This window comes from Nitrincola salilacus (assembly GCF_046271865.1).
Taxonomy (GTDB): Bacteria; Pseudomonadota; Gammaproteobacteria; order Pseudomonadales; family Balneatricaceae; genus Nitrincola; species Nitrincola salilacus.
The window spans coordinates 4,486,846-4,601,734 of the sequence record NZ_CP176580.1 but is presented as its reverse complement, the minus strand read 5'-3'; the positions used below and the strand labels follow the sequence as shown (position 1 = coordinate 4,601,734).

105 protein-coding genes (2 of these 105 running past the window's edge) are annotated in these 114,889 nt (G+C 54.2%); 44 read left to right on the top strand and 61 right to left on the bottom strand.

Features of this window, described 5'->3' with window-relative positions:
• On the top strand, positions 1-823 hold the 3' end of the coding sequence (gene glnE / locus ACK3CJ_RS21160) for a bifunctional [glutamate--ammonia ligase]-adenylyl-L-tyrosine phosphorylase/[glutamate--ammonia-ligase] adenylyltransferase (RefSeq protein WP_409524175.1). 2,087 nt of this gene lie to the left of the window's left edge; only the last 823 of its 2,910 coding nucleotides appear in the window; the start codon falls outside the window, past its left edge; its stop codon occupies positions 821-823.
• A 74-nt stretch (positions 824-897) separates the two neighbouring features.
• On the opposite strand, the gene ACK3CJ_RS21155 is transcribed toward glnE, so the two are convergent.
• Together ACK3CJ_RS21155 and ACK3CJ_RS21150 are read right to left on the bottom strand one after the other, a co-directional pair.
• Positions 898-1,896 (bottom strand): branched-chain amino acid aminotransferase, encoded by a 999-nt coding sequence (locus tag ACK3CJ_RS21155; RefSeq protein WP_409524174.1) that lies wholly within the window; start codon positions 1,894-1,896, stop codon positions 898-900.
• 76 nt (positions 1,897-1,972) lie between these two features.
• Positions 1,973-3,325 carry an MATE family efflux transporter gene (locus ACK3CJ_RS21150; RefSeq protein WP_409524173.1) on the bottom strand — a complete coding sequence of 451 codons (1,353 nt, stop codon included), beginning with the start codon at positions 3,323-3,325 and terminating at the stop codon, positions 1,973-1,975.
• A gap of 155 nt (positions 3,326-3,480) precedes the next feature.
• Between ACK3CJ_RS21150 and ACK3CJ_RS21145 the strand changes: the two genes are divergently transcribed.
• From ACK3CJ_RS21145 to ACK3CJ_RS21130, 4 genes are all read left to right on the top strand, one after another.
• On the top strand, positions 3,481-3,711 hold the full coding sequence (locus ACK3CJ_RS21145) for an ATP-binding cassette domain-containing protein (protein WP_409524172.1): 231 nt from the start codon (positions 3,481-3,483) through the stop codon (positions 3,709-3,711).
• 104 nt (positions 3,712-3,815) lie between these two features.
• The gene (locus ACK3CJ_RS21140) at positions 3,816-4,028 is read left to right on the top strand and encodes a hypothetical protein (protein ID WP_409524171.1); all 213 of its coding nucleotides are present in this window, start codon (positions 3,816-3,818) and stop codon (positions 4,026-4,028) included.
• A gap of 3 nt (positions 4,029-4,031) precedes the next feature.
• A complete protein-coding gene (locus ACK3CJ_RS21135; protein ID WP_409524170.1) occupies positions 4,032-4,853 on the top strand; it encodes a hypothetical protein in 822 nt (273 codons plus the stop codon).
• 46 nt (positions 4,854-4,899) lie between these two features.
• Positions 4,900-5,319: a hypothetical protein gene (locus ACK3CJ_RS21130; RefSeq protein WP_409524169.1), complete on the top strand. Its 420-nt coding sequence runs from the start codon at positions 4,900-4,902 to the stop codon at positions 5,317-5,319.
• 341 nt (positions 5,320-5,660) lie between these two features.
• Here ACK3CJ_RS21130 and ACK3CJ_RS21125 read toward each other — a convergent pair whose 3' ends face one another.
• Positions 5,661-6,002, bottom strand: a complete 342-nt coding sequence (locus tag ACK3CJ_RS21125) for a hypothetical protein (protein ID WP_409524168.1) — start codon at positions 6,000-6,002, stop codon at positions 5,661-5,663.
• 273 nt (positions 6,003-6,275) lie between these two features.
• On the opposite strand from ACK3CJ_RS21125, the gene ACK3CJ_RS21120 reads away from it, so the two are divergent.
• From ACK3CJ_RS21120 to glyA, 5 genes are all read left to right on the top strand, one after another.
• A complete protein-coding gene (locus tag ACK3CJ_RS21120; RefSeq protein ID WP_409524167.1) occupies positions 6,276-7,193 on the top strand; it encodes a mitochondrial fission ELM1 family protein in 918 nt (305 codons plus the stop codon).
• The gene (locus tag ACK3CJ_RS21115) at positions 7,190-8,311 is read left to right on the top strand and encodes a glycosyltransferase family 4 protein (RefSeq protein WP_409524166.1); all 1,122 of its coding nucleotides are present in this window, start codon (positions 7,190-7,192) and stop codon (positions 8,309-8,311) included. Before ACK3CJ_RS21120 ends, ACK3CJ_RS21115 begins: the two co-directional genes overlap by 4 nt.
• 68 nt (positions 8,312-8,379) lie before the next feature.
• Positions 8,380-9,579, top strand: coding sequence for an O-antigen ligase family protein (locus tag ACK3CJ_RS21110; protein WP_409524165.1), 1,200 nt, complete (start codon positions 8,380-8,382; stop codon positions 9,577-9,579).
• The gene (locus ACK3CJ_RS21105; RefSeq protein ID WP_409524164.1) at positions 9,579-10,622 is read left to right on the top strand and encodes a glycosyltransferase family 4 protein; all 1,044 of its coding nucleotides are present in this window, start codon (positions 9,579-9,581) and stop codon (positions 10,620-10,622) included. Before ACK3CJ_RS21110 ends, ACK3CJ_RS21105 begins: the two co-directional genes overlap by 1 nt.
• Positions 10,623-10,763: 141 nt before the next feature.
• Positions 10,764-12,086, top strand: coding sequence for a serine hydroxymethyltransferase (glyA, locus tag ACK3CJ_RS21100; protein ID WP_409524163.1), 1,323 nt, complete (start codon positions 10,764-10,766; stop codon positions 12,084-12,086).
• Between the two features lie 164 nt (positions 12,087-12,250).
• On the opposite strand, the gene ACK3CJ_RS21095 is transcribed toward glyA, so the two are convergent.
• From ACK3CJ_RS21095 to ACK3CJ_RS21080, 4 genes are all read right to left on the bottom strand, one after another.
• A complete protein-coding gene (locus ACK3CJ_RS21095; protein WP_409524162.1) occupies positions 12,251-12,736 on the bottom strand; it encodes a DinB family protein in 486 nt (161 codons plus the stop codon).
• Positions 12,737-12,848: 112 nt separating this feature from the next.
• Positions 12,849-13,094 carry a DUF2442 domain-containing protein gene (locus ACK3CJ_RS21090; RefSeq protein WP_409524161.1) on the bottom strand — a complete coding sequence of 82 codons (246 nt, stop codon included), beginning with the start codon at positions 13,092-13,094 and terminating at the stop codon, positions 12,849-12,851.
• Complete coding sequence (locus tag ACK3CJ_RS21085; protein ID WP_409526635.1) at positions 13,075-13,299, bottom strand: DUF4160 domain-containing protein; 225 nt, start codon at positions 13,297-13,299, stop codon at positions 13,075-13,077. Before ACK3CJ_RS21085 ends, ACK3CJ_RS21090 begins: the two co-directional genes overlap by 20 nt.
• A gap of 15 nt (positions 13,300-13,314) precedes the next feature.
• The gene (locus tag ACK3CJ_RS21080) at positions 13,315-14,103 is read right to left on the bottom strand and encodes a glycosyltransferase family 2 protein (protein WP_409524160.1); all 789 of its coding nucleotides are present in this window, start codon (positions 14,101-14,103) and stop codon (positions 13,315-13,317) included.
• Between the two features lie 190 nt (positions 14,104-14,293).
• On the opposite strand from ACK3CJ_RS21080, the gene ACK3CJ_RS21075 reads away from it, so the two are divergent.
• From ACK3CJ_RS21075 to asnB, 8 genes are all read left to right on the top strand, one after another.
• The gene (locus ACK3CJ_RS21075) at positions 14,294-15,070 is read left to right on the top strand and encodes an AraC family transcriptional regulator (protein WP_409524159.1); all 777 of its coding nucleotides are present in this window, start codon (positions 14,294-14,296) and stop codon (positions 15,068-15,070) included.
• Positions 15,071-15,219: 149 nt separating this feature from the next.
• On the top strand, positions 15,220-16,266 hold the full coding sequence (locus ACK3CJ_RS21070; protein WP_409524158.1) for a histone deacetylase family protein: 1,047 nt from the start codon (positions 15,220-15,222) through the stop codon (positions 16,264-16,266).
• Between the two features lie 56 nt (positions 16,267-16,322).
• Positions 16,323-16,679: a RidA family protein gene (locus tag ACK3CJ_RS21065; RefSeq protein ID WP_409524157.1), complete on the top strand. Its 357-nt coding sequence runs from the start codon at positions 16,323-16,325 to the stop codon at positions 16,677-16,679.
• A gap of 2 nt (positions 16,680-16,681) precedes the next feature.
• Entirely contained in the window at positions 16,682-17,623 is a 942-nt protein-coding gene (locus tag ACK3CJ_RS21060; protein WP_409524156.1) for an ornithine cyclodeaminase family protein, read from the top strand.
• On the top strand, positions 17,620-18,738 hold the full coding sequence (locus ACK3CJ_RS21055; RefSeq protein ID WP_409524155.1) for a class II histone deacetylase: 1,119 nt from the start codon (positions 17,620-17,622) through the stop codon (positions 18,736-18,738). Before ACK3CJ_RS21060 ends, ACK3CJ_RS21055 begins: the two co-directional genes overlap by 4 nt.
• Entirely contained in the window at positions 18,739-20,019 is a 1,281-nt protein-coding gene (locus tag ACK3CJ_RS21050; protein ID WP_409524154.1) for a D-amino acid dehydrogenase, read from the top strand.
• A gap of 100 nt (positions 20,020-20,119) precedes the next feature.
• Complete coding sequence (locus tag ACK3CJ_RS21045; RefSeq protein WP_409524153.1) at positions 20,120-21,205, top strand: glycosyltransferase; 1,086 nt, start codon at positions 20,120-20,122, stop codon at positions 21,203-21,205.
• Positions 21,206-23,089, top strand: a complete 1,884-nt coding sequence (asnB, locus tag ACK3CJ_RS21040; RefSeq protein ID WP_409524152.1) for an asparagine synthase (glutamine-hydrolyzing) — start codon at positions 21,206-21,208, stop codon at positions 23,087-23,089.
• On the opposite strand, the gene lpxL is transcribed toward asnB, so the two are convergent.
• The gene (gene lpxL / locus ACK3CJ_RS21035; RefSeq protein WP_409524151.1) at positions 23,086-24,006 is read right to left on the bottom strand and encodes an LpxL/LpxP family Kdo(2)-lipid IV(A) lauroyl/palmitoleoyl acyltransferase; all 921 of its coding nucleotides are present in this window, start codon (positions 24,004-24,006) and stop codon (positions 23,086-23,088) included. The genes asnB and lpxL overlap by 4 nt on opposite strands.
• A 103-nt stretch (positions 24,007-24,109) precedes the next feature.
• On the opposite strand from lpxL, the gene msbA reads away from it, so the two are divergent.
• Together msbA and ACK3CJ_RS21025 are read left to right on the top strand one after the other, a co-directional pair.
• The gene (msbA, locus tag ACK3CJ_RS21030; protein ID WP_409524150.1) at positions 24,110-25,891 is read left to right on the top strand and encodes a lipid A export permease/ATP-binding protein MsbA; all 1,782 of its coding nucleotides are present in this window, start codon (positions 24,110-24,112) and stop codon (positions 25,889-25,891) included.
• 49 nt (positions 25,892-25,940) lie between these two features.
• Positions 25,941-27,449 (top strand): glycosyltransferase family 39 protein, encoded by a 1,509-nt coding sequence (locus ACK3CJ_RS21025; RefSeq protein WP_409524149.1) that lies wholly within the window; start codon positions 25,941-25,943, stop codon positions 27,447-27,449.
• Positions 27,450-27,560: 111 nt separating this feature from the next.
• On the opposite strand, the gene ACK3CJ_RS21020 is transcribed toward ACK3CJ_RS21025, so the two are convergent.
• From ACK3CJ_RS21020 to ACK3CJ_RS21000, 5 genes are all read right to left on the bottom strand, one after another.
• On the bottom strand, positions 27,561-27,917 hold the full coding sequence (locus ACK3CJ_RS21020) for a HepT-like ribonuclease domain-containing protein (RefSeq protein ID WP_409524148.1): 357 nt from the start codon (positions 27,915-27,917) through the stop codon (positions 27,561-27,563).
• Entirely contained in the window at positions 27,914-28,204 is a 291-nt protein-coding gene (locus tag ACK3CJ_RS21015; protein WP_409524147.1) for a nucleotidyltransferase family protein, read from the bottom strand. The genes ACK3CJ_RS21020 and ACK3CJ_RS21015 overlap by 4 nt, the downstream gene beginning before the upstream one ends.
• Positions 28,205-28,291: 87 nt before the next feature.
• Positions 28,292-29,113, bottom strand: coding sequence for a ChbG/HpnK family deacetylase (locus tag ACK3CJ_RS21010; RefSeq protein ID WP_409524146.1), 822 nt, complete (start codon positions 29,111-29,113; stop codon positions 28,292-28,294).
• Entirely contained in the window at positions 29,110-29,481 is a 372-nt protein-coding gene (locus ACK3CJ_RS21005) for a GtrA family protein (protein ID WP_409524145.1), read from the bottom strand. Before ACK3CJ_RS21005 ends, ACK3CJ_RS21010 begins: the two co-directional genes overlap by 4 nt.
• Positions 29,481-30,488, bottom strand: coding sequence for a glycosyltransferase family 2 protein (locus ACK3CJ_RS21000; RefSeq protein WP_409524144.1), 1,008 nt, complete (start codon positions 30,486-30,488; stop codon positions 29,481-29,483). Before ACK3CJ_RS21000 ends, ACK3CJ_RS21005 begins: the two co-directional genes overlap by 1 nt.
• Before the next feature lie 184 nt (positions 30,489-30,672).
• Between ACK3CJ_RS21000 and waaA the strand changes: the two genes are divergently transcribed.
• Both waaA and nadE read left to right on the top strand, forming a co-directional pair.
• Positions 30,673-31,947 (top strand): lipid IV(A) 3-deoxy-D-manno-octulosonic acid transferase, encoded by a 1,275-nt coding sequence (gene waaA, locus ACK3CJ_RS20995; protein ID WP_409524143.1) that lies wholly within the window; start codon positions 30,673-30,675, stop codon positions 31,945-31,947.
• A gap of 26 nt (positions 31,948-31,973) precedes the next feature.
• Positions 31,974-32,831: an ammonia-dependent NAD(+) synthetase gene (nadE, locus tag ACK3CJ_RS20990; RefSeq protein WP_409524142.1), complete on the top strand. Its 858-nt coding sequence runs from the start codon at positions 31,974-31,976 to the stop codon at positions 32,829-32,831.
• Between the two features lie 87 nt (positions 32,832-32,918).
• Here nadE and ACK3CJ_RS20985 read toward each other — a convergent pair whose 3' ends face one another.
• Positions 32,919-33,767: a bifunctional allantoicase/(S)-ureidoglycine aminohydrolase gene (locus ACK3CJ_RS20985; RefSeq protein WP_409524141.1), complete on the bottom strand. Its 849-nt coding sequence runs from the start codon at positions 33,765-33,767 to the stop codon at positions 32,919-32,921.
• A 176-nt stretch (positions 33,768-33,943) separates the two neighbouring features.
• On the opposite strand from ACK3CJ_RS20985, the gene ACK3CJ_RS20980 reads away from it, so the two are divergent.
• A complete protein-coding gene (locus tag ACK3CJ_RS20980; RefSeq protein WP_409524140.1) occupies positions 33,944-34,813 on the top strand; it encodes a LysR substrate-binding domain-containing protein in 870 nt (289 codons plus the stop codon).
• A gap of 47 nt (positions 34,814-34,860) precedes the next feature.
• On the opposite strand, the gene ACK3CJ_RS20975 is transcribed toward ACK3CJ_RS20980, so the two are convergent.
• Positions 34,861-35,067 carry a hypothetical protein gene (locus ACK3CJ_RS20975; protein WP_409524139.1) on the bottom strand — a complete coding sequence of 69 codons (207 nt, stop codon included), beginning with the start codon at positions 35,065-35,067 and terminating at the stop codon, positions 34,861-34,863.
• Between the two features lie 39 nt (positions 35,068-35,106).
• On the bottom strand, positions 35,107-35,718 hold the full coding sequence (locus ACK3CJ_RS20970; protein WP_409524138.1) for a hypothetical protein: 612 nt from the start codon (positions 35,716-35,718) through the stop codon (positions 35,107-35,109).
• A 137-nt stretch (positions 35,719-35,855) separates the two neighbouring features.
• Between ACK3CJ_RS20970 and ACK3CJ_RS20965 the strand changes: the two genes are divergently transcribed.
• A complete protein-coding gene (locus tag ACK3CJ_RS20965) occupies positions 35,856-36,398 on the top strand; it encodes a hypothetical protein (RefSeq protein WP_409524137.1) in 543 nt (180 codons plus the stop codon).
• 351 nt (positions 36,399-36,749) lie between these two features.
• Here ACK3CJ_RS20965 and ACK3CJ_RS20960 read toward each other — a convergent pair whose 3' ends face one another.
• The 28 genes from ACK3CJ_RS20960 to ACK3CJ_RS20825 all read right to left on the bottom strand — a co-directional run bounded on the left by ACK3CJ_RS20960 (position 36,750) and on the right by ACK3CJ_RS20825 (position 81,760).
• Positions 36,750-38,633, bottom strand: a complete 1,884-nt coding sequence (locus ACK3CJ_RS20960) for a hypothetical protein (RefSeq protein WP_409524136.1) — start codon at positions 38,631-38,633, stop codon at positions 36,750-36,752.
• Entirely contained in the window at positions 38,630-39,565 is a 936-nt protein-coding gene (locus tag ACK3CJ_RS20955) for a diguanylate cyclase domain-containing protein (RefSeq protein WP_409524135.1), read from the bottom strand. The genes ACK3CJ_RS20960 and ACK3CJ_RS20955 overlap by 4 nt, the downstream gene beginning before the upstream one ends.
• Positions 39,562-43,209 (bottom strand): hybrid sensor histidine kinase/response regulator, encoded by a 3,648-nt coding sequence (locus ACK3CJ_RS20950; protein WP_409526634.1) that lies wholly within the window; start codon positions 43,207-43,209, stop codon positions 39,562-39,564. Before ACK3CJ_RS20950 ends, ACK3CJ_RS20955 begins: the two co-directional genes overlap by 4 nt.
• Before the next feature lie 363 nt (positions 43,210-43,572).
• Positions 43,573-43,881 carry a hypothetical protein gene (locus ACK3CJ_RS20945; RefSeq protein ID WP_409524134.1) on the bottom strand — a complete coding sequence of 103 codons (309 nt, stop codon included), beginning with the start codon at positions 43,879-43,881 and terminating at the stop codon, positions 43,573-43,575.
• A complete protein-coding gene (locus ACK3CJ_RS20940) occupies positions 43,850-44,011 on the bottom strand; it encodes a hypothetical protein (RefSeq protein WP_409524133.1) in 162 nt (53 codons plus the stop codon). The genes ACK3CJ_RS20945 and ACK3CJ_RS20940 overlap by 32 nt, the downstream gene beginning before the upstream one ends.
• Before the next feature lie 362 nt (positions 44,012-44,373).
• Entirely contained in the window at positions 44,374-46,581 is a 2,208-nt protein-coding gene (locus ACK3CJ_RS20935; protein ID WP_409524132.1) for a methyl-accepting chemotaxis protein, read from the bottom strand.
• Between the two features lie 203 nt (positions 46,582-46,784).
• Positions 46,785-47,960 (bottom strand): methyl-accepting chemotaxis protein, encoded by a 1,176-nt coding sequence (locus ACK3CJ_RS20930; protein WP_409524131.1) that lies wholly within the window; start codon positions 47,958-47,960, stop codon positions 46,785-46,787.
• Between the two features lie 57 nt (positions 47,961-48,017).
• The gene (locus tag ACK3CJ_RS20925; protein WP_409524130.1) at positions 48,018-49,100 is read right to left on the bottom strand and encodes a protein-glutamate methylesterase/protein-glutamine glutaminase; all 1,083 of its coding nucleotides are present in this window, start codon (positions 49,098-49,100) and stop codon (positions 48,018-48,020) included.
• Positions 49,101-49,102: 2 nt separating this feature from the next.
• The gene (locus ACK3CJ_RS20920; RefSeq protein WP_409524129.1) at positions 49,103-49,732 is read right to left on the bottom strand and encodes a chemoreceptor glutamine deamidase CheD; all 630 of its coding nucleotides are present in this window, start codon (positions 49,730-49,732) and stop codon (positions 49,103-49,105) included.
• Complete coding sequence (locus tag ACK3CJ_RS20915) at positions 49,729-50,637, bottom strand: CheR family methyltransferase (protein ID WP_409524128.1); 909 nt, start codon at positions 50,635-50,637, stop codon at positions 49,729-49,731. Before ACK3CJ_RS20915 ends, ACK3CJ_RS20920 begins: the two co-directional genes overlap by 4 nt.
• Positions 50,637-53,819 (bottom strand): methyl-accepting chemotaxis protein, encoded by a 3,183-nt coding sequence (locus tag ACK3CJ_RS20910; RefSeq protein ID WP_409524127.1) that lies wholly within the window; start codon positions 53,817-53,819, stop codon positions 50,637-50,639. Before ACK3CJ_RS20910 ends, ACK3CJ_RS20915 begins: the two co-directional genes overlap by 1 nt.
• Positions 53,820-53,857: 38 nt before the next feature.
• The gene (locus ACK3CJ_RS20905; RefSeq protein ID WP_409524126.1) at positions 53,858-54,625 is read right to left on the bottom strand and encodes a ParA family protein; all 768 of its coding nucleotides are present in this window, start codon (positions 54,623-54,625) and stop codon (positions 53,858-53,860) included.
• A 22-nt stretch (positions 54,626-54,647) separates the two neighbouring features.
• Positions 54,648-55,145, bottom strand: a complete 498-nt coding sequence (locus ACK3CJ_RS20900) for a chemotaxis protein CheW (protein ID WP_409524125.1) — start codon at positions 55,143-55,145, stop codon at positions 54,648-54,650.
• Between the two features lie 8 nt (positions 55,146-55,153).
• Positions 55,154-57,253, bottom strand: a complete 2,100-nt coding sequence (locus tag ACK3CJ_RS20895; protein ID WP_409524124.1) for a chemotaxis protein CheA — start codon at positions 57,251-57,253, stop codon at positions 55,154-55,156.
• A gap of 28 nt (positions 57,254-57,281) precedes the next feature.
• Positions 57,282-57,644: a response regulator gene (locus ACK3CJ_RS20890; RefSeq protein ID WP_409524123.1), complete on the bottom strand. Its 363-nt coding sequence runs from the start codon at positions 57,642-57,644 to the stop codon at positions 57,282-57,284.
• 54 nt (positions 57,645-57,698) lie between these two features.
• Positions 57,699-57,995 carry an STAS domain-containing protein gene (locus ACK3CJ_RS20885; RefSeq protein ID WP_409524122.1) on the bottom strand — a complete coding sequence of 99 codons (297 nt, stop codon included), beginning with the start codon at positions 57,993-57,995 and terminating at the stop codon, positions 57,699-57,701.
• A gap of 187 nt (positions 57,996-58,182) precedes the next feature.
• Positions 58,183-59,922 (bottom strand): putative bifunctional diguanylate cyclase/phosphodiesterase, encoded by a 1,740-nt coding sequence (locus ACK3CJ_RS20880; RefSeq protein WP_409524121.1) that lies wholly within the window; start codon positions 59,920-59,922, stop codon positions 58,183-58,185.
• A 292-nt stretch (positions 59,923-60,214) separates the two neighbouring features.
• On the bottom strand, positions 60,215-60,847 hold the full coding sequence (locus ACK3CJ_RS20875; protein ID WP_409524120.1) for a response regulator: 633 nt from the start codon (positions 60,845-60,847) through the stop codon (positions 60,215-60,217).
• The gene (locus ACK3CJ_RS20870; RefSeq protein WP_409524119.1) at positions 60,822-62,906 is read right to left on the bottom strand and encodes a tetratricopeptide repeat-containing sensor histidine kinase; all 2,085 of its coding nucleotides are present in this window, start codon (positions 62,904-62,906) and stop codon (positions 60,822-60,824) included. The genes ACK3CJ_RS20875 and ACK3CJ_RS20870 overlap by 26 nt, the downstream gene beginning before the upstream one ends.
• Before the next feature lie 147 nt (positions 62,907-63,053).
• Positions 63,054-63,704 (bottom strand): response regulator transcription factor, encoded by a 651-nt coding sequence (locus ACK3CJ_RS20865; RefSeq protein ID WP_409524118.1) that lies wholly within the window; start codon positions 63,702-63,704, stop codon positions 63,054-63,056.
• A gap of 14 nt (positions 63,705-63,718) precedes the next feature.
• The gene (locus ACK3CJ_RS20860; RefSeq protein ID WP_409524117.1) at positions 63,719-67,051 is read right to left on the bottom strand and encodes a PAS domain-containing protein; all 3,333 of its coding nucleotides are present in this window, start codon (positions 67,049-67,051) and stop codon (positions 63,719-63,721) included.
• Between the two features lie 71 nt (positions 67,052-67,122).
• On the bottom strand, positions 67,123-69,846 hold the full coding sequence (locus ACK3CJ_RS20855) for a TonB-dependent receptor (RefSeq protein ID WP_409524116.1): 2,724 nt from the start codon (positions 69,844-69,846) through the stop codon (positions 67,123-67,125).
• A gap of 153 nt (positions 69,847-69,999) precedes the next feature.
• Complete coding sequence (locus ACK3CJ_RS20850; RefSeq protein WP_409524115.1) at positions 70,000-72,006, bottom strand: methyl-accepting chemotaxis protein; 2,007 nt, start codon at positions 72,004-72,006, stop codon at positions 70,000-70,002.
• 10 nt (positions 72,007-72,016) lie between these two features.
• Positions 72,017-73,780: a putative bifunctional diguanylate cyclase/phosphodiesterase gene (locus ACK3CJ_RS20845; protein ID WP_409524114.1), complete on the bottom strand. Its 1,764-nt coding sequence runs from the start codon at positions 73,778-73,780 to the stop codon at positions 72,017-72,019.
• 199 nt (positions 73,781-73,979) lie between these two features.
• Entirely contained in the window at positions 73,980-75,227 is a 1,248-nt protein-coding gene (locus ACK3CJ_RS20840) for an ABC transporter substrate-binding protein (protein WP_409524113.1), read from the bottom strand.
• Between the two features lie 91 nt (positions 75,228-75,318).
• Positions 75,319-77,418 (bottom strand): putative bifunctional diguanylate cyclase/phosphodiesterase, encoded by a 2,100-nt coding sequence (locus tag ACK3CJ_RS20835; protein WP_409524112.1) that lies wholly within the window; start codon positions 77,416-77,418, stop codon positions 75,319-75,321.
• 160 nt (positions 77,419-77,578) lie between these two features.
• Positions 77,579-81,286 carry a bifunctional diguanylate cyclase/phosphodiesterase gene (locus tag ACK3CJ_RS20830; protein ID WP_409524111.1) on the bottom strand — a complete coding sequence of 1,236 codons (3,708 nt, stop codon included), beginning with the start codon at positions 81,284-81,286 and terminating at the stop codon, positions 77,579-77,581.
• 204 nt (positions 81,287-81,490) lie between these two features.
• Positions 81,491-81,760: a hypothetical protein gene (locus tag ACK3CJ_RS20825; RefSeq protein ID WP_409524110.1), complete on the bottom strand. Its 270-nt coding sequence runs from the start codon at positions 81,758-81,760 to the stop codon at positions 81,491-81,493.
• A 110-nt stretch (positions 81,761-81,870) separates the two neighbouring features.
• On the opposite strand from ACK3CJ_RS20825, the gene ACK3CJ_RS20820 reads away from it, so the two are divergent.
• The 12 genes from ACK3CJ_RS20820 to ACK3CJ_RS20765 all read left to right on the top strand — a co-directional run bounded on the left by ACK3CJ_RS20820 (position 81,871) and on the right by ACK3CJ_RS20765 (position 90,993).
• A complete protein-coding gene (locus ACK3CJ_RS20820; protein ID WP_409524109.1) occupies positions 81,871-83,142 on the top strand; it encodes a PAS domain-containing sensor histidine kinase in 1,272 nt (423 codons plus the stop codon).
• Between the two features lie 134 nt (positions 83,143-83,276).
• Positions 83,277-83,363, top strand: coding sequence for an LPS translocon maturation chaperone LptM (lptM, locus tag ACK3CJ_RS20815; RefSeq protein WP_409526633.1), 87 nt, complete (start codon positions 83,277-83,279; stop codon positions 83,361-83,363).
• 6 nt (positions 83,364-83,369) lie between these two features.
• Positions 83,370-84,626, top strand: a complete 1,257-nt coding sequence (lysA, locus tag ACK3CJ_RS20810) for a diaminopimelate decarboxylase (RefSeq protein WP_409524108.1) — start codon at positions 83,370-83,372, stop codon at positions 84,624-84,626.
• A gap of 43 nt (positions 84,627-84,669) precedes the next feature.
• The gene (gene dapF / locus ACK3CJ_RS20805; RefSeq protein ID WP_409524107.1) at positions 84,670-85,500 is read left to right on the top strand and encodes a diaminopimelate epimerase; all 831 of its coding nucleotides are present in this window, start codon (positions 84,670-84,672) and stop codon (positions 85,498-85,500) included.
• A complete protein-coding gene (locus ACK3CJ_RS20800) occupies positions 85,497-86,189 on the top strand; it encodes a DUF484 family protein (protein ID WP_409524106.1) in 693 nt (230 codons plus the stop codon). The genes dapF and ACK3CJ_RS20800 overlap by 4 nt, the downstream gene beginning before the upstream one ends.
• Positions 86,190-86,199: 10 nt before the next feature.
• The gene (gene xerC, locus ACK3CJ_RS20795; RefSeq protein ID WP_409526632.1) at positions 86,200-87,129 is read left to right on the top strand and encodes a tyrosine recombinase XerC; all 930 of its coding nucleotides are present in this window, start codon (positions 86,200-86,202) and stop codon (positions 87,127-87,129) included.
• Positions 87,126-87,866, top strand: coding sequence for an HAD family hydrolase (locus tag ACK3CJ_RS20790; RefSeq protein ID WP_409524105.1), 741 nt, complete (start codon positions 87,126-87,128; stop codon positions 87,864-87,866). The genes xerC and ACK3CJ_RS20790 overlap by 4 nt, the downstream gene beginning before the upstream one ends.
• A gap of 86 nt (positions 87,867-87,952) precedes the next feature.
• Positions 87,953-88,207: a FitA-like ribbon-helix-helix domain-containing protein gene (locus ACK3CJ_RS20785; RefSeq protein WP_409524104.1), complete on the top strand. Its 255-nt coding sequence runs from the start codon at positions 87,953-87,955 to the stop codon at positions 88,205-88,207.
• The gene (locus ACK3CJ_RS20780; protein WP_409524103.1) at positions 88,204-88,623 is read left to right on the top strand and encodes a type II toxin-antitoxin system VapC family toxin; all 420 of its coding nucleotides are present in this window, start codon (positions 88,204-88,206) and stop codon (positions 88,621-88,623) included. The genes ACK3CJ_RS20785 and ACK3CJ_RS20780 overlap by 4 nt, the downstream gene beginning before the upstream one ends.
• 339 nt (positions 88,624-88,962) lie before the next feature.
• On the top strand, positions 88,963-89,868 hold the full coding sequence (locus ACK3CJ_RS20775) for a hypothetical protein (RefSeq protein WP_409524102.1): 906 nt from the start codon (positions 88,963-88,965) through the stop codon (positions 89,866-89,868).
• On the top strand, positions 89,868-90,359 hold the full coding sequence (locus tag ACK3CJ_RS20770) for a hypothetical protein (RefSeq protein ID WP_409524101.1): 492 nt from the start codon (positions 89,868-89,870) through the stop codon (positions 90,357-90,359). The genes ACK3CJ_RS20775 and ACK3CJ_RS20770 overlap by 1 nt, the downstream gene beginning before the upstream one ends.
• Positions 90,360-90,510: 151 nt before the next feature.
• Complete coding sequence (locus ACK3CJ_RS20765) at positions 90,511-90,993, top strand: hypothetical protein (RefSeq protein ID WP_409524100.1); 483 nt, start codon at positions 90,511-90,513, stop codon at positions 90,991-90,993.
• A 52-nt stretch (positions 90,994-91,045) separates the two neighbouring features.
• Here the strand turns inward: ACK3CJ_RS20765 and hemW are convergent, their stop codons facing one another.
• From hemW to ACK3CJ_RS20725, 8 genes are all read right to left on the bottom strand, one after another.
• The gene (gene hemW / locus ACK3CJ_RS20760) at positions 91,046-92,185 is read right to left on the bottom strand and encodes a radical SAM family heme chaperone HemW (protein WP_409524099.1); all 1,140 of its coding nucleotides are present in this window, start codon (positions 92,183-92,185) and stop codon (positions 91,046-91,048) included.
• The gene (gene rdgB / locus ACK3CJ_RS20755; RefSeq protein ID WP_409524098.1) at positions 92,182-92,805 is read right to left on the bottom strand and encodes an RdgB/HAM1 family non-canonical purine NTP pyrophosphatase; all 624 of its coding nucleotides are present in this window, start codon (positions 92,803-92,805) and stop codon (positions 92,182-92,184) included. The genes hemW and rdgB overlap by 4 nt, the downstream gene beginning before the upstream one ends.
• A 3-nt stretch (positions 92,806-92,808) precedes the next feature.
• A complete protein-coding gene (locus tag ACK3CJ_RS20750; RefSeq protein WP_409524097.1) occupies positions 92,809-93,258 on the bottom strand; it encodes a DUF4426 domain-containing protein in 450 nt (149 codons plus the stop codon).
• A gap of 53 nt (positions 93,259-93,311) precedes the next feature.
• Positions 93,312-93,902, bottom strand: coding sequence for a methionine biosynthesis protein MetW (gene metW, locus ACK3CJ_RS20745; RefSeq protein ID WP_409524096.1), 591 nt, complete (start codon positions 93,900-93,902; stop codon positions 93,312-93,314).
• The gene (gene metX / locus ACK3CJ_RS20740; protein ID WP_409524095.1) at positions 93,892-95,064 is read right to left on the bottom strand and encodes a homoserine O-succinyltransferase MetX; all 1,173 of its coding nucleotides are present in this window, start codon (positions 95,062-95,064) and stop codon (positions 93,892-93,894) included. The genes metW and metX overlap by 11 nt, the downstream gene beginning before the upstream one ends.
• 67 nt (positions 95,065-95,131) lie before the next feature.
• On the bottom strand, positions 95,132-95,674 hold the full coding sequence (locus tag ACK3CJ_RS20735) for a YggT family protein (RefSeq protein WP_409524094.1): 543 nt from the start codon (positions 95,672-95,674) through the stop codon (positions 95,132-95,134).
• Between the two features lie 111 nt (positions 95,675-95,785).
• Positions 95,786-96,613 carry a pyrroline-5-carboxylate reductase gene (proC, locus tag ACK3CJ_RS20730; protein WP_409524093.1) on the bottom strand — a complete coding sequence of 276 codons (828 nt, stop codon included), beginning with the start codon at positions 96,611-96,613 and terminating at the stop codon, positions 95,786-95,788.
• A 33-nt stretch (positions 96,614-96,646) separates the two neighbouring features.
• Entirely contained in the window at positions 96,647-97,345 is a 699-nt protein-coding gene (locus tag ACK3CJ_RS20725) for a YggS family pyridoxal phosphate-dependent enzyme (RefSeq protein WP_409524092.1), read from the bottom strand.
• An 84-nt stretch (positions 97,346-97,429) separates the two neighbouring features.
• Here ACK3CJ_RS20725 and ACK3CJ_RS20720 point away from each other — a divergent pair, with 84 nt between their 5' ends.
• Entirely contained in the window at positions 97,430-98,464 is a 1,035-nt protein-coding gene (locus ACK3CJ_RS20720) for a type IV pilus twitching motility protein PilT (RefSeq protein WP_409524091.1), read from the top strand.
• 20 nt (positions 98,465-98,484) lie between these two features.
• Positions 98,485-99,657 carry a PilT/PilU family type 4a pilus ATPase gene (locus tag ACK3CJ_RS20715; RefSeq protein WP_409524090.1) on the top strand — a complete coding sequence of 391 codons (1,173 nt, stop codon included), beginning with the start codon at positions 98,485-98,487 and terminating at the stop codon, positions 99,655-99,657.
• Between the two features lie 161 nt (positions 99,658-99,818).
• On the opposite strand, the gene ACK3CJ_RS20710 is transcribed toward ACK3CJ_RS20715, so the two are convergent.
• The 9 genes from ACK3CJ_RS20710 to metK are packed head-to-tail and all read right to left on the bottom strand — an operon-like array spanning position 99,819 to position 107,682.
• Entirely contained in the window at positions 99,819-101,102 is a 1,284-nt protein-coding gene (locus ACK3CJ_RS20710; RefSeq protein WP_409524089.1) for a dihydroorotase, read from the bottom strand.
• 16 nt (positions 101,103-101,118) lie between these two features.
• The gene (locus ACK3CJ_RS20705) at positions 101,119-102,123 is read right to left on the bottom strand and encodes an aspartate carbamoyltransferase catalytic subunit (protein ID WP_409524088.1); all 1,005 of its coding nucleotides are present in this window, start codon (positions 102,121-102,123) and stop codon (positions 101,119-101,121) included.
• Positions 102,124-102,148: 25 nt separating this feature from the next.
• Positions 102,149-102,658 (bottom strand): bifunctional pyr operon transcriptional regulator/uracil phosphoribosyltransferase PyrR, encoded by a 510-nt coding sequence (gene pyrR, locus ACK3CJ_RS20700; RefSeq protein ID WP_409524087.1) that lies wholly within the window; start codon positions 102,656-102,658, stop codon positions 102,149-102,151.
• A complete protein-coding gene (gene ruvX / locus ACK3CJ_RS20695) occupies positions 102,658-103,116 on the bottom strand; it encodes a Holliday junction resolvase RuvX (protein WP_409524086.1) in 459 nt (152 codons plus the stop codon). Before ruvX ends, pyrR begins: the two co-directional genes overlap by 1 nt.
• Before the next feature lie 20 nt (positions 103,117-103,136).
• Positions 103,137-103,721: a YqgE/AlgH family protein gene (locus ACK3CJ_RS20690; protein WP_409524085.1), complete on the bottom strand. Its 585-nt coding sequence runs from the start codon at positions 103,719-103,721 to the stop codon at positions 103,137-103,139.
• A gap of 21 nt (positions 103,722-103,742) precedes the next feature.
• Entirely contained in the window at positions 103,743-104,720 is a 978-nt protein-coding gene (locus ACK3CJ_RS20685; RefSeq protein ID WP_409524084.1) for an energy transducer TonB, read from the bottom strand.
• Complete coding sequence (gshB, locus tag ACK3CJ_RS20680; protein WP_409524083.1) at positions 104,717-105,670, bottom strand: glutathione synthase; 954 nt, start codon at positions 105,668-105,670, stop codon at positions 104,717-104,719. The genes ACK3CJ_RS20685 and gshB overlap by 4 nt, the downstream gene beginning before the upstream one ends.
• A gap of 58 nt (positions 105,671-105,728) precedes the next feature.
• The gene (locus ACK3CJ_RS20675) at positions 105,729-106,457 is read right to left on the bottom strand and encodes a 16S rRNA (uracil(1498)-N(3))-methyltransferase (protein WP_409524082.1); all 729 of its coding nucleotides are present in this window, start codon (positions 106,455-106,457) and stop codon (positions 105,729-105,731) included.
• A 4-nt stretch (positions 106,458-106,461) separates the two neighbouring features.
• Complete coding sequence (gene metK / locus ACK3CJ_RS20670; RefSeq protein ID WP_409524081.1) at positions 106,462-107,682, bottom strand: methionine adenosyltransferase; 1,221 nt, start codon at positions 107,680-107,682, stop codon at positions 106,462-106,464.
• Between the two features lie 274 nt (positions 107,683-107,956).
• On the opposite strand from metK, the gene tkt reads away from it, so the two are divergent.
• From tkt to ACK3CJ_RS20640, 6 genes are all read left to right on the top strand, one after another.
• Positions 107,957-109,951: a transketolase gene (tkt, locus tag ACK3CJ_RS20665; RefSeq protein WP_409524080.1), complete on the top strand. Its 1,995-nt coding sequence runs from the start codon at positions 107,957-107,959 to the stop codon at positions 109,949-109,951.
• Positions 109,952-110,033: 82 nt separating this feature from the next.
• Positions 110,034-111,050 (top strand): type I glyceraldehyde-3-phosphate dehydrogenase, encoded by a 1,017-nt coding sequence (locus ACK3CJ_RS20660; protein WP_409524079.1) that lies wholly within the window; start codon positions 110,034-110,036, stop codon positions 111,048-111,050.
• 40 nt (positions 111,051-111,090) lie between these two features.
• A complete protein-coding gene (locus ACK3CJ_RS20655; RefSeq protein ID WP_409524078.1) occupies positions 111,091-112,260 on the top strand; it encodes a phosphoglycerate kinase in 1,170 nt (389 codons plus the stop codon).
• A 25-nt stretch (positions 112,261-112,285) separates the two neighbouring features.
• Positions 112,286-113,350, top strand: coding sequence for a class II fructose-bisphosphate aldolase (gene fba, locus ACK3CJ_RS20650; RefSeq protein ID WP_409524077.1), 1,065 nt, complete (start codon positions 112,286-112,288; stop codon positions 113,348-113,350).
• A 362-nt stretch (positions 113,351-113,712) separates the two neighbouring features.
• Positions 113,713-114,726 (top strand): amino acid ABC transporter substrate-binding protein, encoded by a 1,014-nt coding sequence (locus ACK3CJ_RS20645; protein ID WP_409524076.1) that lies wholly within the window; start codon positions 113,713-113,715, stop codon positions 114,724-114,726.
• Between the two features lie 119 nt (positions 114,727-114,845).
• Positions 114,846-114,889, top strand: the 5' end (the start) of a protein-coding gene (locus tag ACK3CJ_RS20640; protein WP_409524075.1) for an amino acid ABC transporter permease. The gene runs 1,135 nt beyond the window's last position; 44 of the gene's 1,179 nt are visible here — the first part of the coding sequence; it begins with the start codon at positions 114,846-114,848; its stop codon lies off the right edge, out of view.

The window sequence follows — 114,889 nt, the reverse complement described above, 5'->3', positions numbered from 1 at the left end:
GATTCCCTGTGATCCCGATTTTATCGTACTCGGCTATGGCAAGGTGGGTGGAATAGAACTTTCCTATGGATCGGATCTGGATCTGGTGTTTCTCTATGATGCCGACTCCAATCTGAACACCGATGGCGAGAAGCAGGTGCCCAACCCGGTGTTCTTCAATCGGCTGGGCCAGAAGATGATCCATATCCTGAACACCTTCACGCCGTCGGGACAACTGTATGAAGTGGATATGCGTCTGCGTCCGTCAGGCAACTCCGGACTACTGGTCAGCACGTTGAAAGCCTTCGGGGAGTATCAGCAGCGCGAAGCCTGGACCTGGGAGCATCAGGCACTGGTGCGCGCACGTGTGGTGGCCGGTTGTTCACGAGTGAAAGAGCGCTTCGAACAGACACGTGCCGAGATTCTGGGTGCCGATCGCGAACTGGAAAAGCTGCGCACCGATGTTGTGGATATGCGAGAAAAGATGCGCCAGCATCTGGGCAGCGGTGTTGCCGAAGAGGACGCCTTCCACCTGAAGCAGGATCGCGGTGGCATAGTGGATATCGAGTTTCTGGTGCAATTTCATGTGCTGGCTTATGCCACGCGCCATCCGGACCTGCTCGAATTTACCGATAATATCCGTATTCTGGATGCGATCGAGCGCAATGCTCTGTTGTCGGCAGAGGAGGCGGACTTCCTGCGTGAAACCTATAAAACCTATCGCGCAATGGGTCATAGGCTGGCGCTGCAGGAACAATCCAGCACCATAGCGGACGATCAGTTCGCGCAGCTGCGCACACGGGTAGGGGAAATCTGGGACAGAGTGATGACTGCCCGGCCATAACCGGGCAGCTTTTTGTACTCAGGGTGGACTGACTGAGAGTGTACTTAGAGCGAGTGTACTCAGAACGAGTGCACTCAGATGCTGGTCAGCCAGCCGTGAATATCTTCAGCCCGACCCCACTGAATGGCATTCAGGGCAGTACGCAGTTTGACCGTGGTCTGGCCAACACCGCCAGTGCCGACCTGATACTCCTTGCCGTGATGAATCAGCGTACCCACCGGTGTCAGAACCGCTGCGGTGCCAGACAGCGCCGCTTCGCAGCCAGGTTTGGCAGCACGCTCAAGCAGCTCAGCAACCGTCAGCTCACGCTCCGATACTTGCATCCCCATATCGCGAGCCAGTGTCAGGATTGAGTCACGCGTCACCCCATGCAGGAAGCTCTCATCCAGCGCCTTGGTGATGATCTCATTGCCATCGATCAGCAGGAAGTTGGCCGCGCCTGTCTCCTGAACATCGCCATTCGGGCAGAAAAGGACCTGATCCGCCTGACACTCTTCGCGCGCTTCCATGATCGGACGCAGGGCGCTGGCGTAGTTGCCGCCACTCTTGATCATGCCGTTATGCGGCGCACAGCGCATGCCCTGATCTTCGAGCTTCAGGCGCAGGCACTTGTCACCACCGGCAAAATAGTCACCCACAGGCGAAGCCAGCACGTAAAGGCAGGAAGTCAGAGACGGTGCTGCTGCCTTACCGATGGCTGCTTCGGTGCCGAAATGGGTCGGGCGGATATAGAGTGACCCTGGGGGAGCCGGTACATCAGCCGCAAAACGGGAAACCGTATCAAGAATCATCTTGCTCAGCTCTGCTTCATCAATAGCAGGCAGCGCCAGAAGGCGGCTGCTCTGAGCCATACGTGCAATATTACGGTCCATGCGGAAGATTTTCACCGAACCATCTTCATGGCGAAACGCCTTCAGTCCCTCAAAGCAGGTGCTGGCATAGTGCAGCACATGAGCGCCCGGGTGAAGCTGAATGCTGTCACTGGCCACCATCTCCGGCTGGCTCCAGCGCGTGCCATCAAACCAGGAGATTGCCATTTCAGGCATGAAAACGGTACCAAATGCAGCAGCCATGTGAACGTCCTCAAAAAGTATCAATGCGAATTAGTAGTCGGAAGGTAAAACACCTTGCAGCATCTGATTGTAATCATCAACAACAGGAAAGGGAATTGGTAGGATATTTATTCCGAAAGGATTTGAACTCACGTCTGAGCAGATAGATCGCAAACAGCGACAGGCATATGTTCGAGAAGGGCACGGCCAGCCAGACGCCATTGAGGCCGATCAGCCAGGGTAATAGCGCAAGGAAGGGTAGCTGAATCAGCATATTACCCATGGTGATGAAGGTCGCTTTGCGCCCCATGCCAAGTGACTGAAACCAACTGGCGGTCATCACCAGAAATCCATCAATAAACAGCGCAAACAGATGCAGACGAATCGCCCACTGAGCGACATCCAGCAGCGCCTCATCATCGCCGATAAATACTGATGCGAAAAACCCCGGCACCAGCAGCAGGCTGATAACCAGAATGATGCCGCTGCCCAGAATGATCTTGCAGGCCAGTATAAAGGTATCTTTGAGGCGTTTGATCTGACCTGATCCGTAGTAGAAGCTGACCAGTGGTTGCATGCCGCCAGATACCCCTTCTGCCGCCATGTAGTAAAAGGCCATCAGGTAACCGGCGATACTGTAGGCAGCGACATGTATGGCCTGACCATACTTCAGCAGCAGAATATTATGCAGCACGACCGAGAAGCTGATGTACAGATACATCAACATGCTGGAGAAGCCGGTGCCCAGCAGCTTGAGCATGGCACGAGGTTTCAGGGCAAAGGTCGCAATGGCGAGTGGCGCCCGGCTACGATGGCTGAAGAGAAAAACCAGACAGATAATAACTGATAGGCTTTCAGCCAACACCGTTGCAAGTGCTGCACCACTGAGGCCCCAGCCAAGCCAGGCGATAAACAGAGCGTCAAGCAGGATATTGCTGATGGCCCCGGCCAGCATGGCATAGGTTGCGAGCCTGGGGGCGCCGAGATTACGGGCCAGAAAGGGCAGGGCGATGCTGGCCAGAATCAGCGGCGAGGCTGGAGCCATGATATTGAGATAGTCCTGAGCGTTGGCGGCTGCGTCGCCACTGGCCCCCTGAAAGGCCAGAAATCCCGCGCTGGTATGATTCAGCAACCAGCCCAGCGGCATGCCGATCAACAGTAACAACCATAAGCCTTGCGCAATATAGCGGCTCGCCGTCTGCTGCTCGCGTCCACCCAGCGAAATGGAAGCCTGTGCCCCTGCTCCAATGCCGATCATCATCCCGATGGCGAGCAAAACCCCGACCCAGGGCCAGGCCAGATTGATCCCTGCCAGCCCGTCACCGCCAATGAAATGACCGACAAATATTCCATCCACAATCTGATAGGTGCCACTGACCAGCAGGGCCGCCATGGAGGGTAGCGTATAGTGCCAGAAGGCTCGGTGCAGCGGTGTAGTGTTCAGATCCATTGAGATGACAACTTCTTGAGGGAACAGGGTCTTATGATTGGGCAGCTTCATGCTGCTATAAACAGGCGCTATTAGATCACAAAAAATGTTACAAGGCCTGTACCGGCGGTCTGTATAAGCCCGCAATTGCACACGGGCTGCTTCAGGATCAGGACGTGCCTATCTCCAGACTCAGTGGCGGGGAGCAGACACGCCTCGCGCTCTGCGCTGCATTCATGAAGCGGGACCATTTTCTACTGTTGGATGAGCCGGATAACCATCTGGATCTTGATTCCCGTGAACTGCTGAAAAATGTGCTGCGTGATTACCCCGGCACGCTGATGGTGGTCTCGCATGATGAAGCGTTTATTGAGGCGGTCGGGGTAGGGCAATATTTGCAGCTGTGACAAAAGAGAGTGAACGTTGATTGCAGTGGCAAAAAGCAGTAATCTCTTGCCCAAAGTAAGGGGCCGGATTGCCCAAAAGGATGATTTTTAATAAGGACATTGCCATGCCTACCGTCTATTTCAACTCTCACTCTTGCCACATTTCTGACTTGATTGATGCCGACGACGAGCTCATTGCGGAGTTTTCCCGAGTCAATGGCATAAGCTCAGATGGTCGTGTTTATCAAGGGCAGGCCTTCACACTGGACTTGTCTGAAACCTATGCACCCCCGATTATCCGTACTCTTAATCAACAGGCTATTCATGAGCGTAGCTGACTAATGGAAGCGGCAGGAGTAGAAGGTGAGGAGTTGCATCGAGAAGCCGAGTTCTGGGAAAAATACCTGACTGAGGAGGAGCTCTCTGGCGTTCTTAGTCTGATAGGTGGATCTGGCCCTGCCTTTAAGGCCAAATTTGAAAATCTCTCTAATTTTCATAAAGCTTTGGTCAATTATGAAAATGCTCTCATCGCTATTCAAAAGCCTGCCGCAGCCGGGATGCCGGGCGCAGGCGCCAGGGACGCCATCGCGCGCCGCAATGCCATTCAAGCCTACGATGTGCTGATCAGCGAACACAGAAGCGCAATGACCCAGCTCTCCCCTGTTATCATGCGTACTAAAAACCGTGGCAGCGCCATCAATAATGCACACCGCGGTATCACTCTGGCCAGTCGCAGCCGTGGCCGTCTGCACGCCGACACGCGCATTTTCGTTGCTGACCTGTTTCAGGCTCACAGGCTGAAAAGCTTCTCGCAGTTTATGTCTAAAGCAGCCACTCCTTTGTCCTTGGCTGCTGATGCTTCAATCAGAGCTGGCAAGGTAAGAAGTGTGAGTAATGCTGATGGAAACTGGCATCGTGAAAGCGTAAGGCAAATTGCGGGGTTTGGTGGCGGTGCACTTGGAGGAGGGTTGGCGGGTAATGCAACATTGATTGCCCTCGGCGGCGCAACAAAAATTTCTGCATTGGCACTTGCTGGCCCTATTGGCTGGGCACTCATTGGCTGTATTGTGATTATAATAGCCGGTGCAAGTTATTACGGAGCCAAGGTTGGTGGGGGCATGGGTGAGAATTTTGGTAGTACGTTATATGACAGTTTGCTATAGCCTTTTAGTCAACAAAGTATTCAGTTTTTTGGCTGGTTAATTATTTATGAGTGACTTTTTCTTAAATCTACCTGATTTTTTTCGCCTCTATTTATCTAAGGAATTTCTCGTTTTAACAAGCGGGTTTTTTATGATCATAGGGGTTTTTTTAATGATTTTTTCATTGTTCTTCTCGATTTTACGTATAAATAGAGCCATGCGGCGTGACGGTTTGGAGCCTCCTGCGTTGCACATGATAAACATTTACGCTTATTGGCATGTTTTCTCGGCTACGCGTAAATCCATTGCAAATATGGTAAAATCTGAGCGGAAAATCGGCCCTGTCAAAAGTTCATTTTTCTTTAATGTAATACCTGTTTTGCCTTACATTAAGCCCATTGATCGTTATATATCTAGAGGGTTTATTGTTTCCGGTATCATTTTTTTTACTTTTGGCTTTATCGCTTTATTTATTTATCCCGAGTGATGTTTCTACCTGTACTACGGCTATGCAGGTGCAGATAGTATGTGCATAGCGGTCAAACTGCGCTGTTGTTGACAGCTCTATTGTTTGGGTGTTCTCTCATATCTCACAATAAAGCACTTCTAAGCTCTGAGTAGTGGGTATGTATTTTATTCAGCTTTTTTGGTAGACGTTCTTCCACTATTATATTAATGTGCGATATTATATCAGTGCGCGGATCATTTCCAAATGGATTTGAGTCGAAGAAGGAATCTTCTATACCTGCAAGTCTATAAGTTTTCATAAAATGTATGAATTGTGTATACCAGCTCGGAGACCCAATATTATCTGATGCTTCAAAATACTCAACGATTGCTTCGCAGAACGCTTTGAACGATATCCACGCTCCATTGCGCACCATCCGTCTTTTCAGCACGTTCTAATTCTGCAGCGAGCTTCTTTACTATATTGCGTTTTGCAGCAAGCTCGTGCCTACGATCTTCTAGAAAATCAAGTAGCTCGTTATTTGGCACTTTTTTATCTTTTAACGAGCTTCTAATTTTAATGAAGGCTGTAATATAGTCGGTATGAATTTCTTCTATATCTCTCATTAAAGGCTCAATGTGAGATTTAAATAGCTGATTTTTGCCCTTGTCGTATTCCCCAAGGAATCCAAAAATTGGTGCAAATGAAAATTCAATTTTCATATTATTATAGACCCCAAGAGCTAATATTTGTATTTGCTTAAGTATTGTATTAATTCGATTATGAGGTGCTGACACCACACACGCTACCAGCCCGGCTGGTGCTTCATCAGAGCAAGTGCGTGCTTCCAGATTGTTTAGTCGAAACTACCCCATCCTTCTTGTGGTTGCAATGTGTCGGGATGTATTGAAGCGAGGCATAACACCCCACTATAGACTCAGCCAAAGCCCCCTTAGTATCATGGCGCGGTGTTAAATGCTGCCAATGGAACCTCTGTGCCTCAGATCTGGATCGTCAGCGATGGTAAACCCGGACACCGGAATCAGTCGCTGGGGCTTTATGCTGCCCTGAAACAGCAGCGCCCTGAGCTGGAGCTGCAGGAGGTAGCGCCACTGAGCACGACTCAGTCTCTGCTGGCGCTTCTGTTCCGACAGCGTCCTCAGCCACTGCTTCAGCCTCTTACTCAGACACCTCCGGCACTGTTGATCGGAGCCGGTCATGCGACCCATCTGACGCTGCTGGCGCTGAAGCGGCTGACCGGTGAGCCTGCTGTGGTGCTGATGAAGCCCAGCCTGCCTTTGCGCTGGTTCGATCTCTGCCTGATTCCAGAGCATGATAACCCGGCCCCGAGTGCGAATATCCTGACTACCCGAGGGGCGCTGAATCTGATGCGCTCCGGCACCAAGCAACCCGGTAGCGGTATGATCCTGATCGGTGGTCCATCGAAGCATTTTGGCTGGGATGAGGCCGCGCTGTTGGCTCAGTTGCAGCAACTGCTGAGTCTGGATGCGAGGCACTGGTGCATGACCACATCGCGCCGCACACCTGAATCAACCTTGAGTCTGTTGCGAACTCTGCCGGGAGTTGAGCTGGTGCCGGCTGAGGAAACGCCAGCCGGATGGTTGCCTGAAAAACTGGCCAGTGCCGAGTGCTGCTGGGTAACCGAGGACAGTGTCTCGATGGTGTATGAAGCGTTGACGGCTGGATGCGCGGTGGGCACGCTGGAGCTGCCGGCAGGTCGTGGAGGTCGTCTGGCCGGAGGGCTGAAGCGGCTTGCTGATGATGGCTTGATCCAGCCTTTTTCCCGCTGGTGCGAGGGCTCCGGCAGGACCTTATCCACACCCGCATCAACACACACCTTTAATGAAGCGCAGCGTTGCGCCGGATGGCTACTTGAGCGAGGCTGGTTATGAAAGTGGTTCAGGTGCTGCCCGATCTGGATGGCGGTGGGGTTGAGCGCGGTACGCTGGAGGTGGCGCGTGGTCTGGTGGCTGCCGGGCATGAGTCGCTGGTGATCTCGGCGGGTGGCAAACTGGTGCCTCAGCTAGAGCGGGAGGGCAGCCGCCATCTGACCTGGGATCTCGGCCGTAAATCCTTATTTACCTTGCGTCATATCTGGTCGCTGCGGCGCTGGATGCGTGATTATCAGCCGGATATTATCCACCTGCGCTCACGTCTGCCTGCCTGGATTGTCTGGCTGGCATGGAAAGGGTTGCCAGCGGGGCAGCGACCGCATCTGGTCACTACGGTACATGGTCTTTATTCCGTATCTGGCTACAGTGCGATCATGTGTCGTGGCGAACGGGTGATCGCCGTGTCTCAGACGGTGATGGACTATATTCAGAACAACTACCCCGAAACCGACAGCACAAAACTTCGGCTGATCAATCGCGGCATCGATCCCGAAGAGTTCCCCTATGGCTTTCAGCCCTCGGCACAGTGGCGCGAAGCCTGGTATCAGCAATATCCTCAGTTAGTGAGTAAAAAGGTGCTGACACTGCCGGGGCGTATCACCCGTCTGAAAGGGCATCAGGACCTGATCACATTGGTTGCTGCTCTCAAGCAGGCAGGTATACCTGTTCATGCGTTGATCGTCGGTGGAGAAGACCCCCGGCGTCAGGCTTATGCCGATGAGTTGCGTGCGCGTATCCGGGAGGAGGGGTTGGATGACTGGATCACCTTTACCGGGGCACGTGGTGATATCCGTGAGATCTATGCCGTGTCGGATGTGGTGCTCTCTTTGTCGAACAAGCCGGAGTCCTTTGGACGTACCGTCGTTGAATGCTTGTCGCTGGGTGTGCCGGTGGCGGGGTTCGGGCATGGTGGTGTGGCGGAAACTCTGGCTGAGCTTTATCCTGAGGGGTTGGTAGCGAAAGGTGATCTGAATGAGCTGCAGCAGCGGCTGCAGAGCTGGTTTCGTGCCGGAGCCCCGGAGGTCAGTGGCAATGCTGTCTACACGCTGGAGCGGATGATCAGTGATACGCTGGCGGTGTATGATGAGCTGACTCACAGGAGCGATAAACAGGCGTGACAGATTTTCATGATAAGCCTCTGCAGAGGACTTCAACATCGCTTCCCGGCTGGTCGAGATCGGCCTCGATGCTGTTTTTTATCCTGTTGCTGGCGAGCTTCTTTCTTTTTTACCGTGGCAATAAAGCTGTTCCTTATCTGCTGACCTTTTATGCGATCGGCTATCTGATCATTTATCAGGTGCGCTTTGATCGCGGTACTGCCTGGTTGTTTGTCAGCCTGACGCTTTTCCCTCTTCTGGGTGATATGGCGAATATTCTGTTGCAGCGATCGGTGCCATCCAGCCTTGAGGTGATGGTGCGTAACCTGCCACTGGTCCTGCCGCTGATGGCGCTGCTGCACTATCGTCGGATTGGGCCTGAGTTGTTGTTGAATGCTATCAGTCTGATGCTGGTGATGGCGCTGCTACTTATTCTGGTGCAGTACACGGGCCTGATCGAGTTCGGGACTATCCTGATGTATCAGTGGCGCCCTTCACTCTGGTTTAACCCAGTGCCCTTCTCCAATGCGATAGTATTCTTTGCCGTTTTTCTATTGGGCCTGTCGCTGCAGTGCAATCTGCAGCGGGTCCGGCCGGCTCTGCTGGCGGGTGTTGGTGCTTCGCTATTAATGGTGCTGTTGAGTGAAACCCGTGGCTCGCTCTTGGCTCTGTCGCTGGTGACGCTTTGCTATCTGCTGCTCCTGTTTCGGCGTCATCGGATCTCTCCCGCCATGCTGGTGATGTTGATCGCGTTGATCAGTATCAGCCTGTTACTTGTTTTTGGGCTGCAGGCCGAACGTCTTCAACTGGGGTTGGATGAGTTCAGGTCCTATTTTACTGGTGGTGCACAGGAAACCTCTGTGGGGATTCGTCTGCAGGTGTGGCAACTGGCCTGGCAGTTGTTTCTGGATCAACCGCTGCTGGGTGCGGGTGTCGAAGCAGCAATCGAAATCAAACAGCAGATGGTGCAGGCCGGTGAAATCCCGGCGTACGTCGCGATGCATCATGCGCACTCAGACATACTGGATACTCTTGAGCGCGCAGGTTTACTGGGGCTGGCAGGGCTGTTCTGGCTGTATTGCATGCCGGTGATTTTCCTGCGCCGTCGTGGCTGTACCTGGCTGGAGATCGCCCCGCTGCTGATGCTGATCGTGGCTGCTTTTCTCTGTGGTCTGACCGATACGCCGCTGCGCAATGGCGTGTCGGGGAATGCCTTTTACCTGTGCCTGATGTTCGGCCTGGCGCTGGCGCTGAATCTGCGTGCCGCTCGGCTGGGAGAGGCAGGTTGATGAGCCGGCCACTGCGTATCGTGCACGCGCTCTGTTCCGACCGTAAAGGTGGTCTGGAGCAGGCCTATGTGCATATGACGCAGGCGCTGTTGCAGCTCGGGCATGAGGTGCATGCCTGGATTCCAGAGCAAGCCCCCTATGCGGCTCAGTTGCCTGGGGAAGCCCTGCTGCAGCCTTTCGATCCGAGAGGCTTTTATGATCCGGCTGCACTGCTCAGCAGTTGGCTGCGACTCAAGCGGCTGCAGCCGGACCTGATCATGGCTCACAACGCCCGTGCCACCTCACTGCTGTGCCGGGCGCGCACAGGTTTGGGCATACCGGTCATGGGCGTTGCACACAGTTACAAGCATCAGCGCATGCGTGGTGTGGATCACTTGTTGGTACTGACGGAGCATATGCGACAGCATCATCTGCAGCAGGGATTCAGCGATGCGCAGGTGCATCTCTTCCCCAACATGCTGCCCCATTTTCCTGAGGCACCTCTGCCATTGAAGAGCAGCGAGCCGGTTCAGCTGGGCTTTATCGGACGCCTCGACCCGGAGAAAGGGCTGGCGGATCTGTTGCAGGCGCTTTCGTTGCTTAAGCAACGGGGCAAGGAGCCGAGGCTGCGGGTCGCCGGCAGCGGTGCAGAGCAGGCACGATTGACTCAGCAGTTACAACTGCTTGGCCTGCAGGATCAGGTAGCGTTCGATGGCTGGATCACGGATATTCGAGGTTGGTTACAGGATATTGATCTGCTGGTGGTGCCCTCGCGTGAAGAGACCTTCGGACTGGTTGTGCTGGAGGGGATGGCGCATGGTCGACCAGTATTGGCCACAAGCACACCGGGACCAGCCAGTCTGATACAGGATGGTGCTGATGGCTGGCTGACACCATCAACTGATCCCGCATATCTGGCACAGACGCTGGAGCTGGCTTTACAGTCCCGATCAGCCTGGCCGATGATCACCGAAAACGCCTATCAGAAGGCGCAGACCTACCGGATGGAGGCGCTGCTGCCGCGCCTGCAAACCTTGCTGACCCTGGCCAGCAAAGCAGGATAACACCTCATCTGGTTGAGGCTGTGGTTACGCCTGACTCATCGTTTTTCCGACAACTTTGATTATTTGGCTACGCTTCTGCCAACTCTCTGCTACTTTGATGCATGAGCTACATGCCAATCAGCCATGCGTCAGGAGATGATCATGAGTGCACTTGTTCACCGTTCATGGGTACCCGAAAGTAGTGAAACGCTTATCCAACAACTGGCTGAGCAAACAGCACTATCCGACATTCCTGATATTGCGGCGCGGATTACGTCGCTGGTTGAGCAGAATCGCCAGATCCACGAGCGTGATTGTTTCAACCTCAACCCCGCCACTAATGTGATGAACCCGCGTGCGGAGGCGGTTCTGTCAGCTGGTCTGGGTTCCAGGCCTTCACTTGGCTATCCCGGTGACAAGTATGAGATGGGGCTGGAGGCGATCGAAGAGATAGAGGTGATCGCGGCTGAACTCTGTGCTGAGGTGTTTCGGGCACCCTATGCCGAGATCCGTGTCGCATCCGGCGCGCTGGCCAATCTCTATGGTTTTATGGCGATCTGCCAGCCGGGCGATGCGATTATTGTTCCTCCAGCCACCATCGGTGGGCATGTTACGCACCATGGCCCCGGTTGTGCCGGGCTCTATGGGTTGCAGATTCATCAGGCACCGGTTGATAGTGATGGTTATACGCTGGATGTCGAGGGGTTGCGTCAACTGGCGCAACGAGTGAAGCCGAAGCTGATCACCGTGGGTGGCAGCCTCAATCTGTTTCCGCATCCAGTCAAGGCGGTGCGCCAGATTGCGGATGAGGTGGGCGCCAAAGTGCTGTTCGATGCTGCGCACCAGTGTGGCATTATCGCCGGTGGCAGTTGGCCCAATCCGCTGCACGAAGGCGCACATCTGATGACGATGAGTACCTACAAGAGCCTGGGTGGTCCGGCGGGAGGCCTGATCGTAACCGTTGATGCCGAGCTGGCGCAGCGTCTGGACAGTATCGCCTTCCCGGGGCTGACAGCGAATTTTGACGCGGCAAAATCAGCAGCACTGGCGCTGACAATGCTGGACTGGAAAGCATTTGGCGCCGACTACAGCCGTACCATGATCGAGCTGGCGCAGACCTTTGCCCGTGAGCTGCATGATCAAGGGGTACCGGTATTTGCGCACGCACGCGGCTTTACCCAATCCCATCAGTTCGCGATTGAGGCGGTTGCCTACGGTGGCGGACAGGCAGCATCGAAACATCTGCGCAAGGCTGGCTTTCTCGCCTGTGGTATCGGCTTGCCGATCGCACCGGTCGAAGGGGATATGAATGGGCTACGCATCGGCACGCCGGAACTGGCGCGCTGGGGTGTGCGTGTGGAGGATATTCCACAACTGGCTAATCTGGTCGCAGCTGCGCTGACATCCTCAGCACCCGAGCAGTTGGCAACTGAGGTTGCACAGCTTCGTGCTCGCTTTAGTCGGCTGCACTTTGTTTGTGAATAAAGTGTTTGTGAATAAAGAAGCTGTGAATGAGGAGGCTGTGAAGCGTTGAGCCCTAAGTTGAAATAACGAACCCTGCTAATTTAACTTAGGGGTGAAAATAAAATAAGAGCATAGATTAGTTTGTGGTTTTACGTAGACTCTGATGGACTGGTTAAGTGCTCACCTCATAGCTCTGGTAGTTCGTCCCGCAGGAATACCGGCAGATCCATCGTAGGCGGCGCTGAACCATACTCATACAGCATGTCTGCTATGTAGCCACGATGATAGGTCTTGTGATTGATGATATGCAGCAGCATGTCGCCACGGCTCATCTTGCCAGAGCCACCATCGACAAATTTGAAGGGAATGATCTGCTCCAGCGATGGCTCTTCCTGTATATCCGCATAGTCGATATACCATTGATCGGATTGCTGTTGAGCTGTATGGAGCTCTTCAAAGGATGGTACGGTCAGGAAATTGCGCGATGTAAAACCATGCTCGGTGTCTTCAAGGTGCGCCCTCCAGATAAGATCAACCACATAGTTGTGACTCAGTATGCCATTGACCCCATGGGGTCGCCCAGGCCGTGCATCGGTCAGCCAGGTAGCGGGTACTTGCGCCAAAGCGGCATACAAACGCACATTGGCCCAAGCGCTATAGCGCGTCAACATCCTGATGTTTCGTATTGCAGTCATAACAGCCTCGGGTATCTGAAGCATCCATCACATTTTGGCATTGTGCAAAGCGATATAACAGGCCTGACGCAGGGGGGGCGCGTTGATATCAATGTGTACCGTCTAAAAGCCCCGAAACACTCAGATCTTCATCAAGATCTGGCCAGTGGATCCCTTCTCCATCTCCAAGAAGCTCCCAGTTACTCAATTGCTCTTTTGAGGCATTAGACAGGCGTGGGAACCAAACCAGTGGAACAGATATAGTGCGGCCATCAACCAGCTCGACGACAAGTGCCACATCAGTGCATTTAACATTCTGAGCTTGAGGGTGAAGCTCAACTGCCAAAATACTCATTCCAAGCCTCCAAAAATGTAATCCTGTTCTTAACCACCAACTGCTCAAGTTGCCTCAATTCCTGGGATGAGAATCGAGTTGAACTTGCAAGAGCAACTGACTGTAACCAGAACTTTGCTAACATTCGCTCTCGCTGAATGTGTATGTGTGCCGGTTCACTGCCCTCATTACTATAGAAAAAGAAACGATAAGGGCCAATACGCATCACTGTAGGCATATTCTATATATTTTCATCCTTGTTTGTCTTGATACAACTCTGCTCATACAACTTGATCTGACGCAAAAATCGGCTGTAAGCGAAGTTCATTGCGTAGATATATCCCATCAGACCGCCGCGCCAGTAGCCGCGCAGGAAGTAGCCGCTGATGAAGGAGGTCCAGAAATCGATGATGATGCGGAAGGTGCTGGGTTTGCGGCCACGAGCACGCAAGTCGCTGGCCTGGGCTTCGGTGTAGCCGTTCATCTTTGCCACTCGGTGATGAAACGAGCGCACCGAGTCGTGTGCCATGCGCCCCTTGAGGTTGGCTGTACGCGCATTGGCGTTCATCTGCACACGATCATGCACTGGGCTCTCACTGTAGCGGCCCTGGCTCAGGCGATACAGGCGCACCGGTTTATATGGGGTATAGGCGCTGAGGCTGTCGGAGCCGTAGAGGCGGTCGTGGATGGCGATGAAGTAGCCATCGGCCAACGCTTCCCTTGAGGCAAACAGCTGCTCGATCTCCTCGCGCAGTTCCGGCAGAGTGCGCTCATCAGCATCGATATTGAGTATCCAGTCGTTGCGAGCCTGATCCTCAGAAAAGCGCTTCTGTTGGCCATATCCTGGCCAGGGGTTGTATAGGACTCGCGCTCCAGCTTGCTCGGCAACCGCAACTGTATCGTCAGTGCTGCCGGAATCGATCACGATTACCTCGTCGCACCAATCAATGACGCTCTCGATGGCAGCGACAATGCGGTCCGCTTCATTAACGGCGATGATGGTAACGGAGATGGGCAATTTGGCAGGCATGTGAAATCCGGATTGATGGTCAGGGTTTGAGGTGTTCGCGTCTGTCCAGCGCAGGCGCGGCCGGGTGCGATCACATGAGCTGTTATGGTACCTGCTTGCGTGAAGCAGGTGAATAGTCTGGGTGGGTTGACATTAAACGTGGCTGGCCTATCTTGGTAGCTTGACCACGAATGGGGAGATCCCGCGCGCCATGTCGCATTTCAGTCTCAGAACCTGCACGCTGACACAGCATCCTGTGGCTCACGAGCATACCTATCATCAGCTGATTCTGGCGACGTCCGGTGCCACCGAGTTGAGTGTGGAGGGGCGGGGGGCGCGTATTACACGTGAACTGGGTTGTCTGATCCCCTCGCATTATCATCACGCCTATCAGGGTGATGGTGATAATCGTACGCTGGTGCTGGATATCCCGCTGAGTAGCATGGCTGCTTTTCCCTGTGCGGATGAGCTGGAGCGGATCTTTGCCCGGCCTGATTTTTTTCGTGTCTCGCCCGAACTGAACCGCCTGGCGTCTGCTCTGATGCAGCAGTTGGAGCTGTTTCCCGAGCTACGCAAGGATATCGCCACCCTGCTGCTGCGCAGTCTCTATCTGAGTATTTACCGACGGCATCTGCCTGGCTCAGAGCCCGAAACGACAGCCAGACATTATCGAGCCCGACTGGATATTGATCTGATCAATGCCCATATCGATGCCCATCTGGGTGATGAGATACAGGTGGAGCATCTGGCTGCTCTATGTGCTCTGAGTCCCGGTCATTTCCATGCCAGTTTTCGCCATGCAACCGGCCAGACCCCGATCAGCTATGTGCAGCAGAGACGGCTGGAGCATGCGCGGGCTCTGGTGCGTCACAGTGAGCTGTCGCTGGGCCAGATCGCGTCACTGATCGGCTTCAGTGATCAGGGTAGCTTCACGCGGGCTTATCGACGGGTGTTTCATATCACCCCTACGGCGCATCGACGCGCCTGATCAGCGCTTACTGCTGACTTTAGCTTATCGGTAACCTTCCTGCTATCTTCCTTTGATATATGAGTCTCGGGCAAATATGTCTTAGCCCAGGGCAAGCAGAAATGCTGTTGCTGCCCTATTCTGATACTCAGACTCTTGGGTGAATGATTATGAAATTTTACTATTCCGATCGTCAAAACCTCCATGCTCCGGCGACGTTTCTGCTCAGAGGCAAACCTGCACCCTCACCGGAAGGCCCTGTGCGTGCCGAGATACTGCTGGCCGAAATGGCACGACTGGGTGTGACGCTGAGTGAGCCGGATGGGCTGACATCTACCGAAAACGAAGCCCGCCTGCACGAGCGTCTGGCGCGGATTCATACCCCGCGTTACCTGCATTTTCTGGAAACGATTCATACCCGCTGGCGTGAGCTGCCGGGCGCGTCCGAGGTGGTGACGCCCAATGTTCACCCTTGTGCAGGTGGGCGACAATACCCGGATCATCCCATCGGCCAGGCGGGCTGGCATCTGCACGATATGGCCTGCCCGATAGGACCGGATAGCTTTGCCGGGATACTCGCCAGTGCTGCCACGGCGGAAGCGGCTGCGCTCAGTGTTGTGCAGGGTGAGCCGTCGGCTTATGCACTGTGTCGGCCACCGGGGCACCATGCCGGGCCTGAGCAGATCGGTGGTTTCTGCTACCTGAACAACTCGGCGCTGGCCGCTACGGTGCTGCGCGAAAAGTATGATCGGGTGGCGATTGTGGATGTTGATCTGCATCACGGCAATGGTACTCAAGATATCTTCTATCAGCGTTCCGATGTCTGGACCGGCTCCCTGCATGCCGATACACGCGAGTTCTACCCCTTCTTCTGGGGGCAGGACAATGAGACAGGTGAAGGCGAGGGTCAGGGCTTTAATATCAATATTCCGCTGCCGCTGGGCAGTGACGGCGCAGTCTTCTGTCAGGCCCTTGAGCAACTGCTGGAAAAACTGGATCAGTTTTATCCACAGGCGGTGGTTGTGGCGCTGGGACTGGATGCCCACAAGGATGATCCGCTGGCCGGACTGACGCTGGAGACCAGTGATTTCCAGCGCATCGGTGAACGTCTGGCAAAACTGCAACTGCCCACAGTGCTGGTTCAGGAAGGCGGGTATCCGACCGAGGCGCTGGGGAATAATCTGGCGGCGTTTCTGAATGGCTTTCGGGGTGCTTGAGCTGAGTCAGGCGTAGCTGTATCAAACCATATTTAACCAATGAAGGAAGCAGAGTCATGAGCATTACCTATCAAGGAAGCAACAACCGCATGAGCCAGGTCACTATCCACAGGGATACGGTCTATCTGGCTGGTCAGGTGGCAACTGATGCCAGCGCCGACATGCGTAGTCAGACAGAACAGATACTGACCGGGATCGATGCCCTGCTGGCCGAAGCCGGTACAGCAAAGGATCATCTGCTGTCTGCGACCATCTGGGTTACCGATCTGAGCGAGTTCAATGAGATGAATGCCGCCTGGGATGCCTGGGTTGCGCCGGGTCGTCCACCGGTTCGTGCCTGTGTTGAAGCCAAGCTGGCCAAGCCGGAATGGAAGGTCGAGATCATGGTCGTGGCTGCACTGCCGGGAGCTTGATCATGCGAATGATAACGGCACAGGAGGTGGCTGCGGCGCTGCCTTGGGATGCGCTGGTGAGTCGGCTGGAGAGAGTGTTCCGCGAGGGTGTTGAAGCTCCGCCGCGCCATCATCACACGATGCATCGTGAGGATGGTGATGCAACGATGCTGTTGATGCCTGCCTGGGAAGCGCGTGGTTATATTGGCATGAAGATGGTCAATGTGTTCCCCCAGAATGCGGCGCAGGGGTTGCATGCGATCTCCGGTGCCTATCTGCTCAGCGATGGCCGACATGGCACGATGCTGGCCTGCATGGATGGCAGCGAGCTGACCAAGCGTCGCACGGCTGCGGCGTCAGCACTGGCGGCTCGTGCATTGGCGCGAGAGGATGCCAGCTCGCTGCTGATTGTGGGAACCGGCAAGCTGGCACCGATGCTGATTGAGGCGCATGCAGCTGTGCGGCCCATCACGCGTGTGCGTATCTGGGGCCGTCAGCTCAGCAAGTCTCAGGCGATTGCCGCTGATTATGCTGATCGCTTTGACTGCGAGGCCGTAGAGGATCTGGAGGCGGCAGCACGTGAAGCCGATATTATCAGCTGCGCCACTCTGTCGACCGACGCACTGATCAAGGGAGCATGGCTCAAACCGGGTGCGCATCTGGATCTGGTCGGGGCCTTCCGCCCTGATATGCGTGAATCCGATGCCCAGTGTCTGGCGCGGGCCGAAGTGTTTGTGGATACCTATGCCGGTGCCAGAGGCGAGGCAGGTGATCTGCTGCAGGCGATTAATGAGGGCGAATTCGCATTTGATCGGATACAGGCTGATCTGGCCGAACTGGTGCGCGGCGAGCATGCCGGGCGCAGCAGTGCTGATGCGATCACGCTGTTCAAATCGGTCGGTGCGTCGCTGGAGGATCTGGCCGCCGCCATAGAGGTTTGGGAGCAACTGGAGCATGCGCAATGAGCAAGCCAGCGTCAGGGACTGGCTTTTTCTGGCATGAGCGCTGCTTCTGGCACGATCAGGGAGCGATCGGGGTGTTTTCCGAGCCGGGCTGGTTCATGCAACCGCAACCGGCCTCAGAAAGCCCTGAGAGCAAGCGGCGGTTGAAAAACCTGCTGGAGATATCCGGTCTGATCGATGAGTTGGAGGTGCGTAAACCCGCACCGGCCAGTCGTGAGGAGCTGCTCACATTTCATACCCCCGAATATATGGATCGACTGGAAGCGGGTGATCAGCTCGGCAGAGGCAATGCCGGTGAGGCGGCGCCTTTCACCCGTGGCAGTCTGGCGGCAGCACAGCAGTCAGCTGGCTTGGCTGTGGCGGCTGTTGAAGCGGTGCTGCGAGGGGAGCTGCGCAATGCCTATGCGCTGTGCCGCCCGCCTGGACATCATGCCGAGGCGGATCGCGGGCGAGGCTTCTGTCTGCTTGGCAATATTCCGATTGCAGTGAATCGTGCGCGCCAGTTGGGATTACTGGAACGGGTAGCGATACTCGACTGGGATGTACACCATGGCAACGGGCAGCAGGATGCGTTCTATACCGACCCTCAGGTGCTGACCATTTCCATACATCAGGCCGCCAACTATCCGCTGGAGAGCGGCGGATTTGAGGAGCTGGGAGATGGAGCTGGACTGGAATGTAACCTTAATCTTCCGATGCCACCGGGAAGCGGAATCGGTGCCTATGATTATGCGATGGAAAAACTCATCCTGCCGGCAATTGAGGCCTTTGCACCGGAGCTGATTGTGGTTGCCTGTGGCTATGATGCCTGTGCCAAGGACCCGCTGGGCAAGATGATGCTGAACAGTGAAGCCTTCGGGCGGATGACGCGACAGGTGCAGGCGGTGGCGGATCGTTGCTGCCAGGGGCGGCTGGTGATGACGCATGAAGGGGGTTATTCCGAGGGCTATGTGCCTTTCTGTGGACATGCGGTGATCGCGGCGCTGGCCGACAGCGATATCCAGGCAACGGATCCGCAGAATGAGGAGATCGCAGCCTGGGGCTATCAGTCGTTGCAGCCGCACCAGCAGGCGTTGATTGATGGTTGGGTTGAGGCGTTTTTCAAGCAGAGGTATTGAATGCATATCGTCATTATCGGCGCAGGTGTGGTGGGTGTGACCACGGCATATGCCTTGAGTCAGCGCGGTCACAGAGTGACGGTTATCGAGCAGTTGTCCAGTGCCGGTCAGGAGACCAGTCGGGCCAATGCCGGGCAGCGCAGCTATGGCTATGTCTATCCCTGGTCCTCTCCTGCGATGATCAAAAAGGCACTTCCGTGGCTATTGCAGAAGGATGGCCCGTTGAAGATGCAGATACCTCCGAGTCTTGAGGCACTGCGCTTTCTGTTTGCCACCTGGCGCTATGCAAAACCGGGAATCTTTGAGGCAAACAAGCGTGCCATGCTGCAACTCGCTGCCTACAGTCGTGAGTGCTTTCATACTCTGGAAGCTGAGCTGCCGCTGGCATTTGATGGCGAGCAAGGCGGCGTGATGGAGCTGGCCAGTGATGCGGCCAGCGCAGCGAGTCTGCAGTCCGCGCTGCCACTGCTGCGCGAAGTCGGCGTGCCCCATCGCTTCCTGAATGCAGAGGAGACTCTGGCGCAGGAACCGGCCCTGGCAGGAAATGGTCCTCTGCTGGGTGCGCTGTGGTTACCGGAGGATGGGACTGGTGACTGCTGCCACTTCAGCCAGGCACTGGCGATGGCCTGCGAGGCTCAAGGGGTGGAGTTTCGTTATAACACTCGAGTTGACTCTGTAGCGCTGGATCGTGAACAGGTGGCAGGACTACTGCTCAAGCCTGCTGATCCGGTACATTCAGATTTAGAACCAGAACACCTTGAGGCAGATGCCTTTGTCCTCTGCGCCGGAACAGCGTCCAGCCGTCTCGGATGGATGTTTGGTAGTCGGCTGATGATCTATCCCGTGAAGGGCTACTCGCTGACCGCGCCACTGATAGATCCCGATAAGGCCCCGCGCTTTTCGGTGATTGATGATCGTTTCAAGGTAGTGACGACTCGCCTGGGATCGCGCATGCGTGCGACCGGCTTTGTCGAATTGACGGGTATGAATCGTGACATACCTGAGGCGCGGCTGGATACGATTCGTCGTGCTGTCGCGTCGCGCTTTCCGGGAGCGGCCGATATGACTCAGGCAGAACCCTGGGCAGGGTTTCGACCCATGACGCCGGATGGCCCACCTCTGATCGGGCGCGGCCGTTATCACAACCTTTATCTGAATACCGGACATGGTACTTTTGGCTGGACCCTGTCGGCGGCCAGTGCGCAGTTAATTGCACAATTGGTTGATGGAGAGGTTCCAGTCGTGTCACTGGATGCCTTCCGGCCGGATCGATTCGATTAGTCAGGGCTGAAGCTTTTGCTATAATGCATCGTCTGCCGGGAACTGTGCACCTGGCGTTTCATGCGAATGGATTCAGCCAAGAGGTTCCGGGACTATGATTATGTCCACAACGACCCAGTTTAGAACATTGCAGATCATCGGCAGTAAAAAACTGGGCGGTGCCGAGAGTTTTTTCGTACGCCTGCATCATGCGCTGAACACCAGCGGTATTCCCTCAACTGCCGTGACACCACCGGCGAGTGAGCTCAATGCTGCGCTGAGTCCGCCCTTGCAGCATGCCTCGATGCGCAGTGTCTTCGATCCTTTCTCCCATCTGGCGCTGCGCTCACTGATCCGGCGCGAAAAACCCGATATCGTGCAGACCTGGATGGGGCGCGCCACCCGTCTGGTGCATCTGCCGCCCGGCAAGGGACCGGTGCATGTTGCACGTCTGGGCGGCTTTTATGATCCGGCTCAGTATAGTCATGCCCATGCACTGGTGGGTAATACCCGTGGTATCTGTGATTTTCTGATCCGTGAGGGTGTGGCGGCGGAAAAGGTGCACTTCATCAGTAATTTTGTGCCCGAACCACCTACAGCCGAACCGGTCGAGGTGGATGCCTTGCGTCAGAGTCTGGGTCTACCCGATGCTGCCCGGGTGATTTTTGCACTCGGACGACTGCATGAGAACAAAGGGTTCGATACCTTGATCTACGCATTTGAACAGCTTCCGGCTGAGCTGGATGGTCGTCCGCTGCATCTGCTGATCGCCGGTGAGGGGCCGCTGCGTGCTGAACTGGATGCGCAGGTGGCACGGTCTGCGGCGGCATCGCGTATCCATCTGCCTGGTTGGCAGCGGGATGCGACCCCCTCGTTTGCTCTGGCTGATATTTTTGTTTGTCCCTCGCGCCATGAACCGCTGGGCAATGTGATTCTGGAAGCCTGGGCGAACCGTGTGCCGGTGATCAGTACTCGCTCTGATGGCGCGCTGGAGCTGATTGAGGAGGGGCGCAGTGGCCTGCTGGTCGATATAGATCAGGCACAGGAGATGGCCGATGCGATGCAGGTCCTGCTGATGTCGACACCGGTAGAGCGGGAATCGCTGATTGATGCCGGGCAACAGGTGCTTAAGGCGCGCTTCAGCCAGGAGGTGATCGTCGGTGCCTACCGCGAGCTGTATCAGCAACTGCTGGCGGGTCAGCGCTGAATGTGTGGTATCGCGGGGATCTACACACCGGGGCGGGTGGTTGATGCTTCTCGTACCCGTGCGATTCTGGATGCGCTGCAGCATCGCGGGCCGGATGGTGAGGGGCAGTTTATCGACCGCGATCTGGCGTTGCTGCATACCCGTCTGTCGATCATCGATCTTGAACATGGCCGTCAGCCGCTGCATGCTGCGGATCAGCAGGCGGTGCTGGTAGCCAATGGTGAGATCTACAACCACCCAGAGTTGCGCGCTGGCCTGACCGCTCAAGGGGCCCGTTTTCTGACCGGCTCCGACTGCGAAGTGATTCTGCCGCTCTATCAAGCACAGGCGCAGGCCGATGGTTTTGTTCAACCGGAACGCTTCTGTTCACAACTGAACGGCATGTTTGCCTTTGCTCTGTTCGATCGCCAGCAGCGCAGCCTGCTGCTGGTGCGTGATCGCTTTGGTATCAAGCCACTCTATTACAGTCTGATCAATGGCGGTGTGGCTTTTGCGTCCGAGATCAAGGCGCTGTTGCCCCTGCTGGACAGGTCGCCTCAGGCCAATGGAGATGCGCTGGCGCGCTTTCTGCAGATCAATTTCAGCTCGGGTGACGAAACAGCGATTGAGGGGATCCGGCGCCTGCCGCCCGGTGGCTTTCTGCGCCTGGATGCACAGGGGCAGTTCAGCGAAGGGCGCTGGTGGGATCTGGCGCAAGCGCTGGAGGCACAGCCAGATTTCACCGGCTCCGAGGCGGATGCAGTGGAAACCTTTGATCACCTGTTGCAGCAGTCGATGCGAGAGCACTTGCGCTCGGATGTGCCGGTTGGCCTGTTTCTGTCAGGTGGTGTGGATTCCAGCATTCTGGCCAGAAGCCTGCAACGGGCAGGGGCTGGGCTGGGGGCAGGGGTAGGTGAAAAGGGCTCGCGTGCCTGGAGTCTCGGCTTCGAGACACAGTCGGTGCATGATGAGGCCACTCAGGCGCAATCGATAGCCCAGGCGACCGGTCTGGAGCTTGAGCTGATCCGCAGTGATCCGGTGCGACTGTTTGACCGGCTGGTGTTCTCCATCTGGGCCGGCGACGAGCTGATGGGAGACTTTGCCAATCTGCCGACGCTGGCACTGGCACAGCAGGCGTCAGCCTCGCACAAGGTGGTGCTGAGTGGCGAGGGCGGCGATGAGGTGTTTGCCGGTTATGGTCGCTATCGCATGCCGCGTCTGCAGCGCTGGTTGCTGGCGGCCAGAGCGCCGGGCAGCGGGGGCTTTCGTACTCGTGGTCGTTTCAGCAAGGGTGATAATGCCGGTCTGTTGCAGTCAGCCTGGCGTCAACAGCATATGACACCCTGGCGCGACCCCTTCATTCTGCACTGGCAGCAGCAGGGCGCTCAGAACAGTATGACGCGGATGCAGGCGGTGGATATGCAGACCTGGCTGGTTGATGATCTGCTGGTCAAGGCGGATCGAATGCTGATGGCCTATGGCGTTGAGGGACGTGTGCCATTCCTGGATCATCGACTGGTACTGTTCGGCCTCTCCTTGCCGGAACATCTGAAACGTCAGGGCAGGATCGGCAAGATCATCCCGCGTCGCTGGCTGGAACAGAATCTGCAGAGTGCCGCGCAGCAGGGGCGTAAAAAGGGGTTCACCGTACCGGTGCGCGACTGGTTGCAGGCACTGCCGGCGGATTCACTGCTCAGCGCGCTGACAGGTTCGGTTTTGCTGATGCAGATCACCACCCCTGCCGCAGTCAAAAAGCTGATTGCGCGCCAACAGCAGGGGGATAAACGCGCGGTTGAACCGCTGGCGGCTTTTATCCAACTGGCGATCTGGTCACGTCTGTATATCGAAGGCACGCCGGTACGCCCTCCCGAGATAGTGGAGCCTATCAGCTGGTTGCTGGATTAGTGTCGATATAAATAGTTCTTACCCTTAGGGTGGGTCTTGAAGCGTCGATGCACCCACATGTATTGAGCCGGGTCCTTGCGGATTGCACGCTCTATCTCCTGATTGATGCGGGTAGCATCGGCAACGTCGTCACCAGTCGGGAAAGGCTTGATAATGGGGTAAATCTCTACCTCGTAACGATTATCCGGCAGGCGATGCTGTGAGATCATCAGAATCGGTGATTGATTCAGCTTGACCAGACGGCTGGTGGCGGTGATGGTGGCAGCCTGAACGCCGAAAAAGGGAGCATAGACCGACTGATGTGCTCCGAAATCCTGATCCGGCGCATACCAGATGATCTCATTGGCCCTCAGTGCGCGCAGCACCTGGCGCAGATTGGAGCGCTCGATGGTGCTGGAGGTGCGGCTCCGACCCTTGTCGATCACCTCTTCCAGTACAGGGTTGTTGTGGCGCCGGTACATGGTGTTGAACGGATAGTAGAAGCCGAGCAGCACGCCACCCAGATCCAGTGTGGTGAAGTGTGCGCCGAGCAGAATCACCCCGCATCCCTGTTTCAGGGCCGCATCCAGATGTTCCCGTCCCTTGATCTGCGTCCGCTCACGGAACCACTCTTTCGGTGCCCACCAGGCCATCCCGGCCTCCATCACACCAATGGCGTTGTGGATAAACACCTCACGGGCCATCCGATCACGGGCCTTATCATCCAATTCGGGGAAGCACAGGCGCAGATTCACCTCGGTGATATGACGCCGACGCCGGGCCAGATGATAAAGCACGACCCCGAGGGCTTTGCCGATTTTCAACTGCGCACCATAGGGCAACAGGGCAATCAGGCGCAGCAGGCCGATCCAGATCCAGGTCGGCCAGTGGCGAGGTGTATAGAGAGAAGTGGGTTTGTTTTGACTCACAAGCGACATCAGCATTCGGATACAGGATAATGTTGCGTTATTCTAACCTGATATCCTGCCAAGGTGCAGGTATAATGGCCAGCCCGTATGTGGATGAATACTGAGGAGTTGCATGCAAAAAGATCAGGCTCAGAGCGCCGTCGACAGCAGTAGCTGGGCAGTTTACCGCCGTCTGCTGGCATATATTCAGCGCGAATGGCTGATGTTCGGCCTTAGTATTGTGGGGTTTCTCATTTATGCCGCTTCACAGACAGCGGCCGCGAAATGGCTGGAATACTTTGTAGATGCCATCGAGAGTGGGCAGTTGGATCACCGTGCCAATCTGGCGATCGGGATCATTCTTATCTTTGCTGTGCGTGGCATTGGTACTTTTCTCGGTAACTATGGTATCGCTTATGTGGCGCGTGCGCTGGTCAATCGTCTGCGCTGTCAGATGTTTGATCATCTGCTGGTGCTGCCCTGTGCGTTTTATCAGAAACACTCATCTGGCGAGTTGCTGTCACGTTTGACTTACAATGTTGAGCAGGTCACCGGCGCTGCTACAGATGCATTGAAAGTGGGTATCCGTGAAGGCTTCACCGTGATCGGCCTGTTCAGCTACATGATGTATCTGAACTGGAAGCTGACTCTGCTGTTTGTGCTGATTGCACCGCTGGTCGGTGGCGTGGTTGCGCTGGCATCCAAGCGCCTGCGCCGTCTCAGCCATGGAATTCAGGATTCTGTCGGCGATATCTCCTCAGCCGCTTCCGAAGCGATCAAGGGTTATCAGGTGGTGCGCATCTTCGGCGGTGCCGAGTCAGAGCGCGAGCGTTTCAATCGCGTATCGGAACGTAATCGGCGCCAGTTCATGAAAATGGTGGTCACGCAATCGGTTTCGACACCGGTGGTGCAGATGCTGGTGGCCTCGGTCGTGGCGATGCTGACCTATATCGCCATGGCACCCAGCCTGCTGGAGGCGATGACCACGGGTGAGTTTATCGCCTTTATTTCGGCGGCCTCCCTGATGGCGAAACCGATCCGTCAGCTTACCGAAATCAACAGCATGGTGCAGAAGGGGATCGCGGCAGCGGAGAGTTTCTTCAAGCTGTTTGATGAGCTGCCTGAGATGGACAGCGGCAGTATTGAGCTGAAAGAAACTGCTGGTCGCCTGGTGTTCAAGAACGTCTCTTTCCGTTACCCCAAGAGTAGTGAGGATGCTCTGAAGGAGATCGATCTGGTGATCGAACCGGGGCAAACAGTTGCATTGGTCGGGCGTTCCGGCAGCGGCAAGTCGACATTGGTCAGCCTGTTGCCACGTTTTTACGATGTGGAGCAGGGATTAATCTGTCTGGATGATCGTCCACTGTCGGACTACACCCTGAAGAGCCTGCGTAATCAGATCGCACTGGTGAACCAGCATGTGGTGCTGTTTGAGGGCACCATTGCTGAGAATATCGCCTATGGTGCGCTGTCTGGTGCCAGTCCGAAGCAGATCAAACTGGCAGCCGATGCGGCGCGTGTCACCGAGTTCACTGATCGCCTGCCCGAGGGGCTGCATACGGTGATCGGCGAGAATGGTGTGCTGCTGTCCGGTGGTCAGCGCCAACGTATCGCGATTGCGCGGGCGATACTGAAAGACTCCCCGCTGTTGATTCTGGATGAAGCAACCTCAGCACTGGATACCGAGTCTGAACGCTATATCCAGCAGGCGCTGGAGCATGTGATTCAGGATCGTACCACGTTGGTGATTGCTCACCGACTCTCAACTGTTGAGCAGGCCGACAAGATAGTCGTGATGGAACATGGGCGGATCGTTGAGTCCGGCACACATGCCGATCTGATCAGCCACAATGGCGTGTATGCGATGCTCTATCGGATGCAGTTCAACGATACGCCGCCGGTCCCTGTGACCTGATCTTCGCTGCAGAATGAGTACGCCTGTCGTTGATGGGGGGGAGGGAACCATGAGTGTAGCAGGGACGCGAACACAGCCCTTGTCGGGACTACTGCTCTGGCTGCTGCTGGCTAATGCTCTGCTCTGGACGCTGCTGCCTTGGCTGATCCATCCCACTTTGCCACTGGATGTAGTCGAGGGGATCTTCTGGGGGCAGGAGTGGCAGTGGGGATACTACAAACACCCACCTTTGCCGGCCTGGCTGGTCAATCTCAGCTTTGAGCTTGTCGGTGGGCTCGGCCCTTACCTGCTCAGTCAACTGGCGATTCTGCTTACCCTGTTGTTCGTTTATCTGTTGGGCCGTCGTATTTTCGATCGGGAGCAGGCGCTGGTTGGCGTCCTGCTGCTCTATGGTGTCTATTACTTCACCTGGCCGACACCTGAGTTCAATCACAATATCGCTCAGATGCCGATCTGGGCTGCGGCTGTCTACTTCTTCCATCGTGCGTTGCATGAGAACCGCTATCGTGACTGGGCGTTACTCGGGCTGGTGGTCGGGCTTGGCCTGCTGACCAAGTATGTGATTGCGGTGCTGGTGGCGAGCATGTTCCTGCTGATGCTGCTGCGTGGCGAGTATCGCAGGCGGATTCTCTCCTGGCAGGTGGCAGTGTCGCTGCTGGTGCTGCTGTTGGTGTTTCTGCCGCATCTGCTCTGGTTGATTGAGCATCAGTTTCTGCCGTTGCAGTATGCGCGTGATCGCTCGGCTGCAGCCAGTGGCTCATGGGTGACACATATCACCCTGCCGCTGAAGTTCCTGAGTGTGCAGTTGCTGGATCATCTGCCATTGCTGTTGATACTGGCGGCTGCGGGACTGTTGCACAGAGGGTTCTGGGCGCGACAAAGTGGTAGTGATGGAGCCGATCGTGATTTTCTGCTGATGCTGGCGCTGGGACCGGCACTGCTGACCGCACTGGCAGCACTACTGACCGGTATGGGTCTGCGCGATATGTGGGGCACCCCGATGTGGAATCTGTCAGGGCTGCTGCTGGTCAGCTATCTGAAACCAGAGGTGCTGAAAGACAAGGCACACAGGCTGTGGCGTGTGACGGCGATCTGGCTTGGTGTGTTGCTGTTGCTCTATGGACTGGCGGCGATTATCGGTAATCAGTATAAATCCAAACCTTCGCGCACCGCCTGGCCCGGCAAGGTGCTGGCCGATGGCGTGCAGCAGCAGTGGCGACAGGTGACAGGGTGTGATGCGATTGCTATCGTCGCGGGAGATTACTGGCTTGCCGGTCTTGTATCGCTGCGTGCCGAGGGGCGCCCCAGCGTGTTGATCGAGGGTGATCTGGCGCTATCCCCCTGGCTGACGGAGCAGCAGATAAAACAACAGGGCCTGCTGCTGGTGTGGCAGTCATCCGATACTCGTGTGCCGGATATGTTCCGGGATCTGCCAGCGCCGGATGCTACCGGACAGCTGCAGCTTGAGTGGCGACAAGGTGAGGCTTCTTTAGTGATCAGTTGGGGGGTAATTGCACCTCAGGTTGCAGGTTGTGGCAAAGAAGGTGGCCGGTATTAAATGCCGCATCCTTTGACATCAGAATCCTCTGGATTGAGATCAAAGATGCCCGTTTCCTGGCCTTGACTGGATTGCACAGGCTAAAAATCTGCCACAATTGAAGTTACTGAATCAAGACAGGTTATCCAAGATTTGCTTCACTTGCTGATGCAGTCTTGGCAGGTCGCTCTGAATCGTCTTCCAGACGAGCTCCAGATCTACCTTGTCGTAGCCATGCGAGACGCGATTGCGCATGGTGTACATGACGAGCCAAGGAATGTCGTCGTTCTGCGCGGCGAATTCAGGGGAGGCGCGCTGGATGTTGTTCGCAGCCTCGCCAATGATCTCGATGTTGCGGATCACGGCATCTTGCACCAGCTCGCTGTTCAGAAACGCGTCCTCACCCATGTCTTCTGTGTAACGGTCGATGCGCTCAATGGCCTCCAGAATGTGCCCGAGGTAGCCAGGAACGCGCAGTGACTTGGTCATACCGGCACTGCCTCAGATAGTACCCGGCTGCGAAAAGCATCGGGCAGAGCCTTAGGCGTCAGCACATCGACCGATACACCAAGAAGGCGTTGAAGCTCTACTTGTATGGCAGCTACGTCCATCAACGTCGTTTCCGGCGTCGGGTCGATGAGGATATCAAGATCGCTGTTGTCAGTATCTTGCCCGTGCAGCACAGAGCCGAACACCCTCGCATTCAGGGCGCGATGAGACTCAACCACATGCCGAATTGCCGCACGGTTCGAGGCCAAGGCTTCAGAGGGTTTCATGAGTTCTCCCGAAATCAAATTACTGCTTTCAACTTTAGCACTTTTTACTACCCACAGCGTAATAAGATCCTGTTCGCCTTTACCAAATTAACCCCTGATCAGCCGGGGTTCTGGGCTGAGCCTGATCTGGCACTGCTGCAGTAGTTCGCCAAAGGCGTCGCTGGCCAGAAAGGTCAGCTCTTTGTGACGTGTCAGCGCCATCCCTTTGGCTTGATCTGGATCTGCTTCACCCGGGTGACACATGATCAGGCCACCGGCTGGTAGTTGCTTCAGCCAGCCTTGCATAAGTGCGGCAAAATCAGCGTCAGGCTGCAGCGAGTAGAGCCCGGCAAACTCGCAGGAGAGTTTCAGCTGTGGATAGCGACTCACTGCCTGTGTAAAACCTCGCCCCATCAGCTGAATAATCATCGCCTTGAGGCGAGCATCATGTCCGCTCAGTTCCGGGCGAACCTGACGTATCCACGGGGCTTTGTCGGCATAGCGTGAGTCCAGTTCAGCCAGCAGTACATCACGGATGCCGGGGAACAGGTGAACATGCTGATGGCCATCAATGAAGTCGGGTATCGAGTGAGTTGTGGCTTCAAAAACATCCAACTGGCGACGCAGTTGCGTGCTCACCCAGTCCTTATCAATACGCCCTGTCAGTGCGTATTGCATCAATTGTGGCAGTTTTTTTGACGCAGGCCCCTCGGTCAGATTGAAGTGCAGGCCGATGCTGACCGGTCTGCGCAGTTCCATTAGTGAGGCTGCATCCTGATGCCAGCAAGGCATATCGGTCATGCAACTGACCGCACTCAGACGCTCGGCGCGGCAAAGGCTCAGGATGCCACGGTTGATTGCAGGACTCATGCCGAAATCATCGGCGCAGAGCACGACCGGCTTCAGGTGCGGCTGTGCTGAATGACTCATGGCGCAAAGGCCCAGAAGCGGCTGAGGATGAAGGTCATCACGGCAACGCCTCCCAGCACCAGCAGCAGGGCCAGATCATAGCGCAGCGGTGTGAAGTGCAGCAGCAGCGCATAGCTCGCTTCGTTGACGGCAAAGCTTGCCAGCGCAACAGTGGCAAAGCGGGGCAGAGTACGGCTGTGTTCCAGTCCGTCTGCCTGAAAGGTCAGGCGGCGATGCCCGAAGTAACTGACATTGAACGCCACCAGAAAGGCAACCACATTCGCCAGCAGCGGAGCCATGCCAAAGGGTACCAGCAGCACGACCACCAGCCAGTGTACGATCAGTGCCAGAATGCCGACACCGGAAAAACGCAGTACCTGAGCGATCATTAGGGTTGTCCGGGTGCCTTCTCGGGCGTTTCATCGGGAGTATCGCCTGAGGTGTCTTCGGCACCTGAATGGCGCTCATAATCGGAAATCAGATAGACAGGACGCCCTTTGACTTCCGAGAAAATACGCGCGATATATTCGCCCAGCACACCCACCGAGAGTAGCTGAATACCACCGAGGAAGCTGATACTGGCGATCAGTGTTGGCCATCCCGGCACTCTGGTGCCCAGAATCAGTGTGCTGAGGATGATCGTCATGGCATAGGCAAAGGCCAGAAATGAGATGCAGGCCCCGATCACCATCCAGATACGCAAGGGGGCACTGCTGAATGCGGTGATGCCGGTCAGCGCCAGCGATGAAAGGCGCCGCAGGCCAAAGCTGGTTTGACCGCTGTAGCGCGGGTTGACCTTGAAGGGGATGCCGATGCTGCGAAAGCCAACCCAGGCAAACAGACCCTTCATCATGCGCTTGCGTTCGGGCAGGGAGCGCAGGGCTCGCACCACCTTTTTATCCATCAGGCGAAAATCACCGGCATTGGGTTCGATACTGACATCGGCACTCTGGCTCAGCAGACGGTAGAACTGATTGGTGACACTGCGCTTGAATCGCCCCTCATCCGAGCGGTCGGCGCGCACGCCATAGACCATCTCATAGCCCTGCTGCCAGTGCTGAAAGAACACCTCCAGCATCTCGATAGGATGCTGCAGGTCGGAATCCATCAGAATCACGACATCGCCCTCGGCATGATCAAGGCCCGCGCTCATCGCAGCCTCCTTGCCGAAATTGCGTGACAGGCAGAGCAGCGATACCGGATAAGACTCAGCCAGCATTCTGACCACCTCAACCGTATCGTCCCGGCTGCCATCATCAACAACCAGTATTTCAAAACGGGCAGACAGCCGTGGCAGATAGTCCGTTAGCTGCGGTATCAGGATCTGCAGGTTGGCTGCTTCATTAAAAGCAGGCAGAATGCAGGTAATGCTGGGCTGTTGTTGGCTGTCTGGCATTAGTCGGTCCGGTGTTTCCTGCTGGATGGTAGTTGGATTGTAGTTAGACTGTAGTTAGATTGTAGTTGGATGGTAGCGGCAAAAAAACGATAACAGGCTGCAAGTTTAAACGCTGCCGCCTGAAGATGCTAAACTATACCCCACTTTTCAAGCAACCGATTCATGATTCAAGCGGAACTGATGCATGTCGCGCTGGCTTTACACCTTAGTGTTTCACCTGCTGTTGCCAGCGATATTGCTGCGACTCTACTGGCGTGGTGGCAAAGCCCCGGCGTATCGTGAGCGAATCGGTGAGCGCGTCGGCATCACACCCGCCCTGAAGTCTGATACTGTCTCACCCTTGTGGATACATGCCGTTTCGGTTGGCGAGGTGCAGGCGGCATCACTGCTGATCCGTCATCTGTTACAAGCCTCTCCTGAACTTCCTCTGTTGATCACCACCATGACACCGACAGGTGCTGAGCGGGTCAAGGCGCTGTTTGGTGATCAGGTAGAACACCGTTACTGTCCCTATGATCTGCCCTGGGCTTTTTCATCCTTTCTGAAAAAGATGAAACCGTGCGCCTGTGTGATTATCGAGACAGAGCTCTGGCCCAATATGCTCAGGCAGTGTCGCAGGCAGGGTATTCCGACGTTGCTGGTCAATGCACGCTTGTCAGAACGCTCGGCAAGAGGCTATGCCCGTATCGGAGCACTTACCCGGTCGATGCTCCGGCAGATAGATTGCGTTGCCGTGCAGAACGCCACCGATGGTGAGCGCTTCATGCGCCTGGGTCTGCCTGCTGATCGGCTTAAGGTCACCGGCAGTATCAAGTTCGATGCTGCGATAGACACTGGCTGGCTCAGGTGTGCGAGCGAGTTGAAGCAAACCTGGGGTGAGCAGCGACCGGTGCTGGTGGCGGGTAGTACGCATGATGAAGAGGAAGCTCTATTGCTGCAGGTCTTCACGCGATTGCAGCAGGATTTCCCGACCTTGCTGCTGATCCTTGTGCCTCGCCATCCTGAGCGCTTCGAGCCGGTCTGGGAGCTTTGTCTGGCCAGCGGTCAAACAGCTCAGCGAATCAGCGATTCCACAGATATTGAAGCGCAGACAACGCTGCTGCTGGTCGATAGAATGGGGGAGCTGATGACCTACTACGCAACCGCCGATATTGCGCTGGTAGGCGGAGCTTTTATTGAGCGGGGCGGGCATAATCCACTGGAACCTGCACTGCTGGGCAAACCGGTTATCATGGGACGACACTGCTTCAACTTTGCCGAAATCTGTGCCGGGTTGGCCGCTGCCGGTGGGCTGGTGCAGGTAGCTGACGACGATGATCTGATCCGGCAGCTCAAGCTCTGGTTGCAGATGCCTGACCAGGCACAGCTCGCCGGGCAGCATGCAGCGGATTATGTCTCCAGCAATACCGGCGCGGTGGAGCGGGTTGTCGCGCTGCTGAAGCCACTTATGCACAGGTAGCATTTTTTATAGGATCAAGCCACATCATGATCACTGAAGAGGGCAATATGGACGCACAAGCGATTATCCGGGAGATGCGGGTATTACCCGATATCGACGCTGAATTCGAGATTACCCGCCGGGTCAATTTCATCAAATCTCATCTGCTTCATTCCGGCCTGAATACTCTGGTGTTGGGCATCAGTGGCGGGATAGATTCCTGTACGCTGGGGCGGCTGGCACAACTGGCCGTGGTTGAGCTGAATCAGGAACATCACGAACGATATCGGTTTGTCGCAGTACGCCTGCCCTATTCCACTCAGGCTGATGAGGCAGATGCTCAGGCATCCATCGATTTTATCCAGCCATCACACAGCCTGACAGTCAATGTGCAACCGGGCGCAGATGCCATTCACAAGCAGACTTGTGCTGCTCTGGTTGGGCTGGATCTGTTGCCACAGGATCCTGGCAAGCAGGATTTTGTCAAAGGTAACACCAAAGCCCGTACCCGCATGACGATTCAGTATGAGATAGCCGGTATGCTGGATGGCCTGGTGTTGGGGACAGACCATTCGGCCGAGAATATCACCGGTTTTTACACCAAGTTCGGGGATGGAGCCTGTGATCTGGCGCCGCTGTTCGGGCTGAATAAGCGCCAGGTCAGACTGCTGGCCAGAACAATGGGTGCCCCTGCTCATGTAATCGATAAAGCGCCAACAGCGGATCTTGAATCATTAAACCCGCAGAAGACTGACGAAGAGTCGCTAGGGCTGAGCTACGATCAGATTGATGACTTTCTGGAGGGGAGGTTGGTTGCGCCGGAGATCAGCGAGAAGCTGATCTATATCTACCAGCGCACCCAGCATAAACGTCGTCCAATTCCGACACTGTACGATGAGCAGTAATAGCTGCTGAGCAGAATGGAATATCCAGGATGGAAGGCCTGGTAACGCTGAGAAGCTGCTTACGGGCGTAAACAGCTTCTGGCAGGGTTATCGGTAAGAATGCTGTGGCAGCGATGCCGTCAGCTTCATATGCCGGTTCACATCCTTGTACAGCAAGTAGCGGAAGGGTCCCGGGCCACCGGCATAGCAGGCCTGTGGGCAGAAGGCGCGCAGCCACATGTAATCGCCGGCCTCGACCTCAACCCAGTCTTGATTCAGGTGATACACCGCCTTACCTTCGAGCACATACAGACCGTGTTCCATAACATGGGTTTCATCAAAGGGGATCACGCCCCCTGGCTGAAAGGTCACGATATTCACATGCATGTCGTGGCGCATATCGCTTTGATCCACAAATCGCGTGGTGACCCAGGCATTGTTGGTGCCGGGCATCGGGATCGGATCGACATCATTCTCGTTGGTGACGAAAGCCGGCGGCGCATCGATACCATCCACATACTCATATGCCTTGCGCAACCAGTGGAAGCGTACCGGCTCGCCGGTGTTGTTTCTGACATGCCAGTCACTTGATGGTGGGATAAATGCATAGCCACCTGGCGTCATGACATGCTCCTTGCCGTCAAGAGTCAGTGTCAGCTCGCCTTCGACAATAAACAGCACACCTTCTGCGCCCGGGTCCAGCTCAGGCTTGTTGCTGCCGCCACCGGGAGACACCTCTACTATGTACTGAGAGAAGGTCTCGGAGAAGCCGGTCATGGGGCGGGCAATGACCCACAGACGGGTTTTGTCCCAGAAGGGCAGGTAGCTGATGACGATATCGCGCAGTACACCTTTGGGGATGATGGCGTAGGCTTCGGTAAAGACTGCGCGATCAGACAGCAGTTGTGTCTGGGGTGGGTGGCCGCCTTTCGGGGCGTAATAAGTGTTACGGGCCATGTCGTTGTCCTCTTGCAACAGGAATCATGTAACAGAAATGCCGGGTCTGGCATCGCGCCAGCGGATCGTTTCCTGTTTCAGTTAATTTTGTACACAATCATTGTAGTGCAGGTTTAATTGATTTATAAATTAAATAATTGAATGAGAGCCAGTGGAAAACCCACTGAAAGATTGCGATGAACCTGAACACAACCCTCGACCCAGTGCTGCTGCGAAGCTTTGTGGCCGTGGTGGAAACCGGCAGCTTTACCCGCGCAGCCGAAAGCACGCATCTGACCCAGTCTACCGTGAGCCAGCAGGTGCGCAAGCTTGAGTCCCAGATCGGCTGTGAACTTCTGCACCGCAAGGGACGCTATGTCACAGCGACCCTGGAAGGGGAGCGGGTACTCAGCTATGCACGGAGGATTCTGCACTTGATGGTCGAGGCGGTCTCCCAGACCAGCCTGAGTGTCGAGCAGCAGAAGATCCGCCTGGGCGTGCCTGAGGACTTTGCCACCCACGCCATCATGCCGACCCTGGCCGACTTTTCCCGCCGCTATCCCAGTATCCGTCTGGAGGTTAAAAGTGGCATGTGCAGTGATATCTGGCGTGAATTCCAGCGCAATGAACTGGATCTGGCACTGGTGAAACAGCGCCAGAACAGCCAACCGGGTCTGGCCAGCTGGCCCGAGCCCTTGTGCTGGATTGACAGTCTGGAGGGCAACAACCTGCAGCGTGATCCGATTCCACTGGTGACCTTCCCGATTGGCGGCCTGTATCGCAGCGAAATGGCGCACACCTTTGATAGTCTGGGCCGCAGCTGGCGCCTGGCGTATGTCAGCACCAGCCTGTCTGGTGTCTGTTGCGCCGTGGAAGCGGGCCTTGGCATCTCACTGCTGCCGAAACGACTGGTCACCGCTAACCATCGCATTTTGGGTGAGTCCGAAGGTCTGCCGCCAGTGGCCGATCTGGAACTGACTCTGCATGCCCAGCCTCAGCTCTCTGCGTATGACAAGATGTTGGCTGATGAGCTGATAGGGGCGTGTGAGGGGATGTTCTCTGCTTGAGGAAACCACTCAATTATGCATTTTCCAGGCGCTGATACGAGGTTTGGTTACCTGATCTGCTTAAACTGGGTTATTTCTACATCCTGCCCGTCTGGGAATTTTGCATGGAGTTCAAGTGTTCCCCCTAAGGCTTCAATATAGGAAGCCAAGGTGCTGACCATTGTGTCAGGACGCTTCTCGATTTGAGATACATTGGGTTGAGCAATTCCCAAAGCCCGTGCCACATCTGATCTGGTCACCACCAGCGCTTGCATCTGCCTCTTTCAGGTTATGCTTTTACATAGCCTATATCATCAATCTTGCTGATCTGTCTGTTCCGCTATCTCGTTAATAATGTCGAGTATTGCTGAAATACCATGACTGCTCTCTTTTACCTCAGCAATTGCAGATGCCATCAACGATAGCTCCTGCTTGAGGGCCTGGATAGACTGTACCGCCTCATCAGGCATCTCTATATCACGTACCTCTTCCTTAGTTACTGCTCCAGTTGCAACAATCTGATCTGTCGCAGCCTGCTTTTGAGCACCCTCTTGTGCCCCATCATCGGTATCATCCAGGTCAACAGAACTGGCCAGATTGGCGTCAGTACGCAGGGGGGGCAGTGTCACGACCTGACCGACGGATGCCATGAGCAGTGATATGAGCAGAGTAACGAATGCTGTGTCCCTGGATTCGATAAATAGAAAAGCATGGAAAACTGTGACAATCGGGAGGATCATCCACAACTGATTTTTAACAGACAGAGGCAGTCCATGACACAATAGCATGGTTTTCCTGTAACCTCTGATCCTGCTGAAATCATCATTCACATAAGTGATGGCACCCTTGAGGTTGGTGGTGGAAAGTGTATTGGCGTTGGCAGGGTAGTCATCTTCCTGTTGTGTAACCGGCCGGTTCTGTTTCATCAATGAAATACCTTTCAAATTGATCTGAGTGTTAACAGAAGCTCTTGGATTGTAGCATGTGCGGCATCTAATAGAACTTATTGGTTATATTGATAAGGTAGCTGATAGTTTTTATGTTTGCCATGAGAATGTGGCTCATGGTTACAAAAATATCTGAATCCGAACGTGGCGCATTCTCGCGACGGCTGAACGAGTTGCTGGATGAGTCCGGTGTGGCGGCTCGTGGTCGGCCCGCGGAGATGCAGCGAATCTGGCGATCAATCAGCGGTGAAACTATCAGTATCACGTCTACACGGAAGTGGCTCACTGGCGAAGCGATGCCGGGAACGACAAAACTGGGTCTTTTGGCCAAGGCTCTCGGCTGCCGAGCCGACTGGTTGCTGGGTGGCGGTGGATCAAAATCTGATACAGATCAAGGGGGGTATCAGGTTTCCGACCATTCCAGCAGTTATCAGGACAAACCAATACGGCAACCTGTTTCAGGCATTGACCGGGCGTTGCTGCGAAGTGTCATTGCGATGGTTGAACGCAACGCAAGGAGTCGTGGACTGACCTTATCGATCACTGAACGAGCTGCAATCATTGCCGGGGTATACAGTGGCTGTGTCGAGGAGGGTTATACCGCGGACACTGTTCCTCAGGGGATGTTTACAGTCGCTTATGAGGCGATCAGGTCATAAAGCTACATCTCAAATGCTTCCTTTGGCTTGGCGCCGCCTCGATGACTCTGCTCTAAAAGGCCCTGCACCTCATCGCGATGTTGTGCTTTCCGATGGTCACCAGGAAAGTGACAATTCATATGCAGGTGGTCAGACTGACACGTTGGGTGGGCTTTCTGAAACCTTCCCCTGGACGCTGTCTGCGTCTACCGCACTGGGTCAGAATGGTCCGGTTCTCTGGCAGCACGGTATGGTGCCTTTCTTCGTCCGGAATCCTGGTTCCTGCGTAACAATCAGGACCATAACATCACCATCAACTCACTTGTTGCGACAGGGCTATCTTAAGTAGCCCTGTCGGGTTGTTCTGATAACTCATTTAAAGCCGCGTCCTTTGGTCGGGATCTTCAGTATGCGGCGCCCCTTCAGGGGTAGCGCTCTGGTAACTTTCGATTCGACGAATCTGATCGGTTTGTCGTCTGCATAGGGGAAAGCACCAGGCTTGAGCAGATCATTGCACATTCGGTCGATCAGTTCCTCGCCCACATCCCACATACAAAAGAAATGCACATATTCCCAGTTAGTCCCGTCGGCATTTTTAACGGTTTCGCTGCACAGGGAGTAGCGGTTGATGATTTCCGCATTCGGCTTCTGGAAAATCAGTGAAACCGCCAGCGGTGTGTGTTGTACGCGGATATCGTAGCCTGCATGGGTTGCTTTGATTTTTTCTTGTACATCCAGTAATTGCTCATGAGCGTACCGTGCCATGCGCTGGCCGTGCATCGCCAGCGTAATCTGTGTGTCGTAGGGTGTGCGGGCGATAAAATCCCATAAGATCAGTGCAGAAAAGCCATTGCGCGAGCCAGCAAAGGTGGTATCCGGCGACCCCACGTATTCCGGATTATCCGGCGGCGCCACCATATATTTGTGCCGGGTCATATAGACACCGGTGGGCCAGGGGGCACCGGGCCACTTATGACCGCTGGTCACAATGGAGTGAATCATCGGGTTGCGGAAGTCAAAGTCCGGCCCCGTGTAGCCATCCAGGCTTTTGAAAAAGTCCTGATAACGCTGCATGCGGGCGGCCATTTTGACGAAGGGCATGTACGAAGCGCCCAGGGCGCCGTCGACATGAATCCAGTACCCGGTCCGAATGTCGATAATCGGTTGCTGGCCCACAGGTACTGGCTCAGCCTTGACCTCGCGCTCCCACAACCCGTACTTCTGCAGGATGGGTTTCAGGCGGCGGCAAACCTCGGGAATATCGTCATATGCCCCTTTGAAGGTGGTACCGTAGTTGAGGCAAAGCAGTATCGGATATCCCCTGGCTGCGAAAAATTCCACCAGGGTAAGCAGCTTGTCAACATCCACAGCCCCCGAACCGCAGGGCAGCATTGCGGTCGGGGCTTCGGAGGGGACTTCTGCTGGCCAGGGTTGCCCCGGAGCCAAGGGGTTATCTTCGGGATACAACCGGTTACCGAGTTCGCCGAAGGTGTCGATCTTTTCAATCTCCATCGCTTTGATGATGGAGTAATGGGTATCCTCCGAATAGAAGGCCACCGGGGTATAGGCGTTGGGACTATCCCCGGATGCGTCGGGTTGGAATTTGTACAGGCTGGTTTCTGTCCGGGTGTTGCCTGTGTCGGTGGTGTATTCGATTTCCTCCTCCAGCAACATGCGGCCTGACAGATAGTCCCGCGCATTGAGCATACCGTACAGATTTCCTTCCGTGCTGCCCATGCTCAGCACGTAACCCCAGTAACTCTCGGGATCTCCCGGCTGAAACCGGCCACTTTTATTGATGGAAGGGCCGATGCTGGGCCAGACGCCGTTCCACAAGGAAGCGAAATAATCCAGCACCATCCGTTCGGAGCATTTGGAGTTGACCGTATAATAGCCGTTTATGAACGGATCGCCGATGTTGTTAAGGCACATATCCAAGTACGGTGCCAGCGTCTCATAGCTGATCCTTTCTTCCACCTGGTAACCCAGAAAACTATTCCGCTGCTTGGTCGCATACTGCAGGACTTGCTCGTCGGCGAACTGCTTTTCCTCCTGGCTGATCCCTGCGGGGGGAATCTCCAGCCACTGAGTCTTTACCGATTCGCTCTCAATCGGAAACGCCTTGTTGGACGCCAGGTAGGCTTCGACTGGATCGCTGCTCGGAGCAGAGATCAGGCCTTTGGCCACATCGGGGACTTGTTCTTCCCAAGGTTTCTGTTTGGGGCCGTACTTGAGAGATGGCTTTTCCTGGCTCATGCATTGCTACCTTCTTGATTAGCTTGTTGCCACATAATCTGGTTCCGTCCCTGATTCTTGGCGAGATAGAGCATTTCATCCGCCGCCTTGATCAGGCTGAGGGGCTCGCTATCTTCCATCGGGATGCAGGTCGCGCAGCCGATGCTGACGGTCACGACCTCGGCGATGGATGACCCGGCGTGGGGAATCGCCAGCGCTTGTACGGCTGCCCGCACCTTTTCCGCCACCCTGCATGCGCCGTCCACATCGGTGTCGGGCAACAGCAGCACGAACTCTTCACCGCCATAACGGGCACAGAGGTCAAAGGGGCGGTTCAGGCAACCACTGATGGCATGGGCCACCCTGCACAGCGCCTCATCGCCCAGCGCGTGGCCATATTGATCGTTGAAGGGTTTGAAATGATCGACGTCGATCAGCGCCATCGCCAGGGTCAACTGATGTCGCATGCCATGGCGCCAGGCTTTGTCGAGGGTTTCGTCGAACTTGCGTCTGTTGCTGATCCCGGTCAGGCCGTCGAGGTTGGCCATCTGTTCCAGCATTTTCCTCCTGTTCTCCAGATTGAGGATATTGCGAACCCGCGCGTTGACGGTGACAGGATGGAAGGGCTTGGTGATATAGTCCAAGGCGCCCAGTATCAGGCCTTTGGCTTCGTCTCCAGGCGAGTCCAGCGCGGAGACGATGATGACAGCGATATCTTTGGTTTTATTGTTGCTCTTGAGCCGCCGCAATACCTCGAAACCGTCCATGTCGGGCATCATCACGTCCAGCAGGATCAGATCGGGGCAGTGCTCCTGCGCTTTCCTCAGCGCCTGGGGGCCGTTCTTGGCCAGCACTACATCCCGCTGATCCGCCAGCAGATCTGTCAGAATCTGCCGGTTAAGCCTTTCGTCGTCTACAATCAGTACCTTTTGGCGTCTGGACGAGCTGGTCATGGGACCACACCGTTTTCTTGTTTGGCCCACTGTTGCCGCAGCTCCTGCAGCTGCACCAGGGCATCCTCGTATTCGACATCTGCGATCAGTTCCTGTATATGCTCTGCGATAGTGCCCAGACCCATCTCCGCGATGGCAGGTGCTATCCGGGAGATCAGGGTTTCGGCTTTGGCACTGTCCGCTTCCAGCGCGGCCTGCAGACCGTCCAGGTGCGCCTCAAGCTCCGCCGGGGACAGTGCCTCCGCTTGTTGTTCGGATATCGGTCTGATCGGCAATGCCTTGAGCGATGTCAGTACGTCGGCCAGGGCTTCTGTGAATGCCGCCAGCGCGCTGTCCGCTGCGGCGTTCTGGTTGGCATTCTGGTCGCGGGTCAACTGCTCCAGTTGCTCCGCGGCTGTGCCCAGAGCGTTGGCACCCAGATAGCGCGCAGCGGATTTGATGGAGTGCGCACTGAGACAGACCTCCGCCCAGTTGCCCGCCGCCAGCTCGGCTTCCAGCCGTGGAGCGATATCCTTGTATTCGCGATGAAAGTCGCCCAGAAGCCGCAGGTACATCTCCACCCGGCCGCCCAGTCGGGACATCGCCTGCTCCGTATCAATGCCCGGCAGGTCGGGAATCCCGGTCGGAGGTGTGTCTCCTGCCAGGGGAGCCGCAGTCAGTTTCGGCGCTGGCTGTTGCTTATCCGGTCTGCCCCAGCGCAACAGCATCGCATGCAGCTCTTCGGCGAACAACGGTTTGGAAAGGTGGTCGTTCATGCCAGCTTCCACGCTGCGCTGTCGATCTTCCTCCATTGCCTGGGCGGTCATCGCAATGATGGGCAGGTCGGCAAACCGTGCTTCCTGGCGGATCTTCGCGGTGGCGGTCAGGCCATCCATGATTGGCATCTGGATATCCATCAGGACCACGTCATAGGTGTTACTCATCATCTTGTCCACGGCCTGCTGCCCGTTATTGGCCACATCGACCACCGCCTTGACATCGGCGAGAAACTCTCTGGCGATCTGCAGATTGATGGCATTATCCTCTACCAGCAGTACCCTGCAGCCAGCCAGAGAGGCCAGTTCCTCGTCAGACGGGCCTTGGCGACCCTGTGCATCCCGCATGCCGGTGCGGCGATCGACCCCGAATATCTCGGCTAGTGTATCCTGCAGGAGGGATTCGTTGACGGGTTTGAGCAGGAAACCGTCCAGCCCCGCTTCCCTGGCCGCCTTGAATACCTCTTCCCGGCCATAGCCGGTTACCATCAGGATGGATGGCATGCGCTGCAACGCGTCCTGCCGTTTGATCCAGTCCGCGACCTGGAGCCCGTCCATTTCGGGCATCCTCCAGTCCGTGAGCAACAGATCATAGGAATCGTTGACCTGACTGGCTTCCCATAGCCGCTCCACGGCTTTGGCGCCATTCTCCACCTGATCCACACGCCAACCCATCCGTGTCAGCATGGCAGTCAGAATCTCTCGAACGCTGTGGTTGTCATCCGCGACCAATACGCGCTTGCTGACGAACAGCGGTTGGTGTTCTGCGGTCGCAGCCCTGCTCTCGGCCGGAACGCCAAGCTGGACCGTGAAGTGGAATCGGCTGCCGATGCCCGCCTCGCTTTCGGCCCAGATGCGCCCGCCCATCAGCTCGGACAACTGCTTGCAAATAGCCAGTCCAAGGCCGGTTCCCCCGTATTTGCGGGTAATGGACTCGTCCGCCTGGGCGAAGGACTGGAACAGACCGCTGGTCTGTTCCGGCGTCATCCCGATACCGGAATCGATGACCGAAAACTGCAGTTCCACCCGGTCGCCCAGATTCTGGCCACGGGATACCCTGACGACGATCTCTCCCTGCTCGGTGAACTTGACGGCATTGCTGGCAAGGTTGATCAGAATCTGCCCGAGACGCAACGGATCGCCCATCAGTGTTCTGGGAACATCGCATTGGATGTCGAACACCAGTTCGATGCTTTTCGCTTCAGTGCGCAGCGTGATGATATCAGACAGGCTGTTGAAGACCTCGTCGAGATCGAACCGAATATTTTCCAGTGTCAGCTTACCCGCCTCGATCTTGGAGAAGTCGAGGATATCGTTGATGATGCCCAGCAAAGCATTGGCCGAACCGCGCACCTTTTCCAGATAGTCGCGCTGTTTATCGGTCAACTCCGTGCGCAGAGCCAGTTGCGTCATACCGATAATGGCATTCATCGGGGTGCGGATCTCGTGGCTCATCCGGGCCAGGAAATCGGATTTGGCGCGGTTGGCCCTGTTGGCCTCTTTAGTGGCGACAGCTAACTGTTCGGTCCGCTGGACGACCTGCCCTTCCAGATCCTGCTGATAATGGCGGATATCCGTCGCCATTTGGGTGAAGGTGCGTGCCATCAAGCCCATTTCATCGTTGCGCTTGACCGGCAGCGGGGTTGAATTCGCCTCCATCAGGTTGTAATCGCCCTGTCCGATCCGCTCGGAGGCGGTAACGAACGTCTTGATGGGAGTGATTACTTTTTTGCGCAGCACGAGATAGAGCATCAGCAGTTCCAGGATCAGGGAAATGATGCTGAGCACCAGAATGAATTCTGCGGTGCTACGGGCACTTGAGGCCAGGAGGGACTTGGGAAAAACAGTCACGAACAGCCAGTCCGGCCCCTGAATACGCGACACGGCCAGGAAGGCGTTGTTCGTCTTATCGTTGATGATATGGGTATTGTCGTCAATGGTCAGAGCGGTCTTGATCTGGTGGTACATCGCCGAGAGCGAGGCGTCATCTATTTCCGAGATGCTCAATACACCGAGAGCTTGTGCCAGTTCCTGTTCCTTGTCGGGGTGAGCGATTAAACGACCGTCGTCGCGGATGATGAAATTATGGGCACCGTCGAGACGGTCGTTGAACACCCGGTCGAACAGGTCATTGAGTAAGACGTCGTGGCCCAGGGTGATCAGATGTTGACCGTCGACATCGACCGGGGTTTCACTGGACACCATCCATTCGTCGGCGGTCGGGTCGTAGTAAAGCCCGGTCCAGATAGTCTCGCGACCGGGGTTGTGCTGCCTGTCGGCAATGTACATCCACTCCTCCAGCCTCATATCCAGATCCGCAGCGGCTTGCAGCCCCCATGGCAAGCCTGGCCAGTAGACGATATTGACATTCTCCGGCATGTGGATATAAAGATTGGCGAATCGATGTGTGTAGGTGATGCCATACCGGTCCAGCATCCGATAGGCCAGGACCAGACGGGAGCGGAAGGAGGCATCCTCTGTTGGCGCACCCCGACCGATAAAGCCGGACACAGAATCGCTGATGATGCCATCTACCCCTTGCTCGCCGTAAAACAGCCGGGGCAGGGTGCGGGTACTGCCGTCTGGAAGGGTTTCGAAATAGCGCTCGAAATCGCTGTGGATACTGTGTCGCGCTGCTGGCCAGGCCTGCAGGAACACCTCTTTCAAGGTTTGATGATTGTCCTTCGCCAGTAGGAAGGTGGCGCTCTCTTTCTGAGCTCGCTCGACGATGTATTTGCTCAGCTTGTCGGCGGTTTGCTCTTCCAGGGTCGTGATGATATGCCAGTAACTGAGAAGGGTGACGGCGATCACTACCAAGGTGATGCGGAGCCCCATCTGGATAATGGTGGAAACCGCGAGGGAGCGATTACTCGTCTGCTTTGCAACCATACTTTTCACAGCTGTCTGCTCCTTGACCACGCTCAAACAGTTACAGAATGTAACCCAAAAGCCTGTGCAAGCCCTGAGGAATGCCGGGCTGATACCAATACATACAGGTCAGAACAGGCGCCGCTGACCCGCTCGCGCCAAGGGCCTCGCCAGTTTGGCTGGCTCTTCACTGGTGCAGATGGTTCAGATGGTTCAGATGGTTCAGTCATTATTGACGCAATGCTGATGCATTGTGAAGTGGGATTTCATTGATTTTCATGTCGTCAAATGACGATCAGGGTCGTGTCAGCATTTACCGGAAGCTGATGAGTTGAACGGAACGTGCGAAGGGATCATGTGATCCCTTCAGTTACAAATGGATAGTTACAAACGGAATCTGGATATCAGTGCTTTCAGCTCTGCCGCCATTCTTGACATCGACTCACCGGCAGCAACAGATTGCCTGATATTGTCCGCCGTTTGTGCGGCAACATCATTGATATTATGCAAACTCTTGTTGATATCATGTGATACATGGGTCTGCTCCTCCGTTGCACTGGCAATCTGCTGGGCTCTTTCATCGATATAGGAGATTGCCTCTGTAATACTGTGCAGGTGGCTGCCCACCTCTAATGCATGTGTGACACTCTCCTCTGAGCGGTTACGACTGTTCGACTTTGCTTGTGCCTCCATTCACGGCTTCAGTGGCAAGCCGCGAGCCATCGGCTGACTGCTGGGTATTGGCTGCCACCTCTTCCAGTGTGGCTGTCATCTCATTCATGGCGACGGCTGAGGCGTTGATCTCCTCTGTCTGCTGCTCCATTGCGCGGCTTGCCAGGCTATTTGTCTGTGCCAGCTCTGTCGCTGTAGAGGCGACCTGATCGGCATAGTGGCAGATGAAAAAGGGCAGGGTTCAGGATGGGTTCTTCATCACTGACCCTGCCAAGGAGACCCTGCAATTCATCACGACTATGCATTTGCTTGAGAGTCATCAAGTAAATAGCAACTTAATTTGCAGGTGGCCAGAACAACAGAGATCACCTGTAGCTCCTTGATTATTATCAAGGTTGTTGGCCCGTTGTGTAATATGACTTTATTGATTTCTGTGTCGTCAAATGATGACTGAGGAGTAGGTCTATATCGGGATTAAGTTCATCAATTCGGACATCCCTGTCCTGACATTTATCAGAACTCGTCCCATTCATTGTTGGTGGCACGTGTCACTTGCCGTCCTGGTTTTGAGGCGTTTGTAAGGTGTGTAGGCAGTTCCATTCGTGAGCGGGAACGGGCAGGTTGACGAGTCGGGGGCTGCTTAACGCTATCCATACCGGTGGTGAAAAATTCCATACGCTGCTGCAGGCTCTTGCCTTGTTCATCCAGTGATTCGCTGGAGGCTGCAGCCTGTTCGACCAGTGCGGCGTTTTGCTGGGTCATTTCATCCATCTGGCTGACCGCCTGATTGACCTGTTCGATGCCTGTGCTCTGTTGGATACTCGCTGCAGCGATCTCGGATACTATGTCTCCGACCTTCTGGGCTCCGTCGACAATGGCTTCCAGCGTACGACCGGACTCATTGACCAGTGTAGAGCCTTCACTGACTTTTTCCGCACTGTCATTGATCAGTGCCTTGATCTCCTTAGCCGCGGCGGCTGAGCGCTGAGCCAGATTCCTCACCTCTGAGGCCACAACGGCAAAACCACGTCCCTGGTCGCCGGCTCGTGCCGCTTCCACGGCCGCGTTGAGCGCCAGCAGGTTGGTCTGAAAAGCAATCTCATCGATCACGCCGATAATATCCGCTACCTTTTTGCTGGAGCTACTGATCGCAGCCATGGCGTCAATCGCTTTGCGGATGACCGCACCGCCCTGTTCCGCTTTTTCACGGGCACTGGTGGCCAGATGATTGGCCTCCCGCGCGTTATCGGCATTGTGCCGGACGGTGGTGGTCAGCTCTTCCATGCTGGATGCAGTCTGCTGCAGCGACGAAGCCTGCTCCTCGGTGCGCTGACTCAGGTCCATATTGCCACGGGAAATCTCCGCTGCCGCCGCGGAGATGCTGACAGCCGATTCGGTGATATCCTGCACAATATCGGAGATGGCATTAACCGTATCGTTGATCGCCGTCTGCAACTGGGCAAATTCACCTTCGTATTCACCTTCCATCTGCCGGGTCAGGTCGCCTTCGGCCATGGCGTTCATGACAACTGCTGTCGACTTAAGTACCTCTTCAACGGTCAGTTGCAAGAGTTTTTGCTCAGTGATATCGGTGGCGAACTTGACTACCTTATAAGGTTTGCCGTCGATCCCCAGGATGGCGTTATACCCCGCCTGCAACCAGACCTCCTTACCGCCCTTGCCGATGCGCCGGAACTGACCCACCTCGGATTCACCGCGATTCAGCTTGGCCCAGAAGGCTGCGTAGTCGGGGCTGGATGCAAATTCTGGTGGAGCAAACATTCGATGATGATTACCAACTACTTCCGAGCGTGTATAGCCTACTGCTTGCAGAAAATTTTCGTTAACATTGATGATATTGCCTTCCATATCAAAGGTGATTACGCCCATGACCAGATCCATGGCAGCAGTCACACCCTGAACCTCATGCTGCAGTGCTGCGGCTTCTGCCGCTTTCGCCTTGGCTTCGGTGATATCGGACCACTCGAGTGAATTACCGATGTAATTGCCCTGAGCATCCATCGTTGCAGTCACATTCAGGCGGAACTGCAGGGGACCCACCTTGATTTCTGTTGTGTAAGGTAAGTTGTTTGGGTTACTGAGCATCTGCCGTTGGTGCGCTGGGTTTTTATGGAAAGCGTCGATATTGCCGCCAACCAACTTGTCGACATCAAAGCCTGGGAATACCTCTTTCAGGATGCCCTGATGGGGACGCAGCATTTTGAGGGTGGCATCGTTGACATAGGTGATAGTGAAATCACGATCGATCATCATGATGCAGGTCATCGCACCCTGAATCGCACCGGTCAGGCGCGCGACATCCTGCTCCTTCTGGCGTAACTCGGTCACATCGGACCATTCCAGCGTATTGCCGATATAGTTGCCTTCGGCGTCCATAGCTGCTGTTACGTTCAGTCTGAATGTCAACGGCCCAACAGAGATATCAGTGGAGTAAGGCAGGTTATTCGGGTCACTCAATAGCTTGCGTTGATGCGCCGGATTTTTGTGAAAAACATCAATATTGGCGCCGATCAGCGTGTCCACTGAGAAGCCGGGATAGATCTGCGCAAAGGTGGCTTCATGCTCTGACAGCATATCCAGTGTCGCCCGATTGGCATAGATGATCGTGAAATCACGATCAACCATCATGATTGCAGTCATGGCACCGTCGACGGCCGAACGCACCCGAACCAGATCTTTGTTATCCTGTGTGTCTGTCATACCAGTTCCCATGCAATTAATAAGGTTATGTGCGATTGTTCAGCATTATCTAATGTTGAGGAATGGTATTAAATAAGCGTTCATTGATTTTTGTGTCGTCAAAAGATGATGGGGTGGTCGGCTGTTATCGAATCATCTTCCGATGAAACCAAGACGTTACCAACACCGCTTTCCAGCATTTTCAGTTCATGGCATTCAAACCACTAGAACAGCTCAATCTCTCCGACATCAAGACTCTGCTGCGAAACTGTTTTATGTTCGATCTGTTGTACTTTTGACTTCAACTCCGCAGTCAGTACAGTCCCTCTGACTACCATTTCCCGACAAATGTCATTGTTGCCTGTATCCTTTCGTATCTGCTGCAATTCACTCAGTAACTGCACCAGTTCCTCCATCGTTTCAAGACGGCGTTGTATATGCTGGCTGAGTTGGGTACACATATCCTCGAACTGCAATGAGGTTATTGCCTGGCCGACCAACTGTGATATCCGATGACTGATATCGCCAGTCTGGGCGATGACACTGTCGGTCCGCTGGTTGAGTTGAGTCATCGCGGAGGTCATTATGCTGACTCTTTCTCTGCTTTCGAGGGCGGCATCGGTATCCGTCGTCACAACCTTGCTGACCACTCTAATCGCATCTTCCAGCGCTTGTTTTACACTTGTCGTCAGTTCGGTGATCTGATCGCTGAAGGTGTCGGATTTTTTTGACAGCTTGCGCACTTCATCGGCAACGACGGCAAACCCACGACCTGCTTCTCCGGCCCTGGCCGCTTCGATGGCTGCGTTCAACGACAGGAGGTTGGTCTGGGCAGCTATCTCCTTGACATCATCCAGCAGAGATATGACACCATCCATTTTCTGTGTCATATCGCTCAGTTTTCCCATAAGCATCTGGCTGTCTTTCGAAGTTTTCAGCGTGGTATCGATGAAAAATGCCAGCAAGGACTCAGTTTCGGCAATAAAACCGGACAGTGTCTGCTCCTGATGGTCATGATCGATCAAACCTCTCAATAGTCTGTCTTCGGTATCGGTTTGTTCGTTAACACCCTGAAAGCTGGCTGTCAATTGAGTGATGGCATCACGGAGCAGGTGCATAATCTGCTGGTTTTCTTCGCCGGTTGATACCAACTGATTCTTCAGCTCGCTGCAGGCTTCCCGGCATAAGGCCTCTATATCGGCATCCAGCGCTTCATCTTTGTGCTCTGCTTTTTCCTGCTGTTCGGGCACAGAAGGTGATCGGTTGAGAAGATACCCGATACTCGCGGGCGGCAGCACCAGCAACAAGCCGACGAAACCGATTTGCCAGAAAGCCACTGCAGCGGCAGTGATGGTGATTATCCCGAAGATGGCATTCTTGAATATAACTTTTTTTTCCATGAATTTACGGTTTCCAACTCTATGTTGAGCACCCGGCATACCGGTGAGGGTGCGGTATCAATTTTGCCTGCTATGTGCCATTAAATATGATGCGATTTCACTCAGTGGATAAACCTCATCGACCGCGCCAGCCTTGATTGCCGCGCTGGGCATTCCCCAGACCACACTGGTGCGTTCGTCCTGAGCCAGGTTCACGGCTCCGGCATGTTTCATCCGCAACATACCCTGAGCACCATCTTCTCCCATACCGGTCAGCATCACACCGATGGCGTTGGCTCCCACCTGCTCTGCTACAGATCGAAACAGGACGTCTACGGAGGGCTTGTGCCGAAAGACAGGGGCCCCGTCATCCAATTGACAGTAATATCGTGCACCGCTGCGCCGCACCAGCAGATGGCGGTCGCCCGGTGCGATGTACACATGCCCGGGTAGAATCTGGGCGCCGTCTTCTGCCTGGCGTACTTCCATTGCGGTCAGACCATTGATCCGTTTTGCAAAAGCCTCACTGAATGCCCCCGGTATGTGCTGGGTGATGACGATACCCGGGGCATCAGATGGCAGGGAACTCAGCACCTGGCGGATCGCTTCAACTCCACCGGTGGAGGCACCGATCGCAACGATTTTTTCTGTTGTTCTCAAACCAGTCAGCATAGGGCGACTGATAACCTGTGTTGCAATCCCTGGTGTTGCAACCCTTGTCGTGTCACGGATGGGACTGGAAGTGGATGACCTGGCAGCAGCCTTGACGCTGGCACAGATGTCATCAGCAAAATCCACCAGAGTATTGGCCAGGTTCTGTTTCGGCTTGGCCACGAAATCAAATGCGCCCAGCTCCAGAGCATCCAGCGTCGCCTGGGCTCCCTGCTCAGTCAGGGTCGATACCATCACGACTGGCATCGGTCGCAATCGCATCAGGTTGCGCAGAAACGTCAGGCCATCCATACGCGGCATTTCGATATCCAGTGTGATCACGTCCGGGTTGAACCGTTTGATCTTCTCGCGTGCCAGATAAGGATCAGCAGCAGTGGCAACCACTTCTATGTCCGGGTCTGCATTAAGCAACTCAGTCAGGAGTTGCCGTACCAGTGCGGAGTCATCTACGACAATTACAGACACTTTTCCGGTCTTATCTGCCTTCATATTCAGAACAGCTCTACATCGCCATACAAGGGACGACGCGACAGCTCGCTTCGGTAAGCACGCTCACGCTTGACCAGTGTATCGTTCGGCACCGAGTGTAAGCGTTTGACCCGCATGCGCCCGGAAACAGGTGAGTACATCACCTTGCGAGCACAGTGGTCACCAAGATCCGTGGCTTCCAGTTGCAACTGTTCGATCTCAATGTATTGCAGTGCAAATTCGATATTACGCCGTCCGACATCACTCATATGAGTAATGACCCGACCGCCACCGGTCAGCTTCACTTCAAGGTTTTTTTTGTGTCCACCGTGCTTGATGATCTCGTTTATCAACTGCTCCATGGCATGGTTGCCATAACGGGTAGCCATATCCATTGATGCAAACCCAGCACCATCACTTTTCAGTGGCAGCATGAAGTGATTCATCCCCCCAATGCCGGTCTCAACATCACGAATACAGGCCGAGACACAGGAGCCGAGAGTTGTGGTCACCATTTCAAAAGGACTGGCACCGATATAAATCTCTCCTGGCAGGATCTTGGCGGCCCAGCAGGCATGCATGGGATCCCAGTAGCGATTTATATGTCCAAAGCCATGCATACAGGCCGGTTGTGGGGGGCGCTCCATGATCATGACGGCACCTGCCGATACGTTGTCTGGCCCACAGGGATGAAGCGGTCGGTGGTTTTAAATATTGATTCTGAATGGCCGACAAACAGATAACCTTGCGGAGTCAGTATTTCGGCGTAGCGGTCGAACAGTCGGGCCTGGGTCGGTTTGTCGAAATAGATCATCACATTGCGACAGAAAATTGCATCAAAAGGTCCCTTCATTGGCCAATTCTGCAACAGGTTAAGCCGTTTGAACGAGATCATGTCGCCCAGCTCTGGTCTTACCCGCACCTGTCCTGCATGTGCTCCTTTTCCACGCAGAAACCAACGCTTCTTGCGTGCATCCGACAGTGTCTCGATCCTGTCTTCGCTGTAAACGCCAACCTGTCCATGTGCAACGACTTCGGCATTCAGGTCGGTGGCCAGAATCCGGATATCCCATTGCTCTACATCAGGGATCGCTTCACGCAGGGCGATGGCAATACTGTAGGGTTCTTCGCCGCTGGAACAGCCTGCAGACCAGATTCGAATACGTCTGCTGCGCGCATTTTTAACCAGCAGCTCCGGTACAATTGTTCCGCTCAGGTAATCGAAATGGTGGTTCTCGCGGAAAAATGCGGTGAGGTTGGTGGTAATCGCATTGATCAGGAATTCCTGCTCCTCTGCGTAGCCTTGCACAAGGGCGGAGCAGTAGGCATCAAAGCTGCCACCAAACTGCCGCCTGACCCGCTTGCTCAGGCGCCCATATACCATATCCTTTTTTGTGTCTGCCAGATTGATGCCGGTATGAGCGGTGGCAAAGGTGCGGATCTGGCGGAAATGCTCGTCAGAAAAGACGAACTCCCGCCTGTGGTCGCTTACACTTCGAGGCTTTCCCACTTCAGTCGAGTCTGCCATTAATTCAGCCATCCCAGCCCTGGCATTCATCAGAACTCATCCCACTCATCACTGGTGACACGTGCCGCTTGCCGTTCTGGTCTGGTGGTGGCTGTGCGTCGAGCGGGTTCTGCCACCCGTGAGCGAACTTGGGCTGGCTGGCGGCGCGATGGGGGCTGTGGAACACTTTCCATCCCGGTAGTAAAGAACTCCATTCGCTGCTGCAGGTTTTTGCCCTGCTCATCCAGTGATTCACTGGAGGCCGCTGCTTGTTCGACCAATGCGGCGTTCTGCTGGGTCATCTCATCCATCTGACTGACCGCCTGATTGATCTGCTCGATACCAGTGGTCTGTTGGACACTTGCGGCAGCGATTTCTGACACGATGTCCCCAACTTTTGTGGCCCCGTCGACAATCGCTTCCAGTGTACGACCAGACTCATTGACCAGTGCTGAGCCTTCGCTGACTTTTTCCACACTGTCACTGATCAGTGCTTTGATCTCTTTGGCGGCCGCAGCGGAGCGCTGAGCCAGATTCCTTACCTCGGCGGCCACCACGGCAAAGCCGCGCCCCTGGTCACCGGCTCGTGCTGCTTCCACGGCCGCGTTGAGCGCCAGCAAGTTGGTCTGAAAAGCGATCTCATCAATCACACCGATAATGTCAGCCACCTGCTTGCTCGAGCCGCTGATTGCGGCCATGGCGTCGATCGCCTTGCGGATTACTTCGCCGCCCTGTTCAGCTTTTTCACGGGCACCGGCGGCCAGTTGATTGGCTTCGCGCGCGTTATCAGAATTGTGCTTGACGGTGGTGGTCAGCTCTTCCATGCTGGAAGCCGTTTGTTGCAGCGAAGAAGCTTGTTCCTCGGTCCGTCGACTCAGGTCCATATTGCCACGGGAGATCTCCGCAGCCGCCGAGGAGATACTGACTGCCGACTCGGTGATATCCTGCACGATCTCGGAGATGGCATTAACGGTTTCATTGATCGCCGTTTGCAGCTGAGCAAATTCTCCTTCGTATTCACCCTCCATCTGTCGGGTCAGATCTCCTTCTGCCATGGCGTTCATCACAACGGATGTCGACTTAAGCACTTTTTCAACTGTCAGTTGCAGCTGTTTTTGTTCAGTTATATCAGAGGCATATTTGACCACTTTAAATGGCTTGCCGTTCGGATCAAAAATCGGGTTGTAACTGGCTTGCAGCCAGATCTCCTTGCCACCCTTGCCGAAGCGCAGGTATTCCCCGGCATCAAATTCACCACGACTCAACTTGGCCCAAAAGGCGTGGTACTCCGGTGTGTTGGCAAATTCGCCGGCGAAGATCCTATGATGCTGTCCCACGACATCATTGTGACTGTAACCCGTTGCGCTCAGGAAGTTGTCGTTAGCGTCGATGATGGTGCCATCCAGATTGAAACTGATCACGGCCATCGCTTTGTCTATGGCCTCAAGCTGGCCTTCAACATCAGCTTGGCGAAGTTTCTCTGCGGAAATATTCGTTGCAAACTTGACCACTTTGAAGGGTTTGCCGTCTGCACCGAACACTGGGTTGTAACTGGCCTGCAGCCAGATCTCCTTGCCAGCTTTGCCGATACGCTTGTACTGCCCGGCATCGAACTCACCGCGGTTCAGCTTGGCCCAGAAGGCCGTATATTCAGGACTTTCAGCCAGGCCAGGTGGTGCGAATATGCGGTGGTGATTGCCGATCACCTCATCTCGGTTATAGCCCACGATATTCAGGAAATTATCGTTGATCTCAATAATATTACCTTTCATATCAAAAGAAATGACCCCCATAACCCGATCCATGGCCGCAGCTACGCCTTCTATTTCGGCCTGAAGCGCCTGCCTTTCAGCCGCCTTCGTTTTGGCTTCGGTGATATCCGACCACTCAAGGGCGTTGCCGATATAGTTGCCTTCATCATCGATGGTTGCAGTGACATTCAGCCGGAACTGCAGAGGCCCGACTTTGATCTCAGTTGAATAAGGCAGGTTGTCTGGCTTGCTGAGCATCTGTCGTTGGTGTGCTGGGTTTTTGTGGAAGGTGTCGATATTGGAACCCACCAGTTTGTCGACATCAAACCCCCGAAAAGCCTCTTTCAGGACCTCCTGATGCGGCCGGAGCATGGTGACCGTTGCATCGTTCACATAGGTAATGACAAAGTCCCGATCGATCATCATAATCGCGGTCATCGCGCCATTGATTGCGCCGGTCAGTCGCGCAACATCTTGTTGCTTCTGGCGCACTTCGGTCACATCGGCCCATTCCAGCGCATTGCCGATATAGTTGCCTTCGTCATCCATGGTTGCCGTAACATTGAGTCGGAACTTTAATGGCCCGACAGAGATATCGGTAGAGAAGGGGAGATTGTTCGGGTCGCTGAGCAGTTTGCGCTGGTGTGCCGGGTTTTTGTGGAAAATATCGATATTGCTGCCGACCAGTGTGTCCACTGAAAAGCCGGGATAGATCTGTGCAAAGGTGGCTTCATGCTCAGACATCATATCCAGTGTTGAGCGGTTGGCGTAGATGATCGTAAAATCACGATCAACCATCATGATAGCTGTCATGGCACCATCGACCGCTGAACGGACCCGAACCAGATCTTTATTATCCTGTGTTGCCGCCATATTCGTCACTTCCGTCATTCCAGTGGGCCCATAGGCACCCAGCATCAACGTTTTAACTGCATTCAGTGTGTTCGCCCAGGCCTTGCCGATATCAGCGCTCCAGAGTGCACCGGCTCGCTGTTCAAGTACGCTCAGCAGGCTGTTGGCCACCTTGTCGTAGTCATCCTCACCGACACCGTAACCCTGGTGTCTGGCGCCGAGTCCTTGCAGGTAGTCACTCAGTACATCCGGCTTGCGCAGGTTCTGTACCAGCAGTTTCAGCGCCGCGAGCAGTTTCTTGCGCTGTGCAGTGGGGGAGATGTTGTCAAACAGCGGCTCCAGCTCCGGATAATGTTTGAACAGATGGGTATAGAAGTCCGCTACAATCGCTTCACCCTGATCGGCCAGCGCGGCAAAGCTTTCCTCGATCAGGTCGGTATCCGTCTTCCCGGCCTGAGGTGGGCCGTTTTCGGAGGAGGCTTTTTTATTGGTGGCTTTCCGCTGCGGCGCACTTTCCTGTTGTGGTGCGTTTTGCCGTTGTTGCGTGCTTTGCTCAGAAGCTTCTGCCGTAGCATCGTCTTCAGCCAGCCATGCCAGCGGATCATTACCCAGAGAACCTTTATCAGCCATGCTCACTCCTCCTGTCCATTGTGCTCAAATCAACGACCTCAGCCATGTTCTGTTCTCCTGCCAATAACATCTGCTGCGAGTGAGAGGTAATCCTCGGCACCAGCACTGTTCAATCTGTAATCCAGAATCGTTTTGCCATAGCTTGGGCACTCGGCCAGCAGCACGCTTTCGCGTATCGAAGTTGCAAATACGCGATCGGGGAAATATTTCAGCATGCGCTGGCGTACCTCTCCGGCCAGTTTGCGCCTTTTCTGCATCCGCGTTGATACCAACCAGGTGTCGACACGATAGCCGGAGAGGTCTTCCGCACGCTTGAGGATCTGCATCATTCTGGATAGCCCCTGCAATGACAGATAATCGGACGCGACCGGTATGATCAGTTCCTGTGCGGCAAACATCGCATTGATCCCCAACAGACCGGATGAGGGCGGACAGTCGATCAACACAAAGTCGTATCCGGTCAGCAAGGATTGCTCTATCGCCTTGCGTAACCTGTGCCCACGCTGCACGCCGCCCTGCTTCAACTGCTCAACATTACCGAGGAGATTGCCGGCCACTACCAGATCAAGGCGTTTACGCGCTTCCACCTTGACCTCATCGATGAGGGCGCCATTCAGCAGCACTTCATCCATACCGGGTCTGAGGTTATCAACCCCCAGACTGACAGCAGCTTGCCCCTGTGGGTCCAGATCCAGTACGGCAACACGTTTACCGGAATGAGCCAGCGCATGCCCCAGATTCACGGTGGTGGTGGTTTTACCCACCCCGCCTTTCTGATTCATGATGGCGATGGTTCTGACGCTCATAGGCTCTCCTTAAACATAGTCCTCAACCTATCCGTTCGGAGCTGAGCATTTTGTCGATATCGAGCAGCAGTAACATGCCGTCACCGTTATCGACGATGCCGCTGATATAGTCAGTACAGACAACATTGCCAAAGTCGGGAGAGGCTTTAGTCTCGCCTGGCGGCACATCCTGGACATCAGACACCGCATCCACGACGATGCCGACAATGCGCTGACCGTCGTCCTGCAGCACTCTCAGTACAACGACTACGGTGGTGTTGCAGTATTCTACAAAGGGCATACCGAGAAACAGGCGCAGATCGACAATGGGTACCACAATGCCTCTGAGGTTCAATACACCACATACATGCTCAGGTGACCGGGGAATTTTCGTGACAGGCTGCCAGCCCTTGATCTCCTGAACCCTCAGGATGTCCACGCCGTAGTGCTCTTCTCCCAGTTCGAAGGTCAGATACTGGAGATTATTTCCATCTTTAACATTGACTGCATTCAGCATCTTATCGACCTCATGTTCTGCCATGCCCACCATCACGCCACCCGGAATTCAGTTGGGTTATCTGCTCGTGATGATCCTCTGTACATCGTGACCAGGCCTGCCACATCCAGAATCAGGGCCACACTGCCGTCGCCGAGAATGGTCGCGCCGGACAGTCCCATGACATTGCGGTAGTTGGTTTCAAGACTCTTGATAACGATCTGTTGTTGTGACTGCAGATCGTCGACCAGCAGGCCGACTTTGCTGTTATTGCTCTCCACGACCACCAACAGACCGCCCTCCAACTGTTCTGAGTTTGGCTTCAGACCGAACACCTCATACAGTCTGATCAGGGGGATATACTCATCGCGGAAAAGGTAGAGCTCACCCTTACCAGCCACTTTGTTGGTCGTTTTACCCTTGATGACCACCGACTCCACGATGGAGAGCAGCGGTACGATATAACGCTGGTCTGCAACCTCGATAATCTGTCCATCCATGATCGCCAGTGTCAGTGGCAGACGAATAGTGAAGCGGGAGCCTTTGCCCGGCTCTGACTTCACCTCGATAGAGCCACCCAGAGCGTGGATGTTTTTCTTCACAACATCCATACCCACACCACGCCCGGAAATATCGCTCACAACGTCAGCGGTGGAGAATCCGGGCATAAAGATCAGTTCATGTATTTTTTCCGGTGACAGCACTTCGTGCTCACTGACTAAACCGCGTTCTTTTGCTTTTTCAAGGATTTTTGGTTCATTCAGACCCGCGCCGTCATCTTCGATGTCAATGACGATGTTGCCACCCTGATGGTAGGCGTTAAGATGCAGGAGGCCGGTGGCTGGCTTGCCTGCTGCAATCCGCCTTTCCGCTGTTTCCAGGCCGTGGTCCAGTGAGTTTCTGACCAGATGTGTCAGCGGATCACCGATCTTCTCCATTACGGTTTTATCCAGCTCGGTTTGTGCGCCGCTCAGCTTAAGCTCGACTTTTTTGCCCAGTTTGGCGCTGAGATCGCGTACCAGCCTCGGGAAACGGTTGAACGCAAAGCTGATCGGGATCATTCTGATCAGCATGATCCCTTCCTGCAGCTCACGGGTGTGTCGTGCCAACTGCTCCAGCCCATCCAACAGAGAAGGCAAACGCTCGGGCACAAACTCTTCGCCCATCTGGCTCAGCATCGATTGCGTGATCACCAGCTCTCCGACCAGATTGATCAGTGAGTCCACTTTGACGGTGTCGACCCTGATGGACGCCATATGTCGTTCAGTGGTTGCGGTTGTTGCAGAGCCGGCGGTTGTGTTTTTCCCGACAGGTGCGCTGCTGTTGGTTACGTTATTCTCTGTGAGATCAGCCGCGATCTCGTTTTCAGCGCGTTCCTCAGAGCTGTCTTTCGGTGACGCCAGCGCTGTTGGCTCTGTGTCGTCATGTGTCGACAAGGGGGCGATCGTCAGTTCGCAATCCCCTTCGACCCACTCGAAAATTTCCGTGATCGCAGACTGTTCAACCGACGCTTTCAGTTCGATTACCCACTGCAGATAGCAGGCTTCAGGATCAAGGTCAGGAAAGGGCGGCAGTTGGCTGTCATTCAGCGTGACGGAGATGTCACCCAGGTCGCTCAGTTCGTAAAAAAGACGGACCGGGTCATTACCTGTCTGCAGCATTTCGGCATGGGGAGTAAAGGTGATCTTCCATCCGGCTGCAGGCTCCTTATCTGTTGCCTGCTCGGCGGTAGAGTCTGGGGCAGCAGTTGCAACAGGTAAGTTACCCTTGTTCAGCAAGGCCTGAAGGGCATCAGCAACCTCTTTAATCCGCTCATCATCCAGATCCTGCGATGCCCGCACAGCGTTCAGCATCTCCCGGAGCAGATCAACTGCCTGCAGGCAGACCGTCATCGCTTCACGTGTGACCAGGCGTTTGCCGTTGCGCATCTCATCCAGTAGCGTTTCCAGATGATGTGTGAAGTCCGAGACCGCCATGAAGCCGAAGGTGCCAGCGCCACCCTTGATGGAGTGAGCGGCCCTGAAAATGGTATTGATCGTCTCCAGGTCTGGCTGGCCTTCCTCCAGATCAAGCAGACCCATCTCCATTGCATCGAGGCCTTCAAAGCTCTCCTCGAAAAAAACCTGATGGAATTGTGAGATATCGATGCTCATATCTTTTGACCACCCGCAGTCATCATCTTCAGCGCAACACTTTGTTGACGGTTGCCAGCAGTTGATCCGGATTGAAAGGTTTTACCAGCCACCCGGTGGCGCCAGCTGCACGACCTTCCTGTTTCTTTTCCGCTCCGGCTTCTGTGGTCAGCACTAATATTGGTGTGAAACGAAATGCCGCCAGTTTGCGCAGCTCCCGCGTCAGTGTCAGACCATCCATCGTCGGCATATTGACATCGGTCAGAACCAGGTCGAATGACTGTCGCTGGGCGATATCCAGCGCCTGTTTACCATCCGAGGCTTCAGTGACGTTGTGACCAGCACCTTTGAGTGTGAGTGCAACCATCTGACGTATTGAGGTTGCGTCGTCCACAGCCAGAATTTTTGCCATCGCATTTAGCTCCTGAAATGACTTTTTTATGAAAGAAGAGTATGTAGAGAGTCTTCAACCAGCCCGTTTGTAGAATTCCGGTATGCCCAGAATATTGACGGCATCACGCAAGGCCGGGGTCGGTTCGGACCAGTGCAGTTCGATGCCTTTCGCTGACGCATCGCGCTGAAAGCCGTACAGTAATTGCATCCCGGCAGCGTCAACCTGATTCAGCCCGCTGATATCGATTCTGATGGCTGATCTGACAGCCAAGCTATGCTCCCAGGCATCCGATAGCTGTGAGTGAAAAACAGCCGCCTGTGCGATGCCAAGCACTTCTCCACAGCTGATCTCTGTCTGGTTTGATGCCATCCCAATTTCCCTCTGGTCTGTTGTGTGAGGCACAGGTACTGATTGTCAGGCAGTTCTGGGTATTTCCTTGACCATTATCCAGTGTAGAGAAAGCGCACGAAATATGCGTTTATTGATTTTCATGTCATCAAAAGATGACGGGGTGGTAGGCTGTTATCGAACTTCTTTCATTCAGGTGTCAGTGCACTCACAGTTGCCAGTTCGGATAATCAGGGTTGAGTTGGAGCTGGTCGGTCATCAGCAGCGCTATGTCTTCTGCCGGCAGGGGCTTGCTGAAATAGAAGCCCTGCACCTCATCACAGTCCTGAGAGAGTAAAAAGTCGAGTTGCTCATGGGTTTCCACCCCTTCGGCGACCACCTTCAATCCCAGATTGTGGCCGATTGCAACAATCGCTTGCACAATCGCCATATCTTTTGGCTCGTCGGGAATGGTGCAGATAAAAGAGCGATCCACTTTCAGGCAGTCCAGCGGAAACTCCTTGAGATAGCTCAAGGATGAGTAACCTGTGCCAAAATCATCTACCGCCAACCGCACACCGAGCTTTTTCAGATCGCTCAGTGCATGCAGCACATGCCGTATATCGTGCATCAGCATACCCTCGGTCAGCTCAATCTCCAGAAGCTCCGGTTTCAAACCGGTTTCTGACAATGCCTTGCCAATGGATTGTGCGATATTTGCATCAGCAAACTGCCGAGGTGACAGGTTAATGGCAACCGGCATGCTGACCCCCAGCTCATCCTGCCAATGTTTGAGCTGACGGCAGGCCTGATAGAGCACCCATTCACCCAGTGGCACGATACTGCCACTCTTTTCTGTGATCGGTATGAACTCTACCGGTGAAACAGCCCCCATCTCCGCGCTTGTCCAGCGTAGCAGGGCTTCCACGCCACAAACTCGGCCAGTGGCCAGCTCCACTTTGGGTTGATAAACCAATGAAAATCCTTCGCAGTCAGCTCTTACTGCACGCCAGAGCAGGCTTTCCAGCTCCAGCCTGCGGTGGGCATCCGCATCCATCTCAGAGGAAAAGTAGTGATAGCTGTTGCGCTTCAGTCTAGCCTGGTGCATGGCGATCTCAGCATTGCGCATCAGGCCATCTGCATCCAGCTTGTCCACTGGAAGCAGTGAGATACCGATACTGCAACTGACCATCACCTCGTCTGCACCAATCAACAAGGGTTTTAACACCGCATCCAGTAAATTCAGAGCAATGCCGTCAATAGCGTGTATACGCTCCAGGTTTTCCAGCAGCAGCGCGAACTTGCCTCCGCCAAGGCTGGCGAGGGTGTGTTTCTGGCACACGGCAGCATTCAGCCTCTCTGCAGTCTGTTTCAGGATTTCATCACCGGCCTCACTGCCCAGTGCTTCATTGATCAGTTTGAAGTTATCCAGTGCTACGAACATCACGACGAGTTGTTGGTCCTCAGCTCTGGACCGGTCCACCGCAGTCATCAACTGCTCACGAAACAGTGTGCGATTGGGTAGAGAGGTGAGAGGATCAAAATAGGTCTGTTGTATCAGTTGTGATTCATAACGCTTGATCTCAGCCATATCCCGGCCGATAAACAGCAGATAGGTGGCGTTATGGATTTCATCATGGCTGACGGCGCAGGTGCAGCTGACATCCATGTGCCTGCCATCGGCACGGCAGATGGACAGGTGTATGTCAGTGATGACCTGTTCCTGGGAGAGGCGATGCAGCAGTTCTTTGATCTGGCGTTGATCGACACAGAGCTCGCTGATGTTTGTGCACAGTAAATTATCCCTGGTCTGTCCCGATGCCCGCGTCACGGCCAGATTGAGATCAAGAATATTGCCCTGAGTATCAGTGGCCAGCATAAAGTCAGGGCTGGCGTCCAGAAGAGCATGAAAGACTCGCTCTACAGAGTCCGGGAGAGATGCCTTTACTTGATTGTCAGTGTCGTACATCGATCTATCCCTCGCCTATCCAACAGACGTCCACAACAGCGATAAGCCGCCAATCAACAGTGTTATCAGTAATACGGCAGCACAGAAATAAAGCGCCAGACGCTTCAGCAGCATTCGTTTTCTCATGGATGTCCTCGGATTCAGCATCACCGGACTCCGGATAACCCCGGAACCTCTTGTCTAAGGTTAAAGATCGCTTATCTTCATCACCATGACTATCGGGAATATCTTCTTTTAGATGTCGTCCTCTCTGCAGAATGCATCAATAAAGGATGACATGCTCAGGTGCTGCTTAAGCAATCAGGCTGTTCTCAACGGCGTAACGTATCAGGTCAGCATTGGTATTCAGGTTGAGCTTTTGCATGAAACGTAACTTGTGCGTGCTGACCGTTTTGTTGCTGATGCTGAGTTGAGTGGCAATGTCATTCACACTGGTGCCTTTGGCAAGCAGCAACATGATTTCCAGCTCCCGCTCGGACAGCAGCTCATGCGCTTGGTCGGTACCTGCGTTGTCGAGAGAAAAAATCATCTGCTCGGCCAGCTCCGGACAGATATAGCATTGGCCCTGTGCCACCTTGCGAATGGCACCCAGCAGAACCTCAGGCTCACTGTCTTTGGTCAGATAGCCAGAGGCACCTGCTTTTAATGCCCTGCGCGCTATCAGAATCTCGTTGTGCATGCTTAATACCAGAATGGGCAGGGCAGGATGTCTGGCTGCCACGCGCTTGATAAGATTAGCGCCGCTGATGCCCGGCATCGACATATCCAGCAGCACCAGATCTACGCTGACCTCATCGAGTATCGTCAGTAGTTGGTTGCCGTTAGTTGCCTCTGCGGCCACAGTGATATCCTGTGTCAGCTCGAACAGTCGCTTGATACCTTCGCGTACGATATTGTGATCATCTGACAGCAATACTTTGATCATGACTTAACATCTCTCTTTTGATACGGACAAAAAATCCGATACTGCAGCCCTTCCCCGGTTTACTGGCAACAACCAGCTCCCCACCCAGCAGGATCGCACGTTCACGCATACCGGTGATGCCAAAAGCGTCTGCTCTGATATCACCTGAATTGAAACCTTTTCCATTATCACGGATTACCAGGCATAGATCCCGCTTGTGCAGGGTCATCGAAATCCATACTTCGCTGGCTTCTGCATAACGGGTGATATTGGTCAGTGATTCCTGCACGATTCTGAATATGGCTGTCAGATACTGCTCGTTGAGCTTCAGTTGCGTCTCACTGATATCCGTATGACAGGTGATTCCGGTACGGCTTGTGAACTCTTCAGCCAGCCATTCAAGTGCAGACAGCCCGCCCATATCCAGTGCTGCGGGACGCAGTCTGACAGCGATATCGCGTGCGATCTTTAGCGTTTGGTCGATCAGCGTGCTGAGTATCTGGGCGCGTTCGACAATTGCGGAACTCTGTTGCTGACACAGAAGGCGCAGGGTCGATGCCTCGAGTCGTATAGTTGTCAGATACTGCCCCAGTTCATCATGCATATCCCGGGCGATGCGTTTACGCTCCTCTTCGCGCACAGATTCAAGTCGCCCTGCCAATCCGCGCAACAGCCGGTTGGACTTGCGCAATTGGTGCAGGAAGTAAGCGGTGCCGCTGAGCAACAGTAAACTACTGAGTAGCATGGTATAGAGCCAGCGCTGCTGCAGTGCTTTCAGTTGCAGCTCTGAGGCTTGCTGGGCATTGTGCTGGTGTAGAGTGTCTATTTCACGCTGTTTGCTCTCAAGCTCATAACGTTCTACCAGTTCACTGACATAGCGATTGGAGATGTGTTGCCGATCCTGCTCTGCCAGTTGAATGGATTCCTCTGCAAGCTGATAAGCCGCGGAGTGATTCTGAATCTGATTTTGAAGGGAGGCTATTCTCCGCAGGCTCTGGGCAATATATCCTGGTTGCCCCACGTCTCGTGCCAGCGCCAGAGCTGATTCGGCATCACGCTGAGCGTCAGTCAGTTGATCAGCATGTTGCAACGCTTCACTGCGTGCCATCAGGCTATACCAGAGACCGAGAGGATTGGGGTAGCGCTCATAAAGAAGGATCACCTCATCCAGTGTCTCTACCTGTTGCGCATGCAGTTGCTGTTCACTATATAGGCTGGCCAGTGCAAACAGTCCAAGATTTAGATAAAAAGGGGTCTGCAACTCGCGATAGATCTCTATGGCTTCATGAGTCAGGCGCTCGGCAGTATCAACATCGTGATTGTGCAGCGCGGCTGTCGCCATCCCGTGCAAAGCACGCGCCTCGTGAATCCTGGATGGCAGCGCTCTGGCTTGCTTGTACATCAACTGGTAATACTCAACCGATCTATCCATGAAGCCGTTCTGCTGGTAGTCCACTCCCAGTGCCTGATAGGCATAAAGCAGGGCATAGGGATCTTGGGTTTTCTCAGCTTCCTCCATCGCCTGCAACGCCAGTCTGATAGACTCTTTCACTCTGCCCTGTCGCAGAAGGGCGACGGTCGCCCAGAATAAGACTTCGCCACGAAGAGCCAGATGATCGGTTTCAGCCAGCAATTCGTGGCTGCGGCTGGATGCCCGGATCGACTCTTCAATTTTGCCCTGGGTGATCAGCGCTCTGGCCAGGCTTAATTTGGCCTCTATCTGCCCGGGGATATAACCATGCTCCTTCGCAAGTGTTTCTGCCTCAAGGGAGTGTTGTGCCGCCTGCTCGCTCAGGGCCAGGTAATACTCAATGCGTGCCAGCAGGTTCAGCAGATCTATCTGTTCTGTGATCTTTTCAATCGTGTCCGGCTCCAGGTGATTGAGCCGGTTCTGTACTTCATAATGAGCAGACACCGGGTCATTGTCGGCGAGCAGGCGCAGCCTGCTGTAGCCGTGGTCGCTATTGGTACTGGCTAAAGCTGCAGATTGCAGCAGAGCCAGAATCAGGGCGCAGAGTAATCCGGTACGGCACCCCACGCGCTGGCAGATGTCACTTTGTGTCGTATATTTTTCAGACAATGCAGGGTCTTCCGTACTTTTCCGTATGGAGATATCAATCTGATACTAGCGCTTGCTGCAGCGTATGGGCAGGTAAGATTTATTGATTTTCATGTCTGCATGTGACGACATGAAAATCAATAAAAGGTGGGTTTGTCACCGGGAGATTTATAGAGACATCAGTCCATGGTTGATCGCATAACGCACAATATCGATATTGTTCTGCAAGTCCAGTTTATGCATCAAGCGCATCTTGTGCGTGCCCACCGTCTGGCGACTGATAGAAAGCTCAGAAGCGATCGTATCCATGGTTTTACCATCCAACAGCATCAGAAAGATTTGATACTCCCGTCGAGATAGCTGTTTGTGCAGCGGTTCACTGGAGGGCATTTTTCTTTCGCCAAACAAAATCTTTTCCGCTATCACCGGGCTGATATATTTACCCTTGGCGGCCACCTTCAGCACGGCATCCAGAATGACGGTTGGTTCACTATCTTTGGTCAGATATCCTGATGCGCCTGCTTGCAGAGCATCCGAAGCGGTACGCTCATCGTCAGACATACTGAACACCAGAACAGGTGGCGGGTTACTGCCACTTGCAATCATTTCGATCAACTCAGGTCCAATAGGATGACCGGGCATCATCAGATCAAGGATCAGCAGATCACATTCAGTGTTTTCCAGCAATTCAATCGCTTCGCTGCCGCTCTCCGCCTCAGCCACCACGACCAGATTGTGGCCCGCAAGAATATTCTTCAGCGCATCACGGACTATCGGGTGATCATCAGCGAGTATTATTCTTATAGGATTACCCATCATTGGCTTGTCACTTTTCAGTTATCTATTCCAGCAGTTTCAGTGTTATGCAAGGGTATATTTATTTCAAGCGTTGTTCCACATCCGGGTGCAGTGTCAAGTCGCATTTTGCCATCCAGTCGGAGTACACGTTCGCGTATTCCGATCAGTCCTGATGAATGACTTTTCAATACAGACGGGTCAAACCCTGTGCCATTGTCAGAAATTTGCAGGCTGCATGTTGTGCCGTTGTGTTGCAGTAAAATCTTCACACTGTCGGCATCCGCATGGCGTGCCACATTGGTGAGAGACTCCTGAGCAATACGGAACAGGGTTATGGAGTAGTCTTCATCCAGATTGATCTGCCGATTGCTGATATCCAGTTTACAGGAGATCCCCGTTCTGCGGCTGAACTCATCCACCAGCCATTCAAGCGCATCGATAATACCACGTTCCAACGCAGCCGGGCGTAGCATAACGACCACATTACGCACACCTCGAATGGTTTTGTCGACCAGTTCCACGATGCTCTGTATCTTGTGCTGAAAATGAGGATCGTCCAGTGAGTAGCGAAGTTTAAGTATTGATATCTCCATGCGGATCGCGGTGAGAAGCTGCCCCATTTCGTCATGCAGTTCACGTGCGATACGCCGTCTTTCCTCTTCCCGCGTTGTTTCCAGACGTGTTGCAAGGCTACGCAATTGGTCCTCGGAGTGCTTGAGATGCTGCTCAGCCTGCTTCAGTTTTGATATATCGCTGCCTATCGCCAGTACACCATTGATTATCCCGTGCGTATCGTGTTCGGGTACCAGCAGGATATGATGATATATCATGGAGTTGTTTTCGGTGCTTTCCATGGCGACTTCCATATCTCTTGGCTCGCCTGTCGCCAGTACTGTGTTCAGTAGACTCTGGTACTCGAAAGATCCCGACTCGCATGAGGCCTCAGTAGGTGTCTTGCCGTAAACCTCGTCAGCAGGATGGCCTATGGTGGTTATCATTTCTGGGTTTGCATACAGCAGACGGCAATCAGCATCGTAGCGTGCGATATTGACCGGCGCATTTTCCGCCAGCGCACGAAATTCTCGCTCGCTGTCGCGCAGCGCTTTCTCCATCTGTGATCGCTCTATGGCGATGGCAGCAATATGTGTTTCGCGATAAATACTGCCTTTAACCACCTCTTCAGGAGTGCCGGGCTCGCGGCGATAGATTCCGAACACCCCGAGCACCTGCCCGGAAGAGCCGATAATCGGCTCTGACCAGCAGGAGATCAACCCCGCCTCCAGGGCCAGTCTCTTAAAGCTGTCCCAGAAGGGATGTGTTTGTATATCTTCTGCAATAACGGCTTCACCACGCCATACTGCCGTACCACAGGAGCCCTCACCCTCACTGATTTTAAGGCCATCCAAGGCTTTGATGAAATTGGTGGGTAAGCTGGGGGCTGCTGCTGTTATCAGATGCTGGCCTGATTCGTCAGGCAGCATGATGCTGACCAGTAGATCAGGAAACTGCTGTTCTATACACTCGACAATCAGATCAAGAATGTCAGACAGTTCGCCACCTTCAGCAAGGCGCTCGAAAACTTTCAGGCGGGCAGCTTTCTGAATCTGTTGGTTCTTGCGCTCAGTGATATTTCGCGAAAGCACGATAAATCGTGGGTCTTCTTCCGGCTCGCCGGACTTTCTGGCAATCGACAGTTCGAACCAGAGGTTTCTTCTTTTGCCAAAGTTCAACTGGATCTGGGCACCCATCGAGACGCCAGTTTCGTGCGCTTCCTGCAATGCTGCAAGACAGGTGGAGGCGGCTTCATCGTCCATCACATCTTGAACCCTCTGGCCTTGCAACTCGTCTGGCGACGCCAGCAGCAGTTCAGGGTTGGATACATAACTGGCCAGGTAACGCCCAGACAGGTCCATCTCAAACATCAGGTCCGGTATGGCATCAATAATTGCTTTCTGCTCGTTTCTGGCTATCTGCAGCTCTGTGTTGCTTACTTCAAGCAAGTGGTGTGAGCGTCGCAGGCGCAGCAGGAAAAGCTGGCTACCCAGCAGGATGATAAGCGTGCTGCCAAACCCCAGCCAGAGCAGTCGCATCTGGGCAGAGTGCCGCTCGTTGGCTCGCATCAGCGCTTCTACCTGGCGCTGGCGGCTTTGTGACTGATAGCGCTCGGCAAGCTCAATGACGCGCTCACTGGATTGCTCACGTTCAGAACGGTTTGAGGCACGTGCTGCTTCGGCAGACAGTTCATATGCACTGCGGAAGTCGTTTCGATCAGCCGCCAGCTTGGCCAGACGTTGTGTGCTCTGGATGTAATAAAAGGGAACACTTACCTCCTTCGCCAATTGTTGCATGAGTTGTGCATCCTGCCAGGCCGCTTCCGGTTGACCCAGGGCCTCACGGATCTCACTGCGGGCAGACAGTGCCCACCACTCACTGAGCCTGCTGGCATGCACGTGTGAGATATCGATCACTTTGTTGATCAGCGGCAAGGCATCGCGATAACGTGCCTGCTGTATCAGGCTGGAGGTCAGTGCAAATGTGGCGCGGGATTCTCCGAATGGCGCTCCCATGCTGTGATACATTGCGATCGTCTGACGTATCGCCTCCTCTCCAGCGGGAATATCGCCAGATGACACATGATATTCACCCATAGCGAGCAGCGCAGCTCCCTCCAGCATCACTGATCCAGCCTGCCGGGCGTATTCGCGCATCTGCCGGTAGTGGTGAAGCGCCGTCTCAGCCTGCTCGCTGAGATCGAAAGTGATCGCCATGCCCTGATGCGCCAATGCCAGCGCATAGGCGTTGCCACTGGCACTGGCAAACTCCATCGTCTGCACTGCCATGGCGACTGAGTCATCTAACTGCCCAAGCCGGCGGTACATTCCGGAAGTTCGCAGCATCGCCTCAGCCACCAAGTCGGGTCGATCAATGCCCTCCAGCAGCATCATGCTGCTGTTGATCGCATCGATCATCGCCGCAATATTGCCCTCATGAACGAAGTTCAGTACCTGTGTGAGGTAGGCTTCGGCTTGGCCTGCGTGGTCGTTATTGGCTATGGCGATTTCCAGCGCCTGCTCAATATAATCTGCGGATAGCTCCATGTTTGCTGCGTAATGCTCAATTCGGGCCAGTAGATTGAGTATCCGGACTTGATTGGTGGCTGATATGTCTTTGGGATGTTCGGCCTGCAGGCGCAATGCAATACGGCGTGCCTCGGGGACATTGCGTTCGGCGAGTTGGCGGGTTGCAGCAACCTCGCTTCGCCAACGATCTCGCGTAAGCTCCTGATTCAGGCCCTGACCCAACGCCGGGGCCGGACTGAGAATCAGGCTCAGGCAGAGTAGGGGAAGGGCCAGCAGAGTTGGGGCCATCTGAGGAGTGGCCAGCAGAGGAGAGACTAGCAGGTGCAAAACCCTGCCAATTCTGCCTGATGGCCTGAACATCAGAAGGCTACCGTCAAGGTTGCTCTGACTTGCCTGTCGTTGACCCAACTGCTCTGTGGCCGGGTTTTTACTCCATAGTAGGAGGTGCGTTGTGTGCCCGACAGGTTCAATCCCTCCAGCATGACGCTGACATCAGGTGTGAATTGATACTGTATGGCCGCATCCAGCCAGGCATGCGCACCGGTATAGATGGGCAGTGCACCGATACCTACAACACTGGTCGTACCCGATAAATATTTATCGCGCCAGTTGTAAGCGACACGCGCCGATAGTGGGCCTCTTTCATAAAGTGCAACGAGGTTGTAGCTGTGGCGGGACAGACCCTGCAAGGGGATGTTTCCACCCAGTGCGTTATCGAAGGTGCTGCTGTCGATATACAGGTAGTTGGCCTGTAAGCCAAGACCACTCAATATGCCCGGCAGAAAATCATAGAACTGCTGATAACCCAGCTCAACCCCCTGAATATCGGCTGCCCGGCTGTTCTGCGGTCGGCTGATCATATACAGTTCGCCCTCGTGAAGCTCCGGTCGACTTTGTGTCATGACAAAACCATCCACTTTTTTCTGGAACAGCGTCAGATGGGCGGAGGTGGTGCGGCTGAAATAGCCCTCCAGTGACAGATCCAGATTGTCAGAGCGGATCGGGCGCAGCGCCGGATTCCCTGCCGACCCTTGATTCAGTGATGGGTTGACACTGTTGCGTACCAGAGATAAGGACGGAGACAGCTGGTTGAAATTGGGGCGGGTCAGGGTTTTCGATGCCGCCATGCGCAGGTACAGATGGCGTGACAGCTGGTAACGCAACGTCAGGCTCGGCAGGTAGTCAATATAGGCGTCATGACTGTTGACGGGTACCACCGCGCCACTGTCCAACTGGGTTTGATGGCCAGAGATCTGTGTTCGGGTGCGTACTGCCCGTACCCCTGCATTACCATCCAGGCGCAGATCCGATGTCAGTATATTGGCCATCAGGTAGGCGGCTTGTGTTTCCTCATCGATATGCCAGGTACCCCGTGGATTCGACTGAGGCGGCAGGCCGATGCCAAAACCGTCACGCAGGCTCATGGGATCGCGAGCCGTGCTGATATCCCCGGCCAGATAGCCATCAATACTGTTGGATCCTGGAAAGAACCCTCCATAAGGATTGGTGGCAATATAACCTGGCAGGCTGGTCGCTGGGATATTGCCGACATTCGCATCACCGAAAATCAGCCCGGGTGCATTATCGGCTTTGCGCCGCGTAAAACGTGTGCCGGTCTCCAGCGAGTAGATGAACGGATGATCAATCTGAAATGCGCCTTCAAGCTGTGCCGCGGTCTGACTGCCGGCAAACGGACGGGTACGATACAGCGTGCTGACATATTCATAGTTAGCCGGGTTTTGCAGATCCGTGCCATTGACGCGGGTGCTGGGTACCGAACCCGACAGGTCGTGGCTGAACTCAGGCGCTTGGCTGCTCAGATTCAGGCCGGAAAAGAACAGTGAGCTGCGGCTGCGGGTATGGCTCAGATCAGCCTTGACCGTGACGCTATCGCCTCGCCACTGGCCGCCGGTTGCAAACTGCTGGGTCTTGCCGACCGTATCACGTGCAAAGCTCAACACAGAGATGGGCGAGTCGGTCCAGGTGATGCTTTGCAGGTCCTGGCTCTCGGAGAACAGGGTAGGGGTGCCGGCAACAAAGGTGGAGGTGGCAGGCAGACTAATCTGGTAGGAGTCCTGATAGGTGATCAGTTGCGCATGGCTGCCTTCAGCATAGAGTTCGAGTTGTGGTGAAGGGCTCCACTGAAAGGAGACGGAAACAGCATCGCGCTCACGCAAGCCTGCGCTGATGGATTCGGATGTACCGTTGGGTGCAATGACGGTCTGTCCGGGTAGAATATCGGTGCGGGCTTGCGGGTTACCTGTCCCTTTCTGATCCTCGCGCCAGGCGCGCTGCTGCCTGCCGATATGTAACAGGATCCCGGCCTCGCCCCCTGCGGCGGTGTCCCAGCGATTGCTGTATAGTGCTGAATACTGTGCTCTGCCGCTATCCACCAGGTCCCCATAGATGCCGCCTGCTGAGACTTCAGTGCGCCGGCCTTGATAGTCGAACGGGCGACGTGTACGGATATCAACCAGCCCCGCGAGACCACCCTCAATCAGCCTGGCTGAGGAGGTCTTGTAGACATCGACCCCAGCGACCATTTCGGAAGGGACGTCATTGAAGTTCAGGCTGCGGCCTTCACCTGCGGTAAAGATTTCATGCCCATTCAGGGTTGTTGCCATCTGTGACAGGCCACGGATCGATAGGGTATCGCCCTCTCCACGGTCACGTGCAACCTGTACGCCACTGACATGCTGCAGAATATCCGATACGTTCATAACCGGAAGCTTGCTGATATCCTCTTCAACCACAGCATCAACGATCTCGACTTTGGACTGCCTGATCTCCTGGGTTGTGACGGGGCGGGTTCGGCTGCCGCGTACGATGATGTCTGGAGATTCAGTGACATCTGAGGAGAGGACCAGGGTTGGCGCATTATCAGCTGATGGCTCTCTATTAGCTGAGGGCTCTTTTTCAGCTGAAGGCTCTGTGGGCACCTCTCCAGCCCAGGCGCAGGCTGATGCAGCTGAAAGCACCCCAATAGCCCGCAGCAAATTTTTCCTTACAATGATCAATGCACTTTTCCTCTTTTTGGCAGCGACTTTTTTCGCGAAGGAGCAGCAGGTATCGGGATTATTCATCAGCCAATTTCATCATATCGTAGCACAAGAAAATCCAACAGGGCACGTGCCGCTGAGCGCTCAGCCTCATCGGAGAACACCTGAATCGCATTTGTTCTGCGCATGTTGCTGATTAAGCCTCATAGGTATGTAAAAAAGTATCCGACAAAAGTGTCATCCGAATCTGAATTGTCTTACCTGATGTTGCAGAGCCTCGGCCAGCCTTGCCAGTTCCTGGCTGGTGGCGGCGGTTTCTTCGGCCCCGGCGCTGGTTTGCACAGCAACATCGTTGATGCGTGCGATATTCTGGCTGACCTCTTCCACCACCAGCGTCTGTTCTTCTGTCGCCGAGGCGATCTGAGTATTCATATCCCGGATACTGACGACGCCCTGCACAATCTGCTCAACTCTTTCGCATGCATGATGGATAGTGTCGGCACTCTGTTGAGATTGCACCAGACTCTGTTGCATAAAGGATACAGCCTGATCCGACTCCTGCTGCAGCCGCTCGATCATAACCTGGATGTCGCCGGTCGAGCCCTGCGTGCGTTGAGCCAGTGTGCGCACCTCATCAGCCACGACGGCAAAGCCGCGTCCATACTCACCGGCCCGGGCGGCCTCAATGGCGGCGTTGAGTGCCAGCAGGTTGGTCTGATCAGCGATATTGCGGATCACATCCAGCACCGTATAAATTGACATGCACTCCTCCTGAAGTCGGCCAACTGCACTGGAGGTATGTGTCGCTTGCTCGGTCAGCTTGTTGATCAGTACGACCGCTTCATTCAACTCCTTCAGACTGGCCTGCGTGCTGCTGTCGAGCACTTGCGACTGCTCTGCCGCCTGGCTGGTATTTTCCGCAACAACTCTGACAGACGCCGCCATCTGTTGCGTTGCAGCTGCAACCTGGTCGACCTCCAGCTGTTGCTGGTGAACGCCTTGGCTGGTCTGGAGGGTGACGGCTGAGGACTCCTCTGAGGCTGCGGCCAGCGAGTCGGCGGCACTGGAGATCTCTTTCAGGGTGCGGGACAGGGTTTCTGTCATCAGGATCATGGCGTTCTGCAACTTGCCTATCTCATTCTGGCCGCCAGCTTCGAGATTGATCGTCAGATCACCTGATGCAAGCTGCTCCGCCTGCCTGACTATGCTGGTCAGTGCTTTGACCAGCGCATTAACCAGCAGGGCAGCCAACACCAGTGCGAGCAGTAACGCCGCCGCTTCCAGCGTACTCTGAAGAATCAGCTCAGATCTGAGCGCCTGCTGCAACTGGATGGCCCTGGCGATAATCGCTTCATCAATTTTGTCCTCAACCGTTTTCATCTGCTCAATACGGGCGCTGGTTACATTGTACCAGTGGCTTGAATCGATCCCTTCCAGTTCTCCGCTCAGCCCACCCTGCAGAATCACCTGGCGGATGCGTGTGATCTCATCTGCATTCTGGCCCTGCACCGTACGCTGGTGAAGGCCTGTGAGTTCCGCCGACAGTTGTTTGTCGGCCAGAGATAGGTAAAGGCTTTGTTCTGCCATAATACGCTGGAACAGTTGATGCTGTTCTGGGCTGAAGTGACCACTGGCCAGATTGCCTGCGCCGATGGCTCGCTCCTGTCCGGCACGTTCTTTTGCCTCCATATAGTAGGTGTAGGCGAGCAGTTGATGTGCTATTTCTGGCTCTGCGGTGACAGCGGCGATGAAGCTGACACTGTGCAGCAGGCTGGAGATGGTTTGTGTATACCAGGTACTGCTGTTCGGGAGCGAGATCTGGCGGCTGTCGATTGATGCTCTGTGTCGCTGTAATTGGCTCAGATGCTGCATCTCTTGTTGAATCAAGCGCTCAAAGTCATGGCTGATACTGGCTGCATCGAGATGCTCCAGAAATGCTTCCAGTTCCTGCATGGCGGTATCGGTCAGGCGGCGTTGTGCCGCGAGAGCATCCTGATCTCCGGTACTGGTACGGCCGAGAAACACTGCAGATAATCCACGCTCGCTTTGCAATTGATGGATCAACTGTCCGGTATGCCCGGCGTAATGGGCCAGGCGTTCAACCTGACGCATCTCATTGTACTGCTGAAGCTGGCCCAGAAAGCTGGATACACCCAGCCACAGCATGCCCAATACCGGTAATGCCAATACGGCCAATATCTGAGCACGCAGGCTCAGGGATCGGAACAGGTTGGTTTTAATCATTATCTTCACTTTATAGTAGTGTTGGGTTATTCAGATATTTTTCCTCAAAGGCTGCGGCAGGCAGCGCCGGGTCAAACAGGAATCCCTGAGCAAATTCGCAGCCGTTGCCGACAAGAAAGTCTGCCTGCTCTGCACACTCAACGCCTTCTGCGACCAGTTCAAGGTTGAGCACATTAGCAATCACAACAATCGCTTTCAGCAGCCCACGTTGCTGAGCGCCGTGCTGGATCTCATGCACAAACTGTCGGTCGATTTTGAGGCAGTGGATATCGAACTGGGCCAGGTAGCCCAATGCAGAGTGGCCGGTACCGAAATCATCGATCGCGATGGTGATGCCTAATAGGCTCAAGCCTTGCAGGGTTTCCTGCACACCAGAGTTATCCTTCAGTAATAGGCTTTCAGTGATCTCTAGCTCTAACCATTCTGGCCGACAACCGGTGTGAGACAGGATATCGCAGACACTTTTTAACAGGTCATCCTGCTTGAACTGTACAGCGGAGATATTGACGGCGACTCTCATAGGTGAGTGGCGTCCTCGGTTCCAGCGTGCGGCGTTTTCTGCCGCCACCTGAAGCACCCATTTCCCGATGGGTACAATCAGGCCAGTCTCTTCAGCGATGCTGATAAAGTCGCCGGGTGGAACGAGGCCCATGGCAGGGTGGTGCCAGCGCAACAGGGCTTCTGCCCCGATAAGTGAGCCATCACCTAACTTTACTTTGGGTTGAAAGTGGAGCTCAAGTTGATTATGTCCCATGGCATGGTGCAGTTCCTGCTCCAGCGAGAGGTGGTGTTGTGCCGTGTCGGTCAGTTCCCTGGAGTAGAATCGGTAACCGTTACGCCCAGCGGATTTGGATGAAAACATCGCCGATTCGGCATGTTTTATAAGGTCGTCCACGTCAGTGGCATCTTCCGGATAGAGCGCAATACCGAGACTACAGGAGCAGAAGAGCGCATCGCCGTCATACAAAAACGGCATGTTGAACTCAGAGAGCAGCATGTCGACAGTCGATTCAACTTCGCTCAAGCTTTGAAGCTGTGGCAGCAGAACTCCGAAATTATCACCACCGAGTCGAGCTATCGTAGCGTAGGGTGGTAGAGTGGCATTGAGTCTGGCCGCTATCTGGTTCAGCACCTCATTACCGACGGTATGGCCCAGGGAGTCATTAATCGTTTTGAAATTTTCAATGTCCAGCATCAGCACACCGGCCAACTGGTCATGCCATGCCGCGTCAGCAATCATCTGCTGACCGCGATCCATCAGCAGAGCCCGGCTAGGCAACTGGGTCAGGGGATCATAGAGCTTCATCCTCTCAACTCTTTGCCGTTCCGTATGCAGCTCTGAAATATCGCGTCCTACCAGAAGAGCACTTTTCACCTGGCCATGTTCATCGGGTTCTGGTGTCAGTTGCATCAGGTAACGCTTCATCTTCCCCATTTGACTGTGATAACAGCTTGCCTCGAACTGGTGACTGCAATCCGTTAAAAAAAGTGTGAGCAGGCTGTTTTGAATACCTGGAAAGTGGTCGTTCAGCGAGAGGTCTTGAAGTTGCATTCCGAGCAGCGCCGCATCGTAACCGATCGCATTAGTAAAAGCCGGGTTGATATACAGGATACGCAGTTCATGATTAAAACGGGCAATCAGGTCGGGTGAGTTTTCAACCAACGTACGGAATTCGTTCTCACCGCCGATCAACGCCTCATGTAGGCGCTGATCGGTGACATCGCGTGACAGTGTCAGAAGCGTGTCTTCAGCCAGTGTGGATACCTTGTTCATGCGTTTCTCCCTGGATGATTCAAACCTGACGCTTCGCACTGACTTTCAAGCAGTGCTTGCCTCATTGTGGTGGCGATATAACCACCTTTAATCCCATCACAGCTCAATATGGCTGAAGCAAGAAGAGATTAATATCAGCAAAAGATGATATTGGTTGTCGGCATTTGCTTACTTGAAGTCGTCCTGTATGACGGTCCGGCTAGCTCTGTTTGATCGCCTCGTGCAGTTGCTGTTGAGCATCGGTGCTGAGCATGGTTGTGTCATTGAAAAACTCGGCGAGGATATTAGTCCAGGCTGCCATCAAGTGAGACGGCATGGATCTTGTGTGCACATCTGTCATCTGTTTCTCCTGCTGGAGCTGTTGCAATCCCAGTTGAGCGCAGTGGTCAAGGCCTCTCGGGTCGACATCAGTCCGAACCGGTAGTGAGCCTTTGATGCGGCTGAATTCAACCTGATTCTGGGGGTCAAAAACCATCCGGGCAAAAGAGAGCTGCGCCTGAAGATCCTCTTCCCGTGCCGTCAACGGGAAGGCGAAAGCATCGACCACCATGAAATAGGGCATCATGGTACCGGGAGTGATTGCACAGTCGAAACCCTTTCCGGCCTGGTATCCGAGCGAGATAAGCTCACCTTTCGCCCAGTCCCCCATAAACTGCATGCCTGCCTGGCCACTGCCGATCATGGCAGTGGCATCGGCCCAGCTCTTACCTGTGCGGCTTGGCTTAGGTTCAACATAGTGGGATATTCGTCGCAGAAGATTGAGAGTGTCCAACATGGCTGGGTCGAGGACTGCGTCAGCGTCTCCATTAAGAATTTTTTCAAAGGCTGCTGCACCCATCACAGCATACAGAATATTGTGAAAGATCAATGAGATCTCCCAGGATCCGTCTCCCAGAGATATGGGAGTATAACCAGCTTGCTTGATCAGGTCGGCTGCTGCAAAAATGTCATCCCAGGTTTGTGGTACGCTGAGGTTGAGCTCATTGAAAATGTGCTTGCTGGTCCAGATCCAGTTTTCAGTATGAAGGTTCGATGGAACAAAGTAGATCTCGTCCTGATGGCTGATGCGCTCAAGTATGAAGGCTGGCAGCCGGTCATGCCATCCATCCTCCTGGGCGATCGTGTCGATAGACTGGACGACGCCGAAATCGGGCAGTTCACGTGCACTCGTGTCCACAACCCACTGCATGACTGCCGGTGGATAGCCATGGGCGATACGCTCGCTGACGGTCCGTTGCAGTGCCGCTTCGTTTACACTTGGAAGGTCGATCCAGTGGTTCCCGTCCTGGCGCCAGGCTTGTCTGTAAACATCAAGTGCGGCCTCCTCACTTTTTGATGTCCAGAAATAGACAACATCGACAGTGCTGCCCTGGTCAGCGACGGCACTCTGTGCCTGTAAGGCTGTCACTACCGCGGTCAGGCAAAGTGTCGCTAAGGTGGATTTCATCAGTCATTCCTCTTTATATGATGTTGTCAGTTCTGATCACATTTTCTTCCACCGCTCAGTCCTTCGCCGCTTAGCCCTTAACACGTATCTATCAATCGGCTTGTGGCGATAATTCCATCAGATTCAAATCGAACTGTAGTGAGGGGGCGTCGAACGTTTTTTTTCCGGCTGGCTTGAGCCAGGATGCGATCACATCGTCAGCTGCCATCGGTTTAGCGAACAGGTATCCCTGGCCGACTGCGCAGCCAGCGTTAATCAGGAAGCGGTGTTGCGTGTCGGTTTCAATGCCTTCTGCCACGCAGTGCTTGCCGAGATTGCGTGATAGATCGATCATCGCACGAATAATCTGTTCGGAGCGGGTGTCATGGCCTATGTCGTTAATGAAACTGCGATCTATTTTCAGCTCGTCGAAGGGGAAGTCGCGCAGGTGTGATAGTGAAGCAAAGCCTGTTCCGAAATCGTCCAGCGCAATGGATACGCCATGTTCATGGAAACGGTCCATTGACATCTGAATGAGATCAGCGTGACGATCGAGGAAAACATCTTCTGTTACTTCAACACTCAGATCCTGCCAGTCGAGATTGTTCTTATGAATCGCGGTGTCAAGAATGTCTATTCCGCTGTCGTTGATTAACAGCATCTCTGGCAGGTTGATGGCGATAGGGCCAGGTGACAGGCCCAGTGCTTTCCATGCTTTTATATCGCGGCAAACGTTATTTGCGACAGATCGGGTCATGTCGCCGATGAGTCGGGAGTCTTCCATCAGGGGGAGAAATGCACCGGGAGCGAGCAGTCCCAGGCTGGGGTGATTCCAGCGGACAAGTGCTTCAAATCCCAGATGGGCACCCGTCCTTATATCGACTTTAGGCTGGTAGTGTACGATGAATTCATCGCGCTCCGCAGCGTGGTTCAGAGCCGTCAGCAGTTCACTTTTTTTCAATTGAGTACTGAGCGTTGTGTCATCAAGAATAACAGCGGTGTTCCTTCTGGCTTTGGCCTCATAAAGCGCGAGGTCTGCTATATGGATCAGGCTGATCTCATCGGTTGCATGCATAGGGACCAGCGCCCCACCTATGCTGGCTGATGTCCGTATTTTTTTGTCCCCATAAAAACAATCGGTTGACAGGGCCTGGATGGCACGCTTCGCAATGGCATTGAGTTGGGTTTCATTACAGATGTCAGGCAGTAGAACGGCAAACTCATCACCGCCTATACGGGTAATGGTATCGACGCTGCGAAAAACCTGTCGTAAAGCATCGGCAACATGGAGCAGAGCGGCATCTCCGGCCTGGTGGCCAAAACAGTCATTGATTGCCTTGAAGTGGTCAAGGTCGATAAGCAGGATGGAGAAACCAGAGTCGTTGTCTTTGTAACGCTGAATCAGGCGCTGGAGTGTGGTGTTGAAGAAGGCCCTGTTACTGAGTGAGGTCAGAGAGTCGGTCTGGGCCAGGCTGGTCAGTTCGTTCTCGACGTGAATTTTTCTCACATATTCCCGTCGTAGCTTTTTCAGCAGTGGATAGAACAGGAATATGCCTGCAAGAATCAATATTGCGGCCAGTATGAGAAGTAATATCATGCTGAGTGACGCAGCCGTGCTGATACTGGCGTCACTGCGGGTATGGGTATGTTGAATCAGCTCATTGAACAGCTTCATGAGGTTGCTTTCTGCCGACATTGCAAAGTCTATGGGCCCCCAGAATGAATAACGCATCTTGCGTTCTTTATGGCTGGCGGTTGCCACTTTCTCGGCACGGGTAAGAAAACTGTCCAGACGCTGGTTCAGCTCAAGATAGAGCTCTCTCGATGGGGGGGAGCGTGAGGCTCGTACCAGTAAATTGTCGTACAGACGGGTGAGGGCTGCTTCCTGCCGGACCATGATCTCCCGGATATCGATCACCGTTTTCTGTATATCCTCCAGCATCGGCTGGATAATGTACTCAGGCAGCCGCTGATCAGCAGAAGCGCGCATGACAGCACGTGTCTGATTGGATAGTTGTTGAAAGCGAATGAACTGCTGGCTGGTGAGGAAGCTGATCTCCTGCTGCAGTGCATGACGATCGAGTGCCATTTTGACTGTCTGGTAGGTTGTGCCGATGAGCAGCGTCATAATAATGGTTGCGCAGACGTAATATCGACCGATAGAGTGGATATACTGCTCAATAGATGTATCTGATTCGGTAAAAAGCGTCATCAGAACAGGCTCATTCTTTGGTTGGTCAAACTAATGCACTTAATCAGATTGAATATGGCTGAAGCGAAGAGGAAATAATATCGGCAAAGGCTGATTTGAATGTCTGCATTTTTTTGCTGTGTGTAAGCAAATGATGACATATGCGTGTTATCAGAGGTTATTATTGATGTGGCCTCAGTGCTGCTGACGCATTACTGGTGTAGGCCAGGAACTCATCAGGGAGTATGGGTTTGGAAAACAGATATCCTTGCACATATTCGCAGCCAACAGCTGCCAGAATGCCTTGCTGCGCAACTGTTTCCACCCCCTCTGCGATGGTTTTTATACCAAGTCTTCTGGCCATGATGACTATCGTTTCAGCAATTGCGCGGTCACTTTCGTCGATTGCCAGATCGTGTATAAAGGAACGATCAATTTTAAGATAATCAATATTGAATTTCTTCAGATAGGCCATTGCGGAGTAACCGGTTCCGAAATCGTCCAGCGCCACCTGGATACCCGCCTCACGAAAGCTGAGCAGTTTCTGTCTGACACTATCCTGATCATTCAGCAGCAGGCCTTCGGTAATTTCTATCACAATGCATTCTCCCGGCAGGTCCACTCTAGCCAGGTGTCCGAGCAGGGTGCTGACGGTTTGTTCGTGCATAAACTGACGTGGAGAAATATTGACACTGATCTGAATGGGGGTGCCACTGCACTGCTGTCGCCACCGGTCAGCCATTTTTACCGCTTCGCCAAACACCCAACTGCCAAGCTCATGAATGATCCCGGTATCTTCTGCGATAGGGATAAACCAGTCTGGCGGTATCATGCCATGCTCAGGATGTTGCCAGCGTAACAGGGCTTCTGCTTTGACCACTCGCCCCGTCACTGTATCGAGAATCGGCTGGAAATGGGTTTGAAACTGTTGTTGCGCCAACGCCTCCCGCAGATCATTGGCCAGGCGCAGGCGACTCTCGGCCTGCGCCTGCATTGAGGGAGTAAAGAAGCGGAAACCGTTACGCCCATGTTCCTTCGCGGCATACATGGCCTGATCGGCGCAGGCAAGCAGGGTATCAGCATTATCTGCATCATATGGATAACTGGCTATGCCGATACTGGCTGAGATATAAGACAGATGCTCATGCAGTACAAACGGTTGAGTCAAGGCGTTGATAATATTCTGCGCTACCCTTTCCAGGGGCGGCGCGTCATTGACACAGGGTAAGATGACGACAAATTCATCTCCCCCCAGTCTGGCAACGATATCGGACACCCTGAAGCATGACTGAATCCTCTGAGCGACTTCAACCAGTAATTGATCACCAATTTCATGACCCAGGGTGTCATTCACTTCCTTGAAACGATCCAGGTCGATAAACAGTAACGCCAGATGACTGCCGTTGCGCTCAGCTTTGACGATTTCATCACGCAGTCGGTCCCCGGCCAGCCAGCGGTTCGGCAAGCCGGTCAGTGCATCGTAGCTGGCCTGGTGTCGTAATCTCTCCTCCAGACGTAGTCGTTCACCGATATCGCGGCCGATTGATAAAGCGCCGACCACCCTGCCATCAGCATCCCGCTCCGCTACTATCCGCAACTCGTAATCATATTGAGTCCCTTCCTTAGCGGTACAGCTGAACAGGCACTGGCCCTCTTCACCACTGGCCAGCACCTCTCGCACTCGCGCCTCGTATTCCCGGGCCAGTTCATGACCTGGATAGCACTCGATGGGTGTCTTACCGAGGCTGGTATTACGATCCAAGACGTTGGCAAGACTGGGGTTGATATAAGTGCGCCGACAATCCACATCAAAGCGGGTAATAAAGTCTGGCGAATTCTCTACCAGTGCTCTGAACTCATACTCCCGCGCTTTCAGCGCCCGCTCTGAATATTCTCGCTCCAGCTCTGCTGCGACACGAGTGGCGACCAACTGCAGCAGTCCGATCACGGCCGCTTCGTCTGTGATGGGGCTGCTGCTCATCACCGCAAGCAAGCCAATCACCCTGTCAGCGGAATCCCATAAGGGTAGCCCGATATAGCTGTTAACCCCCATCTCCGTCAATGTGCCGGCATCCGGGAAATGTTGCCTGACCTGGTGTGGATAGCAGCATATCTCGCCGTTCAGAACCTTCTCGCAGGGTGTGCCCTTGATGCTGTAGCGTAAATTGTCCTGGATCTCTCCCCTGGCATACAGGGCCATGGTCTCCGCCTCATCCGGAGTGCTGGTCAGTCTGTCGATAAACACGTAGTCCACAGCCAGCGCCTTGCCAATATGCCTCGCCAGGGCGGCAAGGAATGGCTCGCCGTCCACTGACCAGCCGCGCTGAGCGATGAACCTCAGTGTATTGTCCATTCTGGCACGCTCCGTGATATCACGTGCGATCCCCAGCACACTGACCACCTGGCCGGTTTCATCCTGCTCTGGAATATGGCGGATCTCATAACACATTTTACGTCCGGACAGCAGAACCCAGTCCTGGTAAACCTGTGCTTTGCCGCACTCAAGGGCGCGTACTACTTCCTCATACAGCCTGCGATCCTTGTCTGGATCGCCTATCACGGCCGCTTCCAGTGCTGTTTTGTTCAGAAAGGAGCGCGCTTCACGCTCTGTGGCCTGCAGCATGGATGGATTGATATATACAAACCGTGCCTGGGTGTCCAGGCGCACGATAAAATCGGGAAGTGTTTCCACCAGACTGCGGTAGTGCTCCTCAACCTTCTGGCGGGCGATGGCGGTTTCGTAATGCAGGCGCTGTGTTTCTTGCGCTTTGCGTTGACGAATGTCATGGCTATAGCAGACAGAGAGTAATTTACCGTTGTGCTGCATTGGATGCATGCTGACTTCGACCGGGATCCGTTCACCGCCCGATATCCAGTGTTCGAGCTCGCAGCAGAGGGACTCCCCCTGCATCAGAGTGTGGACGATATCTTGTCGGATAGCCTCGTTGAAAACCGGATCGAAATCATAGGGTGTCCAGGACAACAGTGTCGGTCTGTCGACGCCAAAATGCTGACAGGCCGCATCATTGGCATACACTATCCTCAGGTGATCCGTGGTGTCATGAACAGTGATGACAAAGTGGGCGGAGCGCTCAAACAGGTTGCGGAACAGTTCATTTTCACCTTCCAGTTGTGTCAGTCTGACAACGGTTCTTTCCCGCTCCTCGGCCAGGGCTTTTTCTGTGGCATACGCGGATTTTAGCTGCTGGTTCGCCAGGCTGGTTCTGGTATTGTGCCAGAGCGAGGTGTGGCTGCGTTTTGACGCCGCCAGCAATACGGCCAGATAGGCGATCACTGCCGCACTCGTAGGCCCATGAAATCTTTGGGTGTTATCTGACAGCAGCAACAGATGACCAGCGAGGGGCAGCAGGGCCATCAGCAGAAAGGCAACGGTGGCGCGCAGCACCGGCGCATACAATGCGATGCTGGCAGCAGCGACGCCGGCGATGAAAAAGGCTACCAGCAGCGTAGTCACTTGATCGCTGCCGGAAATAAACAATAAGGACGTTGTGCCCCATATCCCGCCTGCAGCTGCAGCGCCGGCCACAAAAAGATTGATCCAGAGTGACAAGGACTCTGCTGCAGGTTTGAGTTGAAAAAAGCGCAAGACCAGCAGGCCGCGTATCAGTGTGATGATCCATATAGCTGCCAACCAGCCCAGCAGAATGCTGGGTTCAGCTCGTTCCCACAGAGCGGCGGCAAAAAAAGCAGACACCAGTAAAGTGCCGATGGCACCGGGCCGAAAGCCCTGAAACAACAGCTCGGCCTGCCTCTCCAGCCAGTAGGCTTCCTCTTTTTCATCTCTGTCGGGTGGATGTTCAGAACTGCTTGCTGTCGTTATACAGTGAGCTGTCCTGTGTGCTGTCCAGAGTTTAATACCTGGCCTCATGCCTATCCCTCATTCAATCATACCTCTGGCCTAATATGGCTCAACCGGGGTGGGATTAATATCGGTAAAGGCTGAGGTCGGATGTCATTTTTTTCTGAGTTAATGTGAGCGTATGACGACAGAAGAGCGGGTTGGCCAAGTGCTACTCACTGGGCTATCAAAATGCAGCATGACATTTGTGAGGCGGCCTTGGGGGGATGAGTATTAAACAACTTTAAATTTACTCACCAACTCATCCAGTTCTACCGTGGTTGCGGCCAGATGCTCACTTGCTTTGGCTATTTCATGGATCGCCTGTTCAGTTTGCTCCGCACCTGTATTCAGCTCTTCCACATTGTTACTGATCTCTGCGACTGCTCCAGCTTGCTGTTGACTTGAACTGGCAATAAACCCGGTCGGTGCTTCATGATAGGGTGTGTAGAATGCAAAATCTGTGACATAGACCTCGATTGCGTTTGCTTTCACAGCTCGCATGGGTGAAATCATTGATCCTGCCTATACTTGAGGTTGTTTACTGATACGCAGAGCAAAGCATGTCAGGCATGACGGATGCTTGTGAGAACACCGGCAGCGAGGTTACAGCTATGTCCCAACGTGCTAAACGGGTTTCCACGTCTGTTCGCCATAAGGTATTTGAACCACTGGATCGAATGGGGCGAGCCGTATTCGACGCTTCGCCAAGAGCCATGTTGCTGGCAGAAGCAATTGATGGTGATTTCCCGACCCTGGCAGTCAACCCAGCCTGGGAGGTACAGTTTGGTATTTCGCAACAGGAGGTGCGTTCTAAAACCGGAAAGCACTTCAAGTGGTGGCTCTCCATGGATGACCGGCACAGGTTTGTGACGCAGCTCTTTGAATCGGGATGGGTTAACGACTTTGCTGTATGGCAGCTCCGAAAGGACGGTACGCCTTTTTTAGTGAGCGTCTCTGGAGTGGTGCATGATATGGGAGACTGGCGTTTGACGATCATTGTGTATGATGACATCACGCTTACCTATCAAATGCAACGACGCCTGTCAGGGCTGAACCATTTTCTGGAACACAAGGTAGAAGAGCGCACGGCAGAGTTGAGTGCAGCCTTGCAGCACCTGCGACATACGCAGGATGAGTTGATACAGTCATCGAAAATGGCGGCGCTGGGCCGGATGGTGATAGGTATCGCACATGAACTCAACACTCCCTTAGGCAATGCCATTACGGCTGCAAGCAGTATTCAAGCAGATCTTAGACAGTTGCAGGGTGATATTCCTGAAAGGTTGACGCGCTCAAAGTTGATTCAGTATGTTGATTTTGCTTGCGAAGGATCTGACTTGGTATTGTCGGGTTTGCAGCGATCAGTTGAGCTGGTCAGCAGCCTGAAGGAAATCAACTTTGATCCAGACAATCAGGGACTGCAAAAATTGTATGTGCATGACTTTGTTGATGAATGGTTAGTACTGCATCGATCCCGACTGCTATCCGGGAAGGTCTTTGTCAGCGTAGATATAGATAAGAACCTTTACATTCTGACCTTTCGCACGGCTCTGATCCGGGTTCTGGATAAGCTGATCGATAATGCTTTCAAGCATGGGTTTCAAGGTGATCATGAACTGGCATCTATAGATATCAGGGCTTATGAAACAGAAAATGGTCGGGTTGATTTTATTTTCAAAGATAATGGCAAAGGGCTGGATATGCCCGATCTGAGCAAGGTTTTTGAGCCTTTTTTCAGAGGATCCATGTCAATGCCTGGCAATGGCCTGGGGCTGTTCGTGGCACATGTGTTGGTCACGGTGGTGCTGAAAGGCACTCTGGAAGTCAAGAGCGCGCCGGGACAAGGTGCAGAGTTCATTATCAGCATGCCACAGTTGCATTAAGCAGACAGCTCTCAGACTGGTGCATCTAACCTTACACATCTGCCCCCTGCTGAGGTTATAATCAGCGGTTACTTACAGTCTGTTGAAGGATGTTTATCGTGAAAAGCCGCTGGCCAGCACTGCTGCTGGGTTTGATGATTCTGGCTCTGCTCGGTGGGTGTGGTCAGAAAGGCCCGCTGTATCTTCCTGATCAGGAAACGCCCACAGAACAGGCGGAATGAGAGATAATGGATAGTTTCGAATATTACAATGGGCATCTGCACTGCGAAGAGGTGTCGCTGAATCGGGTGGCTGAGGCGTTCGGTACGCCGACCTATGTCTATTCGCGTGATGCGCTGGAACGGGCGTATCTGTCCTATGCCGATGCATTGGAAGGGCGTGATGCGCTGGTCTGTTACGCGGTGAAGGCCAACAGCAATCTGGCGGTGCTGAATGTGCTGGCGCGTCTGGGCGCAGGATTCGATATCGTATCGCTGGGTGAGCTGGAGCGCGTGATCCGTGCCGGTGGCGAGCCGTCCAGGGTGGTTTTTTCGGGCGTGGGCAAGCAGCCGCATGAGATTAAGCGCGCACTGGAGCTGGATATTCTGTGCTTCAATATCGAGTCCGAGGCGGAGTTGGAGCGGGTCCATGCCGTTGCGGCCGAGATGGGCAAGGTGGCGCGTGTTTCTTTCCGCGTCAATCCCGATGTGGATGCCGGTACTCACCCTTATATCTCCACGGGCCTGAAGGAAAACAAGTTCGGGATCAGTATTGATGTCGCACGCCAGGTGTATCGTCATGCAGCTTCGCTGCCGTCGGTCGAAATCGTGGGAATGGATTGCCATATCGGCAGTCAGCTGACCGAGATTACGCCATTCCTGGATGCACTGGATCGTCTGCTGTTACTGCTGGATGAGCTGGCGGAAGATGGTATCACGATCCATCATCTGGATCTGGGTGGTGGTCTGGGCGTTTGCTACACCGACGAGGAACCGCCAACACCTCAGGCCTATATCGAAGCGGTGCTGGCGCATCTGGGCGAGCGCTCGATCAAGCTGATTTTTGAGCCTGGCCGTTCGATTGCTGCGAATGCCGGTGTGATGCTGACCCGGGTTGAATATCTGAAGCACAATGGTGACAAGCACTTTGCGATCATTGATGGCGCGATGAATGACCTGATTCGCCCGTCGCTTTACGGTGCCTATCAGGAGATCGTGCCGGTTGAGCTGCGCGAAGAGGGGGAAACCCTGAGCTGGGATCTGGTTGGTCCGGTGTGCGAGACCGGAGATTTTCTGGGTAAGGATCGTGCGCTGAATCTTCAGGCAGGTGATCTGCTGGCGGTCTGTTCGGCAGGTGCCTATGGCTTCGTGATGGCTTCCAACTACAATACTCGTGGGCGTCCTGCCGAGGTGATGGTGGATGATGATCAGGTCTATCTGGTGCGTGAGCGTGAAAGCCTGAGTGATCTGATGCGTGGCGAGCAGTTGCTGCCAGGTGCGCGGTGAGGCGGCTGATATTGGAACAGCTGATGTTGAGTTGGAGAGCGTAATGCTGGTCAGATTTTCAAAAATGCATGGCCTGGGCAATGATTTCATGGTCATTGATGCTGTGTCTCAGCGTGTGCGCTTGAATGAGCAAACGGTGCGTCGACTGGCAGACAGGCATACCGGCATCGGCTTTGATCAGCTGTTACTGGTTGAACCGCCGACGCGTCCGGATCAGGATTTCCGCTACCGTATCTATAATTCAGATGGCTCTGAAGTGGAACACTGCGGTAACGGTGCACGCTGTTTTGCCCGTTTCGTGCGCGACAAGCGCCTGACGGCGAAACCCGAGATCAGTGTCGAGACGTCTCAGGGACAGTCGATTCTGCGTATCCGTGAAGATCGTCAGGTGGAGGTCGATATGGGTGCGCCGCGACTGAATCCGGCCGAAATTCCCTTTGCTGCCGAGCGGCAAAGTGTCAGTTATGCGCTTGAAGTGGGTGATCAGACCTTTGAGATCAGCGCGGTATCGATGGGAAATCCACATGCCGTGTTGCTGGTGGATGATGTCGACACAGCTCCGGTGACAATACTGGGGCCTCAGATTGAGCGCCATGCGCGTTTTCCGCAACGGGTCAATGTCGGCTTTATGCAGGTGCTGTCACCGGAAGAGATTCGCTTGCGTGTGTTTGAGCGCGGAGCCGGTGAAACGCAGGCTTGTGGTACTGGCGCCTGTGCTGCCGTTGTGGCGGGACGTCTGCAAGGTTTGCTGGCGGAGAAGGTGCGGGTGCACCTGACGGGCGGCGAGCTGGAGATCGCATGGAAAGGAGAGGGTCAGCCGGTTATCATGACGGGTCCGGCCACAACAGTTTACGAAGGGCAGATCTACATATGAGTGACCAGGCGGACCTTATCTCACCTGAGGGCCTTGATGCCAATCAGGTTGCCGACTATCTGGCTGAGCATCCCGACTTCTTCACGGAACATGCTCACCTGCTGGAAAAACTTTATGTGCCGCATCAGCGCGGTAGCAGTATCTCTCTGGTGGAACGGCAAACGTCGTTGCTGCGTGAGCGCAATCAGCTATTGCACAAGCATCTGTCTGACCTGATCGAAGTGGCGCGACATAATGACGGCCAGTTCGAAAAGACCAAGCGAATGGTGCTGTCGATGCTGGAGTCCTCGACGCTGGATGATGTGGCGGTAGCGATTGAAGAGAGCCTGTGCCAGGATTTCTATGGTGATGTCACCTCATTGCTGCTGTTCAGTGACAATCCGGTGGTGGTGAACGATATCCGCATGCTGTCGCGTGCCGATTGCAGTATCGTGCAGCCGCTGATCGAAACCAGCCTGCCCAGCTGTGGACAACTCAGTGAGGCGATGAATCGCTTCCTGTTCCAGGATCAGGCCGTGCGGGTGCAGTCTGCCGCCGTAGTGCCGCTGGTCAAGGGTGAAACTCTTGGCTTGTTGGCGATCGGCAGTTTTGATCCGGATTATTTTCAGAGCAGTCAGGGTACCCTGTTCCTGAGCTACGTTGGCGAAGTGCTGAGCCGCGTGCTGAGCCAGATCCTGAAAAAATCGTGAGAATGATGTGATGGCCGTGTCTGAAGCACAGTGGCTGGATAACTTCCTGCGCTATCTGGCTTCTGAGCGGCAGCTCTCTCCCCATACCCTTTCCAACTATCGGCGTGATCTGATGCAGCTCAGCGAAGAGCTGCAGCGCTGTGACAATCGTGACTGGTCAACGCTGAAAGAAGCTGACCTGCGCCGAGCAGTATCCGGCTTGCATGGGCAGGGGTTGTCTGGCCGCAGTTTGCGCCGTCTGCTCTCGGCTGTGCGCACCTTCTACCGCTATCTGCTGCGCGAAAATCTGGTCACGGATAATCCGGGGCTGGCGATTCAGGCCCCGAAATCGGGTAAACGCCTGCCGCAGACGCTGGATGTGGATCAGATCGGCAGTCTGCTTGACGGCAATGGTAATGAAACCGAAGGTAGTCAGATTGATGATCCGTTGCTGATTCGTGATCAGGCGATCATGGAGCTGATCTACTCTTCCGGCCTGCGTGTTTCTGAGCTGGTCAGTCTTAACCTGCAGGATCTGGATCTCGGCGATGCGATCCTGACCGTGACGGGCAAAGGGAATAAAACCCGGCGTCTGCCGATCGGTCGCATGGCGCTGAGTGCACTGGATCGCTGGCTCAGTGAGCGAGCATTGCTGGCCAAACCGCAGGAGTCAGCCGTGTTTGTCGGACGCTATGGCCGTCGTCTGGGTGTGCGCTCGGTGGAACAGAGACTACGTCAGCGAGGTGAGGCGACCGATACGCAGGGGCGAGTCTATCCGCATCGTCTGCGCCACAGCTTTGCCAGCCATCTGCTGGAATCCAGCGGCGATCTGCGTGCGGTGCAGGAGTTGCTGGGGCATGCGGATATCAGTACGACACAGATCTATACTCACCTGGACTTTCAACATTTGATGACGGTGTATGAGCAATCTCACCCTCGAGCAAGGCGGAAAAAATCATGATTAAAGCCATTACCTTTGATCTGGACGATACGCTCTGGGCGGTCGATCCCGTGATAGAGCTGGCCAACCGTTCGCTGTGGGACTGGCTGACCGAGAATGCAGCCCAATACACGGACCGCTTTATTCTGGCGGATCTGGTGGAGGGCTCGGAGATGCGTCGGCAACTGCTTGAGCGCCATCCCGAGATCAGCCATAGCGTGACGTTGATTCGTTTGAAGCTGCTGGAGCAGGGGATGCTGCAGTGCGGCTATACGACGTCTGAGGCCCGTGCCCTGTCGAGTCAGGCGATGGAGGTGTTTATTGAAGCCCGCCATCAGGTGGAGCTGTTTGCCCATGCCCGCGCGATGCTGGAAGGGCTGCATGCCAGAGGTTTCATACTGGGAGCACTGAGTAATGGTAATGCGGAAGTGAAACGCACCGGGATCGGTGATCTGTTCGAATTTCAGTACAATGCCGATCAGGTCGGGCAGATGAAACCGCATCCGCTGATGTTCGAAAAAGCGCTGGAGCATGCTGCTCTGCAGGCTGAACAGGTGATCCATATTGGAGATCATCCAGTGAATGATGTCGAGGCTGCGCAGCAGGTTGGCATGTGGACCATCTGGGTCAATCTGGACGGCGCCCTGAGCTGGCCTGCCGGGCAGAAAAAAGCGGATGCCGAGGTGACCAGTCTGGATCAGGTTGATGCGATGGTGGATCAGATTCTATCCAAAGTCAGAAGCAGGATCAGATTCTGATTCTGGCGAAAATGAATGCATCGTGCTATATTGAATTCAAATAGAGCGCGCTTGCTCTATCTGCATGCAATAAGGAGGGGCGAACCATGGGCATGATGACAATCAGGAGTATTCCTGACGAAGTGCACAACGCACTGAAAGCACGAGCGAAGCGGCACAACCGCAGCACCGAGGCTGAGGTGCGTGCTATCCTGGAAGAAGTTACTCGTCCAGAGAAACGTCTTCATATGGGTGATGCTCTGGCGGCCTTGGGTCGTAAGGTTGGGCTGACCAATGAAGACTTTGCCGTCTTTGACCAGGTTCACGACAAGACACCGGCAGAGCCGATGAGGTTTGAATGATCGTATTGGATACCAATGTCGTTTCCGAAGCGATGAAACCTGAACCTGATCCGGTCGTTCGAGCATGGCTCAATGAGCAGTCGGCCGAAACGCTGTATCTGTCCAGTGTCTCGCTGGCTGAGCTGTTGTTTGGTATTGCGGCGCTGCCTGATGGGAAGCGCAAAGATATGCTGGGCGAGGCGTTGGATGGTCTTATGGAGCTGTTTAAAGGGCGGATTCTGTCCTTTGATGCTGACGCCGCTCGCAAGTATGCCAAACTGGCCGCAACTGCCAGAGCGGCCGGGCGTGGTTTCCCCGTACCGGATGGCTACATTGCAGCCATGGCTGTATCACAGGGCTACCAGGTTGCATCCCGCGACATGGCCCCGTTTGAAGCGGCCGACATAGACGTGATTAACCCATGGAAATGGGAATAATCAAGTATGTTCATGCGTTTGCCAATTCTCAGGATGGCGGTAGCCAGAGCAGTCGCACTATCACCAGGCGTTGGGCCGATGTGGTCGGGTAGTTCGATCGCTGTGTGGTAGCAAGCAGCTGGAATCTATTGACCGCATAAACCAAAAGCATTAGGCTTCTGCGCGAAGAAATACGGACTGTTCATGCTCTATATGAGCTTATTGCGACAAGGAGATCGCTATGCCAACCCTCGATTTCAGTGCCCCTGCTTGTCATATTTCTGACCTCGATCTGCCCGTAAAGGTATGAAATAACAGCCAATTTGATTCTTTTGTGCTTCCAAGGATAAGGATGCTTCAATGACAATATCGCTACTCCCTATTCAGTCATCATTTGATGAAAAAATGCTACGCGATCGCTTATCTGTCACTTTGAACGAGAAGAAGCTGTTCAAAGTCATTGATGACGACCCCGATCTTGTCGGTGCAGGTGTTATCTTTATCGATAACCGTGGAATCGTGGTCACCTTACGTGAGTTCAAACCTCTCTGCTCATTTAAGCCGGTGAATGTTGTACTGCGTGAACCGCCAAAAAGTTACAGTGCAGATACCTATGCTGCTGAAGTAAGGAGTAGTGATAGAGAAAGTCGTCTGGTTTCTGAAGCTACAGGTGCTACGCTTTCTTGTGGTTCGGCAGTTCTAGGGTGGATAGTTATATTTACTGCTGGAGGTGCATTAGGGTTTACCGGAGGTGCGTCTGGCGTTGTAATAGCAGTGACTTATGGCGCAGCAATTGCTGGTACATTGCAGTGCATCAATGGTGGTGTTCGAACTGGAAGTGAATTACTAAATCCACAAGTTAATGATGACCTTGATAGTGAGGAGTGGTATCGAAACACTATTATAGCACTAGATACGATTTCGTTAGCTGGTGCCGGGGCGGCTGGCCTGGTAACCATCAAAGGATTAAAGATGCTTAAATCTAACGGAATTCCTACTAGAAAAGCTTTAGAGGGGCTTAACCGTCAAGAGCGGCGGCGGCTTTCACGAGAAATCGCAAGGGCTAATGCACCAGGTATTTCGAACGGAGCTTTAAAAATGATGGAGCGAACGGGTCAAATAGAGCGCCGATACTCTAATGCTGCGATACGCAGGACTACCCTTTTGCAAATTAAAGATGCAGCTGGTGCTGGCCTTAGTTTCACTGGCAGTGCGGTCGGAGGTAATATCAAACTACTAGCTATAGCAGTCGTTAAGGAAGAATAATGTTTAAACGCCAGCTTACCCCCCCTCAGCAACCCATGCCTGAATATCAATTGTTTCCAATAGGGTTCTGGCATTGTATTGCGGCAGTGATGTTAATGACTTTATGCATTGTATGTACAACTATATTGATAACTTATTTGCTAGGTTTAGATTCAAAAACGCGTAACCTAGCATTCATTGAACTAGGAATAGGCTGTACACAAGGTGTAATTTTGGCTCATCTAACTTTTATGGTATCAAGAGGCTCGGCGCTCAGTAGCACTCTTTTACTCTGGTTTAACCGTGCGTGTCTAACAGTATTAGTGTTTGGAAACATAGTGGCTTTGATCGCTGGAGACTATGTTATTGCAATGTTTGCCTCTGGTGGGCTCGTGTTGGCTCTCTCAACTCACCAGATCTATCTGTCTAAAAGGTATCGAAAATTTCTTGATTATTATGAACTTATTTGGGCTCATAATCGTTGGAATAGAAGAAGAAATAATACTTATTAAGTGCCAGGTGTAACTGTTGTTCCGGAATAAAGTTGTCTGTGGTGTTAATGCATAGAATAACCTTATACACCTATTACTGCCTCAGCTTCATAGGCGGTGCATCGAGGATAATATCAAATTTTTGACAGATAGCTATTTTCAGGGAAGAGTAATGTTCAAACGACAGCTTAAGCGCCCCACGAAACCGATGCCTGAATTTCAATTGCTCCCGACAGGGAGTTGGCATTTTATTGCGGCAGTGATGTTAATTATTTTTTGTGTTTTCTGTACAGGAGAAATAATAATTTATTTCTTGAATTTAGATCCTCAAACTAAAAATATAGCGTTCATTGAGTTGGGGATTGTTGTGGCTTTGGGATTCGTTTTATCTCATCTAAGCTTTATGGTTACAAGGGGTTCGATATTTTGCTACGGTCTTTTACTTAAATATAATCACATAAATATGCTGGTATTATTAGTTGGGAATATAGTGGCCTTGATTTCAGGTGATTATGGAACGGCTGTATTAGCTGCTGCAGGACTTGCGCTGGGTTTATTAGCGCGTCGGTTTTATTTATCCCAAAAATATCTTAAGTTTCTTGAGTTCCAAGAGGTTGTCTGGAGTCATTATCGTTGGAATAGAAGATATAAATAACGGTTATCTGTATCCGGGATATGCCTGCATATACAAGCAGTTGCCAGTGAAATCACGGATCCAGAAACATCTCCAGCAGATCATTCAGAAACAAACGTCCGTGATGTGTTGGTTGCAGGCGGCGCGTATCCTCTTCGAGCAAGCCGCGTTGGCGTGCCAGGCTCAACTGCGGCAGGCTCTCCAGTGTCAGGCCGGTACGCGTCTGTAACAGATCAGATGCAACACCCTGCGTCAGGCGCAGCACATTGAGCATAAACTCAAAGGCCAGCTCCTCCTGACTCACCTGTGTATCGCCAGCCAGTCGTTCCTGAGGGGTGAGATAGGCTTTAGGCTGGCGGGCTTTATGACGGCGTACAATCTGTAACTGCCCGTCCTGCCACTGGCTGATCTTGCCATGTGCCCCGGCGCCGATGCCGAGGTAGTCGCCAAACTCCCAGTAGTTCAGGTTATGACGACTTTGCTGCCCTTCGCGTGCATAGGCAGAGATCTCGTACTGCTCAAAACCGGCATCGGCGAGCAGAGCCTGCCCAAGTTCTTGAATCGACCAGAGGGCTTCATCAATCGGCAGTTGCGGTGGGCGGGCGTGAAACTCGGTATTGGGCTCGATGGTGAGCTGATACCAGGAAAGGTGATCAGGGCTCAAGTCCAGTGCCTGCAGTAGGTCCGCCTCGGCACCGGCGATATCCTGACCCGGCAGGCCGTGCATCAGATCCAGATTGAGGCGGTCAAACAGTTCACGAGCCTGGCCCGCTGCGCGAACCGCTTCGCCAGCGTTGTGAATCCTGCCCAGTGCCTTGAGCTGGGCGTCATTGAAGCTCTGGATACCGAGCGACAGGCGATTGATGCCGGCACGCCGAAATCCGGCAAATTTCTCCTGCTCAAAGGTGCCGGGGTTGGCTTCCATGGTGATTTCAGCCCCGCGACTCAGCGTGACCCGCTGTGCCACTCCATCCAGCAGACGTGCTATTGCATCGGCACTGAACAGACTCGGTGTGCCGCCACCGATGAAGATGGAGTGGATCTCGCGTCCTTGAGCACCGAGCAGCTCATCTTCCAGATCCTGCAGCAGGGCTGCGACATACTCCGCTTCCGGCAGCGTGTCGCGCACAGCATGGGAATTGAAGTCACAGTAGGGGCATTTGCGTACACACCAGGGGATGTGGATATAGAGTGACAGCGGTGGCAGGGTCATGCGTGGTGCAACTGCTGTTTGAGCGTACGCAGCAGGTCAATGGCCGCCTTGCCACGATGACTGTGTTGGTGTTTCACATCGGGTGTCAGTTCAGCGACGCTTTTGCCCAGCTCGGGGATAAAGAACAGCGGATCATAGCCGAATCCACCTTCTCCACTCGGAGCTTTTAAAATCACCCCCTCCCAACTGCCTTGGCAGATCAGCGGCACAGGGTCTTCAGCATGGCGCATGAAGACCAGTACGCATTGGTAACGGGCAGTGCGCTCGGCATCAGGAACATCTACCAGTGATTCCAGCAATTTTTGATTATTCTTTGTGTCACCAGCGCCCTGGCCGGCAAAGCGCGCCGAGTAGATCCCCGGTGCTCCCCGCAGTGCATCCACTTCAAGCCCGGAGTCATCAGCCAGTGCCGGTAGCCCTGTCTCCTGACACGCATGACGGGCCTTGATAATGGCGTTCTCGACGAAGCTCAACCCAGTCTCCTCGGCATCTTCCACCTGAAAGACGGATTGAGGCACGACCTCAAGATCCAGTTGAGCCAGCAGGGCGCTGAACTCTTTCAGCTTGCCGGCGTTACCGCTGGCCAATACAAGTTTGCTGAAGGGCTTTTGAGTTGGCATGTATCAATCCGTGTAGAAGGTCTGGTCAAAGCGGATCTGATAGGGGGATGTGGAACCCTCTGGAAGAACCGTGAGGTTAATCGTCAGTTGCTCGTCATTGGAGATGCGAAAGTCGCCGATATAGTAGCGTGCATCGGCTTCTTCAATGGATACAAAGTTCAGGGTTTGCCTTTGCTGCAATAAATTCGCAACCTCTCCTGTCACGTCGGCAGCCACTGGGCGGGTAGTGCCATCGGCCTGTTTCTCCAGTACTGTCACGTTCAACATGGCGCGGACATTGGAGCGCGTCAGATTATGTCGCTGTGCCACTTCCGGCAACAGAAAGGTGGAGTAGAAGGCGTTGTAATGGATCTCATAGCTGCCATCACTGATCATCTTGTCGGCCTGAGCCGCCATGGCCGGAATCAGCAATGACAGCAGGAGCAGCAGGCGGCTGCCAATTCGTGTAAACATGATGCGAAACCTCTGGAAATAAAAAACTCTGGAAATAAAAACCTCTGGAAATATTATCGGGTGATACGGTAGATCGCGATCTCGCCGAGCATGTTCGGCCAGAGCTGTATCCACCAGCGGTCACGATGCGCGTGGTCCACTACCGTGCGCTGCAGTATTTTGATGTTGCGCTCCAGACACAGTTCCTCAAAATCCTTGAAGGTGAAGAAATGGATGTTGGGCGTGTTATACCAAGTATAGGAAAGAAACTTGGAGACAGGCATCTTACCGCGCAGCGCCAGATAACCCCGAACCCTCCAGTGAGCAAAGTTGGGGAAGGTGACAATACACTCCTTGCCGATGCGCAGCATCTCCTCAACTATCTCATCAGGACGGTGCATGGTCTGCAGTGCCTGGGTCATGACGACGGTATCGAAGCTATTGTTACGGATCGACGCGAGCCCCTCATCGATATCTTTTTCAATCACATTGACGCCATTCTCGATACAGCGCGTGATATTGTCGTGATCGATTTCGATGCCATAGCCCCGGACATTTTTTTCCGCAACCAGATGGCTCAGCAGCTCGCCATCGCCACAACCCAGATCGATAACATGCGATTCGGGTGCAATCCAGTCCCGGATGATTTCCAGATCAGCCCGCATGGTGTGACTCCTCATGGCGGCTAAACTCATTTGCCACTCTGTTCATATAGCTGTGAAAGACTTCCATATAGCGAGGTATCGGTATCAAAAAGGCATCGTGCCCTTGTGCTGCGTCTATTTCCGTGTAACAGACATCCTTTCCGGCATCCACCAGCGCATCCACTATCTCGCGTGAGCGCTCGGGTGAGAAACGCCAGTCAGTCGTGAAGGAGGCAACAAAAAACCGGCAACTGGCCTGACTCAGCGCTTTGGTCAGATCATTCTGATAGTCTGCGGCCGGGTCAAAGTAGTCCAGCGCCTTAGTCATCAGCAGATAGGTGTTGGCATCAAAAGCGGTGGAGAACTGCTCGCCCTGATACTGCAGATAGGACTCGATCTCAAACTGCGGCGCGAAATCAAAGTTGATCTTTCCATCACGCAGTTCTCGTCCAAATTTTTCACGCATACCATCTTCCGACAGGTAGGTGATATGGCCGATCATGCGTGCCAGCATCAGGCCAGTCTTGGGCACCACCTCCTCTTCATAGTAGTGTCCCTGATGGAACTGCGGATCTTTGCTGATCGCCTGGCGCGCCACTTCATTGAAGGCGATATTCTGTGCCGACAGGCGCGGTGCAGCGGCAATGATGACACAGTGACGCAAACGCTCGGGAAAACTGATCGCCCATTGCATCGCCTGCATGCCACCCAGACTGCCGCCGACAATTGCAGCCCACTGCTGAATGCCGAGGCGATCTGCCAGGCGCACCTGGCTGTTGACCCAGTCAAGCACCGTTACGATCGGAAACTCAGGCCCGAAGGGTTTGCCTGTAGCAGGGTTGGTGCTGCGTGGCCCGGTGGAGCCATGGCAACCGCCGAGGTTATTCAGAGAGACCACAAAGAAGCGGTTGGTGTCGATCGCCTTGCCGGGGCCGATGGCGCTGTCCCACCAGCCGGGCTTGCGATCTTCCATGCTGTGATATCCGGCAGCATGGTGATGGCCTGACAGGGCATGACAGATCAGTACCGCATTGTTGCGATCGGCATTCAGCTCACCATAGGTTTCGATCACCAGATCGTAGGCATCCAGTGTGCGCCCGCAGGCCAGCTCAAGTGGCGTGTCAAAGTGCAGGGTCTGAGGTTGAACCAGACCGACGGAGTCTTCGGGTATCACTGTTGGCATCAGACTTCTCTATTAACTATCGGAGCTCTTGACTGCTTGGGCTCTGTTCTATTGATAGGCAGCTGTATTACACCAGAAATCTGGCCAACTGCGACTGAATCAGCTGAATACCCAGTAGAATCACGATGGGAGACAGGTCCAGTCCACCGATGGGCGGAACCACCTTGCGCACCAGAGCATACAGCGGCTCGGTCAGCTGTAGCAGTATCTGGGGGGCAGGATGTGGATTCCCCGGCGCTACCCAACTGATAATCACGGAGCCGATGGTGGCCCAGAACAGAATGGTCAGTATATTACTGATGACACCGACAACCGAGAAAATGGCGATTGAGGGTAATGGAAAGCCTGCACCCAAATAGAGGAAAATGAGCGCAAAAGTCAGCACTTTAACGAAAAATGCCAGCAACAGTGGAGAAAAATCCAGGCCACGGATGCGCAGGCCCATCTTCTGCAGCGGTGCCATCGGCACCTGTGTGATTTTGACCACTGCCTGAGAAATAGGATTGTAGTAGTCAGCCTTGACTGCCTGCAGCAGAAAGCGAAGGATGGCAATAAAGGCAAAAATCTCACCAATCGTGCGCACGATTATAATAATTGGATCCTGTCCCATGATAATTCCTGTTGTCAGCGGATTAAGCGACTGTCTATGTGCTGGCCCTGGCTATAAAGCCACGGATTCTGGATCAGAGTATAGTGGCTTTCACGTTACGAATGAACCGGCTCAGGATTTATCCATCTCCTGTGCCAGTTCTATGGCACGATTACGACAGGCGGTCAGAGCGCGCAGCACCACAGTCTCCAGTCCATCTGCCTGAAAACTGAGAATCGCCTGTTCGGTCGTGCCCTTGGGTGAAGTGACACGGCGGCGCAGTTCTGCCGGCTCTTCTCCGGTTTCCTGAACCATGCGAGCGGCACCTGCAGCGGTTTGTAGCGCCAGTGCTTTTGCGGTTTCCCGACTCAGCCCCAGCGTTTCGCCAGCATCAATCATCGCCTCCATCATCAGGAAGTAGTAGGCAGGACCGGAACCTGAGATAGCGGTGACGGCGTCTATCTCGCTCTCCTGTGTCACCCAGACAGTGATGCCGACGGCGCCAAGAATCTGCTCGGTCTGCTCACGTTGCACCTGGCTCACCAGATTGTTGGCAAACAGGCCGCTGGCACCTGTCTGTACCAGCGCCGGTGTATTGGGCATACAGCGCACGGTGGGTATTTGTGTGCCGATCCAGCGCTCCATGGAGGCGATGGTAACACCTGCTGCCAGTGAGACGAGCAAGGGAGCGCTGTTGGCCAGTGTCTGACTCAGCTCGGTACAGACCTGCTTCATCACCTGAGGTTTGACACCCAGGATCACGATTTCGGAGGCAGCGACCGCTTCGTGATTGTCAGCGGTGGTGTTCAGACCCTGTGTCTTGAGGTCAGTCAGCATGTCGGTATCAGGAGCTGTAGCCCAGATGTGATCGGCCGGATAACCATTTTTAAGAAGACCGCCGATGATGGCACGGGACATATTGCCGGCACCGATAAAGCTGATGATTGGGTACTGATTCACAATGTTATCCTTCTGCTGTATCTGTTAATTCTATTAAAGGTTGGAAGCGGGGCGCGGGCCGAACAGGGCTGTGCCGATCCTGACCATCGTAGAGCCTTCCATAATGGCGGCTTCAAGATCGCCCGACATGCCCATGGACAGCGTATCCAGCGTTGGAACACGCTCTCGTATCTTCTCAAAAAGCTCTCGCATACGGGCAAACGCCTGGCGCTGCTCCGCAGGGTCGTCTGTCGCTTCGGGAATCGCCATCAGACCGCGCAGGCAAAGATGTGGTAGTGAGGCTATCTGCTCGGCCAGAGCTGAGGCCTCTACCTCGCTGCAGCCCGACTTGTTTGCTTCATGGCTGATATTGACCTGCAGGCAGATATTCAGGTCGTCCTTGTCTGCCGGACGTTGTTCAGACAGACGCTGGGCGATCTTGAGGCGATCCACACTGTGTACCCAGTCAAACGCTTCGGCGATCGGTCGGGTCTTGTTGGACTGGATCGGACCGATGAAGTGCCACTCCAACGGCAGATCTGACAGCTCCTGCATTTTCTGTTGGGCTTCCTGCAGATAGTTTTCACCGAAGAGGCGTTGTCCTGCGTCATAAGCTTCACGTAACTCGACACTCTTGCGCGTCTTGCTCACGGCTAGCAATGTCACAGAGCCTGGCTCGCGCACGGCCAACTGCTCACATCGACTGATCTCCTGGCGTACCTCTGACACTTTCTCTGCTATTATTGACATCATGATTATCTGGTTATTCTGATTGGCATGGGCAACCTATTCTGCTAGAACTTAACATTCAATTGAAAGCTTTGTGAGTCTGAACCCATGGATATTACCGAACTCTTGTCATTTGCCGTACAACAGGGTGCCTCGGATCTGCATATCACGGCCGGTATGCCACCGATGATCCGTGTCGATGGCGATGTACGGCGTATCAAACTGCCCGCGCTTGAGAACAAGCAGGTCCAGACGCTGGTATACGATATCATGAATGATAAGCAGCGTAAGGAGTATGAGGAACACATGGAGGCAGACTTCTCGTTTGAAGTGCCGAAAGTATCCCGCTTCCGTGTCAACGCCTTCAACCAGCATCGCGGTGCGGCGGCAGTGTTCCGAACAGTTCCGAGCAAGGTGTTCACCCTTGATGATCTCGGGATGGGCAAGGTGTTCAAGGATCTGTCAGAGAAGCCCAGAGGTCTGGTACTGGTGACCGGGCCGACCGGCTCGGGTAAGAGTACAACGCTGGCTGCGATGATCGATTATGTCAATGATACCCGCTCTGATCATATTCTGACGATCGAGGATCCAATCGAGTTTGTGCACGAGAGCAAGAAGTGCCTGATCAATCAGCGTGAAGTGCACCGTGATACACACAGTTTTGCCAATGCGCTACGCTCGGCACTGCGTGAAGACCCGGACGTGATTCTGGTGGGTGAGATGCGAGATCTTGAAACCATCCGCCTGGCGCTGACAGCGGCCGAAACCGGGCATCTGGTGTTCGGTACCCTGCATACCACCTCGGCAGCCAAAACCATTGACCGTATCATTGACGTTTTCCCTGCAGCTGAGAAGGATATGGTGCGTTCGATGCTGTCTGAGTCCTTGCAGGGCGTTATCTCGCAAACGCTGATGAAAAAAACCAAGGGTGGTCGAGTGGCGGCGTTCGAAATCATGATAGGCACCCCGGCCATCCGTAACCTGATCCGTGAAGACAAGGTCGCACAGATGTATTCCGCCATTCAGACGGGGGCGTCTGTCGGTATGAAAACCCTGGATCAGTCATTGACCGAGCTGGTGCAGAAAGGGCTTATTTCGCGTGACGCAGCCCGCGAAAAGGCCAAAACACCCTCTTCTTTCTGATTTGAAAAAGGAGTCCTGCCATGGACTTTACACAACTGCTTAAGGTGATGTCTGATCGCGGGGCGTCGGATCTCTTCGTGACGGCCGGTGCTGCACCGGCTATCAAGGTGGATGGTACGATCAAGCCGTTGACGAAAGAGTCGCTGAAGCCTGCTCAGGCGCGTGCATTGGTGTACAGCACAATGAACGACAAACAGCTCGCTGAATTCGAGGGCACGCATGAGTGCAACTTTGCGATCAGCGCACCGGGTATCGGACGTTTCCGTGTCAGTGCCTTCATCCAGCGTAATACGCCGGGTATGGTGTTGCGCCGAATCGACACCTATATTCCCAGCCTCGAAGAGCTGAATCTACCGCCGGTGCTGAAAGATCTGTCGATGACCAAGCGAGGCTTGATCCTGTTTGTCGGTGGTACTTCAACCGGTAAATCGACCTCGCTGGCGTCGATGATCGACTATCGTAATGAAAACTATGCCGGTCATATCATCACCATTGAGGATCCGATCGAGTATATCCACAATCACAAGAAGAGCATCATCACTCAGCGTGAGGTGGGACTCGATACCGACTCCTTTGAAATTGCACTGAAGAATACGTTGCGTCAGGCGCCGGATGTGATTCTGATGGGTGAGATTCGCTCCATGGAAACGATGAAGTATGGTCTGCAGTTTGCCGAGACCGGGCACCTGTGTATGGCAACGTTGCATGCCAACAACGCCAACCAGGCGCTGGATCGTATCATCTCCTTCTTCCCGGCGGATCATCATGATCAGTTGTGGATGGACCTGTCACTGAACCTGAAGGCGATAGTGGCGCAGCAGCTGTTGCCGACTGTTGATGGCAAAGGACGACGTGCAGCGATTGAGGTGTTGATCAATACGCCACTGATCAAGGACCTGATCCGCAAGGCCGATGTGCATGAGATCAAGGATGTGATGAAAAAATCCACCAACCTTGGTATGCAGACCTTTGATCAGTCGCTGTTCAAACTCTATAAAGAGGGTGTGATCGCTTACGATGTGGCGCTGACCCATGCTGACTCGGCCAACGATCTGCGTCTGATGATCAAGCTCGATGGCTCCACAGCCGTCCCTGAAGGTAAGGGTGGTGAAGGCGATATGCCAAGCTTCACCTTGCAGGATGAGGAGGATAACCTGAATATTTCAGGCTCGGTTGACGTTAAGGCGATGTAGTAAACCATGTAGTAGGCCACACATCCCGGAGGCCTTGGGTGAGACGCCGTGAATACGTCCGTGTAGGCTTGAATGCCGCATCCTTGCGGCATGCACTCACCCAAGACCTCCGGGATAGCCTTTGAGATAGCTATCACAGAATTAACAGGCTTGTCGCGGTCTCAGGCCTGAGTATCGCGATACACCACCTTCCCACCCAGCAATGTCACCTTCACTCTACCGGTCAGCGTTTTGCCTGCAAAGGGCGTGTTCCAGCCATTGGAGCGCAGTTTTTCAGGATTCAGTGTCCAGGTCTCTGTCGGATCGAAGATGCAGATATCGGCACGGCTGCCAATCTCCAGCGTGCCATCATCCAGTCCCAGAATTTTGGCGGGTGCCGAAGTCAGCTTTTCAATCAGTTGTGGCAGGGCCAGCAGCTGTTGTTCAACCAGCTTCAGGCTCAGCGGCAGCAGTGTTTCAAGACCGCTCAGACCCGGTTCCGTATCGGCAAAGGGTGCCTGCTTGGAGATCAGGTCCTGCGGTTGATGGTCTGAGCAGATCGCTTGCAGGGTGTCGGTCACCAGCCCCTGACGCAGCCCGGCACGGTCCAGTGGGCTGCGTAGTGGCGGGATCAGATGCAGTGCGGCATCAAATTCGCTGACATCTTCATCACACAGCAGAAGATGATGCACAGCGACATCGGCGGTAATCTTCAGTCCTCGCTGTTGCGCCGCTTCAATAAGGCGAATTGATCGATCGCAGCTGAGCTGGCCGAAGTGAGCGCGTACACCTGTCTGTTCCACCAGCAACAGGCAGCGGGCAACCTCAATGGTTTCGGCTGTTTCAGGAATGCTGTTCAGGCCCATGCGTGTGGCGTTGGCGCCATCATGAATACAGCCATTTTGCGCCAGAGCAGCATCCTGTGGCTGGAAGATAACCAGCAGATCGTGAGTAGCGGCGTACTCCAGGCAGCGCAGCAGCACCAGTGAGCTGGGCACTGGCTGGCGGGCGTTGGTAAAGGCGATGCAACCTGAGCTGGATAAAGCATGTAGAGGCGCAAGCTGCTCACCGCCCAGATCCCGTGTCAGAGCACCCATCGGCAGGACTCGGGCGAAGCCGGCATCTGCCGCGCGATCCTGAATCAGCTCGGCAACCGCAGGGTTGTCGATGCAGGGGCTGGTGGTCGGTGGTGTCACCAGAGTGGTGATTCCGCCAGCGGCCGCTGCAGCCGTTTCGCTGGCTATGGTACCTTTTCGGGTGAAGCCGGGCTCGCGCATATGCGCGCAGAGATCGATCAGCCCGGCACAGACCACTTTGCCGTGGGCGTTGATTACCTCAGCGTCGCCAAAGCCGTCCGGTGCATCGCCGATCGCGACTATCTCACCCGAATCGACGTAGAGGTCTGTAATCAGGTCCAGTTCCTGTGTCGGATCGATCACCCGTCCGCCTTCGATTTTGATTTTCATCTTGAGACTTGACCCCTTAAATCAGTTCAGGCTGTTTCTGGATATCGGTGAGCTGTCCGCTCATGGCCATCGACATCACGGCCATCCTCACGGCGATGCCGTTGGTCACCTGATTCATGATCAGGGAGCGAGGTCCGTCTGCCACGGCGGACTCTATCTCGACTCCACGATTGATCGGACCGGGATGCATCACCACAGCATCCGCTTTGGCGTAGGCGAGCTTGTCGTTGGTCAGGCCGTAAAGTTTGTAGAACTCGGCTTCGCTCGGCAGCAGGGCGGTTTGCATCCGCTCCTTCTGCAAGCGCAACATCATCACGACATCAACATCACGCAGCCCCGCTGACATCTCCTGAAACACCTTGACCCCCATTGCTTCGATATGGGAAGGCAGCAGTGTTTTGGGGGCGATCACACGTATTTCACCAGCACCGAGGATCTTCAGAGCGTGGATCTGGGAGCGTGCAACCCGTGAGTGCAAAATGTCACCGACGATCGCAATTTTCAGATTGGCGAAGTCACCCTTGTGCTGGCGGATGGTCAGCATATCCAGCATCGCCTGTGTCGGATGCGCATGACGGCCATCACCAGCGTTGATGACCGCAACATCGGGTGTGACATGCTGAGCGATGAAGTGCGCAGCCCCGCTGCTGGAGTGGCGCACGACAAACATGTCCGAGTGCATCGCACGCAGCGTCATCAGGGTGTCTTTCAGGGTTTCGCCTTTGGATGTCGAGGAGGTGCTGATATTCAGGTTCAGCACGTCTGCCGACAGACGTTTGGCGGCGAGTTCGAAGGTGGACAGGGTGCGGGTGCTGGCTTCAAAAAACAGGTTGACCACTGTCTTGCCACGCAGCAGCGGTACCTTTTTCACCTGTTGTGCACTCATATCAACAAAGGAGTCAGCCGTGTCCAGGATCTCTGTCAGCAACTCGCGTGACAGACCTTCAACGGTCAGGAAATGCTTGAGCTGACCGCTGCTGGTCAGTTGGATCGATGCCGGGGCTTCATTCAGTTCAGACATGTCGGTTGGCCTTGGGCTGTCGCGTTCAGTTGCGTTGTTTAATCTCTAGTGTCAGCGGGTCGGGGCCGCAGAGTTTGATCTGCTGCTGCTCGTCGAGCAACAGTGTAGCACCGGTTACGTCTGCCTGAATCGGCAGTTCCCGGCGCTGCAGGTCGAGCAGGGTGACCAGTGTCACGCTGGCAGGGCGTCCGAAATCAAACAGCTCATTCAGTGCGGCGCGAATGGTGCGGCCGCTCATCAGCGCATCATCAACCAGTATCAGGTTGCGATCTTCGGTGGCGCAGGGCAGTTGTGAAGGCTGTACCTTGGGGTTCATCCCCACGCGGGTAAAGTCATCCCGGTAAAAGCTGATGTCGAGTATGCCCAGCGGGCTGCTCAACTCCAGTTGCTTGTGCAGGCGCTCTGCCAGCCAGACACCACCGGTGCGAATACCGATCATCAGCGGGTCGGTGAGTCCGCGTTCATGGATCAGTGCTTTCAGATCCTGACCCATCTTGTCCAGGAGCTGATCAACATCAAGATTTCCCGCTACCATTAAAGGTCCTCCAGTCGGGTGTGGCTTGGAACAGATGTATCGGAATTGAACCAGTCTTCGAGGATCAACTGGGCGGCAATGCCATCCACTGATTCTTTCTTGAAATTGCTGCCGCCTCCCGCCTCCAGATGGATGCGCTTGGCTTCAACACTGGTCAGGCGTTCATCAATGATAAAGCAGGGTAGTTGATAACGTTCGTTCATGCGATTGGCAAATTTTCTTGCGCGGTGAGCCATATCGCTGATGCTGCCATCCATGTTCAGCGGAATGCCGACCACCAGAGCCTCCGGCTGCCATTCGGCAATGATTCGGGCGAGCGCGTCCCAGTCGGGAATGCCATCACGGGCCGGTATCGGCTTGAGAGGAGATGCAGTACCGGTCAGAGCCTGTCCATAGGCGATGCCGATTCGGCTGGTACCGAAGTCAAAGCCCATCAGGCGTTGGTAGTTTTGTTTCATGCACTCACATGTCTGGCGTATCAGGCATGTCCGGCGTGGGCCGTCATCAGTTGCAGATTGACACCCAGGACAGACGCAGCCGCCTGAAGTCGCTCCTCGGCTGGAATTTGGAACAGTATATCGGAATTTGCCGGGCAGCTTAACCAGCTGTTTTCGCTTAACTCCTGTTCCAGCTGTCCCGGCCCCCAGCCGGCATAGCCCAGTGCAACCAGGAATTTATCCGGTCCTTCACCTATGGCGAGTGCTTCGAGTATATCGACAGATGTGGTCAGGCTGATGTCAGGTGTTACTGCATAGCTGGACAGCCACTCCTGACCCGGTTTGTTGAGGTGCAATACGAATCCGCGATCAGTATGTACGGGGCCACCGGCATAGACTGGGGTTGGCAACAGTGCCAGACGGCTGTAATCGACATCAATATGGTTAAGAAGATCGTGCACCATGATGCCGGCGGTACGATTGATCACGATACCCATGGCGCCATATTCGCTGTGATCACAGATGTAGGTAACCGTCCTTGAAAAGTGCTGGTCTGCAAGGTGTGGCATGGAAATAAGAAGCTGATCGCGCAGTGTTGTAGGTTCCTGCATGGTATTCACCAACATTGAGATCCTTGTATCTAAGCATTAGTACACCTGGGCTCTTTTCTCAAATTTCCAGGTGCGAATTATCTCCAGAACATCTGTATTTTTTCTCATCTCGACCGTAAAGGGTTGAAAAGGAGCTGCAAGCTGCACAATACGTACGGCGGCATCATCCAGCACCTGATATCCCGAGGACTGCAATACTTCAATGTTCTGGACGCTGCCGTCGGGTTGGATGGAAACCAGGAGGCGCAGACTGCCATGCTGATTATTGCGCCTTGCCTCATCAGGATAGTTGAGGTTTCCGATAGACTCAATTCGGCGCCGCCAGTTATCCAGATACATGGCGTCATCATGGCGCATGGTGGAGGCCGCGGTCAGGCGCCTGACACGAGGCCGTTTGGCCAGATTCTGCTGTTCCATTTGCAGTTGTGCCTGCAGACTGGCTATCTCCATGCTGCGTGCCAGCAATGAAGTGGAGCCACCACTGACGGTGGGCGGCGGTGTACTGGCTGGCTCCAGTTCTACTTGATCCTGTACCTGCTCTGGCTGCTCGCTGGTACTGGTCACCAGCGTTTCGGTGCCGGTCTGCTCAACCGGTACAGGATCGGGCTCAGGCTCAGGATCCGGTTCTGGCAGGGGTTCTGGTATCGGTACCGGTTCTATGGGTTCTGGTTCGGGGATAGGGTCTGCGGGTATCTCAAGTGGAGACTGCTCGCTAGTCTCCTCACTTTCCAGAGGTGCTTCTTCTCTGGCTGAGGGTGCAACAACTTCTTCGCTTTCGCCACTGCCGAGCTGATCGAGTTGCGCAAAGAAATCGGCATTCTCCGGCGCCTCTTCAGCAGCGTACTGGGCCAGTGTGATATCGAGTGTATGATCGGTAGCAGTGGGTTCAGGCAAGGTAAAGCCGACCGACAGTATCAGCAGGCCATGAGCCGCCAGGGCAATAAACAGATTGAAACCGAAACGGTTAAGTCCCGGCTCATTCCAGCTTGTGTCAGCAGTTGCCTGAGATCTCATCTTTCACGCAAGTGTTGCTCTATGCAGTTCATCAGATCCATGCCTATGTTCAATCCAAACTGTGTATCCAGTTCACGGATACAGGTAGGACTGGTGACATTGATTTCGGTCAGATAGTCACCTATCACATCCAGCCCGACAAACAGCAGCCCTTTTTCGCGCAGAACAGGTGCAACCTGTTCGCAGATCCAGCGGTCACGATCCGTCAGCGGGCGACCTTCGCCACGTCCGCCGGCCGCCAGATTGCCGCGAGTCTCGCCAGCGGAGGGAATGCGCGCCAGCGCATAGGGAACAGGCTCACCATTGATCATCAGTATGCGTTTGTCACCGGCAGCAATTTCCGGAATATAACGTTGTGCCATAATCATCTGCTGACCATGGCGCGTCAGGGTTTCGATGACCACACCCAGATTCATGCCGTCGGCTCCGATACGGAATATCGATGCGCCACCCATGCCGTCCAGGGGTTTGAAAATGACATCCTTATGTTCGGCATGAAAGCGGCGCAGCAGCGCATCACTGCGAGAAACCAGCAGTGGCGGGCAGCACTGTGGAAAGTGCGTGGCAAACAGTTTTTCGTTGAAATCGCGCAGGCTCTGAGTACGGTTGACGATCAGGGTGCCGGCCGACTCTGCCATAGCAAGCAGCTGTGTGCTGTAGAGAAACTCATTGTCGAAAGGGGGATCCTTACGCATCAGGATCACATCCATATCACTCAGCGGGCGGCTCTCATACTCACCACGGGTGAACCAATTGCCTGGGTCCATCGCAACTTGCAGCGGCGCCATGCTGGCTTTGGCTGTACCCTTCTCCAGAAACAGGTGCTGAGGTTCCATATACCAGAGCTCCCAACCCTTTTGCTGGGCGGCATGAAGCATGGCCAGAGAGCTGTCCTTCTTGTAGCTGATGGCGTCAATTGGATCCATGACGATGCCAACTTTAATGCGCATATGAGTGTTCCTGTCTGATTCATTTCTGCGGCTGTCGGGAACCGGGTCTGAGTAAATATTAACCCAGATCACCCCAAAGATACTGCAAAATTGCACTGGCAACGATGGGGGCCGTTTCGGTACGCATGACTCGTGGGCCGAAGCATACGGGGATAAATCCCTTACTCTTGGCTAGTGTCACTTCATCTTCTGTCAGTCCCCCTTCAGGGCCGATCAGAAGTGCGACAGACTCAGGGCGTGGAAGGTTCCCCATGGGTTGTGTGTCGTGATGATGCAGGACCAGCTTCAGATCTGCGTCGACCTGATCGAGCCAGTCCGCCAGCGGTTGTGGATGGGAGATGTCGGGGATCTGGTTGCGTTGTGACTGCTCGCAGGCACTGATGGCGATCTGCTGCCAGTGACGCTGGCGCTTGTCCTGACGTTCGCTGGTCAGCTTGACCTCGCAGCGTTCTGTGAACAGTGGCGAAATAACGGCGCAGCCCAGCTCGGTGGCTTTCTGTACAGCGAAATCCATGCGCTCACCGCGAGACAGTGTCTGACCCAGTTCTATTCTGAGCGGAGATTCTGCAGGGCGGGCTTCGCGATGCAGAATCCTGACACTGGCATCGCGCTTTCCGGCAGCGCTGATGCTGGCGTAATAGTCATGGCCATCGCCATTGAACAGAATCAGTTCGTCGCCAACACGCAGGCGCAGCACGCGAATCGCATGCTGCGCGGTGTTCTCGCTGAGGCTTATCTCACTGTGCTCTGCCAGCGGCTGCGGCTCATGAAATCGTGGAATGCGCATGAGGTCAGATGCCAGCAGCTTTTTTCAGTGCGTCAGCCTTGTCGGTTTTCTCCCAGGTGAAGGCAGTGAAGTGTTCAGTCTGCTCAACACCATCCTGATCAATCCAGCTATAGCTGGTTTCGAAGGGTTCCCGACCGAAGTGACCATAGGCGGCTGTCAACTGGTACATCGGATGCAGCAGGTCCAGCATGCGGGTGATCGCAAAGGGGCGCAGATCGAAATGCTCTCTGACCAGTTCGATGATGCGCTCATCGCTGATTTTACCTGTGCCGAAAGTGTTGATCGACACGGAGGTTGGTTCAGCAACACCGATTGCATAAGACACCTGAATCTCGCAACGGTCAGCCAAGCCAGCTGCCACCAGATTCTTCGCGACATAGCGCCCGGCGTAAGCCGCTGAACGGTCAACCTTGGAGGGATCCTTGCCAGAGAAAGCACCGCCGCCATGGCGTGCCATGCCACCGTAGGTATCGACGATGATTTTACGACCGGTCAGGCCGCAATCGCCGACTGGGCCACCGATGACGAATTTGCCCGTCGGGTTGATATGAAAACGGGTGGTGTCGCTGAGCCATTCCGCCGGGATCACCTGTTCGATGATCTCGCGACGAACCATGCGGCGCAGCTCTTCCTGATCAATTTCCGGGTCATGCTGGGTCGACAGAACGATCGCATCAACGCCACAGGGCTTGCCCTGGTCATCGTAACGGAAGGTAACCTGGCTCTTCGCATCCGGGCGCAGCCATGGCAGCAATCCGCTTTTACGCAACTGTGCCTGGCGCTCGACCAGTCGGTGCGCATAGTGGATGGGCGCAGGCATCAGGCTGTCGGTTTCATTGGTGGCATAGCCGAACATCAGGCCCTGATCACCGGCGCCCTGATCTTCGGGCTTGCTGCGATCAACGCCCTGAGCGATATCCAGACTCTGCTTGCCGATCAGGTTGATCACGCCGCAGGTTTCGCCATCGTAGCCCACTCGCGAGGAGGTATAACCAATTTCCATAATCACGCGGCGAACCAGATCTTCCAGATCGACCCAGGCGCTGGTGCTGATTTCGCCGGCAACGATTGCGACTCCGGTCTTGACCAGTGTTTCACAGGCCACGCGCGCATTTTTGTCGCGTGCAATGATGGCGTCGAGGACGGCGTCGGAGATCTGGTCGGCAATCTTGTCCGGGTGGCCTTCTGAAACGGATTCAGAGGTGAACAGAGAATATTCGCTCATTGCGGTTGTAATCCTTGAACTGGGTGATGACTTGGCAAAATGCTCGCGCAGTAGAATACGAGCCGATTATGCTAAAAGGATCTATTTTACCGATACTGGGCAGACATTTCATAACTCTTGCAGCCGTTAATCATGAAAAATTTGCGATATTCATATGAAAATAGCTCTTTTAGTCGCAATTGTATTTGAAGATGAGTCCCAACTGCGAGAAAATTGGCGTCCGTTTTTAACCCGAACCAAAACCTCAAATGGGCCAGACCCAGGAGTTGATTGAATGTCCTCTCGTCGAGAACTTGCCAATGCTATTCGTGCACTGAGCATGGATGCCGTACAGAAAGCCAAATCCGGTCATCCAGGTGCACCAATGGGGATGGCGGATATCGCCGAAGTGCTGTGGAACGATTATCTGAAGCATAACCCAGCAAACCCTGACTGGTTCGACCGTGACCGCTTTGTGCTCTCCAATGGCCATGGCTCCATGCTGATCTACTCGCTGCTGCACCTGACTGGCTACGATGTTTCCATCGACGACCTGAAAAACTTCCGTCAGTTACACAGCAAAACAGCCGGCCATCCTGAATATGGTTACTGCCCCGGTGTTGAGACCACCACTGGCCCATTGGGACAGGGTGTCAGCAATGCGGTGGGTATGGCGATAGCCGAAAAAGTACTGGCTTCCCAGTTTAACCGCGATGGGCACGACATAATCAATCACTACACCTATACCTTCATGGGCGATGGCTGCCTGATGGAAGGGGTCTCTCATGAGGTCTGCTCACTGGCCGGTACACTGGGGCTGGGCAAGCTGATCGGTTTCTGGGACAACAACGGCATCTCCATTGATGGTGAGGTTGAAGGTTGGTTCACCGATGATACTCCGGCGCGGTTTGAGTCCTATGGCTGGCAGGTGATCCGTGATGTCGATGGTCACGATGCCGAGCAGATCGCTGACGCCATCGAGCAGGCACGCAGCAACACCGAGCAGCCGACACTGATCTGCTGCAAGACCATTATCGGTTTTGGTTCACCGAACAAGCAGGGTAAAGAGGATTGCCACGGAGCGCCTCTGGGCGAAGACGAAATTTTGCTGGCGCGCGAGCAGTTGCAGTGGCCGCATCTGCCGTTTGAAGTGCCGGGTGAGCTTTATGAAGACTGGAATGCAGTCAGCTATGGTGAAAAGGTTGAGCAGGAGTGGAATGAGCGCTTGAGTGCTTATCAGCAGGCATTCCCAGAGCTGGCTGCAGAACTGCTGCGACGTCTGAAGGGTGAACTGCCAGCTGACTTTGCTCAGCAGACGCATGCCTGGATTCGCGATGTCGCAGCCAAGGGCGAAACTATCGCCTCGCGCAAAGCGTCGCAAAATGCACTGAACTCACTCGGTCCGGTTCTGCCTGAGTTTCTGGGTGGCTCTGCTGATCTGGCGGGTTCCAACCTGACAATCTGGTCTGGTTCGAAAGGGGTCAGCCGCGAAGATGCCAGCGGTAACTATCTGTACTATGGTGTACGCGAGTTCGGTATGAGCGCGATCATGAACGGCATTGCACTGCATGGCGGCTTTATCCCCTACGGTGCGACCTTCCTGGTATTCATGGAGTATGCCCGTAACGCCGTACGCATGGCTGCGTTGATGAAGCAGCGTGTGATCTTTGTTTATACCCACGATTCTATCGGTCTGGGTGAAGATGGCCCGACCCATCAGCCGATCGAGCAGCTTGCCAGCCTGCGCCAGACACCCAACATGGAAACCTGGAGGCCTTGTGATGCAGTTGAGTCTGCTGTGTCCTGGCAGCAGGCAGTGATGCGGACCGATGGCCCGAGTGCGCTGATCTTCTCCCGCCAGAATCTGCCGCATCAGGCGCGCAATGATGATCAGGTGGCACAGGTTGAACGTGGCGGTTATATCCTGCGAGATACCGCCGATACACCTCATGCGATTCTGATCGCAACAGGTTCAGAAGTTTCACTGGCGATGGAAGCGGCAGAGCTGCTGGCGTCAGAAGGTAAGCAGGTGCGTGTCGTATCCATGCCCTGTACCGAACGCTTTGACAAGCAGAATGCGTCTTACCGTGATGCAGTGTTGCCTGCGGCCATCACGGCAAGAGTGGCAGTTGAAGCGGCCCAGGCTGATTTCTGGTACAAGTATGTCGGCCTCAATGGTGCAATCCAGGGGATGCGCAGCTTCGGTGAATCTGCACCGGCTGGAGATCTGTTTACACACTTTGGTTTCACTGCTGAGAGCGTAGCCGCGAAGGTGCGTGCTCTGCTCTGATCCGTTTGATCCGCACATGACAGAAGAGGGGCAGCTGAAGAGAGATCAGAAGCTGATCCCTCTTTTTTATCTGGACACACTGATGAGCTTTCGTATTGCAATCAATGGTTATGGCAGGATCGGGCAAAGCGTGCTGCGTGCCATCTATGAAAGTGGCTGGCAGTCACAGTTCGAGGTGGTCGCTCTTAATGAGCTCTCGGATATTGCAACCGTTGCCTATCTGACGCGTTATGATACTACCCATGGGCGCTTTCCCTTGCCGATTACGCAGGATATTAATCACCTGTTGATCGCCAATGACAGGATTCAGGTGCTCAATGAAAGCGACCCTGCGCGCTTGCCCTGGGGGGATCTGGATATTGACCTGGTGTTGGAGTGTTCAGGGGCTTTCTCCAACCGTGCCATGGCGATGCAGCATCTTCAAAGCGGAGCCAAACGGCTACTCTTTTCACAGCCGGCTGAAGCCGACGTGGATGCGACCATCGTGTATGGTTACAACCATGAACAACTGAAACCTGCGCACAAGATCGTATCAGCGGCGTCCTGTACCACCAACTGTATCATTCCGGTTCTGGATCTGCTGGATCGCGCCTTTGGTATAGAAAACGGCGTCACTACGACCATACACTCGGCGATGAATGATCAGCCGGTGATTGACAGCTACCATCGTACGGATCTGCGCCTGACGCGCAGCGCGCTACAATCCATCATCCCGGTAGACACAGGGCTGGATCGTGGTATTGATCGTTTGCTGCCGCATCTGGCAGGACGTTTCCAGTGTTTGCATGTCAGGGTGCCGACCATCAATGTGTCACTGATGGATATGTCGATCAATCTGTGCCGCGATACCAGTATCGCGGAGGTTAATGCGCTGCTCAGGAGTGCCTCGGAAGGGTCGCTGAAAGGGTTGCTGGGATATACGGAAGAGCCGCATGCGTCGGTTGATTTCAATCGCGATGCACGCTCGGGTGTGGTGGATGGTACACAGACACGGGTATCAGGCAGGCGACTGCTGAAGCTGATGTGCTGGTTTGATAACGAATGGGCCTATGCCAACCGAATGCTGGATGTTGCCGGATACTGGCTGCAGACGCGCTAGAATTTTAATAACTATTTTAAAACAAGCAGGGCTTATCTTTATGAGCGTACTGAAAATGACAGATCTGGATCTGAGTGGAAAGCGTGTGCTGATCCGCGAAGATCTCAATGTTCCGGTAAAAGATGGCAAGGTGACCTCGGATGCGCGTATCCGTGCAGCCTTGCCAACCATCGAACTGGCACTGAAAGCGGGGGCCAGTGTGATGGTGATGTCACATCTCGGTCGTCCGGTGGAGGGTGAGTATGATGATCAATACTCACTCTCTCCAGTGGCTGAGCATCTGTCCGGTTTGCTACAGCGTCCGGTTCCTTTGATTCGCAACTGGCTGGAAGGCAACTTCCAGGTAGGTGCCGGTGAGCTGGTGCTGCTGGAGAATGTGCGCTTTAATGCCGGAGAAAAGAAGGACGATGAATCTCTGTCGCGTAAAATGGCAGCCCTGTGCGACGTCTATGTGATGGATGCCTTCGGTACGGCTCACCGTGCGCAGGCTTCGACCCATGGTGTTGCACGCTTTGCCGAAGTAGCCTGTGCAGGTCCTTTGTTGGCTAATGAGCTGGATGCGCTGGAAAAAGCGCTGGCAACACCGGCACAACCGCTGCTGGCAATCGTTGGTGGCTCCAAAGTTTCGACCAAGCTGGAAGTGCTGGGCGCTTTGTCCGACAAGTGCGATCAACTGATTCTGGGTGGCGGGATCGCAAACACCTTTCTGGCGGCGGCCGGTAAGCCTGTTGGCAAGTCGCTGTACGAGCCGGATCTGATTCCAGTGGCGAAGGCGCTGATGGAAAAGGTGAGTATTCCCCTGCCTGAAGATGTGGTGGTGGCAACAGAGTTTGCCGAAACGGCTGAAGCAACGATCAAGTCGGTCGATGATGTCGCAGAAAATGATATGATTCTGGATATCGGTCCACGTTCAGCACAGAAATTGGCCGAGCTGCTGAAAAATGCCGGCACAATCATCTGGAATGGCCCGGTGGGTGTGTTCGAATTTGATCAGTTTGGCGAGGGGACCCGGGTCATTGCGATGGCAATTGCCGACAATCAGGGGTTCTCGATTGCCGGAGGTGGTGACACTCTGGCAGCAGTGGATAAATATGGGATTGCTGATCGAGTGTCCTACATATCAACAGGTGGTGGAGCTTTCCTTGAGTTTGTCGAGGGTAAGGTACTGCCGGCGGTAGCAATGCTTGAGCAGCGTGCTGCCAGCAAGTAATGAACCAGAAATCTGAGGGATAAACATGGCTCTGATCTCAATGCGTCAGCTGCTCGACCATGCAGCTGAATATGGTTACGGAATTCCGGCATTCAATGTCAATAACCTGGAACAGATGCGGGCGATCATGGAGGCGGCAGCCAAAACCGATTCTCCGGTGATCGTTCAGGCATCGGCCGGTGCACGCAAGTATGCCGGCTCCAATTTTCTCAAACATATGATTCTGGCTGCGATCGAGGAGTTTCCACATATTCCTGTCTGCATGCATCAGGATCACGGTACCAGCCCTGCTGTCTGCCAACGCTCCATTGCGCTGGGTTTCTCGTCGGTGATGATGGACGGATCACTCGGTGAAGATGGCAAAACGCCGACAGACTATGACTACAACGTCGATGTGACCCGTCGCACGGTCGAGATGGCGCATGCCTGTGGCGTATCGGTCGAAGGCGAATTGGGTTGTCTGGGATCACTGGAAACCGGGCAGGCGGGTGAAGAGGACGGTATCGGAGCGGAAGGTACGCTGACACATGATCAGATGCTGACCGATCCCGATGAAGCTGCTGAATTCGTCAAGGCGACTCAGGTCGATGCTCTGGCGATAGCGTGCGGTACCTCTCACGGTGCGTACAAGTTCTCACGCCCACCGACCGGGGATATTCTGGCGATCGATCGCATCAAGGCGATTCACGCACGGATTCCAGAAACTCATCTGGTGATGCATGGTTCTTCTTCCGTTCCGCAGGAGTGGTTGAAGGTGATCAATGAATTTGGTGGCGAAATTCCTGAAACCTACGGTGTGCCGGTTGAGCAGATTGTCGAAGGTATCAAATATGGCGTGCGTAAGGTCAATATCGATACTGACCTGCGTCTGGCCTCAACGGGGGCAGTGCGTCGTTTCATGGCTCAGAATCCCTCTGAGTTTGACCCACGCAAATTCCTGAAAGAGACAATCAAGGCGATGAGCGAAATCTGTATTGATCGCTACGAAGCCTTTGGTACGGCAGGTCATGCCAGCAAAATCCGAGCGCTGTCTTTGGAAACCATGGCTGATCTGTATGAGTCAGGTAAGTTGAACGTAAAAATCAACTGATTAACCCTGCAGACTGGCGGGATATGCCCGCTGGTCTGCCCTCCTTGTGATTCTCTTTTTTTATTCTCTGCGCATATGATGTATCGGTAATGCCCGATTTAAGGGCTTTTTTGTTTTGCAGTGCACCAATCTTGTACTTTTTTTACAAATAGAGGTGTATTTTCATCATCAGATGCGCTAATTTCTTATTAGCTTCATTCACTAAGTATAAGTAGAAAAGCTGCATAAATACTCGTTTCGGGTTTGTCGGAACAGATCGTAAGAATCTGGCCTGGTAATTGCTAACTGTTAATCGAGTGTTTATGCGCAACATGATCCTGTTGCGTAAAAACAATAATATAAAAAGTCATGGGAGATATGGCATGAAGAAGATTGCAACACTAATCGGCGCTGCTGCAGTACTGACTGCATCTGCTGGTGTGAGTGCTAACACACTCGAATCCGTTAAAGAACGTGGTGCGTTGCAGTGCGGCGTGAGTGACGGTCTGGCAGGTTTCTCAGCAACCGACAGTGCCGGTCGCTGGCAGGGTTTGGATGCTGATTTCTGTCGTACTGTTGCTGCCGCTGTTCTCGGTGATGCTGAAAAGGTGAACTTTGTGTCACTGACTGCAACTGAGCGTTTCACCGCGCTGCAGTCCGGCGAAATCGATGTGCTGCCACGTAACACAACCTGGACACTGACGCGTGACGCATCACTGGGTCTGAACTTCACTGGTGTGAACTACTACGATGGTCAGGGCTTCCTGGTCAGCAAAGATCTGGGTGTTTCCAGCGCCAAAGAGCTGGATGGCGCATCTGTCTGCATCTCCTCCGGTACCACAACCGAACTTAACCTGGCTGATTACTTCCGTCTGCATGGCATGACTTACGAGCCAGTTCTTTATGATACGTCTGATCAGACTATCTCCGGTTTTGAAGCAGGTCGTTGCGATATCCTGACTTCCGACCAGTCTCAGCTCTATGCTCTGCGTATCGGTATGGCTGATCCAGACAGTGCTGAAGTACTGCCAGAAGTGATCTCCAAAGAGCCTCTGGGCCCTGTTGTTCGTCAGGGTGATGATCAGTGGTTCAACATCGTGAAATGGGCACTGTTTGCTCAGGTTAACGCTGAAGAGCTGGGCGTGACCTCTGCGAATGTTGATGAAATGAAAGAGTCCAACAACCCATCCATTCAGCGTCTGCTGGGTACTTCTGGCAACATGGGTGAGCTGCTGGGTCTGGGCAACGATTGGGCCTACAACATCGTGAAGCAGGTTGGTAACTATGGTGAGCTGTTTGAACGCACTGTAGGTACAGGTTCACCGCTGAACATTGCTCGTGGTCAGAACGCGCTGTGGACAGACGGTGGTCTGCAATACGCTCCACCTATCCGCTAAATTCAAATACTTAGCACGATAGTTGGATCAGACCGGGAGCTCAGGCTCCCGGTTTGGGTTCTGTCTGTATAATCTGTCGGACAAAATGCCGACAGTGTAAAAGAGGCACTCTTCCCTCTATGAAACCGAAAAATAATACTGGCCTTCTCAGGCTGGTGTATAA

What these genes read in the sequence shown, in the direction of transcription:
- ACK3CJ_RS21155 (WP_409524174.1), bottom strand. Translation starts at nt 1,896, where the DNA reads ATGGCTGCTGCATTTGGTACCGTTTTCATGCCTGAAATGGCAATCTCC.
- ACK3CJ_RS21150 (WP_409524173.1), bottom strand. Translation starts at nt 3,325, where the DNA reads ATGGATCTGAACACTACACCGCTGCACCGAGCCTTCTGGCACTATACG.
- ACK3CJ_RS21140 (WP_409524171.1), top strand. Translation starts at nt 3,816, where the DNA reads ATGCCTACCGTCTATTTCAACTCTCACTCTTGCCACATTTCTGACTTG.
- ACK3CJ_RS21135 (WP_409524170.1), top strand. Translation starts at nt 4,032, where the DNA reads ATGGAAGCGGCAGGAGTAGAAGGTGAGGAGTTGCATCGAGAAGCCGAG.
- ACK3CJ_RS21130 (WP_409524169.1), top strand. Translation starts at nt 4,900, where the DNA reads ATGAGTGACTTTTTCTTAAATCTACCTGATTTTTTTCGCCTCTATTTA.
- ACK3CJ_RS21125 (WP_409524168.1), bottom strand. Translation starts at nt 6,002, where the DNA reads ATGAAAATTGAATTTTCATTTGCACCAATTTTTGGATTCCTTGGGGAA.
- ACK3CJ_RS21115 (WP_409524166.1), top strand. Translation starts at nt 7,190, where the DNA reads ATGAAAGTGGTTCAGGTGCTGCCCGATCTGGATGGCGGTGGGGTTGAG.
- ACK3CJ_RS21110 (WP_409524165.1), top strand. Translation starts at nt 8,380, where the DNA reads ATGCTGTTTTTTATCCTGTTGCTGGCGAGCTTCTTTCTTTTTTACCGT.
- ACK3CJ_RS21105 (WP_409524164.1), top strand. Translation starts at nt 9,579, where the DNA reads ATGAGCCGGCCACTGCGTATCGTGCACGCGCTCTGTTCCGACCGTAAA.
- glyA (WP_409524163.1), top strand. Translation starts at nt 10,764, where the DNA reads ATGAGTGCACTTGTTCACCGTTCATGGGTACCCGAAAGTAGTGAAACG.
- ACK3CJ_RS21095 (WP_409524162.1), bottom strand. Translation starts at nt 12,736, where the DNA reads ATGTTGACGCGCTATAGCGCTTGGGCCAATGTGCGTTTGTATGCCGCT.
- ACK3CJ_RS21090 (WP_409524161.1), bottom strand. Translation starts at nt 13,094, where the DNA reads ATGAGTATTTTGGCAGTTGAGCTTCACCCTCAAGCTCAGAATGTTAAA.
- ACK3CJ_RS21085 (WP_409526635.1), bottom strand. Translation starts at nt 13,299, where the DNA reads ATGCGTATTGGCCCTTATCGTTTCTTTTTCTATAGTAATGAGGGCAGT.
- ACK3CJ_RS21080 (WP_409524160.1), bottom strand. Translation starts at nt 14,103, where the DNA reads ATGCCTGCCAAATTGCCCATCTCCGTTACCATCATCGCCGTTAATGAA.
- ACK3CJ_RS21075 (WP_409524159.1), top strand. Translation starts at nt 14,294, where the DNA reads ATGTCGCATTTCAGTCTCAGAACCTGCACGCTGACACAGCATCCTGTG.
- ACK3CJ_RS21070 (WP_409524158.1), top strand. Translation starts at nt 15,220, where the DNA reads ATGAAATTTTACTATTCCGATCGTCAAAACCTCCATGCTCCGGCGACG.
- ACK3CJ_RS21065 (WP_409524157.1), top strand. Translation starts at nt 16,323, where the DNA reads ATGAGCATTACCTATCAAGGAAGCAACAACCGCATGAGCCAGGTCACT.
- ACK3CJ_RS21060 (WP_409524156.1), top strand. Translation starts at nt 16,682, where the DNA reads ATGCGAATGATAACGGCACAGGAGGTGGCTGCGGCGCTGCCTTGGGAT.
- ACK3CJ_RS21055 (WP_409524155.1), top strand. Translation starts at nt 17,620, where the DNA reads ATGAGCAAGCCAGCGTCAGGGACTGGCTTTTTCTGGCATGAGCGCTGC.
- ACK3CJ_RS21050 (WP_409524154.1), top strand. Translation starts at nt 18,739, where the DNA reads ATGCATATCGTCATTATCGGCGCAGGTGTGGTGGGTGTGACCACGGCA.
- ACK3CJ_RS21045 (WP_409524153.1), top strand. Translation starts at nt 20,120, where the DNA reads ATGTCCACAACGACCCAGTTTAGAACATTGCAGATCATCGGCAGTAAA.
- asnB (WP_409524152.1), top strand. Translation starts at nt 21,206, where the DNA reads ATGTGTGGTATCGCGGGGATCTACACACCGGGGCGGGTGGTTGATGCT.
- lpxL (WP_409524151.1), bottom strand. Translation starts at nt 24,006, where the DNA reads ATGTCGCTTGTGAGTCAAAACAAACCCACTTCTCTCTATACACCTCGC.
- msbA (WP_409524150.1), top strand. Translation starts at nt 24,110, where the DNA reads ATGCAAAAAGATCAGGCTCAGAGCGCCGTCGACAGCAGTAGCTGGGCA.
- ACK3CJ_RS21025 (WP_409524149.1), top strand. Translation starts at nt 25,941, where the DNA reads ATGAGTGTAGCAGGGACGCGAACACAGCCCTTGTCGGGACTACTGCTC.
- ACK3CJ_RS21020 (WP_409524148.1), bottom strand. Translation starts at nt 27,917, where the DNA reads ATGACCAAGTCACTGCGCGTTCCTGGCTACCTCGGGCACATTCTGGAG.
- ACK3CJ_RS21015 (WP_409524147.1), bottom strand. Translation starts at nt 28,204, where the DNA reads ATGAAACCCTCTGAAGCCTTGGCCTCGAACCGTGCGGCAATTCGGCAT.
- ACK3CJ_RS21010 (WP_409524146.1), bottom strand. Translation starts at nt 29,113, where the DNA reads ATGAGTCATTCAGCACAGCCGCACCTGAAGCCGGTCGTGCTCTGCGCC.
- ACK3CJ_RS21005 (WP_409524145.1), bottom strand. Translation starts at nt 29,481, where the DNA reads ATGATCGCTCAGGTACTGCGTTTTTCCGGTGTCGGCATTCTGGCACTG.
- ACK3CJ_RS21000 (WP_409524144.1), bottom strand. Translation starts at nt 30,488, where the DNA reads ATGCCAGACAGCCAACAACAGCCCAGCATTACCTGCATTCTGCCTGCT.
- waaA (WP_409524143.1), top strand. Translation starts at nt 30,673, where the DNA reads ATGTCGCGCTGGCTTTACACCTTAGTGTTTCACCTGCTGTTGCCAGCG.
- nadE (WP_409524142.1), top strand. Translation starts at nt 31,974, where the DNA reads ATGATCACTGAAGAGGGCAATATGGACGCACAAGCGATTATCCGGGAG.
- ACK3CJ_RS20985 (WP_409524141.1), bottom strand. Translation starts at nt 33,767, where the DNA reads ATGGCCCGTAACACTTATTACGCCCCGAAAGGCGGCCACCCACCCCAG.
- ACK3CJ_RS20980 (WP_409524140.1), top strand. Translation starts at nt 33,944, where the DNA reads ATGAACCTGAACACAACCCTCGACCCAGTGCTGCTGCGAAGCTTTGTG.
- ACK3CJ_RS20975 (WP_409524139.1), bottom strand. Translation starts at nt 35,067, where the DNA reads ATGCAAGCGCTGGTGGTGACCAGATCAGATGTGGCACGGGCTTTGGGA.
- ACK3CJ_RS20970 (WP_409524138.1), bottom strand. Translation starts at nt 35,718, where the DNA reads ATGAAACAGAACCGGCCGGTTACACAACAGGAAGATGACTACCCTGCC.
- ACK3CJ_RS20965 (WP_409524137.1), top strand. Translation starts at nt 35,856, where the DNA reads ATGGTTACAAAAATATCTGAATCCGAACGTGGCGCATTCTCGCGACGG.
- ACK3CJ_RS20960 (WP_409524136.1), bottom strand. Translation starts at nt 38,633, where the DNA reads ATGAGCCAGGAAAAGCCATCTCTCAAGTACGGCCCCAAACAGAAACCT.
- ACK3CJ_RS20955 (WP_409524135.1), bottom strand. Translation starts at nt 39,565, where the DNA reads ATGACCAGCTCGTCCAGACGCCAAAAGGTACTGATTGTAGACGACGAA.
- ACK3CJ_RS20950 (WP_409526634.1), bottom strand. Translation starts at nt 43,209, where the DNA reads ATGGTTGCAAAGCAGACGAGTAATCGCTCCCTCGCGGTTTCCACCATT.
- ACK3CJ_RS20945 (WP_409524134.1), bottom strand. Translation starts at nt 43,881, where the DNA reads ATGGAGGCACAAGCAAAGTCGAACAGTCGTAACCGCTCAGAGGAGAGT.
- ACK3CJ_RS20940 (WP_409524133.1), bottom strand. Translation starts at nt 44,011, where the DNA reads ATGGAGCAGCAGACAGAGGAGATCAACGCCTCAGCCGTCGCCATGAAT.
- ACK3CJ_RS20935 (WP_409524132.1), bottom strand. Translation starts at nt 46,581, where the DNA reads ATGACAGACACACAGGATAACAAAGATCTGGTTCGGGTGCGTTCGGCC.
- ACK3CJ_RS20930 (WP_409524131.1), bottom strand. Translation starts at nt 47,960, where the DNA reads ATGGAAAAAAAAGTTATATTCAAGAATGCCATCTTCGGGATAATCACC.
- ACK3CJ_RS20925 (WP_409524130.1), bottom strand. Translation starts at nt 49,100, where the DNA reads ATGAAGGCAGATAAGACCGGAAAAGTGTCTGTAATTGTCGTAGATGAC.
- ACK3CJ_RS20920 (WP_409524129.1), bottom strand. Translation starts at nt 49,732, where the DNA reads ATGATCATGGAGCGCCCCCCACAACCGGCCTGTATGCATGGCTTTGGA.
- ACK3CJ_RS20915 (WP_409524128.1), bottom strand. Translation starts at nt 50,637, where the DNA reads ATGAATGCCAGGGCTGGGATGGCTGAATTAATGGCAGACTCGACTGAA.
- ACK3CJ_RS20910 (WP_409524127.1), bottom strand. Translation starts at nt 53,819, where the DNA reads ATGGCTGATAAAGGTTCTCTGGGTAATGATCCGCTGGCATGGCTGGCT.
- ACK3CJ_RS20905 (WP_409524126.1), bottom strand. Translation starts at nt 54,625, where the DNA reads ATGAGCGTCAGAACCATCGCCATCATGAATCAGAAAGGCGGGGTGGGT.
- ACK3CJ_RS20900 (WP_409524125.1), bottom strand. Translation starts at nt 55,145, where the DNA reads ATGGCAGAACATGAGGTCGATAAGATGCTGAATGCAGTCAATGTTAAA.
- ACK3CJ_RS20895 (WP_409524124.1), bottom strand. Translation starts at nt 57,253, where the DNA reads ATGAGCATCGATATCTCACAATTCCATCAGGTTTTTTTCGAGGAGAGC.
- ACK3CJ_RS20890 (WP_409524123.1), bottom strand. Translation starts at nt 57,644, where the DNA reads ATGGCAAAAATTCTGGCTGTGGACGACGCAACCTCAATACGTCAGATG.
- ACK3CJ_RS20885 (WP_409524122.1), bottom strand. Translation starts at nt 57,995, where the DNA reads ATGGCATCAAACCAGACAGAGATCAGCTGTGGAGAAGTGCTTGGCATC.
- ACK3CJ_RS20880 (WP_409524121.1), bottom strand. Translation starts at nt 59,922, where the DNA reads ATGTACGACACTGACAATCAAGTAAAGGCATCTCTCCCGGACTCTGTA.
- ACK3CJ_RS20875 (WP_409524120.1), bottom strand. Translation starts at nt 60,847, where the DNA reads ATGATCAAAGTATTGCTGTCAGATGATCACAATATCGTACGCGAAGGT.
- ACK3CJ_RS20865 (WP_409524118.1), bottom strand. Translation starts at nt 63,704, where the DNA reads ATGATGGGTAATCCTATAAGAATAATACTCGCTGATGATCACCCGATA.
- ACK3CJ_RS20860 (WP_409524117.1), bottom strand. Translation starts at nt 67,051, where the DNA reads ATGGCCCCAACTCTGCTGGCCCTTCCCCTACTCTGCCTGAGCCTGATT.
- ACK3CJ_RS20855 (WP_409524116.1), bottom strand. Translation starts at nt 69,846, where the DNA reads ATGAATAATCCCGATACCTGCTGCTCCTTCGCGAAAAAAGTCGCTGCC.
- ACK3CJ_RS20850 (WP_409524115.1), bottom strand. Translation starts at nt 72,006, where the DNA reads ATGATTAAAACCAACCTGTTCCGATCCCTGAGCCTGCGTGCTCAGATA.
- ACK3CJ_RS20845 (WP_409524114.1), bottom strand. Translation starts at nt 73,780, where the DNA reads ATGAACAAGGTATCCACACTGGCTGAAGACACGCTTCTGACACTGTCA.
- ACK3CJ_RS20840 (WP_409524113.1), bottom strand. Translation starts at nt 75,227, where the DNA reads ATGAAATCCACCTTAGCGACACTTTGCCTGACCGCGGTAGTGACAGCC.
- ACK3CJ_RS20835 (WP_409524112.1), bottom strand. Translation starts at nt 77,418, where the DNA reads ATGACGCTTTTTACCGAATCAGATACATCTATTGAGCAGTATATCCAC.
- ACK3CJ_RS20830 (WP_409524111.1), bottom strand. Translation starts at nt 81,286, where the DNA reads ATGAGGCCAGGTATTAAACTCTGGACAGCACACAGGACAGCTCACTGT.
- ACK3CJ_RS20825 (WP_409524110.1), bottom strand. Translation starts at nt 81,760, where the DNA reads ATGCGAGCTGTGAAAGCAAACGCAATCGAGGTCTATGTCACAGATTTT.
- ACK3CJ_RS20820 (WP_409524109.1), top strand. Translation starts at nt 81,871, where the DNA reads ATGTCCCAACGTGCTAAACGGGTTTCCACGTCTGTTCGCCATAAGGTA.
- lptM (WP_409526633.1), top strand. Translation starts at nt 83,277, where the DNA reads ATGATTCTGGCTCTGCTCGGTGGGTGTGGTCAGAAAGGCCCGCTGTAT.
- lysA (WP_409524108.1), top strand. Translation starts at nt 83,370, where the DNA reads ATGGATAGTTTCGAATATTACAATGGGCATCTGCACTGCGAAGAGGTG.
- dapF (WP_409524107.1), top strand. Translation starts at nt 84,670, where the DNA reads ATGCTGGTCAGATTTTCAAAAATGCATGGCCTGGGCAATGATTTCATG.
- ACK3CJ_RS20800 (WP_409524106.1), top strand. Translation starts at nt 85,497, where the DNA reads ATGAGTGACCAGGCGGACCTTATCTCACCTGAGGGCCTTGATGCCAAT.
- xerC (WP_409526632.1), top strand. Translation starts at nt 86,200, where the DNA reads ATGGCCGTGTCTGAAGCACAGTGGCTGGATAACTTCCTGCGCTATCTG.
- ACK3CJ_RS20790 (WP_409524105.1), top strand. Translation starts at nt 87,126, where the DNA reads ATGATTAAAGCCATTACCTTTGATCTGGACGATACGCTCTGGGCGGTC.
- ACK3CJ_RS20785 (WP_409524104.1), top strand. Translation starts at nt 87,953, where the DNA reads ATGGGCATGATGACAATCAGGAGTATTCCTGACGAAGTGCACAACGCA.
- ACK3CJ_RS20780 (WP_409524103.1), top strand. Translation starts at nt 88,204, where the DNA reads ATGATCGTATTGGATACCAATGTCGTTTCCGAAGCGATGAAACCTGAA.
- ACK3CJ_RS20775 (WP_409524102.1), top strand. Translation starts at nt 88,963, where the DNA reads ATGACAATATCGCTACTCCCTATTCAGTCATCATTTGATGAAAAAATG.
- ACK3CJ_RS20770 (WP_409524101.1), top strand. Translation starts at nt 89,868, where the DNA reads ATGTTTAAACGCCAGCTTACCCCCCCTCAGCAACCCATGCCTGAATAT.
- ACK3CJ_RS20765 (WP_409524100.1), top strand. Translation starts at nt 90,511, where the DNA reads ATGTTCAAACGACAGCTTAAGCGCCCCACGAAACCGATGCCTGAATTT.
- hemW (WP_409524099.1), bottom strand. Translation starts at nt 92,185, where the DNA reads ATGACCCTGCCACCGCTGTCACTCTATATCCACATCCCCTGGTGTGTA.
- rdgB (WP_409524098.1), bottom strand. Translation starts at nt 92,805, where the DNA reads ATGCCAACTCAAAAGCCCTTCAGCAAACTTGTATTGGCCAGCGGTAAC.
- ACK3CJ_RS20750 (WP_409524097.1), bottom strand. Translation starts at nt 93,258, where the DNA reads ATGTTTACACGAATTGGCAGCCGCCTGCTGCTCCTGCTGTCATTGCTG.
- metW (WP_409524096.1), bottom strand. Translation starts at nt 93,902, where the DNA reads ATGCGGGCTGATCTGGAAATCATCCGGGACTGGATTGCACCCGAATCG.
- metX (WP_409524095.1), bottom strand. Translation starts at nt 95,064, where the DNA reads ATGCCAACAGTGATACCCGAAGACTCCGTCGGTCTGGTTCAACCTCAG.
- ACK3CJ_RS20735 (WP_409524094.1), bottom strand. Translation starts at nt 95,674, where the DNA reads ATGGGACAGGATCCAATTATTATAATCGTGCGCACGATTGGTGAGATT.
- ACK3CJ_RS20725 (WP_409524092.1), bottom strand. Translation starts at nt 97,345, where the DNA reads ATGATGTCAATAATAGCAGAGAAAGTGTCAGAGGTACGCCAGGAGATC.
- ACK3CJ_RS20720 (WP_409524091.1), top strand. Translation starts at nt 97,430, where the DNA reads ATGGATATTACCGAACTCTTGTCATTTGCCGTACAACAGGGTGCCTCG.
- ACK3CJ_RS20715 (WP_409524090.1), top strand. Translation starts at nt 98,485, where the DNA reads ATGGACTTTACACAACTGCTTAAGGTGATGTCTGATCGCGGGGCGTCG.
- ACK3CJ_RS20710 (WP_409524089.1), bottom strand. Translation starts at nt 101,102, where the DNA reads ATGAAAATCAAAATCGAAGGCGGACGGGTGATCGATCCGACACAGGAA.
- ACK3CJ_RS20705 (WP_409524088.1), bottom strand. Translation starts at nt 102,123, where the DNA reads ATGTCTGAACTGAATGAAGCCCCGGCATCGATCCAACTGACCAGCAGC.
- pyrR (WP_409524087.1), bottom strand. Translation starts at nt 102,658, where the DNA reads ATGGTAGCGGGAAATCTTGATGTTGATCAGCTCCTGGACAAGATGGGT.
- ruvX (WP_409524086.1), bottom strand. Translation starts at nt 103,116, where the DNA reads ATGAAACAAAACTACCAACGCCTGATGGGCTTTGACTTCGGTACCAGC.
- ACK3CJ_RS20690 (WP_409524085.1), bottom strand. Translation starts at nt 103,721, where the DNA reads ATGTTGGTGAATACCATGCAGGAACCTACAACACTGCGCGATCAGCTT.
- ACK3CJ_RS20685 (WP_409524084.1), bottom strand. Translation starts at nt 104,720, where the DNA reads ATGAGATCTCAGGCAACTGCTGACACAAGCTGGAATGAGCCGGGACTT.
- gshB (WP_409524083.1), bottom strand. Translation starts at nt 105,670, where the DNA reads ATGCGCATTAAAGTTGGCATCGTCATGGATCCAATTGACGCCATCAGC.
- ACK3CJ_RS20675 (WP_409524082.1), bottom strand. Translation starts at nt 106,457, where the DNA reads ATGCGCATTCCACGATTTCATGAGCCGCAGCCGCTGGCAGAGCACAGT.
- metK (WP_409524081.1), bottom strand. Translation starts at nt 107,682, where the DNA reads ATGAGCGAATATTCTCTGTTCACCTCTGAATCCGTTTCAGAAGGCCAC.
- tkt (WP_409524080.1), top strand. Translation starts at nt 107,957, where the DNA reads ATGTCCTCTCGTCGAGAACTTGCCAATGCTATTCGTGCACTGAGCATG.
- ACK3CJ_RS20660 (WP_409524079.1), top strand. Translation starts at nt 110,034, where the DNA reads ATGAGCTTTCGTATTGCAATCAATGGTTATGGCAGGATCGGGCAAAGC.
- ACK3CJ_RS20655 (WP_409524078.1), top strand. Translation starts at nt 111,091, where the DNA reads ATGAGCGTACTGAAAATGACAGATCTGGATCTGAGTGGAAAGCGTGTG.
- fba (WP_409524077.1), top strand. Translation starts at nt 112,286, where the DNA reads ATGGCTCTGATCTCAATGCGTCAGCTGCTCGACCATGCAGCTGAATAT.
- ACK3CJ_RS20645 (WP_409524076.1), top strand. Translation starts at nt 113,713, where the DNA reads ATGAAGAAGATTGCAACACTAATCGGCGCTGCTGCAGTACTGACTGCA.